We start from the raw sequence: 115,343 nt of genomic DNA on the forward strand, positions 1-115,343 counted from the left end.
CGGTGCGGTCCGCGGATCGAGGCCGTACGCGAGCGCGTGGCTCTCCAGGAGGGCGGCGAGGCGCGGGTCGCGCAGCTCCCAGGCGGCGACCTCGGCGAGCGTGCTTGCCCGGCGGGTGCGCAGCAGGCGCTTGTGCGGCACCGCCGGGTACGGCTCGCGCTCGGCCAGCACCTGCCAGTTGGGCCACAGCGGCTCCTCCAGGAGCGGGCGGCGGGCGCGGTCCCAGGCCTCGCGGGCCCGCACCAGAAAATCGCCCCAGCGCTTGCCGGCGCCGGCGCCGAGGGCTTCGTCCAGCGCGGCGACGACGCCCGCGCGCGAGACGTTCGGCAGGGACACCTCGGTGCCGTCCGCGAAGACGTGCCGCGCGGACGGATCCACCTGGACCAGCTCGACGCGGTCCTCCAGTGGCTCCTTGCCGGTCTTGACGAACAGATCGCGGTGGACCGCGGGCAGCGGGAGCAGCCCGGGGCCGGTGTCGAAGGCGAAACCGTCCCGCTCGAAACGGCGCAGCGCGCCGCCGTACGTGTCCGTACGCTCGTACACCGCCACTCGGTGGCCCGCGACGGCCAGCCGGGCGGCGGCCGCCATCGCGCCCATCCCGGCGCCGATCACCGCAATCCGTGCCATGTGCGCGACTTTATCGACCGCCGCTGACAATCCCGGCCGCGGGGCGCTGACCAGCGGTTTCCCGGATGCGTGCGGCTGCGCGCGGGTCAGCCCGGCGGTGACCCCGCCCCGGCCGCGAGCCGGCGTTTCTCCTCCCGGCGCTGGGCCCGGCGGCGCAGGAAGCGGCGGATCCGGGAGACCAGGAAGGCGACGATCACGATCCCGGCGAGCAGCAGGACGCCCGCGACGACCGCCGCGGCCAGCGGGTGGAAGACCGCGAAGGTGACGAGCCCGGCCACTCCGAGGTCCTCGGCCAGGCTCACGACCATGTTGCTCACGGGCTCGGGCGAGGTGTTGACCGCCATCCGCGTCCCGGCCTTCACCAAGTGGCTGGCCAGCGCCGTACCGCCGCCGACCAGACCCGCGGTGACGTCCGACATCGAGCCGCTCTGCCCCGCGAGCAGCGCGCCGACCCAGGCACCGGCGACCGGGCGGATCACGGTGTGCGCCGTGTCCCACACCGAGTCGACGTAGGGGACCTTGTCGGCGACGGCCTCCAGCACGAACAGCACGCCCGCCGCGATCAGCACCTCCGGCCGCTGCAGGGTTCCGGGGACGTCGTCGCTCAGTCCCGTCGCACCGAACACACCGAGCAGCAGCACCACCGCGTACGCGTTGATGCCGCTGGCCCAGCCGCTTGTGAACACCATGGGGAGTACGGACACGGAGGCGATCGTAGCCAGCGGGCCGCGCGGAGTCCTGGGGGCGGGCACGCGGGACTGAGTATCCGTACCTAGTCGGCGAGATGAGTACGCGCACGGATGGGACGCGACCCGCGCGGACGGGAGAGTGGAGGGCACGGAAGGGGGCACGACGCCGGCACCGCCGACACGGGGCGGCGGAACGGCGCGGCCCTCGACCGGGAGACGCCGGTGCGCGGCGGCCCGCGGGGGACGCGGCCGGCGCGCGCCGGCGTTTCCCGTGCGCGGTCCGTGCCCGGCGCTGTTCGGGCGCGGGCCTCAGAGGCGGCCGCTGACCCGGCCCTGAAGGAGCCGGGACAGCGCCGCGTGCACGTCGTCCAGGGAACGCTGGGGCTGGAACGACTTCCAGTCCAGCGCGGCCACCAGCACCATGCCGACCAGCGCCGCGGCGGTCAGCGGCACGTCGACCTCCTCGCTGAACTCCCCGTTCGCCACGCCGTCGCGCAGCACGCCCTCGACGACCGCGACCGCCTCCTGCCGCACCACCAGGAGCGTGGCCTGCCAGGACCGGTTGGTGCGCCACAGCTCGGCCACGTAGAGCTGGGTGAAGGCCGGGTAGCGGTCGATGAAGACGAGCCCGGCGCGGACCATGGCGTCCAGGGCGTCGACCCGGCCGCCGCCCTCCCGCGCCGTCCGGTCGGCCGCCTCGCGCAGGGAGGCGGTGAGCAGCCCCACGCCGTGCCGCAGCAGCTCCTCGAAGAGGACGGACTTGCTGGCGAAGTTGTAGTAGACGGTGCCCTTGGCGACCCCCGCCCGCTCGGCGATCTCGTCCACCGTGGTGGCGGAGAACCCCTGCTCGGCGATGAGGGTCACGGCCGCCTCGTAGAGCTTCTGCCGGGTGGCCTCGCGGCGGGTACGGCCGCCCGGCGTGACGCTGCTGCGTTCCATGGCCCTGATTGTCACAGGTCGGCACCTCGCGAAGAGCGCGGCAGGGGCGGCGGGCGGCGCGGTCGCGGCCCCGGCGCCGGGTGCGGCGTAGGGGCCCTCCACACTGCGCGGCGGAGGCAAAATGCCAGGTCAGAACGGATTGTCAGTGCCATACCTCACGATGGGCACATACGGCACACGTGCCGTCACCCAGACGACAGGAGGTTCGTCATGGCCAACTCGTCCGCAGCCGCCGCCCGTCGGTACCGCGCCACCGGCCCTGCCCCCTCACTGACCGGTCCGGCGAGCGACGTGCACCCCGTCCCGCGCCGCGCCCCGGCCCCGCCCGCCGCCCTCGGCCTGCTCGCCCAGGCCCGCGAGGGCCTCGCGGAGGCCACCGCCCTGCGCACCCCGAACGAGCGGTACGCGACGGCCCACCTCGCCGCACTGCGCACCGCGGCCGCCGTGCTCGCCGCGCGGGGGCGCCCCGATCCCACCCCGCGCCGACGGGCCCGCATCAGGAGCGCCTGGGAAGTGCTCCCCGAGATCGCGCCCGAACTCGCCGAGTGGAGCGCCCTGTTCGCCGCGGGCGCCGCGCGCCGCGCCCGCGCCGAGGCCGGGATCCGGGGCGCGGCCGGCCAACGGGACGCCGACGACCTGATACGGGACGTGGCGATGTTCATCCGCCTGGTCGAACGCCTGCTCCTCCTCCAGCCGGTCATCCCCCGCCCCGGCCTCGGCGGGACGGCGAGCGCGGGGGCCGTGGAGCCGAGCGGCAGGTCGGGGGGTGGAGGCAATAGGGTGGAGGGCGCCTGAAGCCCTTCCAGTTCCCGCGCGCCGGGCGGGGAGGGGCAGTCCGATCGCTCCGCCGCGCAAGAGGCGGTGCCGCGCCGAGGAGTCAACTGCCGTGTCGGACCCGACCCGCCCGCCCGTCTCCCGCCACCAGCCTCAGCCGGCGTCGCTGCGCCCCGACCCCTCCCGCCCCCGCGCCTCACTCCGCACAGCCGTGGTCTGGGAGGTCCTGCACGACGCCCTCGACCGCCGGGTCAAGGCCGCGGGCCGGGACTCCCTGGACGTCCTCGACACCGGCGGCGGCAGCGGCAACTTCGCCGTGCCCGCCGCCCGGCTCGGCCACCGGGTCACCGTCGTCGACCCCAGCCCCAACGCGCTGTTCGCGCTGGAGCGCCGCGCCGCCGAAGCCGGCGTCGCCGACCGGGTGCGGGGCGTCCAGGGCGACGCCCACGGCCTCTTCGACGTCGTCGAGCGCGGCGGCTACGACGCCGTGCTGTGCCACGGCGTCCTGGAGTACGTCGACGACCCCGCCGAGGGCGTGCGCAACGCGGTGGCCGCCCTGCGCCCCGAGGGCGTCCTGAGCGTGCTCGCCGCCGGTCTCGGCGGCGCCGTGCTCGCACGCGCCCTGGCCGGGCACTTCAAGGAGGCCCGGCAGGCACTCGACGACCCCGAGGGCCGCTGGGGCGAGGGCGACCCGGTGCCGCGCCGCTTCACCGCCGAGCAGCTCACCGCCCTCGTCGAGGGCGCGGGCCTGCGGGTCGCCGCCGTGCACGGGGTGCGGATCTTCGCCGATCTGGTGCCCGGAGTGCTGGTGGACACCGAGCCCGGGGCGCTGGACGCCCTGCTGGAGTTGGAGGCGGCGGCGGCCGAGCGGCCCGCGTTCCACTCCGTGGCCACGCAGCTCCACGTACTCGGTGAGACCGAGGGCGCGGCAGAGGTCTGAGCGGCCCCGCGGGACGGGCCGCCGACCGGTGCCGCGGCCGGGCATGCAGTCCGCCACAGGCCGCCCGGACACGGGCTCGGAGCCGTATGATCGAAGGAGACCGTCCGGCATGACGGCCCGCCCGCCGGGGAATGCAAGCCTCAGCGGATCCGGACCGACATGGCGGATTCCGGTTGGCCAATTGGCGCAGAGGGGCGGGTTTCACGGGGGCGATTCCCTGCCTATCCTTAAGGGACCCCCCGAGTCGCCCCGGCGACTGCACGATGAGGAGGACTCCGTGCCGCTCTCGGAGCACGAGCAGCGCATGCTCGAGCAGATGGAGCGAGCGCTGTACGCCGAAGATCCCAAGTTCGCGTCGGCGCTCGAGGGAAGCGGGCTGCGTACGTACACCCGGCGGCGGGTCTACCAGGCGGTCGTGGGCTTCCTCGTAGGTATCGCGCTCCTCATGGCAGGAATGGTCGTCCAGAAGCTCATCTGGGTCAGTGTGGTGGGCTTCCTGGTCATGCTGGGCTGCGCCGTACTGGTCGTGACCGGCTGGCGCAAGGCTCCCAAGCCGGGCGAGCAGACCGCCGGCGCTCCGCAGGCCCGCCGTCCGGCCCGGCAGAAGCGTTCCGTGATGGACCGCATCGAGGAGCGCTGGCAGCGCCGCCGCGACGAGCAGGGCGGCCGCTAGCCCGCCGCACACCCACAGTTCTGCGTGAGGGGCTGACCGCCGATGGCGGTCAGCCCCTCACATGTGTCCTCTCAGCCGGAAGCCCCGGCCCCGTCCCCCGGGTCCCGCCGTCCCGACGGCCCGCTCAGCGCGGCCCGGACGGCGGCGACGCGGGCGGCGGCACGGGACCGGAACGCGTTCCACCGGGCCGAGGCCGCCCAGACCACGCGCACGGTCGAGCGCGGGGCGAGCGCGGCCCGCAGCCTGGTGCGGCGCGACGCCGTGTCCCGCAGGCCGCCGGCCACCCGCCGGACGTCCTCGGCGAGCCCCGCCACCGGACGCGGGCGCGGCGCGTAGAGGACCTGCTCCACCGCGTCCGCCAGCCGGTGTGCCGAGGCGGCGGCCACCTCGTCGAGACGCCCGAGGCGGACGATCCGGGCGGCCGCCCTGCGCGGGGTCTGCGACTCGTCCGGCAGGATCCCGAAGTCCCAGGCGGTGTCGCCCAGTTCCTGCCAGACCGCCAGGATGTGCGGCCCCGCGTCCGCCCCGCCGCGTCCGTGCGCGCCCAGCCGCACCGCACGTGTCCGCCGCCGCCACAGCAGCGGCGACAGCGGCAGGGCCAGGACCAGCAGGCCGCCCAGCGTCCAGCCCAGGAGGCTGTACCACCTCGGGCCGCCGTCGCCCTTGACCGGCACGGCCTGTGCGGACGGGCCCCCGCACTCCTGGAGCTTGCGCAGCTCCGGCGGGCAGCTCTGGTCCGCCGACGGCGCGGCCGAGGGCGCCGTGCTCGCGTTCTGGGACGGCGCCGAGTGCTCCGGCAGGCTGGTGCCCGGAGTGTCCGGTTGGGTGTACGACGGCGCCGTGCCCCGGGTCGGGGTCGGCTCGAAGCGGGTCCAGCCGACGCCCTCGAAGTACAGCTCGGGCCAGGCGTGCGCGTCCTTCAGACCCACCGCCACGGTGCCGTCGCCCCGTGCGGTGCCCGGCGCGAAGCCGACCGCGATCCGGGCCGGTATGCCCAGCGTGCGGGCCATGGCGGCCATCGCGAAGGAGAAGTGCACGCAGAAGCCGCGCTTGTCCTTCAGGAACCGCGAGATGGCCCGCGGTCCGCTGCCCGCCTCGACCTGCGTGTCGTACCGGAAGCCGCCTTCGAGGGCGAACCAGTCCTGGAGCTCGACCGCCTGCTCGTAGTGGTTCGCCGCGCCCCGGGTGACCCGGCGGGCGGTGCGCGCGACGTCCGCCGGCAGCGACCGGGGCACCTTGGTGTACTCGCGCCGCAGCGCCGCCGGCGGCTCCGGCGCCGCGGCGAGCTGCTCGGCGGTCGGCCGCACCTGAAGGCTCTTCACCTCGTAGGTCAGCCCGCGCGCGGTCTGCCGGTGGTCGCCGACCAGGGCCATGCCGACCGGCTCGTAGCGCCAACTGCCCTTGACCCGCACGGCGCTCGGCGGATACGGCATCGGCAGCCAGTCCTGGACGAACGACGTGGACGTCGAGATCGTCGTGGTGATCTCGGTGCGCTTGACGTCGCCGTCCAGGCCCTGGGGACTGGGCAGCCGGTCGGGCACGTCCACGATGTGCCGCTGGGACGGCTTCCAGGTGGTGCCGTCGAAGTCGTCCACGGACACGATCCGCAGATACAGGTTCGAGGTGTCGGACGTGTCCGTGCGCAGGGTGATGACCGTCTGGTCCTCGTCGACGTTCAGGCTGTCGCGCAGCGACACCAGCGGGTTCACCGCGGAGATCGTGCCGCCGTCGCCGCTGCCCGCGCCGACTCCGCCGCCGGCGGCGCCGAGCAGTCCGCCCCGCATCGACGGCAGGGCGAGCGGCACCACCAGGGCGATGCCGAGGACGAGGGCGCCGATCCGGCGCCCGTGGCGCACCGGCGCGGTCGCGCCGCTCGGCTCGCGGCCCCCCGCGCGCGGTGCCCCGGCGAACACCCGACCCCACTGCGAGAGCCGGTCCCGGCCCTCCGCCAGCAGCAGCATCAGGTAGCCGGCGGCCGCGACCAGGAACCACCACCCGCCGGTGCCGCCTTCGGACAGGCCCGCGGCCACGGAGTACACGGCGAGCAGCGGCAGACCCGCGGGGGCCGCGCTGCGGAACGTCACCGCGAGCGCGTCCACGATCAGCCCGATCACCAGGACACCGGCGACCAGCATCAGGCGGATGCCGTCGGTCTGCGGCGCCGGGATGGCGTACCGGCCGACGTCGTCCGCGCCCTCCTGCAGCAGTCCGGCCAGGTGCCGGAAGGCCTCAGGGCCGGGAACCAGCCCCGCGAAGGCATGCGCCCGGGCGAAGACCAGGGTGAGCAGCATCAGCGTGGCCAGGGCCTGCGCCGCCACGGTCAGCGGCCGCGCGAGCGGCACCCGCCGGGCCACCGCGCCGACCCCCGACTGCACCGTCAGCAGCAGCACGACCTGGAGGAACCACGAGGCGGGGGAGACCAGCGGCAGCAGCGCGCACGACGCCATCAACGTCGCCGCCGCCGCACACAGAGTCAACCGCGTGCGCCCGCTCATATCGACCCCTCCCCGGCGCCGGTGCCGCCCGCGGGCACGTCGAGCCGGTCCCGGCGCCGGTCCGGGGCCGCCCGGCCGTCGCCTCTCGGGGCACTGGTCAGGCTGGTCATGACCATCCCCCGTCCAGTCCCGTCCCACGGGCCGCGCCCGCACCGGTGCGCTCCTGCTCCGCCCGGCGCCACAGCTCGTCCAGGCGCGCGCCCCTGGCGACGGGCACGGCCGTCCAGCCCGCGTCGCGCAGCAGCCGTAGGCGGTCGTCGGCCTCGGACACGGGACCCGGTACGTCGCCCGGTTCCCCGGCCCAGACCCCGCTGTCCAGCACGAAGGCGACCGCGCCGCCGCTGCGCTGCCGCATCCTGGCGGCGACCGCGGCCTGCGCCTCGTCGAGGTCGCCGAGGAAGGCCAGCAGCAGTCCCTCGTTGCCGCCGCGCAGCACGTCGTAGGCGCGGGACAGGCTCGCCCCGTCGGAGTGGTCGATCACGGCGAGGGTGTCCATCATCAGCCCGGCCGCGTCCGCCGACTCCTGGCCGGAGCCCGCGAACCCCTCGCCGCCGTCGCCGGGCACCGAACTGCCGGTGTCGGTCAGCAGCCGCACCGAGAAGCCCCGCTCCAGCATGTGCACCAGGACCGACGCGGCACCGGACACGGCCCACTCGAAGGCCGAGTCGGGGCCCGCGCCCCGGTAGGCGAGCGCCCGGGTGTCGAGGAGCACCGTGCAGCGGGCGCGCTGCGGCTGTTCCTCGCGGCGCACCATCAGCTCGCCGTAGCGCGCGGTGGACCGCCAGTGCACGCGGCGCAGATCGTCGCCGTAGCGGTAGCCGCGCGGGATGACGTCGTCCTCGCCGGCCAGGGCCAGCGAGCGCTGCCGCCCGTCGCCGTACCCCCTGGCGTCGCCGCTCAGGCGCACCGGCGGCAGCGGCTCCACCCGCGGGATCACGGTCAGGGTGTCGTGGGCCGAGAAGGAGCGGGTCAGTTCGCACATCCCGAAGGGGTCGGTCAGCCGCAGTTGCAGCGGGCCCAGCGGATACCGTCCGCGCAGGTCGGAGCGGACCCGGTAGGACACCTCGCGGCGGCCGCCCGGCTCGACCCGGTCGAGCACGAAACGGGGCCGCGGTCCGAGCACGTACGGCACCCGGTCCTGGAGCATCAGCAGGCCGGTGGGCAGCCGCGAGACGTTGTCCATCCGCAGGTGCACCCGGGCCTCGCTGCCGGCGGGCACGCGCGCGGGGGAGAGCCGGCGGCTGCCGGAGACCCGGTAGCGCGTGCGCAGGAGCACCGTGGCGCACACCAGCGGCAGCGCCGCCAGCAGCAGCCCGACCCGCAGCAGATCGCTCTGGCCGAGGACGTAGGCGCAGGTCGCGGCGGCGACGCCGGCGGCCAGGAAGGAACGCCCGCGGGTGGTCAGACCGGCCAGCGCGGTGCGGACGCCGCCCCGCTCCTCGCGGTCGTCCTCCGCGCGCGCACTCCCCGCGTCCGTCATCACAGGCCCCGCGGCGGCCGCTGGTCGTACGCGGGCGCGCCGCGGCCCAGACCGAAGCCGCCGGAGCGCTGGTGATCCGCGGGCACCGGGGTGTGCTGGAGGATCTCCTGGACGACCTGCTCGGCGGTACGGCGGTTGAGCTGGGCCTGGGCGGTGGGCAGCAGCCGGTGGGCCAGGACGGCCACGGCCAGCGCCTGCACGTCGTCGGGCAGCGCGTACTCCCGGCCGCTCAGCGCGGCGGACGCCTTCGCCGCGCGCAGCAGGTGCAGCGTCGCGCGCGGCGAGGCGCCGAGCCTGAGGTCGGGGTGGGTGCGGGTGGCCGAGACCAGGTCCACCGCGTACCGGCGCACCGTCTCGGCGACGTGCACCCCGCGCACGGCCTCGATCAGCTTCACGATCTCGTGCGCGTGCGCCACCGGCTGGAGGTCGTCCAGCGGGCTCACCCCGCCGTGCACGTCCAGCATCTGCAACTCGGCGTCCGGGCTGGGGTAGCCGATGGACACCCGGGCCATGAAGCGGTCGCGCTGGGCCTCGGGCAGCGGATAGGTGCCCTCCATCTCGACCGGGTTCTGGGTGGCCACCACCATGAACGGCGAGGGCAGTTCGTAGGTCTGCCCGTCGATGGTGACCTGCCGCTCCTCCAGGGACTCCAACAGCGCCGACTGGGTCTTGGGGGAGGCCCGGTTGATCTCGTCGCCGATCACGATCTGCGCGAAGATGGCGCCCGGTTTGAACTCGAAGTCCCGGCGCTGCTGGTCCCAGATGGACACGCCGGTGATGTCCGACGGCAGCAGGTCGGGCGTGAACTGGATGCGCCGCACCGAACAGTCGATGGACCGCGCCAGCGCCTTGGCGAGCATCGTCTTGCCCACCCCGGGAACATCCTCGATCAGAAGATGCCCCTCGGCGAGCAGCACGGTCAGTGAGAGCCGTACGACCTCGGGCTTGCCCTCGATCACCTCTTCCACCGAACGGCGGATCCGCTCCACGGTGGCGGCGAGATCACCCCCCACGCCCTGCTCCGCTCGAGCGGGGGCACCCCCATGGCTCGCTCGATCGTCATAGGTCGTCACCCGGCGGCCCTCCTCGGCCCTTCCCCACGCTCGTCGGCGAGCGTGGGGATTACCCCAAAAATTTCCGGGCCGACGCTCTGCTGTGCGGACCGGCCCACCCCGAATCAGGCACCACGCGCGAAGGATTGCGCGTGAGGCCACCCCCGCATTCTTGCCGCCGTTACCGATTCGTGTCACTCGCCTGTGGACAACTGGCCGCGATATGTCGGTTCTTGCGGCTTTCGCTGGTGACGGCGGCATGCCGCGCACCGGAATCCCGGCGCGCGTGCGGCGGTCAGGCGGGGTCGATCTCGCGCAGCCGGCCCGTCCTGACGTCGAAGACGAAACCGCGCACGTCGTCGGTGTGCAGCAGGAACGGCGAGGTGCGCACGCGCTGCATCGACTGCCGCACGTCCTGGTCGACGTCCCGGAAGGCCTCCACGGCCCACGCCGGACGCTGCCCGACCTCCATCTCCAGCTCGTGCCGGAACTCCTCGGTGATGGATTCCAGGCCGCAGTTGGTGTGGTGGATCAGCACGACGCTGCGGGTGCCCAGGGCCCGCTGGCTGATGGTGAGCGAGCGGATGACGTCGTCGGTGACCACACCGCCCGCGTTGCGGATGGTGTGGCAGTCGCCGAGTTCCAGGCCGAGCGCGGCGTGCAGGTCGAGACGGGCGTCCATGCAGGCCACGACCGCGACCTGCAGCACGGGCCGGGCGTCCATCCCCGGATCGCTGAACGCGGCGGCGTACTGCTGGTTCGCCTCCGCGAGACGGTCGGTGACGGTGCCACGACGGTTTATGGCGCCCTCGGACCCGGCGGGAACTGATGCAGAAGTCGTCATACTCATGACGTTAGTGGGCGCCGGGGCCCGGGTCCTGTTGTGAGACGGTACAAAGAACCCCGTCATGGCTTGTTGTGACGGACCCCACAGCGAGGGCGAACCCACACCCGTACGAGTGAATTTTTGTCTCGCGGTGCCGCCGCTGCTCCGTCGGGCGACGCGCAGGCCGGTTGATTGACCGCACGACAGGGTGCACTAAAGTGACGCGAAGCGGGAGGCGTGGCTCTCCCTGCTGCACTGCATTCCCTACAGGCCCCGGCCGACGCGCCGGCGGTCTCCCCACGTGCGCGGCGCGTACGTACGGCTCGGCCTCCTCCCGCTTCCGGTCGGCTGACGCTTCCGGCGCCGGCAGGCCCTTTTCTTTACCGAGCGGTCGGGACCCGGCGGTGCGTGCGGGACGCGCCGGACTGAGAGGGCTCCTTGAGCGACAGCCGACACGTCCCCGTGATGCTCCAGCGGTGCCTGGACCTGCTGGCGCCCGCCCTGGAGCGGCCGGGAGCGGTGGTCGTCGACTGCACCCTCGGCCTCGGCGGGCACAGCGAGGCGCTGCTCACCCGTTTCCCCGAGGCGCGGCTGGTGGCCCTCGACCGGGACAAGGAGGCGCTGCGCCTGTCCGGGGAGCGCCTGGCCCCCTTCGGTGACCGGGCCACCCTGGTGCACGCCGTCTACGACGAGCTGCCCGACGTGCTCGGCCGGCTGGGGCTTCCGCGCGTGCGGGGCGTCCTGTTCGACCTCGGGGTGTCGTCGATGCAGCTCGACGAGGCCGACCGCGGCTTCGCCTACGCGCAGGACGCGCCCCTGGACATGCGCATGGACCAGAGCACCGGGATCAGCGCCGCCGAGGTCCTCAACACCTACCCGCCCGGCGAGCTGGTCCGCGTGCTGCGGGCGTACGGCGAGGAGAAGCAGGCCAAGCGGATCGTGGCCGCCGTCGTGCGCGAGCGGGATAAGGAGCCGTTCAGCAACAGCGCCCGGCTGGTGGAGCTGATCCGCGACGCGCTGCCGCAGGCCGCCAAGCGGACCGGCGGCAACCCGGCCAAGCGCACCTTCCAGGCGCTGCGGATCGAGGTCAACGGCGAGCTCGCCGTGCTGGAGCGGGCGATCCCGGCCGCCGTGAAGGCGCTGGAGGTCGGCGGGCGGATCGCCGTGCTGTCGTACCACTCCCTCGAGGACCGCCTGGTCAAGCAGGTGTTCGCGGCCGGTGCGACGTCGAGTGCGCCCCCGGGACTGCCGGTCGTGCCGGAGCGCTACCAGCCCCGGCTCAAGCTGCTCACCCGCGGTGCCGAACTTCCCACCGAGGAAGAGATCGCCGAGAACCGGCGGGCGGCGCCGGCCCGGCTGCGCGGCGCCGAGCGCGTCAGGGAGGACGTCGAGTGAGCCAGGGGGAGCAGTGAGCAGGAAACCCGAACTGAAGGGCCGGGCCGCCCGGCTCGCCCGGCTCTTCCCGGCGGGCCGGGGCCAGGCCGCCCGCACCCCGTTCGTCCTCCTCGTCGTGCTCCTGCTCGGCGGCGGCCTCATCGGGCTGCTGGTGCTGAACTCCGCCCTCAGCGAGGGCGCGTTCCAGCGGGAGGCGCTCCAGAAGGACGCCAAGAACCTCACCGACGAGGAACAGGCCCTCCAGCGGGACATCGACTCCTACTCCGCCCCGGACGCGCTCCAGCTCCGCGCCCGGCAACTGGGCATGGTGCCCGGCGGCGACCCGGCCTTCCTGGGCGCCGACGGAACCGTCAAGGGCGTCCCCTCGGCCGCCCCGGAGCCGCCTCCCGCGGAGGAGACGCCGCTGTCGCTCCTGCCGCCCGAGGCGCTCACCCCCTCGCCCTCCGCCACGGACACCACGGCCCCGGCGGCCACGGCCCCGGCGCCCGCCACCACGGACGCGGCGCCACCGGCCGCTCAGGCCCCGGCCCCGGAGAACACCGCCCCCACAGCCCCGACCCCGACTCCCGGCAGGTGACGACCGTGCCCGCCAGCGAACCGCCCCCGCCTCCGGCCCCCGGGCTGCCCGGGCCTGCCGGGCCGAGGGCTCGCCCGGGCCCGGTTTCCGGGTGGGGCGGGTGCGCCGGTCCGGTGGGTGACGCTGTGTTCCGGTTCGTTTCGATCTCGACTCTCGGCAGGTGACGGAAGTGTCCGACAGGGAACCGCCGCGCCGCCGGGTGCCCGGACCCGCCAGGCCGGCGCGGCCGGGCTCCCGGCAGCGGCCCGGCCCCGGTGCCCGGCCCGCCCGCCGTCCCGCCCCGGCCCGCCCCCAGGCCGCGCGCATCCGGCTCGGCAGCCCCCGTCCGCGGTTGCGTCTGGTCGCTCTGGCGCTGACCCTGGTGCTGCTCGTCTTCGCCGTACGGCTGCTCCAGGTGCAGGCCTTCGACGCGAGCGCGTACGCGGCCAAGGCCGAGGAGAACCGGTACGTGGTGCACACCCTGGCCGCCGAGCGGGGCCGCATCACCGACCGCAACGGCGTCGACCTGGCGACCAGCGTGGACGCCGACGACATCACCGCCGACCCCACCATGTTCACCCGCGGCGAGCTGGGCATCGGAGACGGCCCCGAGCAGGCGGCCGCGCTGCTCGCCCCGATCCTCGGCCAGGACCAGGCGGCCATCGCCGCCAAGCTCCGCACGCCGAACACCCGCTACGTCCTGCTCGCCCGCCGCGAGACCCCGCAGGTCTGGAAGCAGATCAAGGACCTGAAGACGGCCCTCGTGAAGAAGTTCCAGAAGGACAGGACCACCGTCAACGTGCTCGCCGGCGTCTTCTCCGACCCCAGCAGCAAGCGGGTCTACCCCAACGGCGACCTCGCCGCCGGGATACTGGGCTGGGTCAACGCCGAAGGCAAGGGCGGCGGCGGCGTGGAGCAGCAGCTGAACGAGCAGCTCGCCGGCAAACCCGGCAAGATCCGCTACGCCCAGTCCGGCGGGCGCGAGGTGCCCACCGCCGGCTCCACAGAGACCCGCGCGGTGCCCGGCTCCGACACCGAGCTCACCATCGACCGCGACATCCAGTGGGCCGCCCAGAAGGCCATCACCGAGCAGGTGGAGAAGTCCGGGGCGGACCGCGGCTACGTCATCGTCCAGGACACCCGCACCGGCGAGATCCTCGCCATGGCCAACTCCCCGGGCTTCGATCCGGGCGACCTCACCCACGCCGACCCCTCCGCGCTGGGCAACGCCGCCCTCCAGGACGCCTACGAGCCCGGCTCCACCGCCAAGGTCATGTCCATGGCCGCCGTACTGGAGGAGAACGCGGCGACACCGCTCACCCACGTCGTCGTGCCCAACCGGCTGCACCGCGGCGACCGCCTCTTCCAGGACGACGTCGACCACAGCACCTGGTACCTCACGCTGAACGGCGTGCTCGCCAAGTCCAGCAACATCGGCACCATCCTGGCCACCGGCCAGCTCGGCAGGACGCAGCCGGAGGCCAACAAGGTCCTCTACTCCTACCTGCGCAAGTTCGGCATCGGCGAGCCGACCGGACTCGGCTTCCCCGGCGAGACCAGGGGCATCCTCGCACCGCCCGACAAGTGGTCCACCTCGCAGCAGTACACGGTCCCGTTCGGTCAGGGCTTCTCCATCAACGCCGTACAGGCGGCCTCCGTCTACTCCACGATCGCCAACGGCGGAGTGCGGGTGCAGCCGACCCTGGTGCGCGGCACCAAGGGGGCCGACGGCCGCTTCGACCCGGCCGCCAAGCCCGAGAGGACACGCGTCGTGAGCGCGAAGACGGCGAAGACGCTCGCGCAGATGCTGGAGTCCGTGGTGGACGACGAGCAGGGCACCGGCATCAAGGCCCGCATCCCCGGCTACCGGGTCGCGGGCAAGACCGGCACGGCCAACCGCGTGGATCCGGCCACCGGCAGATATCACGGCTACACGTCCTCCTTCGCCGGTTTCGCACCCGCCGACAACCCCCGCGTCACCGTCTACTGCGCAATCCAGAACGCCACCAAGGGCAGCTACTTCGGCGGCCAGATCTGCGGCCCGATCTACAAGGAGGTCATGGAGTTCGCGCTGAAGACGCTCCAGGTGCCGCCGACCGGCGCGCAGGCCGCGAACCTGCCCGTCGACTTCAAGCCGTGACCGGACCAGAACGACCAGGAACCAGCCCGTGACAACGATCACTCCCGGCCCCGGGAACCACCCGTCGCACCGGCCCTCGTCCGCGCCGGACGGCGCTGCGCGCGATCCCCTTTTTAGCCCGACGGCGGGTACGCCCGGTACGCTCACCGCCGTGCCACACGCTGATCAGTCCCAAACCACCCAGAAGGGCGCTTCCGTGACATATCCGGGACCGCCGCGACCGGCTCGGGTCTCCGCCACCCCCCTCGCGGAGCTCGCCGATCAGCTGGGGGTCACCGCTCCGGACGGCGCCGACGGGGTCACGGGGATCACCCACGACTCGCGGGCCGTGCGCCCCGGCGACCTGTACGCGGCCCTGCCCGGCGCCCGCACCCACGGCGCCGACTTCGTCACCCAGGCGGCGAGCCTGGGCGCGGTCGCCGTGCTCACCGACCCGTCCGGCGCCGAGCGCGCCGCCGCCACCGGCCTGCCGGTCCTGGCCGTGGACGACCCGCGCGGGCGGATGGGCGAGCTGGCGGCCACGATCTACGGCCGGCCCGGCCGCGACCTGCTCCAGATCGGCATCACCGGCACCTCCGGCAAGACCACCACCGCCTACCTCGTCGAGGGCGGTCTGAAGACCGTGAAGTCCACCGGACTGATCGGCACCGTCGAGATGCGCATCGGCGACGAGCGCATCAGGTCCGAGCGCACCACTCCCGAGGCCACCGACCTCCAGGCCCTTTTCGCGGTCATGCGCGAGCGCGGGGTCGAGGCGGTCGCCATGGAGGTCTCCAGCCACGCCCTGGTGCTCGGCCGCGTCGACGGCTGCGTCTTCGACATCGGTGTCTTCACCAACCTCAGCCCGGAGCACATGGAGTTCCACTCCGGCATGGAGGACTACTTCCAGGCCAAGGCGCAGCTGTTCACGCCGGAGCGCAGCAGGCTCGGCGTGGTCAACTTCGACGACGAGTACGGGCGCCGGCTGGTCGGGGAGGCCACGGTCCCGGTCGTCACCTACTCCGCCGAGGGCCACCCCGACGCGGACTGGCGCGCCGAGGACGTCGAGGTCGGCCCGGTCGACTCCACCTTCACGGTGGTCGGGCCCGAGGGCCGGCGGGTCGCCGCCAGATCGCCGCTGCCGGGCCCGTTCAACGTCGCCAACACGCTGGCCGCCGTGGTCGCCCTGGCCGCCGCGGGCCTCGACCCGCAGTCCGCGGCCGACGGCATCGCCGCCGTCGCGGGCGTGCCGGGGCGTCTGGAGCGCGTCGACGTGGGCCAGCCGTACCTCGCGGTCGTGGACTACGCGCACAAGACGGACGCCGTCGAGTCGGTCCTCAAGGCGCTGCGCAAGGTGACCAAGGGCCGGCTGCACATCGTGCTCGGCTGCGGCGGCGACCGTGACCGGACCAAACGCGGCCCCATGGGCGCCGCCGCGGCCCGGCTCGCCGACATCGCCGTGCTGACCTCCGACAACCCCCGCTCCGAGGATCCCCTGGCGATCCTCGCCGCCATGCTCGGGGGAGCGGCCTCGGTGCCCGCGCACGAGCGCGGCGAGGTGCTCCTCTTCGAGGAACGGGCCGCCGCGATCGCCGCCGCCGTCGACCGCGCGCAGCCGGGGGACACCGTGCTGGTCGCGGGCAAGGGCCATGAACAGGGCCAGGACATCGCCGGAGTGGTCCGTCCCTTCGACGACCGCCAGGTGCTTCGCGAAGCTATCCAGAAGACCCAGGGATGAACTTGTGATCGCCCTCTCCCTCGCCGAGATCGCAGCAGTCGTCGGCGGGCAGACGTACGACATACCGGATCCGTCCGTGGAAGTCACCGGGCCGGTGGTCCGGGACTCCCGCGAGGTGGTGCCCGGCAGCCTCTTCGTCGCCTTCGTCGGCGAGCGCGTGGACGGCCACGACTTCGCCGCGGCCGTCGTCGAGGCGGGCGCGGCCGCCGTGCTGGCGTCCCGCCCGGTCGGCGTGCCCGCGATCGTCGTCGAGGACGTGCAGGCCGCCCTCGGCGCCCTCGCCCGTCACGTCGTCGAACGGCTGGGCGCGACCCTCGTCGCCCTCACCGGCTCCGCGGGCAAGACCAGCACCAAGGACCTCGTCGCGCAGGTGCTGCGGCGCAAGGCGCCGACCGTGTTCACGCCCGGCTCCCTCAACAACGAGATCGGGCTGCCGCTGACCGCGCTGAGCGCCACCGAGGAGACGAAGTTCCTCGTGCTGGAGATGGGCGCCCGCGGCATCGGCCACATCCGCTACCTGACCGAACTGACCCCGCCGAGGGTCGGGCTGGTGCTCAACGTCGGCACCGCCCACATCGGCGAGTTCGGCGGCCGTGAGCAGATCGCGCAGGCGAAGGGCGAACTGGTGGAGAGCCTGCCCGCGGCCGAGGACGGCGGAACCGCGATCCTCAACGCCGACGACCCGCTGGTACGGGCCATGGCCTCCCGTACGAAGGCGAAGGTGATCCTTTTCGGAGAGTCCGGCGAAGCGGACGTACGCGCCGAGAACGTGAGACTCACGGACAGCGGGCAGCCCGCCTTCAGGCTTCACACACCCTCCGGTGCAAGCGATGTGACGATGCGCCTGTACGGTGAGCACCACGTGTCGAACGCGCTCGCCGCGGCCGCCGTCGCCCATGAGCTGGGCATGTCCGCAACTGAGATCGCGACCGCGCTCTCCGAGGCGGGCTCCCTCTCCCGCTGGCGGATGGAGGTCACCGAGCGCCCGGACGGCGTGACGGTCGTCAACGACGCCTACAACGCCAACCCCGAGTCCATGCGGGCCGCTCTGCGCGCGCTCGTGGCCATGGGCACGGGACGGCGGACCTGGGCGGTGCTCGGCAAGATGGCCGAGCTCGGGGACGAGGCGCTCGCCGAGCACGACGCGGTCGGACGGCTCGCCGTCCGGCTCAACGTCAGCAAGCTCGTCGCGGTCGGGGGCAGGGAAGCGTCCTGGCTGCAACTGGGCGCATATAACGAGGGTTCGTGGGGTGAGGAGTCGGTGCACGTGTCCGACGCACAGGCGGCGATCGACCTGTTGCGCAGCGAGTTGCGCCCGGGGGACGTCGTCCTCGTGAAGGCGTCCCGTTCGGTCGGCCTCGAGAGTGTCGCCCAGGCGCTCCTCGAGACCGGTGCCGAGGGTGAGGTCGCCGCCCGATGATGAAGCAGATCCTGTTCGCGGGAGTCATTGGCCTCTTCCTGACGCTGGTCGGCACCCCGCTGCTGATCAAGCTCCTGGCCCGCAAGGGCTACGGCCAGTACATCCGCGACGACGGCCCGCGCGAGCACGCCAGCAAGCGCGGAACGCCGACCATGGGTGGCATCGCCTTCATCCTGGCCACGGTCGCCGCCTACTTCCTGTCCAAGGTGATCACCGGTTACACCCCGACCTACTCGGGTCTGCTGGTGCTCGGCCTGATGGTCGGCATGGGCCTGGTCGGCTTCCTCGACGACTACATCAAGATCGTCAAGCGCCGTTCGCTGGGTCTGCGCGCCAAGGCGAAGATGGCCGGCCAGCTGATCGTCGGCATCGCCTTCGCGGTGCTCGCGCTGCAGTTCTCCGACAACCGCGGCAACACCCCCGCCTCCACGAAGCTGTCGTTCATCACCGACTTCGGCTGGACGATCGGCCCGGTGCTGTTCGTCATCTGGGCGCTGTTCATGATCCTCGCGATGTCGAACGGCGTGAACCTCACCGACGGTCTGGACGGTCTGGCCACCGGTGCCTCCGTGCTGGTCTTCGGCGCCTACACCTTCATCGGCGTCTGGCAGTTCCAGGAGTCCTGCGCCAACGCGATGACGCTGACCAACCCCAACGCCTGCTACGAGGTCCGCGATCCGCTCGACCTCGCGGTCGTGGCCTCCGCGCTGATGGGCGCCTGCCTCGGCTTCCTGTGGTGGAACACCTCGCCGGCCAAGATCTTCATGGGCGACACCGGTTCGCTCGCGCTCGGCGGTGTGCTCGCGGGCCTGGCGATCTGCTCCCGCACCGAACTGCTGCTCGCGCTGCTCGGCGGCCTGTTCGTGCTCATCACCATGTCGGTGGTCATCCAGGTCGGCTCCTTCCGGCTCACCGGGAAGCGGGTCTTCCGGATGGCGCCGCTCCAGCACCACTTCGAACTCAAGGGCTGGTCCGAAGTGCTCGTGGTGGTCCGATTCTGGATCATCCAGGGCATCTGTGTGATCGTCGGACTGGGCCTCTTCTACGCGGGATGGGCAGCGGACAAGTGACCGACTGGCAGGGTAAGAACGTCACCGTCGCGGGACTCGGCGTCTCCGGTGTTCCGGCGGCCAGGGTCCTGCACGGTCTCGGCGCGCACGTCACCGTCGTCAACGACGGCGACGACGAGCGCGCCCGGACCCAGGCGGCCGAGCTGGAGGCCCTCGGGGTCACCGTGCGCCTCGGTGACGGCGACACCCTGCCGGAGGGCACAGAGCTGATCGTCACCGCGCCCGGCTGGCGGCCGGACAAGCCGCTCTTCCGCGCCGCCGGGCAGGCCGGCGTACCCGTCTGGGGGGACGTCGAACTCGCCTGGCGGCTGCGCGGCCCCGACGCAGCCCCGTGGCTCGCCGTGACCGGCACCAACGGCAAGACCACCACCGTGCAGATGCTCGCCTCGATCTTGAAGGCGGCGGGCCTGCGCACGGCGGCAGTCGGCAACATCGGCGTCTCCCTGCTGGACGCCGTCCTCGGCGACGAGCCTTACGACGTCCTCGCGGTAGAGCTGTCGAGCTACCAGCTGCACTGGGCGCCCTCGCTGCGCGCCCACTCCGCCGCCGTCCTCAACCTCGCCCCCGACCACCTCGACTGGCACGGCTCCATGGAGGCCTACGCGGCCGACAAGGGCCGTGTCTACGAGGGCAATCGCGTCGCCTGCGTCTACAACACCGCCGACAAGGCGACCGAGGACCTGGTGCGCGAGGCGGACGTCGAGGAGGGCTGCCGGGCCGTCGGATTCACGCTCGGCACGCCCGGCCCCTCCCAACTCGGCGTCGTGGACGGCATCCTCGTCGACCGCGCCTTCGTCGAGAACCGGCAGAAGAACGCCCAGGAGCTGGCCGAGGTCTCCGACGTGCACCCGCCCGCCCCGCACAACATCGCCAACGCCCTCGCCGCGGCGGCCCTGGCACGCGCCTTCGGCGTTCCGGCGCAGGCCGTCCGGGACGGCCTGCGGGCCTTCACCCCGGACGCCCACCGCATCGCGCACGTGGCCGACGTGGACGGCGTGGCCTACATCGACGACTCCAAGGCCACCAACACCCACGCGACACAGGCCTCGTTGGCGGCCTACGAGTCGATCGTGTGGATCGCGGGCGGTCTGGCGAAGGGCGCGACCTTCGACGAGCTCGTCGCGAACTCGGCGAAGCGGCTGCGCGGCGCCGTCCTCATCGGAGCCGATCGCGCGCTCATCCGTGAGGCCCTCGCGCGACACGCCCCGGAGGTACCCGTCGTCGACCTCGACCGGACCGACACTGGGGCGATGCTCCAGGCCGTCCAGGAGGCGCGGCGGCTGGCACGGCCCGGCGACACGGTACTGCTGGCCCCGGCCTGCGCCTCCATGGACATGTTCGCCAACTACAACAGGCGCGGCGAGGCGTTCGCGGAGGCCGTATCCGGACTCGGCGCCTGATCCCGGCCGCCCCCGCTGCCGGGCGACCTCGGGAGGGAGGCGTGGGAGCCGTGAGCCGAGCCGGACTTGCGCGGCCGACGTACAGCGGAGGACCCGATGCCCGGTAGCCCCGGCAGCAGCCGTACCGGCCAGCCGCCCGTGCAGCGGACCGTCCAGCGCCCGACGCCCGGCCGTCCCCCCGGCCGGCGTTCCGTGGCGGGCCTGGTCGGCCGCGCGCGGCGGGCCTGGGACCGGCCGCTGACCGCCTACTACCTGATCCTCGGCGGCAGCCTGCTGCTCACCGTGCTGGGTCTGGTGATGGTCTACTCGGCTTCCCAGATCACCGCGCTGCAGAAGGCGCTGCCGGGCTCCTACTTCTTCCGCAAGCAGCTGCTCGCGGCCGCGATCGGCACCGGGCTGCTGCTGCTCGCCGCCCGGATGCCGGTCAGGCTGCACCGGGCGCTGGCGTACCCGATTCTGGCGGGCGCGGTGGCGCTGATGGTGCTGGTGCAGGTGCCGGGGATAGGGATGGCGGTCAACGGCAACCAGAACTGGATCGCGCTGGGTGGCTCCTTCCAGATCCAGCCCAGCGAGATCGGCAAGCTGGCGCTGGTGCTGTGGGGCGCCGACCTGATCGCGCGCAAGCAGGACAAACGGCTGCTGACCCAGTGGAAGCACATGCTGGTGCCGCTCGTCCCGGTCGCCTTCATGCTGCTCGGGCTGATCATGCTCGGCGGCGACATGGGCACCGCGATCATCCTCACCGCGATCCTGTTCGGCCTGCTGTGGCTGGCGGGGGCGCCCACCCGGCTCTTCGTGGGGGTGCTGTCGTTCGCCGGGGTGATCGGCTTCCTGCTGATCCAGACGAGCGCCAACCGCCTCGGCCGGTTCGCCTGCGTCGGTTCGAGCGACGCGACCAAGTGCTGGCAGGCGGTGCACGGCATCTACGCCCTGGCCTCCGGTGGACTTTTCGGTTCCGGACTTGGTGCCAGCGTGGAGAAATGGGGCCAACTCCCCGAAGCCCACACCGACTTCATCTTCGCCGTCACCGGCGAGGAACTGGGCCTCGCGGGGACTCTGTCGGTGCTCGCCCTGTTCGCCGCTCTAGGCTATGCGGGCATCCGCGTGGCCGGACGCACGGAGGACCCCTTCGTGAGGTACGCCGCGGGAGGCGTGACCACCTGGATCACCGTGCAGGCGGTGATCAACATCGGTGCGGTGCTCGGTCTGCTGCCGATCGCCGGCGTCCCGCTCCCGCTGTTCTCCTACGGAGGATCCGCCCTGCTGCCGACCATGTTCGCCATCGGGCTGCTGATCGCCTTCGCGCGTGACGAGCCCGCTGCGCGGGCGGCGCTTGCCATGCGGCAACCTCGCTTTGGTAGAAAGCGGGCAGGAGGCTCCGCGCCCGGCCGGAGATCCGACCGCGGATCCGGTCGCGAGCCTCGGAGATGGAACACGATGCGACGGCGTGCCTCGGCGGCGCGTTCGTCCGGAGAGCGGTGAATTTCGGTGCATGTCGTACTCGCCGGCGGAGGTACCGCGGGCCACATCGAGCCCGCGCTCGCCCTCGCGGACGCCCTGCGCAGGCAGGACCCGACCGTGGGGATCACGGCCCTGGGCACGGAGCGCGGCCTGGAGACCCGGCTCGTACCCGAGCGGGGCTACGAGCTCGCGCTCATCCCGGCGGTGCCGCTGCCGCGCAAACCCACCCCGGAGCTGATCACCGTTCCGGGACGGCTGCGCGGCACGATCAAGGCGGCCGAGCAGATCATGGAGCGCACCAAGGCGGACGCCGTGGTCGGATTCGGCGGCTACGTCGCCCTGCCCGGCTACCTGGCCGCCAAGCGGCTCGGTGTGCCCATCGTCATCCACGAGGCCAACGCCCGGCCGGGCCTGGCCAACAAGATCGGTTCACGGTACGCCGCCCAGGTCGCCGTCTCCACGCCCGACAGCAAGCTGCGCGGTGCCCGTTACATCGGCATCCCGCTGCGCCGCGCCATCGCCACCCTGGACCGGGCGGCCGTGCGCCCCGAGGCCCGCGCGGCGTTCGGGCTCGACCCGAACCTGCCCACGCTGCTGGTCTCCGGCGGCTCGCAGGGCGCCCGCCGGCTCAACGAGGTGGTCCAGCAGGTCGCGCCCTGGCTCCAGCAGGCCGGTATCCAGATCCTGCACGCGGTCGGCCCGAAGAACGAACTGCCCCAGGTGCAGCAGATGCCGGGAATGCCTCCCTACATCCCGGTAAGTTACCTTGATCGCATGGACCTCGCGTACGCCGCGGCCGACATGATGCTCTGCCGCGCCGGCGCGATGACCGTCGCCGAACTCTCCGCCGTCGGGCTTCCGGCCGTCTACGTCCCGCTGCCCATCGGCAACGGTGAACAGCGGCTGAACGCCCAGCCGGTGGTCAAGGCCGGCGGCGGACTGCTGGTCGACGACGCGGAACTCACTCCCGAGTGGGTGCAGCAGAACGTTCTGCCCGTGCTCGCCGATCCGCACCGGCTGTACCAGATGTCCCGCGCCGCCGGGGAGTTCGGCCGCCGGGACGCCGACGAGCTGCTCGTCGGCATGGTGTACGAGGCCATCGCCTCGCACCGTTAGGACCGTATGCACGAAGGGGCTTGAGAGCGTGGCCGGACCGACGACCGCGGAGCGCGGTGAACGCCAGCACGAGTCGTCGTCCGGCCCGCCTCTGGTCCGTCGGCTGAGACGGCTGCGCCCTCGTACGATCATCATTCTTTCGCTGGCCCTGGTCTGCCTCATCGCCGGCTCCCTGTGGGTGCTGTACGGCTCGCAGTGGACGCGCGTGGAGCGCGTATCCGTCTCCGGCGCCACGGTTCTGACGCCCGATCAGGTGCGGGCTGCCGCCGGAGTTCGGCTCGGAACGCAGCTGGTTTCCGTCGACACCGATGCGATCGAGGCCCGGTTGCGCCGTGAATTGCCCCGAATTGACTCGGTCGACGTGGTGCGCTCATGGCCCCATGGAATCGGGTTGAAAGTGGTCGAGCGCACTCCGGTCATGGTGGAGGAAAAGGGCGGAAAGTTCGTCGAAGTGGACGCGAAGGGTGTCCGGTTCGCCACGGTTTCACAGGCGCCGAAAGGCGTGCCCCTGCTGGAATTGTCACTTTCCCGCTCCAGCACGGCCGCCGCGAGCCTGCGCCGCTTCGGCGAGGCCCGGCTGGTGCGCGAGGCGGTCGCGGTCGCCGGGCGGATTCCCACCGCGGTCTCCCGTGAGACCCGGGTCGTCAAGGTCCGCACCTACGACGACATCTCACTGGAGTTGAGCGGCGGCCGGACCGTCGCCTGGGGAAGCAGCGAGAACGGCCGGCTGAAGGCCCGCACCCTGACCGCGCTGATGAAAGCGGCACCCGGCGCGCGGCACTTCGACGTCAGGGTTCCCACCGCCCCGGCGTCATCGGGGAGTTGACGCACATCTGCGCAGGCCGGCCCCCTGGTTGGGCGGCGCTATGGCTGATCACATAGGGTGAAAAGAAAAACGGGAGGTTCGGCGTGTTCGTTGAACGGGCGCCACTTGTCGACTTAGTGTCCTGTTCCGAAGACTTCAGGGAACAGACACACTGGTAACCCTAAACTTCAGGGTTAGGGTTCGGGTCGGCGTTCGGACCGTCCCATTCGGCATCAGTCGTCGGATCGCGGCAGGACCGCGAGAGGGCGACACGTAACTCGAGGCGAGAGGCCTTCGACGTGGCAGCACCGCAGAACTACCTCGCAGTCATCAAAGTCATCGGTGTCGGCGGCGGTGGTGTCAATGCCATCAACCGGATGATCGAGGTCGGTCTCAAGGGCGTCGAGTTCATCGCCATCAACACCGACGCCCAGGCGCTGTTGATGAGCGACGCCGACGTCAAGCTCGATGTCGGCCGCGAACTCACCCGCGGACTCGGCGCCGGGGCCAACCCGGCCGTCGGCCGCAAGGCCGCGGAGGACCACCGCGAGGAGATCGAGGAGGTCCTCAAGGGGGCCGACATGGTCTTCGTGACGGCCGGTGAGGGTGGCGGCACCGGTACCGGCGGCGCGCCCGTCGTGGCCAACATCGCCCGCTCGCTGGGTGCCCTCACCATCGGCGTGGTCACGCGCCCGTTCACCTTCGAGGGGCGGCGCCGCGCGAACCAGGCCGAGGACGGCATCGCCGAGCTCCGCGAAGAGGTCGACACCCTCATCGTCATTCCCAACGACCGGCTGCTGTCCATCTCGGACCGCCAGGTCAGCGTGCTCGACGCGTTCAAGTCCGCGGACCAGGTGCTGCTGTCCGGTGTGCAGGGCATCACCGACCTGATCACCACCCCCGGCCTGATCAACCTCGACTTCGCCGACGTCAAGTCCGTCATGTCCGAGGCCGGCTCGGCGCTCATGGGCATCGGCTCGGCCCGCGGCGACGACCGCGCGGTGGCCGCGGCCGAGATGGCGATCTCCTCCCCGCTCCTCGAAGCCTCCATCGACGGCGCCCGCGGCGTCCTCCTGTCCATCTCCGGCGGCAGCGACCTCGGTCTGTTCGAGATCAACGAGGCCGCCCAGCTCGTCAGCGAGGCGGCGCACCCCGAGGCCAACATCATCTTCGGCGCGGTGATCGACGACGCCCTCGGCGACGAGGTCCGGGTCACCGTGATCGCGGCCGGCTTCGACGGCGGCCAGCCTCCGGCCCGCCGGGACAACGTCCTCGGCTCGGCCTCCACCCCGCCCCCGGCCCGCCGCGAGGAGCCGGCCCCGGTGCGTCAGCCCGAGAGCCGCCCGACCTTCGGCTCGCTCGGCAGCGTGACGCCGAAGGAGGAGCCGGAGCCCGTCGCCCCCGAGCCGGTGCAGGACCTGCCGCCCGTGGCCCCGCCCGTCACCCCGTCGCCGCGCAGCTACTCCGACAGCGCGGCCGAGGAGCTGGACGTACCGGACTTCCTCAAGTGATAGGTCGGCGCGACTCCGTGAGCGGCGCGCACTTCGCCTTCACCGACCGGTGGGGCGGGGTGAGCGCCGTTCCGTACGAGGAGCTCAACCTCGGCGGCGCGGTCGGCGACGACCCCGGCGCGGTACGCGCCAACCGCGACCTGGCCGCCACCTCGCTCGGACTGGACCCGGACCGGGTGGTCTGGATGAACCAGGTGCACGGCAACGACATCGCCGAGGTCGACGGGCCGTGGACCACGCGGCTCACCCCGCCGGTCGACGGACTGGTGACCGCGACCCGCCGTCTCGCCCTCGCCGTGCTCACCGCCGACTGCGTTCCGGTGCTGCTGGCCGACCCGGTCGCCGGTGTCGTCGCCGCCGTCCACGCCGGGCGGCCCGGCATGGTCAAGGGGGTCGTCCCGGCCGCGGTCGACGCGATGGAATCGCTCGGCGCCCGGCCCGACCGCATCACCGCCCGCACCGGACCCGCCGTGTGCGGCCGGTGCTACGAGGTGCCGGAGGACCTGCGCGCCGAGGTGGCCGCGATCGAGCCGGCGGCGTACGCCGAGACGAGTTGGGGCACGCCGGCCGTCGATGTGAGCGCCGGCGTGCACGCGCAGCTCGAACGTCTCGGGGTGCACGACCGGGAGCAGTCGCCGGTGTGCACGCGGGAGTCGGTTGATCACTTCTCGTACCGCCGCGACCGCACCACCGGTCGGCTCGCGGGCTATGTCTGGCTGGACTGATGGGGCATGACGGACCGTAGGAACGAACTCGCCGGAAACCTGGCGAAGGTGGAGCGGCGTATCGCCGCCGCGTGCGCGGCCGCCGGCCGGGCGCGGGAGGAGGTGACCCTCATCGTGGTCACCAAGACGTACCCGGCGTCGGATGTGCGGATCCTGTCGGAACTCGGTGTGCGGCACACCGCCGAGAACCGGGACCAGGAGGCGGCGCCCAAGGCGGCCGAGTGTGCTGATCTGTCCCTGACGTGGCATTTTGTTGGTCAACTTCAGACCAATAAAGTGCGATCTGTGGTCGGTTACGCCGATGTCGTCCAGTCGATCGACCGTTCCCGGCTCGTCACCGCGCTCTCCAGGGAGGCCGTGCGGGCGGAGCGCGAGGTCGGCTGTCTCATCCAGGTGGCGCTGGACGCCGGGGAGGGCGGACGCGGGGAGCGGGGAGGCGTGGGGCCCGGCGGAATCGAAGAGTTGGCCGACCTCGTCGCCCGCTCCGAGGGGCTGCGCCTCGACGGACTGATGACCGTCGCCCCGCTGACCGGGGAGTACGCCGGCCGGCAACAGGCGGCGTTCGAGCGCCTCATGGATTTGTCGACCGACCTGCGCGCGGCCCATCCGGCTGCCACCATGGTCTCGGCAGGGATGAGCGGGGACCTCGAACAGGCCGTGGCCGCCGGGGCGACACATGTGCGCGTCGGCAGCGCGGTACTCGGAGTCCGCCCCAGGCTCGGGTAACGTCGCCAAGAAGTCGGACCACAGCAGAAAATATGGTCAATATCGCCCAACGGGGCGCAACGACCTCGTGGATCGCGGGCACTTGGCGGTCGTCAGCGGATCCACCACAGAGCGGAGGACTCAGAGCATGGCCGGCGCGATGCGCAAGATGGCGGTCTACCTCGGCCTCGTGGAGGACGATGGGTACGACGGCCGGGGATTCGACCCCGATGACGACTTCGAACCCGAGCTGGACCCGGAACCCGAGCGCGACCGCCGGCGGCACGAACCGCCGCACCAGTCGCATGGGGCGCATCAGCCCCAAAGGGATGAACCGGTGCGAGTGGCGCAGCCTCCGGCGCCCCGCGAACCGGTGTCGCATTCCGCTTCGCTCCCGGCGGAATCCGGGCGCCCGGCGCGCATCGCGCCCGTGGCGTCCATCACACAAGACCGCGCAAGCCTGGAGAAGAACGCACCGGTGATCATGCCCAAGGTTGTGTCGGAACGAGAGCCGTACCGGATCACCACACTTCACCCCCGGACCTACAACGAGGCCCGTACCATCGGGGAACACTTCCGTGAGGGCACCCCGGTGATCATGAATCTGACTGAGATGGATGACACAGACGCGAAGCGACTTGTCGACTTTGCCGCCGGTTTGGTGTTTGGTCTTCACGGCAGTATCGAGCGGGTGACGCAGAAGGTGTTCCTGTTGTCGCCTGCTAACGTCGATGTCACGGCGGAGGACAAGGCCCGCATCGCAGAGGGCGGGTTCTTCAACCAGAGCTGAGACGCACCACCGTAGAACCGGCACGGAACAGGGGAGAGGGAAGCACCGAATCATGCGTGTGGCCATGGAGGTTCTCTACATCGCGCTGACGGTGTTCCTCATTGTGCTGATCTTCCGGCTGGTCATGGACTATGTGTTCCAGTTCGCCCGCTCGTGGCAACCCGGCAAGGCGATGGTGGTCGTTCTGGAGGCCACCTACACTGTCACCGATCCACCGCTGAAGCTTCTGCGGCGGTTCATCCCGCCGCTGCGTCTCGGGGGCGTGGCGCTCGACCTGTCCTTCTTCGTACTGATGATCATCGTCTACATCCTGATCTACTTCGTGGGGAACCTCGCGACGTGACTGTGGACGATACGGTCTTGCCGACTGCCGATGACTACGTTGAGGTGAAGAGATGCCGTTGACCCCCGAGGACGTGCGGAACAAGCAGTTCACGACCGTCCGCCTCCGAGAAGGCTATGACGAGGACGAGGTCGATGCCTTCCTCGACGAGGTCGAAGCCGAGCTGACCCGACTGCTCCGCGAGAACGAGGACCTGCGGGCCAAGCTGGCCGCGGCCACGCGCGCTGCTGCCCAGAACCAGCAGAACATGCGCAAGCCTCCGGAGGACCAGCAGCCACCGCATCCTCAGCAGCAGGGCATGCGAGGTCCCGGCGCGCCTGTGCCCGCCGGGATATCGGGCCCGCCGCAGCAGCAGATGGGCGGCCCCATGGGTGGCCCGCCCCAGCTGCCCAGCGGTGCCCCGCAGCTGCCGGCCGGTCCGGGCGGTCAGGGTCCGCAGGGTCCCGGCGGTCCTGGCCCCGGCCCGATGGGTCCCGGCCCGATGGGCCAGGGTCCCGGCCCGATGCAGGGTCAGATGCAGGGTCAGATGCAGGCCCCGATGCAGGGCCAGATGGGTCCCGGCCCGATGGGCCAGGGTCCTGGTCCGATGGGCGGCCCCGGTCCCATGGGCGGCCCCGGCGGCCCGATGGGTCAGGGTCCCGGCGGCGACAGCGCCGCGCGCGTCCTGTCGCTGGCCCAGCAGACCGCCGACCAGGCGATCGCCGAGGCGCGGTCCGAGGCCAACAAGATCGTCGGCGAGGCGCGTTCGCGTGCCGAGGGTCTGGAGCGTGACGCCCGTGCCAAGGCCGACGCCCTGGAGCGGGACGCGCAGGAGAAGCACCGCGTCGCGATGGGCTCCCTGGAGTCCGCCCGCGCCACGCTGGAGCGCAAGGTCGAGGACCTGCGCGGCTTCGAGCGCGAGTACCGCACGCGTCTGAAGTCGTACCTGGAGTCGCAGCTGCGCCAGCTGGAGACCCAGGCCGACGACTCCCTCGCCCCGCCGCGCACCCCCGCGGCCGCGTCCCTGCCGCCGTCCCCGGCGCCCTCCATGGCCCCGGCCGGTGCGAGCGCCCCGTCCTACGGCGGCGGCCAGCCGATGGGCGGTGCGCCCGGCCCGTCCGGTCCTTCCTACGGCGGTCAGCAGCAGATGGCCCCGGCGATGACCCAGCCGATGGCCCCGGTGCGTCCTCAGGGTCCGGCCCCGATGGGTCAGGCGCCGTCGCCGATGCGCGGCTTCCTGATCGACGAGGACGACAACTGAGGGAACCTTGACGGGTTCTGATGACTAGGCGTCGGCAGCCTGAGAGAACGGCCCCGGAGGGACACCCTCCGGGGCCGTTCCCGTATGCGCGGGCGGCGCACCTGCCGCACCTTCACCCAGGGCGGGGGAGCCCCGCGGCGCCCGGCCGACCGGGCCGCGGTCCGGGAGCGCGCCTTCTGGGGCTCAAATGGCGCGGGGAGCCCTCCGGCTTGTGGCCGGTGAGCTCCCCGTCGGGGTGGGGGAGCGACGCCCTCGGGCGCCGTCCCCCGGTGGTCATGCCTTGCGGAGGCGGAAGGCCAGGGACAGGCCCTCGTCGGTGAAGGGGGCGCCGTAGGAGGTGTCCGCCTCGCCCTGGGCGAAGTCCGTGGCCAGGACCTCATCGGCGATCAGCGACGCGTGCTCGCTCAGGGCGGCGATGGTCGCCGGGTCCGTCGCGGTCCAGCGCAGCGCGATCCGGTCGGCCACGTCGAGGCCGCTGTTCTTGCGGGCCTCCTGGATCAGCCGGATCGCGTCCCGGGCCAGCCCTGCCCGGCGCAGCTCCTCCGTGATCTCCAGGTCCAGGGCGACCGTGGCACCGGAGTCGGACGCCACCGACCAGCCCTCGCGTGGAGTCTCAGTGATGATCACCTCGTCCGGCGCGAGCGTCACCGTCTCGCCGTCGACCTCCACCGACGCCGTGCCCTCGCGCAGCGCCAGCGACAGCGCCGCCGCGTCGGCGCCCGCGACGGCCTTGGCGACGTCCTGCACCCGCTTGCCGAACCGCTTGCCCAGCGCACGGAAGTTGGCCTTGGCGGTGGTGTCCACCAGGGAGCCGCCGACCTCGCTCAGCGACGCCAGCGAGGAGACGTTCAGCTCCTCCGTGATCTGCGCGTGCAGCTCCCGGTCCAGGGACTCGAAGCCCGCCGCCGCGACCAGGGCCCGGGACAGCGGCTGGCGGGTCTTGACGCCCGACTCCGCGCGCGTGGCACGGCCCAGCTCCACCAGGCGCCGCACCAGCACCATCTGCTTCGAGAGCTCCGGGTCGATCGCCGTGAGGTCCGCCTCCGGCCAGGTGGCCAGGTGCACCGACTCCGGGGCGCCCGGGGTCACCGGCACGACCAGGTCCTGCCAGACCCGCTCGGTGATGAACGGGGTGATCGGCGCCATCAGCCGGGTCACCGTCTCCAGCACCTCGTGCAGCGTGCGCAGCGCGGCCTTGTCGCCCTGCCAGAACCGGCGGCGGGAGCGGCGGACGTACCAGTTCGACAGGTCGTCGACGAACGCCGAGAGCAGCTTGCCGGCACGCTGGGTGTCGTACGCCTCCAGAGCCTGCGTGACCTGGTCGGTCAGTGCGTGCAGCTCACTGAGCAGCCAGCGGTCGAGCAGCGGGCGGTCGGCCGGGGCCGGGTCCGCCCCGGTGGGCGCCCAGGCCGACGTACGGGCGTACAGGGCCTGGAAGGCGACCGTGTTCCAGTAGGTCAGCAGGGTCTTGCGGACGACCTCCTGGATGGTCCCGTGGCCGACCCTGCGGGCCGCCCACGGCGAGCCGCCGGCCGCCATGAACCAGCGCACCGCGTCCGCGCCGTGCTGGTCCATGAGCGGGATCGGCTGGAGGATGTTGCCCAGGTGCTTCGACATCTTCCGGCCGTCCTCGGCGAGGATGTGGCCCAGGCACACGACGTTCTCGTACGAGGACTTGTCGAAGACCAGCGTGCCGACCGCCATCAGCGTGTAGAACCAGCCGCGGGTCTGGTCGATCGCCTCGGAGATGAACTGCGCCGGGTACCGGCTCTCGAACAGCTCCTTGTTCTTGTACGGGTAGCCCCACTGCGCGAACGGCATCGAACCCGAGTCGTACCAGGCGTCGATCACCTCGGGCACGCGCGTGGCCGTCTTCTCGCACTGCGGGCACGGGAAGGCGACGTCGTCGATGAACGGGCGGTGCGGGTCGAGCTCCGACTGGTCGGCGCCGGTCAGGGCGGTCAGCTCGGCGCGGGAGCCGACACAGGTGAGGTGGCCGTCCTCGCAGCGCCAGATCGGCAGCGGGGTGCCCCAGTAGCGGTTGCGGGACAGCGCCCAGTCGATGTTGTTGTTCAGCCAGTCGCCGTACCGGCCGTGCTTGACGCTCGAAGGGAACCAGTTGGTCTTCTCGTTCTCCTCGAGCAGCCGGTCCTTGATCGCGGTGGTGCGGATGTACCAGGACGGCTGCGCGTAGTACAGCAGCGCGGTGTGGCAGCGCCAGCAGTGCGGGTAGCTGTGCTCGTACGGCACGTGCCTGAACAGCAGGCCGCGCTCGCCGAGGTCCTCGGTGAGCCGCTCGTCCGCCTTCTTGAAGAAGACGCCGCCGACCAGCGGGACGTCCTCCTCGAACGTGCCGTCCGGGCGCACGGGGTTGACCACCGGCAGGCCGTAGGCGCGGCAGACCCTCAGGTCGTCCTCACCGAAGGCGGGGGACTGGTGGACCAGACCCGTGCCGTCCTCGGTGGTGACGTACTCCGCGTTGACCACGTAGTGCGCCGGCTCCGTGAACTGCACCAGCTCGAACGGGCGTTGGTACGTCCAGCGCTCCATCTCGGCGCCGGTGAAGCTCTCGCCCGTGGTCTCCCAGCCCTCGCCGAGCGCCTTGCCGACCAGCGGTTCGGCGACGACGAGCCTCTCCTCGCCGTTGGTCGCGACCACGTAGGTGACCTCGGGGTGCGCGGCGACCGCGGTGTTGGACACCAGGGTCCACGGGGTCGTCGTCCACACCAGGAGCGAGGCCTGGCCGGCCAGCGGGCCGGAGGTGAGCGGGAAGCGGACGTAGACGGACGGGTCGACGACCGTCTCGTAGCCCTGGGCCAGCTCGTGGTCCGACAGGCCGGTGCCGCAGCGCGGGCACCAGGGGGCGACGCGGTGGTCCTGGACCAGCAGGCCCTTGTTGAAGATCTCCTTCAGCGACCACCACACGGACTCGATGTACTCGGGCTCCATGGTCACGTACGCCTCGTCGAGGTCGACCCAGTAGCCCATGCGGGTCGTGAGCTCGGAGAACGCGTCGGTGTGGCGGAGCACGGACTCACGGCACTTGTCGTTGAACTCGGCGATGCCGTACGCCTCGATGTCCTTCTTGCCGCTGAAGCCGAGCTCCTTCTCGACCGCCAGCTCCACCGGCAGGCCGTGGCAGTCCCAGCCGGCCTTGCGGCCCACGTGGTAGCCGCGCATGGTGCGGAAGCGGGGGAAGACGTCCTTGAAGACGCGTGCCTCGATGTGGTGGGCGCCCGGCATGCCGTTGGCGGTGGGCGGGCCCTCGTAGAACACCCACTCGGGGCGGCCCTCGGACTGCTCCAGGCTCTTGGCGAAGATCTTCTGCTCGCGCCAGAAGTCGAGCACGGCGTGCTCGAGGGCGGGCAGGTCGACCTGCGCGGGCACCTGGCGGTACTGCGGCTGCGTATTCAACGAGCTTCCTCCGGCGGATGTGCTGCCTTCCGTCGGAGGGACGAGAGCCTTTGTGCTGTCCACGCCGTGTGCGGCGCGCTCCCGCGGTACCACCCTCCTTGGCCCACCGGTGCGCCGTACGCTCCGACGAGCCCCCTCATTGAGGTCGCGATGCCGGTTCTACCGGCCCCTGGCTCGGTGCTGGGGCTTTCTTCCGGCGGCTCCGGGGTGATCTTCACGTCGCGCTCGCCCCCGGGCTCACACCGTCCCCGGGTCGCTTCGGGCTGCGTACGCCGCTACTCGTCCCCATCCACGCTTTTCGCTCCGCCCAGTGTACGGCGCTCCGGCGACCGGGGCCGACCCGATTTCCGGACCGGCGGCGACCGGGTTTTCCGCAGCGGCGGTGACCCGGTTGGCGCGGCGCTCCCGTCCGGATCGTAGGACGTGCGGCTGGTCGGATTACGTGGCGGCGAGCTGGGCACAACGCATGCATGCCGGCCGCGCGATCCGCGCGAGGCGGGCGAATCGGGCGGCGTGCCCCGTTGCCGCGGGACTCGAGTCGATTTATCGTCCCAGCACGATTCGCGAGCAAGATCACAATATGTGAAGGGGTCGCGGCCATGGTGGCGAAGCAGACCGCCGAGCAGTCGGCGTCCGGCAGGTCCCGGGGCACCGGCCGCGATGCCGCCGGCGGCGCGGCCGGGAAGACCACCCGAGCGGCGGCCGGGGCAGCAGGCACGGCCGCGAAGGAGGCGGTGGCCATGAAGGAGCGGGTCACGCCGGAGCAGGCGCAGACGGCCAGGGCCGCGACGGCGGCGGGACGCGGGCGTGGGGGCCCGACGGCCAGGAGGAACACGGCCGGGCGCGCCGGGCGGAGGCAGGCCGAGGAGGAACCGGCCGCCGCCGAGGAGAGGACGGCGGCGCACCGGGAGCCGGCAGCGCCGGCTCCCGCGAAGAGCCCGCGGAAGACGGCGGCGAAGAAGCCGGCGGCGGGCAAGGCCGCGCCGGGAAGGCGTCCCGCCGCCGAGGAGCCCCGCTCCAGGGGCGCCACGACGAGGAAGTCCCCGAGCAGGCGGACCACGCCGGAAAAGCCCCCCGTCGAGCCGATGCCCGCGGAAGGCCCGGACGCGGGGGAGAAGACCACCGAGAGCCCCGCGGCGGCGGAGGCCGCCGGCAGGGGCGCCGCTACCGGCCGGACGGCCGCGAGGAAGGCCGCCGCCGAGCGGCGGCCGGGTACGGGGAAGGCGGCTACCGCCGGCGGTGAGAGGTCCGCCGGGACGGCGGCCCACGGGCGTGGCGTGGGCAAGGACGCCGATGCCGCGCCGGAGGCCGCGGAGAAGCACCCCGCGGGCGGGGAAGCGGGCGCCCGCGCGGCGGCCGGGCGTGCCGCGGTCGGGGCGCACGGGGGCAGGCAGGCCGGTGGCGATGGCGCGGGTGCCCCCGGCGCCGCCGCCGAGAAGCCGGGCGCCCGGAGCACGGCCGGGAAGGAGGCCGCCCGGAAGGTGGGCGGCAAGGGCGCTCGCGGTGCGGTGGTCACTGCCGGCGGGGGCGCGGCCGCCGGGGACGAGCGGGCCGGCCGGCAGGGTGGCGGTGACGGGGCGGGGGCGGGCGCCGACGGTGCCGTCGTCGAGGAGGCGGGGACCCGGAAGGCCGGCCGTAAAGGGCGCGCGGGGACGGTGCCCGACCGGGGCGGCGGGGCGGGGGACGGGGACAGTGTGGGGCATGTTGTGGCTCCTGGTGTCTCCGGTGCTGGTGCGGGCAGGAAGAGGACGGCCAAGAAGGCGGGCGCGGCGCGGGCCGCGAAGCAGACGGGAGCCACGACAGTGGTTGCGAAGAAGACCCCTGGCACGGCCGCGGCGGCCAAGACCGCCGTGCCCAAGGCACGCATCGCCGCGGCGGTGGACCCGGGCGACCTCCCGGTGCGCCCGGGCGAGGATCCCTGGACCCTCGAGGAGGTCTCGGAGGCCCGCGCGGAACTGGAGTCCGAGATGGAGCGGCTGAGCACCGAGATCACCTCGTCCGAGGAGTCCCTCGCGGGCCTGATGCGGGACTCGGGCGACGGCGCGGGCGACGACGAGGCGGACACCGGCAGCAAGAACATCACGCGCGAGCACGAGATGGCGCTGGCCGCCAACGCGCGCGAGATGCTCACCCAGACCGAGCGGGCCCTGCAACGGCTCGACGCGGGCACCTACGGCCTGTGCGAGAACTGCGGCAATCCCATCGGCAAGGCCCGCATGCAGGCTTTCCCGCGGGCCACCCTGTGCGTGGAGTGCAAGCAGAAGCAGGAACGCCGGTACTGAACCGGGTGCGAGGCGTGCCGTAGTCTCGTCCTCAGTCAGGCACCTAGGTCAAGGGACTCACGTGGCAGAGGCGGAGCGCATCATCGGTACGCCGGACACTCCGGGGGCGGCGGGAGCGGGGCGGCAGCGACCCGGAGGGGACGCCGCCCCGGGCGGCCCGTCCGGCGCCGAAGGGACCCAGGCCCCGGCCGGCGGGCCCGGCACCGGCGGCACGGCGGCGGGCCGGGACGGGACGAGCGGGACGCCGGCCGGCGCGGACGGACGGGGCTCCGCCGCCGAGCGGCCCCGCGGCCGGCGCCGTATCGCCGTGCTGTTCACGGTCGCGGTCATCGCCTACGCCCTCGACCTGGCCAGCAAGATGCTCGTGGTCGCCAAGCTGGAGCACCGCCCGCCGATCCGGCTCATCGGCGACTGGCTGCAACTGGAGGCGATCCGCAACGCGGGCGCCGCCTTCGGCTTCGGCGAGGCCTTCACCGTGATCTTCACGGTCATCGCGGCCGCCGTGATCGTGGTGATCGCCCGCCTCGCGCGCAAGCTGTACAGCCTGCCCTGGGCCATCGCGCTCGGCCTGCTGCTCGGCGGCGCGCTGGGCAACCTCACCGACCGGCTCTTCCGCGCGCCGGGCGTCTTCGAGGGCGCCGTCGTCGACTTCATCTCGCCCAAGCACTTCGCCGTGTTCAACCTCGCGGACTCGGCGATCGTGTGCGGCGGCATCCTGATCGTGCTGCTCTCCTTCCGCGGCCTCGACCCGGACGGGACCGTCCACAAGGACTGAGCCCGGGACGGGACCGCCGGACCGGTCCGGCATACTCGACGGGTGAGCACGCTTCCCGAGATCCGTACCCTGCCCGTGCCCGAAGGCCTGGAGGGCGAGCGCGTCGACGCCGCCATCTCCCGGATGTTCGGCTTCTCCCGTACGAAGGCGGCGGAACTGGCCGCCGCGGGCAAGGTGCTGGTCGACGGCACGGTGGCCGGCAAGTCCGAGCGGGTGCACGGCGGCGCCTGGCTCGAGGTCGAGATGCCGCAGGCACCCGCGCCCGTGCAGGTGGTCGCCGAGCCGGTCGAGGGCATGGAGATCGTGCACGACGACGACGACGTGGTCGTGATCGTCAAGCCGGTCGGCGTCGCCGCGCACCCCAGCCCCGGCTGGTCCGGCCCGACCGTGATCGGCGGCCTCGCGGCGGCCGGCTACCGCATCTCCACCTCCGGCGCCGCCGAGCGCCAGGGCATCGTGCACCGCCTCGACGTCGGCACCTCCGGCCTGATGGTGGTCGCCAAGTCCGAGTACGCGTACACGTCGCTCAAGCGCCAGTTCAAGGAGCGCACGGTCGACAAGCGCTACCACACCCTGGTCCAGGGCCACCCCGACCCGACCAGCGGCACCATCGACGCGCCCATCGGCCGGCACCCGAACCACGACTACAAGTGGGCGGTCACCGCCGACGGCAAGCCGTCCGTCACGCACTACGACCTGATCGAGGCCTTCCGGGCCGCCTCCCTGCTCGACGTCAAGCTGGAGACCGGGCGCACCCACCAGATCCGCGTCCACATGGCCGCCCACCGCCACCCCTGCGTCGGCGACCTCACCTACGGCGCCGACCCCACCCTCGCCAAGCGGCTGAGGCTGACCCGCCAGTGGCTGCACGCGGTCCGGCTCGGCTTCGAGCACCCCGGCGACGGCCAGTGGGCGGAGTTCTCCAGCGACTATCCCGAGGACCTCCAGGAGGCCCTGGACCAGGTCCGCGAGGAGACGTACGCATGACCTCGCCGTACGAGGTGCGGGTCGCCGACGACCCCGCCGACCGCGAGGCCTGCTTCGCGGTGCGCAAGGAGGTCTTCGTCGTCGAGCAGGGCGTCCCGCAGGACATCGAGTACGACGAGTACGACGCCGTCGCCGTGCACGTGCTGGCGGTCCGCGAGGACGGCGTGCCGCTCGGCACCGGACGGCTGCTGTACGGCGCGGAGGCCGCCGAGAAGACCGGCGGCGACCCGGCGCTCGGCTCCCTGGGGCGGCTCGCCGTCACCGGGGACGCCCGCGGTCTCGGCGTCGGCGCGGCCCTGGTGCGCGCCATCGAGGACGCGGCACGCGCGCGTGGCCTCACGGCGGTGGACCTGCACGCGCAGAGCCACGCGCTCGGCTTCTACGAGCGGCTGGGGTACACGGCGTACGGGCCGGAGTTCCCCGACGCGGGCATCCCGCACCGCGCGATGCGGCGCGCGCTGTAGCCCGCGTCCGAAACCGCCGGTGAGCGGGGCGGCATGGCAGGCTTGAAACCTGTCGTGTGAACGTCCGACGTCCCGGAGCGCTGAGCGTGGATCAGTTGGCCCTGCTGTTCGTCGTGTTGCTGGGGGCCGTGATCAGCGTCCCGGTCGGCGAGCGGTTCGGGCTGCCCTCGCCGGTCCTGATGACGCTGCTCGGGATCGGCCTCGCCGTGCTCGACTTCGTGCCCAACGTCGACATCCCGCCCGCCCTGATCCTGCCGGCCCTGCTGCCGCCGCTGCTCTACGCCGCCGTACGGCGCACCTCCTGGCGGCAGTTCACCGCGCACAAACGGCCGATCTTCCTGCTGGCCGTGGCGCTGGTGTTCGTCACCACCTTCTGTGTCGCCCTCGTCTCGCACGCCATCGTGCCGGGGCTGTCCGTCGCCGCCGCCGTGGCCCTGGGCGCGCTGGTCGCGCCGCCCGACCCGGTGGCGGCGACCGCGGTGGCCGGGCAGCTCGGGCTGCCGCGCCGCCTGGTGTCGATCCTGGAGGGCGAGGGGCTGTTCAACGACGTCACCGCCATCGTCCTCTACCACGTGGCCATCGCCGCCGCCGTCAGCGGGGAGTTCTCGGCCTGGCGGGCCGGGCTCGACCTGGTGCTGTCCGCGGTGGTGGCGGTGGCCATGGGCATGCTGCTCGGCTGGGGCACGAACAAGGTGCTGGACCTGCTGGGGGACCCGACCCTGCAGATCGGGCTGACGCTGCTCGTGCCGTACGCCTCCTACGTGCTGGCCGAGGAGCTGCACGGCTCCGGCGTCCTCGCCGTGCTCACCACCGCGCTGTTCCTGGCCGAGTACGCCTCCGACGCCGACGACGTGCTGACCCGGCTGGCCGGGCACACCGTCTGGGACGTCGTGGACACGCTCGTCACCGGGGTCGCGTTCGGGCTGATCGGCCTCGAACTGCACAACGCGCTGCGCACCGCCTCGGGACGGTGGGGCGAGCTGCTGGGCTGGGCGGGCGTGGTCGTGGGTGTGGTGGTGCTCGTACGGCTGGTGTGGCTGCTGCCGGCCACCTGGCTCACCAGACGGCTGCACGCGCGGCGGGACTACGAGGAGGACATCCCCATGACCTGGCGGGAGACCGTCGTCATGTGGTGGTCCGGGATGCGCGGCGTGGCCTCGGTGGCGCTCGCCCTGGCCATTCCGCTGAAGACGGACGGCGGCGGGCCCTTCCCCGACCGGGACGAGATCGTGTTCATCGCCTTCGGGGTGATCATGGCGACGCTGGTGCTTCAGGGGCTCACGCTGCCGTGGCTGGTCAAACGGCTGGGGGTGCGGGCGGACACCGAACGGGAGAAGGAGTTCGAGGAGGAGCTGGCGGCGCGGGCGGCGCGGGCGGCGAGGCGGCGGCTGCGTGAGATCGAGGCGGTCGAGGAACTGCCGGAGGAACTGTCGGAGCAGATGCTGCGGCGGGCCTTCGACATCGGGCTGCGGATCAGCCCTCAGTGGGGCGAGGAGGAGCGCAGGGAGGGCCACGACAAGCGCGTACGGCGGCTGAGGCGGCTGCGGCGGATCCAGAGCGAGATGCTGAGCGCGGCGCGGCACGAGGTGCTGGCGGCGCGCAGGGAGCCGGGGGCCGATCCGGAGATCGTGGACCGGGTACTGCGCCACCTGGACGTACGCAGTCTGCGGTGAGCCGCGCTCGGCGTCCGGGACCGGCAGGCGCCGTCTCGGTACGCTCCGGCCATGAGTCGCAATGTCGTCATCAGCGGGGGCGGTACGGGGATCGGACTCGCCGCGGCGCGGACCTTCGCGGCCGACGGGGACCGGGTGCTGCTGCTCGGGCGGCGGGCCGAGGTGCTGCACAGGGCCGGGGTGCCGGGCGCGCTGACGTTCGCCGCCGACGTGGGTGACGTGGCCGGGGTGCGGTCGGTCGCCCGGTTCGTGGCCGGCGAACTCGGGGCGGTGGACGTGCTGATCCACAGCGCCGGGGGGTCGGGACGGCTGGAGCCGCGGGTGGAGCGGGAGGATCCCCTCGAACTCGTCGCCGACAACTGGATGGTGAACTTCCGGATCAACACCCTGACCGCGGTGCTGCTCACGGAGGCCCTCAAGGAGCGGCTCGCCGAACCGGGCGGCCGGGTGCTGTTCCTCAGCTCCATCGCCGCCTACCGCGGTTCGGGCAGCGGCGCCTACGCCGCCTCCAAGGCCGCCCTGCACCCCTACGCCCACGATCTGGCCCGCCAGTTGGGGCCGCGCGGGATCACGGTGAACCTGGTCGCACCCGGGTACGTCGAGGACACCGACTTCTTCGGCGACTCGATGGACGACGCCCGCCGCGAACGCCTCGTCGGCGAGACCTCCACCGGCCGTCCCGGCACCCCGGGCGACATCGCCGCCACCCTCCACTGGCTCGCCTCCCCGTCCGCCGCCCACATCACCTCCCAGATCATCCAGGTGAACGGCGGCGCGGAACGCGGCCACTGATTCCACGGCCCGGGGATCAGGTGGGGCCGGTCCGGGACTTCTCGAAGGCGGGGCGGGACGTGCCGTCGTGGCGGGCCGGGGGCGGGACGGCCTCGGCCGTGTTGATGCGGGGGAGGGCGTAGGGGTGGTGCTCGGAGAGCCAGCGCAGCAGCTGCTCGCGGACCTCGACCCGCACCGTCCAGATGTCGCCGGCGTCCTTCGCCGTCACCAGGGCCCGTACCTCCATCGTCGTCGGCGTCGTGTCCGTGACCACCAGGTTGTAGGCGCGGCCGTCCCAGGCCGGGCACTCGCGCAGGATGTCGCGCAGCTTCTCGCGCATCGCGTCCATCGGCGCGCAGTGGTCGAGGTGGAAGTAGACGGTGCCGGTCATCTGCGGCGTGCCGCGCGACCAGTTCTCGAACGGGTTGGACGTGAAGTACGACACCGGCATGGTGATCCGGCGCTCGTCCCAGGTCCGTACCGTCAGGAAGGTCAGCGTGATCTCCTCGACCGTGCCCCACTCGCCGTCGACGACCACGGTGTCGCCGATCCGCACCATGTCGCCGAAGGCGATCTGCAGCCCCGCGAACATGTTGCTCAGCGTGGACTGCGCGGCGACACCGGCGACGATGCCGAGGAGACCGGCCGAGGCCAGCAGAGAGGCGCCGGCCGCGCGCATCGCCGGGAAGGTCAGCAGCATCGAGGCCGCCGCCACCACGATGACCACCGCCGAGACCACCCGCATGATCAGCTCGACCTGGGTGCGCACCCGCCGCACCCGGGCCGGATCCCGGTGGGCGCGGGAGTTGGCGTACCGCGTGTACGTGGTCTCGACGACGGCCCCCGCGATCCGGATCACCAGCCAGGCCGCCGACCCGATCAGCACCAGGGTCAGCGTCCGGCCGATCCCGACCCGGTGCTCCTCCAGCAGCTCGGCCTGGTCGTAGGAGCCGCGGAGCAGGGCGGCGCACAGCACGAGCTGGTAGGGGACGCGGGCACGGCGCAGCAGGCCCCACAGCGGTTCGTCGTGGTGCCGTTCGTCGGCCTTGCGCAGCAGCAGGTCGGTGGCCCAGCCGATGACCAGAGTGAGGACGACCGAGCCGCCGACAACGATCAGGGGGCGGAGTACGTTCTCCATGCCTGCGAACCTAACCCGCGACGCGCGGTGTGAACATGTGTGAGCGTGAAGATCGCGGGTAGGGCCGGGGGCGCTGTGACGATCCTCTCCCCGGGCCCCGGGCGGACGCGCCCCCGGCCGGGCGGGACGCTGTCGTACCCGGCTGGCACCATGGGCTCATGAACATCGTGCTCTTCCATTCGACCTACGGCCTCGGACCCGCGGTGCGCCAGGCCGCGGACCGGCTGCGTTCCGCCGGGCACGCGGTGTGGACGCCGGACCTCTTCGAGGGCCGTACGTTCGACACGGTCGAGGAGGGCACGGCCTGCCAGGAGTCGATCGGCAAGGACGAACTGCTCAAGCGGGCCGTGCTGGCCGCGGCGCCCTACTCGGAGCGCGGCCTGGTCTACGCCGGGTTCTCGTTCGGGGCCGCCACCGCCCAGACGCTGGCCCTCGGCGACGAGAGGGCCCGCGGGCTGCTCCTGCTGCACGGCACCTCGGACGTCGCGCCGAACGCGAGCGCCGACGGCCTGCCCGTCCAGCTGCACGTGGCCGAACCCGACCCGTTCGAGCCGGACGACTGGCTGAGCGCCTGGTACCTCCAGATGGGCCGGACCGGCGCCGACGTGGAGGTCTACCGCTACGCCGGGGCCGGTCACCTCTACACCGACCCCGACCTGCCGGACTACGACGCGGAGGCCGCCGAGGCCACCTGGCGGGTGGCACTCGGCTTCCTCGCGGAACTCGACGGGAACGACCGGGGCGCTTAGGCGTTCCCGGCCCCGGCCCGGGTCAGGGTCAGCCCTTGAGGGCCGTGTCCACCGCCGCGTTGAACTCGTCCGCCGTCATCGGCGGGTTGTCGGTGCCGGGCGTGGTCACCTTCTTGCCGTCCATGACCAGGCTCGGGGTGCCGGTCACACCGTCCTTGTTGTTGTCGAAGGTCTTCGACATGGCGACGGCCCAGGCGTCGTACTTGCCGCTCTTGACGGCGTCGCGGAACGACGCGTTGCCCTTCAGGGCCGGAACGGTGTCCGCCACCTTGATGAGGTAGTCGTCGTTCTTGAACTTGTCGTCGGTCTCCTCCGGGTGCCACTTCTGCGAGTACAGGGCGGACTTGTACTCGATGAACGCCTCGGGGCTGACGTTGAGCGCGGCGCCCATGGCGCTCATCGCGTTCTTGGAGCCCTCGCCGTTGTCGTGGTTGTCGATGAAGGTGCCGCCGATGTACTGGAGCTTGAACTTGCCGTCGTCGACGTCCTTCTTGACGGTCGCGCCGACCGCCTCCTCGAACTGGCCGCAGATCGGGCAGCGCGGGTCCTCGTAGATCTTGAGGGTCTTCTGGGCCGAGCTCTTGCCGATGACCACGGTCGTGCCGTCGGTGCCGGTGGTGTTGGCCGGGGCGACGACCTTCTCGTCCTTCACGGCCTCCCAGTGGCCGGGCTTGTTGGCCTGGACGACGGCGTAGCCGATGCCGCCGGCCGCGGCCAGCACGACCACGACCGCGCCGGCCACGGTGATCTGCCGCTTGATCTTGGCCCGCTTGGCCTCGCGCTCGCGCTCCTCGCGCAGCCGCTCCCGGGCCGCCGTCTTCGCCGACTGGCTGTTCCGCTTGCTCATGGTGGTGTTCTCCTGTGGGACGCGCAGCTTCCTGCGCGGGGTACGAAGGGGGACTGGTCGTGCTCGGGGCGCCCGGGGTCGTCGCTCAGAGGAACGCGAGGGCGTCCGGGCACGGCGGTCCGCGCCGTCCCAGGGAGTACACGAGGATGCGGGCGCGCGGCGTGGCGATCAGCGGCGCCGGCCGCGCCGGCCGTACCGCCGAGCGGGTGCGGCGCACCGTGACCGCCGCCACCGCGAGCAGCAGCGGCCGGAAGGTGGTGGCGGCCACCGCGCACAGGAGCTGGGCGAGTGCCCGCTCGCCGCGGCGCAGCCAGCCGGCCGCGAGCAGGCCGACGCCGATGTGCGCGGCCAGCAGCAGCCAGGCCGTGGCCGGGTCGGCGTGCGCGAGCAGGGCGGTCAGCCGGCCGGAGTCGGCGCCGGTCATCCGGGCCAGCGGGGTGCCGACGTCGGTGTGGCCGCCGCACAGCACGTCGAGGCCGACCGAACGCAGGGGGCCGGCGACCGGTCCGCCCGCGGGGCCGTAACAGAGGTGCTGTCCGGTGGTGAAGACGGTGTCGGCGGCCAGCTCGAGCGGGACCAGCAGGGCGGCGATCCGCCCGAAGCCGCGCTCGCGGCCGGCCAGGGCGTAGGCGAGCAGGAACACGGCGGCCGCGACCGCGGCCACCGTGTTCAGCGGCAGCGGTACCCGGGACAGCAGCACGTGCGACGCGGTGCTGAGCGTCACGACCACGGCCGTGAACAGCGCCGCGCGCACGGCCCTGAGTCTGATCCCGGATATGTCCATAGCGAGACAAGAGTCTGTCATGCGGGGCGGTAAGGGACCCCTAAAGGGTTCCTGTGCGGGCCCATCCGTCACAGACCCGGAATCTGCCCGTTGCGAAGCAGCTCCACGAAAATGCGGTGGTCGGCACGCGCGCGTTCGCCGTAGGCGTGCGCGAACTCGACCAGCAGCGGCGCGAAGCCCTCCTCGTCGCCCGCGATCGCCGCGTCGATGGCCCGCTCGGTGGAGAACGGCACCAGCGACTCGCCCGAGGTGTCGTCCGCCGCCGCGTGCATGGCGGCCGTGGCCCGGCCCAGGTCGGCGACCACCTGCTCGATCTCCTCCGGGTCGTAGCCGTCGTCCACGGCGTCCCAGTCCAGGTCCACGGCGTACGGCGAGACCTCGGTGACCAGCCGGCCCACCCCGTCCAGCTCGGTCCAGCCCAGCCACGGGTCGGTGTGCGCCTGGAGGGCGCGGCGGCAGACCACCGTGCGGTGGCCCTCGTGCTGGAAGTGGTCGTGGATCGCCTGGTCCGTGACATGCCGGGCGGCCGCCGGGGTGCGGGCCCGCTGGACGGAGATCACCACGTCGTGCTCCAGAGCGTCGCTCGGCCCCTCCAGGAGGATGTCGTACGACAGTCCGGCCGGGTCGATCCCGCGGCGGCCGACGACGTCCTTGACGCGGTAGGACTCCGGGCGGGCCAGCGACGCCTCCGGCAGGGTCTCCAGATAGCCGTCGAAGGCCGCGAGGACCTTGTACCGGGTGGCGGCGTCCAGCTCGACCGCGCCGCCGACGGGCGCGAAGCGGCGCTCGAAGTCGCGGATCCCGGTCATGGACTCCAGCAGCCCGGCACGGGTCAGCGAGCGGGCGTCACGCAGGGTGTCCAGGAGGGGGCCGTCGGCGGTGTCGAGGGTGAAGGGCGGCACCTCGTCGCTCTTGGCGCCGGTGGCCAGGGCGTGGATCCGGTCGCGGTACGCGGTCGCGTACAGCGTCACCAGCTCGGTGATCCGCTCGTCGCTGAGCGCCTTGGCGTACCCGAGGACGGCGAGGGAGGCGGCGAACCGCTTGAGGTCCCAGGTGAAGGGGCCGACGTAGGCCTCGTCGAAGCCGGTGGCGCTGAAGACCAGCCGGCCGTCGGCGTCCATGTAGGTGCCGAAGCTCTCCGCGTGCAGATCGCCGTGGATCCACACCCGCGAGGTGCGGTCGTCCAGGTACGGACCGCCGCGCCGGTCGGCACCCAGGTCGTGGTGGAAGAGACAGGCCGTGCCCCGGTGGAACGCGAGGGCCGAGGCCGCCATCCTGCGCAACCTCATGTCGAACGCGGCCGGCTCGTCGGCCAGGAGCTCGCCGAAGGCGCTGTCGAGGACGGCGATGATCTCCTTGCCGCGCTGCTCGTCGCTGAGCTGGGGGACCGACATCGCTGACATCGCGGAGTGCCTCCTGGTGCAGGTGGTGCATGGCGTGTGGAGTGGGTCCGGCAGGGGCGTTCCCCCACACCAACGTCCGGCGGTGCGGCGGAGTGCCCGCGCGGTCCCGCCCGAAGGTACGGCTGGAACGCGGTCGCGTGTCAGTGCCGGGGCATAGACTTCGACGCTGTCCACCAGACTGCCCGCAGCCCGTCGTCTATGTTGTCCATGGAGGCCGAACCGTGTCGAAGCCGCCGTTCACGCACCTGCACGTCCACACCCAGTACTCGCTGCTGGACGGTGCCGCGCGGCTGAAGGACATGTTCAACGCGTGCAACGAGATGGGCATGACGCACATCGCCATGTCCGACCACGGCAACCTCCACGGGGCGTACGACTTCTTCCACACCGCGAAGAAGGCCGGAGTCACCCCGATCATCGGGATCGAGGCGTATGTCGCCCCCGAGTCCCGGCGCAACAAGCGCAAGATCCTGTGGGGCCAGCCGCACCAGAAGCGGGACGACATCTCCGGTTCCGGCGGTTACACCCACAAGACGATGTGGGCGGTGAACAGGACCGGCCTGCACAACATCTTCCGCCTCTCCTCCGACGCCTACGCCGAGGGCTGGCTCCAGAAGTGGCCCCGGATGGACAAGGAGACCATCGCCCAGTGGTCCGAGGGCATCGTCGCCTCCACCGGCTGCCCCTCCGGCGAGGTGCAGACCCGGCTGCGCCTCGGCCACTTCGACGAGGCACTGAAGGCCGCCGCCGACTACCAGGACATCTTCGGCAAGGACCGCTACTTCCTGGAGCTGATGGACCACGGCATCGACATCGAGCGCAAGGTCCGCGACGGCCTGCTGGAGATCGGCCGGAAGCTCGGCATCCCGCCCCTGGTCACCAACGACTCGCACTACACCTACGCGCACGAGGCCGTCGCCCACGACGCCCTGCTGTGCATCCAGACCGGCAAGAACCTCTCCGACCCCGACCGCTTCAAGTTCGACGGCACCGGCTACTACCTGAAGTCCACCGAGGAGATGTACGCCATCGACTCCTCGGACGCCTGGCAGGAGGGCTGCGCCAACACGCTCCTCGTCGCCGAGATGGTCGACACCACCGGCATGTTCGAGAAGCGCGACCTCATGCCCAAGTTCGACATCCCCGAGGGCTACACCGAGGTCACCTGGTTCAAGGAGGAGGTCCGCCGCGGCATGGAGCGCCGCTTCCCCGGCGGCATCCCCGAGGACCGCCAGAAGCAGGTCGAGTACGAGATGGACGTCATCATCCAGATGGGGTTCCCGGGCTACTTCCTCGTGGTCGCCGACTTCATCATGTGGGCCAAGAACAACGGCATCGCGGTCGGCCCGGGACGAGGCTCCGCGGCCGGCTCGATCGTCGCCTACGCGCTCGGCATCACCGACCTCGACCCGATCCCGCACGGCCTGATCTTCGAGCGGTTCCTCAACCCCGAGCGCATCTCCATGCCCGACGTCGACATCGACTTCGACGAGCGCAGGCGCGTCGAGGTGATCAGGTACGTGACGGAGAAGTACGGCGCCGACAAGGTCGCCATGATCGGCACCTACGGCACCATCAAGGCCAAGAACGCGATCAAGGACTCCGCGCGCGTGCTGGGCTACCCGTACGCCATGGGCGACCGCATCACCAAGGCCATGCCCGCCGACGTCCTCGGCAAGGGCATCCCGCTGTCCGGCATCACCGACCCCGAGCACCCCCGCTACTCGGAGGCGGGCGAGGTCCGCTCGATGTACGAGAACGAGCCGGACGTGAAGAAGGTCATCGACACCGCGCGCGGCGTGGAGGGCCTGGTCCGGCAGATGGGCGTGCACGCGGCCGGCGTGATCATGTCCAGCGAGACCATCACCGAGCACGTCCCGGTCTGGGTCAGGCACACCGACGGCGTGACCATCACGCAGTGGGACTACCCGAGCTGCGAGTCGCTCGGCCTGCTGAAGATGGACTTCCTCGGCCTGCGCAACCTCACGATCATGGACGACGCCGTGAAGATGGTGAAGTCCAACAAGGGGATCGACATCGATCTCCTCGGCCTCCCGCTGGACGACCCCAAGACCTTCGAACTGCTCCAGCGCGGCGACACCCTCGGCGTCTTCCAGTTCGACGGCGGCCCCATGCGCTCCCTGCTGCGCCTGATGAAGCCCGACAACTTCGAGGACATCTCCGCCGTCTCGGCCCTGTACCGGCCGGGCCCGATGGGCATGAACTCCCACACCAACTACGCGCTGCGCAAGAACGGCCAGCAGGAGATCACGCCCATCCACCCGGAGCTGGAGGAGCCGCTCAAGGAGGTCCTGGACGTCACCTACGGCCTGATCGTCTATCAGGAGCAGGTGCAGAAGGCCGCCCAGATCGTCGCCGGCTACACGCTCGGCGAGGCCGACGTGCTGCGGCGCGTGATGGGCAAGAAGAAGCCGGAGGAACTGGAGAAGAACTTCGTCATCTTCCAGTCCGGCGCCCGCAAGAAGGGCTTCAGCGACGAGGCCATCCAGGCCCTGTGGGACGTGCTGGTCCCCTTCGCCGGCTACGCGTTCAACAAGGCCCACTCGGCCGCGTACGGCCTGGTGTCCTACTGGACCGCCTATCTGAAGGCCAATCACCCCGCCGAGTACATGGCCGGCCTGCTGACCTCCGTCAAGGACGACAAGGACAAGTCGGCGGTCTACCTCAACGAGTGCCGCCGCATGGGCATCCGGGTGCTCCCGCCCAACGTCAACGAGTCCCAGTCGAACTTCGCCGCGCAGGGCGACGACGTGATCCTCTTCGGCCTGTCCGCCGTGCGCAACGTCGGCACCAACGTCGTCGAGTCCATCATCAAGTCCCGCAAGGCCAAGGGGAAGTACGTCTCGTTCCCCGACTACCTCGACAAGGTCGAGGCGGTGGTCTGCAACAAGCGCACCACCGAGTCGCTGATCAAGGCCGGCGCCTTCGACGAGATGGGGCACACCCGCAAGGGCCTCACCGCGCAGTACGAGCCGATGATCGACAACGTGGTCGCGGTCAAGCGCAAGGAGGCCGAGGGCCAGTTCGACCTCTTCGGCGGCATGGGCGAGGAGACCAGCAGCGAGCCCGGCTTCGGCCTCGACGTGGAATTCTCCTCCGAGGAGTGGGACAAGACGTATCTGCTCGCCCAGGAGCGGGAGATGCTCGGTCTCTACGTCTCCGACCACCCGCTGTTCGGCCTCGAACACGTCCTCGCGGACAAGGCCGACGCGGGCATCTCCCAGCTCACCGGCGGCGAGCACGCCGACGGAGCGGTCGTCACCATCGGCGGCATCATCTCCGGCCTCCAGCGCAAGATGACCAAGCAGGGCAACGCCTGGGCGATCGCCACCGTCGAGGACCTGGCCGGCTCCATCGAGTGCATGTTCTTCCCGGCGACCTACCAACTGGTGTCCACGCAACTCGTCGAGGATGCCGTGGTGTTCGTCAAGGGCCGCCTCGACAAGCGGGAGGACGTGCCCCGCCTGGTGGCGATGGAGCTGATGATTCCCGACCTGTCGAACGCGGGGAGCAACGCGCCGGTGATCCTCACCATCCCCGCCCTGAAGGTGACCCCGCCCATGGTCAGCCGCCTCGGCGAGATCCTCAGCCACCACAAGGGCGACAGCGAGGTCCGCATCAGGCTCCAGGGGCCCAGCAGGACGACGGTGCTGCGCCTGGACCGGCACCGGGTCAAGCCGGATCCCGCGCTGTTCGGCGATCTGAAGGTCCTGCTCGGCCCGTCGTGCCTGGCCGGCTGACATGAACGAGGGGCGTGCCCGTGCGCATCGGGTACGCCCCTCGTCGATTACCGCACTTGCTCAACAGTCCACGGACGGGAGTCAGTTGTGGCCGAAGCGCTTCTGACGTCCCTTGCGGGCCATGGCAGTCGGACTGGTCTGCGGCCCGTGGGCGTGATGTTCGGCCTGCGGTTCCGACGCGGAGTGCTCAGTCTCCTGCGGGCCGTTCGCGGCCACGGACGCCTTCTGCCGGCTGCGGTCCTGCTTGCGGTTCTTGGCCATGGTGATCAGCCTCCTGTGGGGGATCTCGGGGCCAGGGCCGGGACCAGACTCACATAGGCCGACAATGAACGCATGTTGGATAATTACCGTATGTAACGCGGGGCGTCGGGACGCGGGCTCCCGAAACGCCACGCCGAAGATCGAGTTCGGGCCGTTAACCCCGGCCGTGTCGGGCAGACTCGAAGCACCTCCCGAAGTACATCCCCGAGCACATCCCGAAGCAACCTCCCGGAAAGAGGGTGGATCGCGTGGACCGCTGCATCGTCCTGGTGGACGCCGGGTATCTGCTGGGCGCCGCGGCCAGTCTCCTCGCCGGCGAGCCGTCGCGGTCCCGGATCACCGTCGACCATCCCGCCCTCGTGCAGGGACTGCGTGAACAGGCCGAGTCCGACACGGAGCGGCCCCTGCTGCGCATCTACTGGTTCGACGGCGCGCCCGACCGCGTACCGCAGCCCGAGCACCGCCGGCTGCGCGTGATGCCGCGGGTCACCGTCCGGCTCGGCGCGCTCACCCGCAGCGACGGACGCTGGGCGCAGAAGGGTGTCGACGCCGCGATGCACGCCGAACTGACCGAACTGGCCCGCAACCGCGCCTGCTCCGACGTCGTCCTCGTCACCGGCGACGGCGACCTGCTGCCCGGCATGATGGCCGCCAAGGAGCACGGTGTCGCCGTCCACCTGTGGGCCGTGCAGGCCGCCGACGGCGACTACAACCAGTCCGAGGACCTGGTCGCCGAGGCCGACGAGCGGCGCGTGCTGGACCGCACCTGGATCACCAAGGCCGTACGGGCCAAGGAACTCGGCGGTGTCTGCGCGCCACCGCCCGTGCCCCGCCCAGAGATCGCCGCGATCCTCTCCGCGCCGCTGCCCGAGTCCACGCTCAGCCCGGGCACCGGGAGCCGCGCCGAACCGCGGCAGCACCCGTCCGCCGCCCCGGGGCGCGGCGCCACCGAGGAGCGGGCCCCCACCACCAAGGGCGTGCCCACCCCCAAGGACCTCGCCGCCCTGCGCGCCCCCGGCACCCCGTCCGCGCAGCACCCCTCCTCCGCGACCCTGCGCTGGTCCTCGGACCGGGGCTGGGTGGACCGGCCGGGCATGCCCGCGGAGCCTCCCGAGGCCGCCTCCATGCCGACGCTCGCCCAGCTGACGACGGCCGAGCAGCGGTGGGCGGACCGGGAGGAGGACATCACGACCGTCGGCGGCGACCCGTACGAGGTGGGGCAGGTCTTCGCCCGGCGCTGGGTGGACCGGCTGGGCGACCAGTCGCACCTGCAGAAACTGTCCTCCATGTACCCCCGGATCCCGCACCGCGTCGACGGCGAGCTGCTGCGTTACGCCGCCCGCTTCGGGCTGCTCGCGCACAAGGACGACCAGATCGACGAGCACGACCGGTACGCCATCCGCGCCGGGTTCTGGCGGGAGATCGACGTACGGACCTCCACCGAGCGCGCCCCCGCCGGCGACTGAACCGCGCGCCGGACCCGCTCGGGACGCCCCGAGGGCGAGCAGGGCTCCGCGACCCCGTACCCTCGTCCCTTGTGAGTACGCGCACGGCACAGGCACTTCGCCCCGGGGACGACGTCGTGTGCGCGGTGCGCGGACTGACCAGGACCTACCCCGCCGTGCGCGGCCGGCGCGGTGCCCCCGGGACGCCCGCGGTGCTGGCCACCGACGCGGTCGAACTCGACGTACGGCGCGGTGAGATCTTCGGACTGCTCGGGCCGAACGGCGCCGGCAAGTCCACCCTCGTACGCCAGCTCACCGGGCTGCTGCGCCCCGACAGCGGCACGGTCGAGATCCTCGGCCACGACATCGTGGCGCACCCCGAGCGGGCCGCGCGGATCCTCGCCTACCTCGGGCAGGAGTCCACCGCCCTGGACGAGCTGACCGTCTCGCTCGCCGCCGAGACCACCGGGCGGCTGCGCGGCCTGGACCTCCGGCAGGCGCGTGCCGAGCGGGACGCCGTCCTCGACGAACTGGGCCTCACGCCGATCGCCGGACGCCCGCTGAAGAAGCTCTCCGGCGGCCAGCGGCGGCTCGCCTGCTTCGCGGCCGCGCTGGTCGGCGAACGCCCGCTGCTGGTGCTCGACGAGCCCACCACCGGCATGGACCCGGTGGCCCGGCGGGCGGTGTGGTCCGCCGTCGACCGGCGGCGCGCCGAACGCGGCACGACCGTCGTCCTGGTCACCCACAACGTCATCGAGGCCGAGACCGTCCTGGACCGGGTCGCCGTGCTGGACCGGGGCCGGGTCATCGCCTGCGACACCCCGGCCCGGCTCAAGGAGCGGGTCTCCGGCGAGGTGCGGGTCGAGCTGGTGTGGCGCGAGCGGGCGCCCCTGGAGGTGGCGGAGGTCGCCGCCCTCAGAGAGCGGGCCGTGGAGGCCGGCCGCCGCTGGACGCTGCGCTTGGCGCCCGAGGAGGCCCGCGCGGCGGTCGCCACGGTCACCGGCGGCGCCGCGTTCGCCGCCCTGGACGACTTCACACTGACCACGCCCAGCCTGGAGGACGTGTATCTGGCGCTGGGCGGCGCCGCCCGGCAGGGGCTGGTGAAGGCATGACCGGGATCAGCGGCGCGAGCGCGGGGAACGGCGGATCCTTGGAGGAGTACGCGGGCGCCGGGGGGAACCCGTCCGGCGCGGGAGACACGACCGCGACCGCCGCGCTCGCCGCGAGGGACAAGCCGGCCGCGTGTGCTGCCGCAGGGAAAGGGAGCAGTTCGACGTGAGTGTCGTACCCGCCGGTGTGCTGCCGGGCGCGACGGCCGTACAGGACGGCGGTTCCGGTGCCACGGCCGCGCTCGGGCCGCGGGCGAGGCTGTGGCCGTCGCTGGCCGCCGTGTACCGGGCGCAGCTCTCCCGGGCGCGGGTGGCGAGGATCCCGCTGCTGTTCGTGGCGACCTTCCAGTCCGTCGGCATCATGGTCATGATGCGGGGCGTGGTCGACGGCGGCAGCGAGGCCCGGTACGTGGTGTCCGGCGCCTCGGTCGTCGTGGTCGCCTTCGTCGCGCTGAACCTGCTCGCCCAGTACTTCGGGCAGCTGCGGGCCAGCGGCGGGCTCGACCACTACGCGACGCTCCCGGTGCCGCCCGCGGCCGTGGTGCTGGGCGTGGCGGCCGCGTACGCCTCCTTCACGGTGCCGGGCACGCTCGTGACCGCCGTGTCCGGGTGCGTGCTGTTCGGGCTGCCGCTCGGCAACCTGTGGGTGCTGGTGGCGGTGATCCCGCTCGCCGGAGCCGCGCTCTCCGGGCTGGGCGCGGCCTGCGGGCTGCTCGCACCACGCCCGGAACTGGCCACGCTGCTGGGCCAGTTGGGCATGTCGGCGGCGCTGCTGCTGGGCGTGCTGCCCCCCGACCGCATGCCCGAGGCGGTACGGCTCCTGCGCGACCTGCTGCCGTCCACGTACGGCGTGGAGGCCTACGCGCACACCTTCGCCGCCCGTCCCGACTGGGCTCTGGTGGCCGGCGACATGGCCGTCTGCGCCGGGGTCGGGGTGGCCTCGCTGGCCGTCGCCACCTGGGCCTATCGCCGGGCCGCCGTCCGGTGACGCGGCCTTCCCCCGCAACTGGCACGATGACAAGGTGACAGCTCCGTTGACTCCGCCACCACCGCCGCACCGGCGCTCCTCACAGCCTTCCGGCTCCTCCGGGCCTTCCGAGCCCTCGGGGTCGTCGGGGTCCTCCGGGTCCGGGCAGGCCCCGCAGCCGGGGCCGGTCCGGCCCTGGCAGGCCTGGCCCGTGCCGCCCGCCGAAGGCCGGCCGGTGAGCGTCTACGCGCAGGACGGGCCCGGCTGGGCGGCCGAGATCCGGGAGGCCGTCGTCGTCATGGTCGCCGTGGCGCTCTGCGGGGTGCCGCTGGGACTGCTCTGGCTGCGGCTGGCACCGAAGGTGCCGTTGGTCGCCGAAGTGTCCGGGAGCAACTGGGTCGTCTACCTCAAGGACACCGAGGGCGAGCAGGCGATCGGCGTCGACGGCACGTTCACGCTGCTGGCCCTGGCCTTCGGCCTGGTGTGCGCGGTGGCCGTCTTCCTGGTGCGGCGGCGCGGAGGTGTGCCGCTGGTGGTGGCCCTGTGCGTCGGAGGACTGCTCGGGTCGCTGCTGGCGTGGCGGCTCGGGGTCTGGCTCGGACCCGAGCACGACGTGATCGCCCACGCCAAGGCGGTGGGCAAGGGAGTGACCTTCCCGGCGCCGCTGAAGCTCGCCGCCAAGGGGGCGCTGCTGGCCTGGCCGCTGGCCGCGCTGCTCGTCCACCTGGGGATGACGGCCCTGTTCGGGCCGCGGGATCCGGAGATGTACGAGGACGGGGCGTACGAAGACAGCGCGTACGGGGACGGCACGCCCGGAAACGGGGCGCAGGGCGAGTCCTCGGCGCCCTAGCCGGCCGGGGCCCCGTCTGGCGTCCGGAGCCCCGGGGCGGTCAGCTGCGTCCGATCGGGGCGAGGACGGCGCCGGTGAGGTCCGCCAGGTCGCCCGGGGACAGTTCCACCTCCAGGCCGCGACGGCCCGCCGAGACGCAGACGGTGGCGTGGGCGGGAGCCGAGTCGTCCAGCACCGTGGGGAGCCTCTTGCGCTGGCCGAGGGGGGAGATGCCGCCGCGGACGTAACCGGTGGTGCGCTCCGCGAGGGCCGGGTCGGCCATCGCCGCCCGCTTGCCGCCGACCGCCGCCGCCAGGGCCTTGAGGTCCAGGGAGCCCGCGACCGGCACCACGGCCACCGTCAGGGCGCCGTCGACGTCCGCCACCAGCGTCTTGAAGACCCGGTCCGGGGAGACGCCCATCGCCTCGGCCGCCTCCTCACCGTAGGAGGGGTGGGAGGGGTCGTGGTCGTAGGAGTGCACGGTGTAGCGCACGCCCGCCGCGGTCAGCGCCACCGTCGCCGGGGTGCCGCCCGCCCCCTTGTCCTGCTGCTTCTTCGCCTTCTTGGCCATCCCGCCCCGTTCCCTCAGTTGAGACTCGTCGGCCCGAGGGTCAGCTCCCCGGCCGGCAACGACGGCAGACTACGTAGGATCGCCGTCTCCCTGCGCAGGAGTTTCAGCTCGTCACGCAGCCGGGAGGAGACGTCGGGCGCCTGGAGCAGCCGCTGCTTGGTCGGAATGTCGAGCATCATCGCCGCCGCCACCAGGTACGACACCACGCTCGGCTCGTCCGGCAGCTCCGCGGCCGTCGACAGCGACCGCTCCCGCGCGCCCGCCAGCCGCTTCTGGTACTGGCGGAAGGACCGCAGCACCCCCTCGGCCAGCGCGCCCGCCTCGTCGCCGGGCTCCTCGGTCAGCTCCTGCAACTCGGCCACCAGGTACGGACCGGAGCTGTCCACGGACAGCAGCCGGACCCGGGTCGTGCCCGTGGCCAGTACCTCGAAGGTGCCGTCGGCCCGCTCCCGGATCGTCGCCGCGTCCGCCACACAGCCCACGGAGTGGAAGGCCTTGGCCGGGTCGGGGCCGAAGCCGGCGGCGGGGCCGCATTCGGGCCGCGCCGTCGGATCGGGCATGCCGGGGGCGCTCGCGGCCACTTCGTGGCCGTCGCGGATCGCCACGACGGCGAACCGGCGCGGTTCGTCCTCGGGCGTCTTCAGCAGCGCGCGCATCATGGCGCGGTAGCGCTCCTCGAAGACGTTCAGGGGCAGCACGAGCCCCGGGAACAGCACCGTGTTCAGGGGGAAGAGCGGAAGGCGGACGGTGGTCACGGCGCAAAAGCCTAATGCTCGCCGCGGCGGGCGCGTCCGCCGAGCCCGTATCGCGGGCGCCGGGACGGCCGCGCGGGCGGCGGCGCCCCCAGGCCGGCGCGCAGTTCCAGGAAGAGGCCCAGCGGGTCGTCCGACAGCCGTTCCCAGGGGAAGGAGGTGGCGTACGGGCCGATCAGGCGCAGCTGCACGAGGGCGTCCTCGGGGCGCCCCAGCTTCAGCAGGACGCAGGTCAGCAGGTTGCGGATCTCCGCGGGCCAGGGCGCGGCCGCCGGGAAGCGGGCGGAGAGCACGATGGCCCGGTCGGCCGCCGCGTGCAGCCGGGCCCGCGGCACCCGGGGCCCGCAGCCGTCGGTCAGATAGGCGAAGGCGGCCCGCACGGGCAGTGCCTGGACGAGCGAGTCGGCCGGGGCGTCCTGGGCGGCCAGATCGGCGAAGTCGAAGCACTCGCGGTGCGAGCCGTGCCAGGAGGTGGCCAGATAGCGCAGGGCGGCCACATGGCAGCCGTAGTGGTGCGGGGCGCGGCGGACCGCGGCCTCCCACAGCTCCTCGAAGTACCGGTGCCCGGCGCGGCTGCCGCGCGCGTGGTCCAGCGCGACCCGCCACGGCACCGGGTCGCGGCTGTCCGCGCGTGCGGCAGCCGTGATCAGGGGGCTGACCGTGCGCAGCAGTTCCGCCCGCGCGGGTGAGGGCCAGGCGCGGTCGACCGCGAGCTGGGCGGCGACCAGCAGCGCGTCCGGGTCGTGCGGGGCGGTGGCGAGCCAGGCGTCCAGCCACTCCGGGCGTGAGCGGGCGATGGTGGCCAGCCGGGTCGCGTACCGGTCGCGCTCCTCCCACCGGGCCGCCTCGCGGGTGCCGGCGAGGAGCGCCGCGGCGGGCCGGTACGCGCCCTGGGCGGCGGCGACCAGCGCCGGGCCGAGGGGTTCGTCCGGCGCGTCGAGGAGGACCTCGTCGTCGGAGGTGAGCCCGGCGGCGGTGAACCCGGCGGCGGGGCTGGGGGCGGTTCTTGTCATCCGGGTGGGGCGGATGAACGCGGGCAGCGTTGCCATGGTGCCGACCATTGAAAGACGCAGGTCGCGGACGCGCCAGTGGGTTCGGGCAAGGAGTGGAAAGTTGTACGGCGGACGGTCAAGGTCGAGTAAAAGGTGCCAGTTTCAACAACTATCCGCGCGCTGATCCGGTCTGAGCCGGACGCTGACCCTGAGGCTGGTGCCGCGGCACTAGTTCCGTCGCAGCAGACGCGTCGCGCCCGCCGCGACCGCCGTGGCCAGGATCCAGCCGACCACGATCAGCGCCGCGGCGAGCCACTGCCAGCCGCCGCGCAACTGCCACTGGTCCGCCTGGCCCAGGTCGACGACCGGCACCAGCAGGTCGAGGGCGAACAGGGCGGGGTTCCACTCGGGGTGCCCGCCGGGGTCGGCCGGCGGCGGGCCCAGACGCGCGAAGGCCAGCGAGCCCGCCGCCCACAGCACGGCCATCCACACCGCGGCCCGGCCCGGCCGGTACCCGTAGGCCACCGTCCAGTCCTGGACGTGGCCCACCAGCTTGGCGGCGAGCGGCAGGGTCTCGCGGCGGCGGCGCTGCTTGGCGAGCAGCACCTCGCGCGCGTCCACGTCCTCGCCCGCCTCCCGCAGCACCGCGGCCAGCCGCTCGTACGGCTCCGGGTTGTACTCGGCGGTCGCCGCCGCCACCCACTCCAGCCGCTCGGTCAGCGGGAACGGGCCCCGCGGCACCAGGTTCTCGTAGACGAAGCCGCCCATGTGCAGACTGCCCGGGCCCGGCCAGCTGCTCGCCCGGTCGACGAGGGTGACGACCCGCGCCCCGGACAGCAGCACCTGCCCGCGCGCCGGCCGCTCCCCGAGGAAGCGCAGTTCCGGCGTCTGCACCCGGCGCAGGGACAGCGCCTGCTCGTCGGTGAGGGTGAAACGCGCCCGCTCCAGATCGACCGCGTCGCCGAACCGCCCGTCGTCCAGGCGCACCCCGCCCCGGCACTCGAAGGGCTGGATCCGCGTCCCGCGCGCGGGCGTCACCCCGCTCAGCGGGCCGCCCACGCCCGCGGGGGTGAGGTACAGGGTGCGCTCCACGGTGAGCTGCGGCGCGTTCAGCGCGAACCGCTCCCGCGGGTTGGCCAGCCGCGCGCCGCGCAGGCTCAGCGAGACGCCGATCTTCGCGCTGCGCAGGCTGAACTCGCCGTACGACTCCAGCAGCTCCGCCTGGAGGTCCTGGCCCACCGTCATCCCGTCGGCGGCGATCGAGCGGCCGGCCCGGTCCCGGTGCACGACCGCCTGGTTGAGCAGCAGGTCCGTGCCGATGTGCGCGTCGGTCAGCCGTATCCCGCCGGTGAACCGGCAGCGCGGCAGATGCAGATCCCCCTCGGTGCGAACCCGGGCCGCCTCCAGCCGCGGCACCGCGCAGTCCACCAGCCGCACGGTGGTGAAGCGCGCCTCCGGCAGCAGCACCTCCTGGTCGAACCGGCAGCCGTTCAGCTCCACGTACGGCAGCACCGCGCCCCCGGCGAGATCCAGGGCGCCCGTGATCCGCAGACCGCGCAGCTTCAGGGAGGACACGCGCCCGGCGAGCGCGGGCGGCCCGTCGAGCAGCAGCCAGCACACGACGCGCGCCCGCACGGTCCGCTCGGGACCCCACGGCTGCCCGCCGTGCGGATCGTCCACCGAGGCGTCCCCGCTGCGCAGGTCGTACACGCTGCCGTTGCGGAAGGCCTGCCACATTCCCGCCTCGGTGGCGGTCAGGTCGTCGGACAGGTCCCCGCTGTGTAAGTCGGCCCCCTCCGTCACGATCCTCCCTCCCTCCCCGGCTGCTCCTGGGATGACTACGCTTCGTACAACCGGTCATGCCCGATCGGTGACGCTCTGAACACGAAACGTGATGTGGGCCTTCCGTGTCCCGTGTCGGTCGCCGGCACGGCGCTTCGTATCAGCCACTGATACGGACGGACAGTGATCGCGCGCGGTCTGAGAGAATTGACACCGTGATCTCCCGAATCGATCTGCGCGGCGACGCCCTCCCCGAGGGCCCCGCCCTGCGCGACCTGCTGCCCCGAGCCGACTTCGACGTCTCGGCCGCCCTGGAGAAGGTGCGTCCGATCTGCGAGGCCGTGCATCATCGTGGCGACGCGGCGCTGATCGACTTCGCCGAGCGGTTCGACGGCGTGCGGCTGGAGTCGGTGCGGGTCCCGGCCGAGGCGCTCAAGGACGCCCTGGAGCGGCTCGACCCGGCCGTGCGCGCGGCCCTGGAGGAGTCCGTCCGGCGCGCCCGGCTCGTCCACCGCGAGCAGCGCCGCACCACGCACACCACCCAGGTGGTGCCCGGCGGCTCGGTCACCGAGAAGTGGGTGCCGGTCGAGCGCGTCGGGCTGTACGCGCCGGGCGGCCGGTCGGTCTACCCGTCCTCCGTGGTCATGAACGTCGTGCCCGCCCAGGAGGCCGGCGTCGAGTCGATCGCGCTCGCCTCCCCGCCGCAGGCCGACGGGCTGCCGCACCCGACGATCCTCGCCGCCTGCGCCCTGCTGGGCGTCGACGAGGTGTACGCGGCCGGCGGGGCCCAGGCCGTCGCGATGTTCGCGTACGGCACCGAGTCCTGCCCGCCCGCCAACATGGTCACCGGTCCCGGCAACATCTGGGTCGCCGCCGCCAAGCGCTACTTCACCGGCAGGATCGGCATCGACACCGAGGCCGGCCCCACCGAGATCGCGATCCTCGCGGACGCCGGCGCCGACCCGGTGCACGTCGCCTCCGACCTGATCAGCCAGGCCGAGCACGACCCGCTGGCCGCCGCCGTCCTGGTCACCGACTCCGCGGAGCTCGCGGACGCGGTCGAGAGGGAGCTGGAGCCGCAGGTCGCGGCGACCAGGCACGTCGAGGACCGGATCCGCCCGGCCCTGTCCGGCAGGCAGTCCGCGATCGTCCTGGTCGACGGCCTCGACGCGGGCCTGAAGGTCGTCGACGCCTACGGCGCCGAGCACCTGGAGATCCAGACGGCAGACGCGGCCGCGGTCGCCGACCGGGTGCGCAACGCCGGCGCGGTCTTCGTCGGCCCCTGGGCGCCGGTCTCCCTCGGCGACTACGCGGCCGGCTCCAACCACGTGCTGCCGACCGGCGGCTGCGCCTGCCACTCCTCGGGCCTGTCCGTGCAGTCCTTCCTGCGCGGCATCCACGTCGTGGACTACACCGAGGACGCCCTCGCCGAGGTCGCCCACCACGTGGTGACGCTGGCCGAGGCCGAGGACCTGCCCGCGCACGGCGCGGCGATCAAGGCGAGGTTCGGGTGGAAGGTACCGGCGAGCAAGTGAGCTTCGGAATCGACGATCTTCCCGTACGGGACGAGCTGCGCGGCAAGTCCCCCTACGGCGCGCCCCAGTTGGACGTCCCCGTACGGCTGAACACGAACGAGAACCCCTACCCGCTGCCCGAGCCGCTGGTCGAGCGGATCACCCAGCGGGTGCGCGAGGCGGCCCGCCACCTCAACCGCTATCCCGACCGGGACGCGGTGGAGCTGCGCACCGAGCTCGCCGCGTACCTGACGAGGACGGGCGGCCACCGGGTCGGCGTCGAGAACGTCTGGGCGGCCAACGGCTCCAACGAGGTCATCCAGCAGCTCCTGCAGACCTTCGGCGGTCCGGGCCGCACCGCGATCGGCTTCGAGCCCTCGTACTCCATGCACGCGCTCATCGCGCGCGGCACGGGCACGGGCTGGATCTCCGGGCCGCGCCGCGAGGACTTCACGATCGACCTCGCCGCCGCCGAGCGGGCGATCGCGGAGCACCGCCCGGACGTCGTCTTCGTCACCACCCCCAACAACCCCACCGGCAACGCGGTGCCGCCGCGGACCGTCCTCGCGCTGTACGAGGCGGCGCAGGCGGCCAAGCCGTCCATGGTGGTCGTGGACGAGGCGTACATCGAGTTCAGCCACGGCGCCTCGCTGCTGCCGCTGCTCAAGGACCGGCCGCACCTGGTCGTCTCCCGCACCATGTCCAAGGCGTTCGGCGCCGCAGGACTGCGCCTCGGCTACCTCGCGGCGCACCCGGCGGTCGTGGACGCCGTGCAGCTGGTCCGGCTGCCGTACCACCTCTCGGCGATCACGCAGGCGACGGCGCTGGCCGCCCTGGAGCACACCGACACGCTGCTCGGCTATGTCGAGCAGCTGAAGGCCGAGCGGGACCGGCTCGTCGGCGAACTGCGCGCGATCGGCTACGACGTGGTCGAGTCGGACGCCAACTTCATCCAGTTCGGGCGGTTCGAGGACGCCCGCACCGCCTGGCGGCGGATCCTGGACCGAGGCGTCCTGGTCCGGGACAACGGCGTACCGGGGTGGCTGCGCGTCACCGCCGGGACGCCGGAGGAGAACGACGCGTTCCTCGACGCGGTACGGGCACTGAAGAAGGAACAGGAGCAGAGCGGATGACTCGCGAGGGACGCGTCGGCAGGGTCGAGCGCACCACCAAGGAGACCTCGGTCCTGGTCGAGATCGACCTCGACGGCACCGGCAGGACCGACATCGCCACCGGCGTCGGCTTCTACGACCACATGCTCGACCAGCTCGGCCGGCACGGTCTGTTCGACCTGACCGTGAAGACCGACGGCGATCTGCACATCGACTCCCACCACACCATCGAGGACACCGCCCTCGCCCTCGGCGCCGCCTTCAAGCAGGCGCTCGGCGACAAGGTGGGCATCTACCGCTTCGGCAACTGCACGGTCCCGCTGGACGAGTCCCTCGCCCAGGTCACCGTCGACCTGTCCGGCCGCCCGTACCTCGTGCACACCGAGCCCGAGAACATGGCGCCGATGATCGGCGAGTACGACACCACGATGACCCGCCACATCCTGGAGTCCTTCGTCGCCCAGGCACAGATCGCGCTGCACGTGCACGTGCCCTACGGGCGCAACGCGCACCACATCGTGGAGTGCCAGTTCAAGGCCCTGGCCCGGGCGCTGCGGTACGCGTCCGAGCGCGACGCGCGCGCGGCCGGCATCATCCCCTCCACGAAGGGCGCGCTGTGACCGGTCTGTCGACCCTGCTGATCGTCGTCGGGCTGTTCCTGCTCGGCGGCATCATCTCCTTCGTCAAGCAGCAGATGCCGAAGAGCCTCATCGTGCTGCTGTCCGTCGGCGCGGCCATGTGCCTCGTCGCGGGCGTGATGCGACTGGCGGTGTGGAGTTGAGCACCGGCGCGAAAAAGGTGGTGGTCCTCGACTACGGCTTCGGCAACGTCCGTTCCGCCGAGCGGGCCCTCGCCCGCGCGGGTGCCGACGTCGAGATCACCCGCGACTACGGCGCGGCGATGAACGCCGACGGCCTGCTGGTGCCGGGCGTGGGCGCCTTCGCCGCCTGCATGCGCGGTCTGAAGGACGTGCGCGGCGACTGGATCATCGACCGCCGGCTGTCCGGCGGGCGCCCGGTCATGGGCATCTGCGTCGGCATGCAGGTGCTCTTCGCGCGCGGCATCGAGCACGGGGTGGAGGCCGAGGGCCTGGACGAGTGGCCCGGCACGGTCGAGCCGCTCCAGGCGGACGTCGTGCCCCACATGGGCTGGAACACCGTGCAGGCACCGGCCGGCACGGAACTGTTCGCCGGCCTGGACGAGGACGCCCGCTTCTACTTCGTGCACTCCTACGCCGTCCACGACTGGCGCCTCGAGACCCACAACCCGGCGCTGCGCGCCCCCAGGGTGACCTGGGCGACGCACGGCAAGCCCTTCGTGGCCGCAGTGGAGAACGACGCCCTGTGGGCCACCCAGTTCCACCCCGAGAAGTCCGGCGACGCCGGAGCGCAGCTCCTCACCAACTGGATCGGAACCCTGTAGAGACATGGCCAAGCTCGAACTCCTCCCCGCCGTAGACGTCCGCGACGGCCAGGCCGTGCGCCTCGTGCACGGCGAGTCCGGCACGGAGACCTCGTACGGCTCCCCGCTGGAGGCCGCCCTGGCCTGGCAGCGCGCGGGCGCCGAGTGGCTGCACCTGGTGGACCTGGACGCCGCGTTCGGCACCGGCGACAACCGCGCCCTGATCTCCGAGGTCGCCCGGGCCATGGACATCAAGGTGGAACTCTCCGGCGGCATCCGCGACGACGACACCCTCGCCGCCGCCCTGGCCACCGGCTGCACCCGGGTGAACCTCGGCACCGCCGCCCTGGAGTCCCCCGAGTGGGTCGCCGAGGTCATCGGCCGGTACGGAGACCGGATCGCGGTCGGCCTGGACGTGCGGGGCACCACGCTGCGCGGCCGCGGCTGGACCCGCGACGGCGGCGACCTGTACGAGACGCTGGAGCGCCTCGACAAGGAGGGCTGCGCGCGCTACGTCGTCACCGACATCGCCAAGGACGGCACCCTGCAGGGCCCCAACCTGGAGCTGCTGAAGAACGTCTGCGCGGCCACCGGCCGCCCGGTGGTGGCGTCGGGCGGTGTCTCCTCGCTCGACGACCTGCGGGCGCTGGCCGGCCTCGTGCCGCTCGGTGTCGAGGGCGCCATTGTCGGGAAGGCCCTGTATGCGAAGGCGTTCACCCTGGAAGAGGCCTTGGAGGCAGTGGAGTCATGACGTCGGAAGCCGTACGGCGCGTGCAGAGCGGAAGTCCTTGGGAAGAGGCATTCGGTTCCGCGCGCGCCGTCGCGGCGGGCGACCGGGTCCTGGTGGGCGGCACGACGGCCTTCAAGGGCCGTGTGCTGTACGGGGAGGGCGATCCGTACGAGCAGGCGAGGATCGCGTTCACCAGCGCGCTGGAGGCGATCGCCGAGTTCGGCCTCGGCCCCGACGCGGTGGTACGGACCCGGATGTACCTGACCCATTCGCGGGACGTGGACGAGGTGGGCAGGGCCCACAAGGAAGTGTTCGACCCGGTGCGTCCCGTCTCGACCCTGCTGGTGGTCGAGGGCTTCGTCGACCCGCGCATCCTGGTCGAGATCGAGCTAGAGGCATACAGAGGAGCCGTGGATTCATGACCCTGGCGGTCCGAGTCATCCCCTGCCTGGACGTGGACGGCGGCCGGGTGGTCAAGGGCGTCAACTTCCAGAACCTGCGCGACGCGGGCGACCCCGTCGAGATGGCCAAGGTGTACGACGCCGAGGGCGCCGACGAGTTGACGTTCCTGGACATCACCGCGTCCTCGGGCGACCGGGAGACGACGTACGACGTGGTGCGCCGCACCGCCGAACAGGTGTTCATCCCACTGACGGTGGGCGGCGGCGTCCGCACCGCCGAGGACGTGGACAAGCTGCTGCGGGCGGGCGCGGACAAGGTGGGCGTCAACACGGCCGCGATCGCCCGCCCGGAGCTGATCCGGGAGATCGCCGAGCGCTTCGGCCGCCAGGTGCTGGTCCTGTCGGTGGACGCGCGCCGCACCCCCACGGGGAGCTTCGAGGTGACCACCCACGGCGGCCGCCGTGGCACCGGCATCGACGCCGTGGAGTGGGCGCACCGGGCGGCGGAGCTGGGTGCGGGCGAGATCCTGCTCAACTCGATGGACGCGGACGGCACGAAGGACGGCTACGACCTGGAGATGATCGCGGCCGTCCGCAAGCACGTGACGGTCCCGGTGATCGCCTCGGGCGGCGCCGGCAGGCTCGCCGACTTCCCCCCGGCCGTCACGGCGGGCGCGGACGCGGTCCTGGCCGCCTCCGTCTTCCACTTCGGCGACCTGCGCATCGGCCAGGTCAAGGAGACACTCCGCGAGGCGGGGCATCCCGTTCGCTAGTGCCGCGACAGGCAACGTTTGCCCCGTCGCGACGCCCGGCACGCTCCCCCAAGCTCTTCGAGCAGGGGGGACCCCCACTCGCCGCACCGGCCGAAAGCCCAAGTACATCCAGTACGAGGACTTCCGGCCGGCACTCCCCCAAGCTCTTCGAGCAGGGGGTACCCCCAGAGAGCAGGCACCGGGCGCCGCTCCTTGACGGGCAAACGTCACCTGCCGCGGCACTAGTTCGAGGAACCATTCCTGGTAGTGAACTCGGTAGTGAATCGGGTCGAGGCTCGTCTAGGGTGCTCGTATGCCTGGAATCACGATCGAGTTCACCGAGGAAGAGCTGGCCGAACTCCGCGCGGAGGCGAAGGAACAGGGCGTCGCGATCAAGCGGCTGGCGCACGACATACTGACCGAGGACGTGGTGCGCCGGAGGCAGAGGCAGAGGTTCATCGAGGGCGCCGGTGCCAAGTTCGCATCCCTCGCCCCCGAGTTCCTGGACGCGTTCCCGGAGGGGGACAGGTGAACCTGTACATCGACGCCGGCTGGATCCTGGGGGTCCAGTACGCCAACACGCCCACGGACCCCGCCCTGCGGGACTGGGGCGCGTTGCACGGAGCCGTGGAGCGGCACAAGTTCGAACGCTTCGCGGGCACCGCGTACTACGAGGAGGCGCCGACCCGCGCGGCCGTGCTCCTTCAGACGATCGTGCTGCTCAAACCCTTCGAGGACTACAACGGGATCATCGGAGCCATGTGCGCCTGGGAGTACATGGAGCAGTCGGGCACGCCCATCGCTCCGCCCCCCGACGCCATGGTCCAACTGGTCCGCGACATCCGGGATGAGAAGGCCGGCCTCCAGGAGACGGCCAGACGACTGCGCGACTGGGCCCAGTGACCGGCACCTCCGACATAGCCGCCCCCCGGGCCTCCCTCGGCCCGGAACTCCCCGCCCACCGCGACGGCAACGTCCTGCGCTGGCTCGGGGCCTACACCGCCTCGATGGTGGGCGACAACGTCTACTACCTCGCCCTGGCCTGGGCGGCGGTCCGCACCGGATCGCCCGCGCAGGCCGGAGTGGTGATGGCGGTCGGCGCGCTGCCCAGGGCCCTGCTGATGCTGGGCGGGGGAGTGATCGCCGACCGGCTCGGGCCGCGCAGGGTCGTCATCGGCAGCGACGTCGTGCGGTGCGCGGCCGTGCTCGCCGTCGCGGCGCTGCTCTGGACGACCAGTCCCGGCCTGTGGCCGCTGGCCCTGCTCGCCCTCGTCTTCGGCACCGTGGACGCCGTGTTCCTGCCCGCCGTGGGCGCCCTGCCCGCGCGGATGACGAGCCGGGGCCAGCTCGCGCGCGTCCAGGGGATGCGCGGGCTGGCGATCCGCTTCGCGAGCGTCGTCGGCGCCCCGCTCGGCGGCCTCGGTGTCGCCCTCGGGGGTGCCGCCACGGCGTTCGGGCTCGCCGGGCTGCTGCTCGCCGTGTCGGTGCCGCTGCTGGTCTCCGTACGGATCCGGGACCTGCCGCCGGACGACACCGCCGGCGCCGGTGGCTCCACCGCCTGGCGGGACCTGGTGGGCGGCCTGCGGTACATCCGCCACCACCGCGTCCTCGCCCCGCTGATGCTGGCCATCGCCCTCGGCGACCTCGGCTTCGTCGGCCCGCTCAACGTGGGGCTGGCCCTGCTGGCCGACCAGCGCGGCTGGGGCGCCTCCGGGATGGGCTGGGTACTGGCAGGGTTCAGCGCAGGGGCCGGAGCCGTCTCCCTGCTGCTGGCCGTCCGGGGGCGGCTGCCACGGGCGGGGAGCCTGGCCGGCTGCTCGATCCTGGCCGGCTCCGCGGCCGTGGGCGCCCTCGCCCAGGTGCCGAACGTCCTCGGCGCCGCCGGGACGGCGGTGCTCGTCGGCCTCCTCACCGGCCTGAGCGGCGCCCTGTGCGGCGCGCTGCTGCAGACCCAGTCCGAGCCCGCCTACCTCGGCCGGGTCACCGCCGTCGCCGGGCTGGCCAGCCTCGGCTTCGCCCCGCTCGGCATGCCGCTGTCCGCCGCCGCGATCGGGGCCTGGGGGACCGGCCCGGTGTTCGCCGCCGGCGCGGCGGTGTGCGCCCTGGGCGGGGTCGTCGCCCTGGCCGCTCCCGCCCTGCGCCGCGCCGAACTGCCCCACTGAGCCCCGCACGGCGGCGCGGCGGGGTTCAGAGGCCCAGCTGCTTGGTCTCCGTCAGCTTCGCGATCGCGTCCAGGTCGCCGACCTTCTCGACCCGGGCCGCGTTCTGCCGGCCGAACGCGAACAGCAGCAGCTCCGACGGCTCGCCCGTCACCGTCACCACCGGCGTGCCCCGGTGCGCGACGGCCGTGCGGCCGTCGGGGCGGCGCAGGACAAGACCCGTGGGGATGCCCCGGCCCAGCAGCCGGGCGGTCCGCTCCAGCCGGGTCCACAGGGTGTCCTGGAAGACCGGGTCGAGCTCACGCGGCGACCAGTCGGGCTGGGCGCGGCGCACGTCCTCGGTGTGGACGTAGAACTCGACGGTGTTGGCCGCCTCGTCGAGCTGCTTGAGCTGGAAGGGTGAGAAGCGCGGCGGGCCGGTACGGATCAGCTGGATCAGCTCCTCGTACGGCTTCGCCGCGTACTCCTCCAGCACCTTCTGGAGGCGGGGCGCGAGCGGCTTGATCAGCACGCCCCCGGCGGCGTCGGGACGCCGCTCACGCACCACCACGTGCGCCGCCAGATCACGGGTGAGCCACCCCTCGCAGAGGGTGGGCGCCTCAGGACCGGCGGTCTCCAAGAGATCGGCGAGAAGGAGCCGTTCACGCTTGGCAAAGGTCGACATGTGGTCAGCCTACGACCACGTACCGCGTCCGCCCACCCGGGTCGACCGGCCACCCCGCGGACGAGGACGACCCGCCGCGCCGCGGCGCCCGCCCAGTGGAACGCCGCCCCGGCCCGCAGTCCCGCGCGGCACAATGGCACCCATGAGCAGCACGCACGGAGCGCCCGGCACTCCCGCACCCAGCAGCCTCGACGAGGAGATCGCCCGCCGCCTCAAGCGCAGCGCCGACGGACTCCTGCCCGCCATCGCGCAGCAGTACGACACCGGCGAGGTACTGATGCTCGGCTGGATGGACGACGAGGCGCTGCACCGCACGCTGACCACCGGCCGCTGCACCTACTGGTCGCGCAGCCGCCGGGAGTACTGGGTCAAGGGCGACACCTCCGGGCACGTGCAGCACGTCAAGTCCGTCGCCCTGGACTGCGACGCCGACACCGTGCTGGTCAAGGTCGACCAGGTGGGCGCCGCCTGCCACACCGGCGACCGCACCTGCTTCGACGCCGACGTCCTGCTGAAGGACGCCGGTTCCGGCGCGACGGCCGAAGGTCAGTAGGGTCAGCCGCCATGGACCTCGAGACGTTCCGCAAGCTCGCCACCGACCGACGCGTCATCCCGGTGACCCGCAAGCTCCTCGCCGACGGCGACACCCCGGTCGGGCTCTACCGCAAGCTCGCCGCCGAGCGCCCCGGCACCTTCCTGCTGGAGTCGGCGGAGAACGGCCGGTCCTGGTCCAGGTACTCCTTCGTCGGCGTCCGCAGCGACGCGACCCTCACCGAGCGCGGCGGCCAGGCCCACTGGCTGGGCGCCCCACCGGTCGGCGTCCCCGCCGAGGGCGACCCGCTCGCCGCCCTGCGCACCACCGTCGAGACCCTGCACACCCCCCGCGACCTCGCCCACGACCTGGGCCTGCCGCCCTTCACCGGCGGCATGGTCGGCTACCTCGGCTACGACACCGTGCGCCGGCTGGAGAAGATCGGCCCCGGCGAGCGCGACGACCTGCGGCTGCCCGAGCTGACCATGCTGCTCACCTCCGACCTCGCGGTCCTCGACCACTGGGACGGCACGGTCCTGCTGATCGCCAACGCGATCAACCACAACGACCTGGACACCGGCGTCGACGAGGCGTACGCCGACGCGGTGGCCCGCCTGGACGCCATGGAGGCGGACCTGTCCCGCCCGGTCGCCCAGCCGCCCGCCGCGCTGCCGGCCTCCGAACTGCCCGAGTACACCGCGCTGTGGGGCGGCGAGGACTTCCGGGCCGCCGTGGAGGACGTCAAGGAGCGCATCCGAGCGGGAGAGGCCTTCCAGGTCGTCCCCTCGCAGCGCTTCGAGACGCCGTGCACGGCGAGCGCGCTGGACGTCTACCGGGTGCTCAGGGCCACCAACCCCTCGCCGTACATGTACCTCTTCCGGTTCCCCTGCGGGGACGGAAACGCGTTCGACGTCGTCGGATCCAGCCCGGAGGCCCTGGTGAAGGTCGAGGACGGGCGGGCCATGGTCCACCCCATCGCCGGCACCCGGCCGCGCGGCGCCACCCCGCAGCAGGACCAGGCCCTCGCCGAGGAACTGCTCGCCGACCCCAAGGAGCGCGCCGAGCACCTGATGCTCGTCGACCTCGGGCGCAACGACCTGGGCCGGGTCTGCGAGCCGGGCTCCGTCGAGGTCGTCGACTTCATGTCCGTCGAGCGGTACTCGCACGTCATGCACATCGTCTCCACAGTGACCGGACGGGTCGCGGCGGGCCGCACCGCCTACGACGTCCTGACCGCCTGCTTCCCGGCCGGCACCCTCTCGGGCGCGCCGAAGCCGCGGGCCATGCAGATCATCGACGAACTCGAGCCGTCCCGGCGGGGGCTGTACGGCGGCTGCGTGGGCTACCTGGACTTCGCGGGCGACTCCGACACCGCCATCGCCATCCGCACCGCCCTGCTGCGCGACGGCACCGCCTACGTGCAGGCGGGCGCCGGCATCGTCGCCGACTCCGACCCGGTGGCCGAGGACACCGAGTGCCGCAACAAGGCGGCGGCCGTGCTGCGGGCGGTGCACACCGCGAACCGGCTGGGACAGTAGGGCGTTTCTCACGTCCGGCACGTGAACCCCGGATGACACCACGCCCGCGGTCCGAGCGATAGTGGAGTACGTGACTGCCCTACCTGACCCCCGTTCCGAAGCCGCCCCCGCCCGGTCCGGCCGCCGCAGCCTCGCCGTCGCCCTGCTCTGCGGCGCGCTCGGCGCGGCCGTGGCGCTGCTCGCCACCCGGCAGCGCTGGGCGGAGGGCACCGCGACGGTGGCCGGCGGCGCCTTCCCGCTGACCGCTAAGGGCAACGAGGTCACGGGCGTGCCCGCGGCGCTCGCCATAGTGGGCCTGGCCGCGCTCGTCGCCGTCTTCGCCGTCCGCCGCTCCGGCCGCGTCCTGGTCGCCGTGCTGCTCGCGCTCTCCGGCGCGGGCACGGTCGCCGCCGCCCTGCTCGGCGCCACCGACGGCGCCGCCCTCGACGACAAGGCCGCCCAGGTCTCCGGCGACACCGCCGCGACCGCCGCCGCGCTCAGCCACACCGGCTGGCCCTACGTCGCGGCCGCCGGCGGGGCGCTGCTGCTCCTGGCCGGCCTGCTCGCCCTGCGCTACGGCCGCCTCTGGCCCGCCATGTCCGGCCGCTACGAACGCTCCGGCGCCCCCCGCCCCCGCGCGCCCCGCCCGGCCGACCCCGACCGCCCCGAGGACCTGTGGAAGGCCCTGGACCGAGGTGAGGACCCGACCGGCACCGGACCCGCCTGACCTCGCCCGGCGGGGCGCACCTCCCGCCGCACCCGAACGGCGGTCGCGAGGAGCCACCCCCGCTCACGTCGTGTGCACGCGTGCGGGACAATGGAGCCGAGCGTCCGGCTCAGACAAGAACACAGCAACGAGGAGCAAGTCATGGCGGGCAGCAGCCACGGTCACACCCCGGCCGCCTGGACCGGTGTCATCATCGCCTTCATCGGTTTCTGCGTCGCGGGCGCCTTCATGGTGATGGCCCAGCCGGTCGGCTTCTGGGTCGGCCTCGGGATCGTGCTGGCCGGCGGCGTCGTCGGCAGCATCATGCGCATGATGGGCCTCGGTCAGAAGAACGAGCACCCGGTGCACCAGGTCGGCACGCGCGAGGCGGCCCGCGCCGAGAGCTGAGGTCCGCGCGGGGGCGGACCCGTACGACTCGACAGCCCCAGGGGCGGCCCGGTGCCGCCCCTCGCGCGCGTGCGCGTCCGCGCCGGGGCAGAATGCGAGGCGTGAACCCCGACAGCCAGAGGGTGACGCACGACCGGACGCCCGTACCCCGCCCGCGGCGCGCCCAGGACGCCACCGCCGTCCCCCCGCACGCCACCGCCGTGCTCAGGCGGCTCGCGGTCCCCGCCGGGGTGCTGACCGCCGTCGCCGGGGCCTTCGCCTACGTCGGGGCGGTCGACCCCGACCAGCCGGGCCACTACCCGGTCTGCCCCCTGCTGCGCTACACCGGGATCTACTGCCCCGGCTGCGGCGGGCTGCGCGGCGCCCACGCCTTCGTCCACGGGGACTTCGTGGCGGCCCTGCACGACAACGCCCTGGCCGCCGTGGGCTATCCGGTGCTCGCCGTGGCGTGGACGGTGTGGGTTCTGCGCGCCGCGCGCGGACGGCCGCCGCGCCTCGTGCTCACCACCGCGCACCTGTGGGGTCTCGGCGCCCTGGTGCTGGTATTCACCGTTGTCCGGAACCTGCCGTTCGGTGGCTGGCTGCATCCTTGATCGGGCACTGTATGTCCAGGTAGTGGGACCGCCGACCACCGGATGCGGGGTCGGCGCCCGCCTCCGGATACCATCGCAAGTACCACCGGTCCCGCCCGCCTGATCGGTTCGCGGCGGGCCGCCGGAGGCCGCAAGACCCGCTGGAACAGTCCACCGCCCGGAAGGGGGCCGCTCGCGTGAGTGTGCTCGACGAGATCATCGACGGAGTCCGTGCCGACCTTTCGGAGCGGCAGGCGCGCGTCAGCCTCGACGAGCTCAAGGAGCGCGCGGCGAAGGCACCCGCGGCCAGGGACGGAGCCGCCGCGCTGCGCGGCGAGGGCGTCAAGGTCATCTGCGAGGTCAAGCGCTCCAGCCCGTCCAAGGGCGCGCTGGCCGCGATCGCGGACCCGGCCGGGCTCGCCGCGGACTACGAGGCGGGCGGCGCGTCCGTCATCTCGGTCCTGACCGAGCAGCGCCGCTTCGGCGGCTCGCTCGCCGACCTGGAGGCGGTCCGTGCGCGCGTGGACATCCCGGTGCTGCGCAAGGACTTCATCGTCACCTCGTACCAGCTCTGGGAGGCCCGCGCCCACGGCGCCGACCTCGCCCTGCTGATCGTCGCCGCCCTGGACCAGCCGGCCCTGGAGTCGCTGATCGAGCGCGCGGTGTCCATCGGACTCACCCCGCTCGTCGAGGTCCACGACGAGGACGAGGTCGAGCGCGCGGTCGACGCGGGCGCCAAGGTGATCGGCGTCAACGCGCGCAACCTGAAGACCCTCGAGGTCGACCGCGACACCTTCGAGCGGGTGGCACCGGAGATCCCGGACGGACTCGTCAAGATCGCCGAGTCCGGGGTACGCGGCCCGCACGACCTCATCGCCTACGCCAACGCCGGCGCCGACGCGGTCCTGGTCGGCGAGTCCCTCGTCACCGGCCGCGACCCGAAGACGGCGGTCGCCGACCTGGTGGCGGCCGGGGCCCACCCGGCGCTGCGGCACGGGCGGAGCTGAGCCGGTGCCGCGGCAGCCGACGTTCGCCCATGAGGGGGCGCTGGCCGCTGACCCGAGCGGACGTACGCCGGTAGAGTGTGCCCCGATGACCCTCCCGATCGCCGAACCCTCCAGGGACCCGTACGCCCGCCTCGCGCGCGGCTGCCGGCCCCGGGGCTGCCGCGCGCCCGCACGCCGTGTGCACGGCCGCAGGGTGCGGTACGTCATCGGCGACGAACCGGGACAGGTCAACGGCATGCGATGGCGTCGCCCGCGTGCGCGCCACCAGCGGTGAGCTGAGCCGCGTCGTCCGGTCCGAGGCCGGCCGTCCGGTCTCCGCCGCGCCCGGCCCCCGCCGCCGTACCGCCACCGCGGTCCGGCCGCCGGACCGGTGGCCCGCCCGCTGACGCCCGTGCCCGTACACGCGGAGCGCGGCACGCGCACGCGACCGCCGTGACCCCTCAGACCGACCGATCCCGGGGCAGACGCCCCTGTGAGGTATCCGCATGCCCAGCGAGTTCTTCATTCCCGATCCCGAGGGCCAGGTGCCGAGCGCCGAGGGCTACTTCGGCGCGTTCGGCGGCAAGTTCATCCCGGAGGCGCTCGTCGCCGCCGTGGACGAGGTCGCCGTCGAGTACGACAAGGCCAAGGCCGACCCGGAGTTCGCCCGCGAACTCGACGACCTGCTCGCCCACTACACCGGCCGCCCCAGCGCCCTCACCGAGGTGCCCCGCTTCGCCGGACACGCCGGCGGCGCCCGGGTGTTCCTCAAGCGCGAGGACCTCAACCACACCGGCTCCCACAAGATCAACAACGTGCTCGGCCAGGCCCTGCTCACCCGGCGGATGGGCAAGACCCGGGTGATCGCCGAGACCGGCGCCGGACAGCACGGCGTCGCGACCGCCACCGCCTGCGCGCTCTTCGGCCTCCAGTGCACGATCTACATGGGTGAGATCGACACCAAGCGGCAGGCCCTGAACGTGGCCCGGATGCGGATGCTCGGCGCCGAGGTCGTCGCCGTGAAGTCCGGCAGCCGCACCCTGAAGGACGCCATCAACGAGGCGTTCCGCGACTGGGTCGCCAACGTCGACCACACCCACTACCTGTTCGGGACCGTCGCCGGACCGCACCCCTTCCCGGCCATGGTCCGGGACTTCCACCGGGTCATCGGCGTCGAGACGCGCCGCCAGATCCTGGAGCGCGCCGGTCGCCTGCCCGACGCCGCCGTCGCGTGTGTCGGCGGCGGCTCCAACGCCATCGGCCTCTTCCACGCCTTCATCCCGGACGCCGGCGTCCGCCTCGTCGGGTGCGAGCCCGCCGGGCACGGAGTCGACACCGGCGAGCACGCGGCCACCCTGACCGCGGGCGAGCCCGGCATCCTGCACGGCTCCCGCTCCTACGTCCTCCAGGACGACGAGGGCCAGATCACCGAGCCGTACTCGATCTCCGCCGGCCTGGACTACCCGGGCATCGGACCCGAGCACTCCTACCTCAAGGACTCCGGCCGCGGCGAGTACCGCGCGGTCACCGACGACGCGGCCATGCAGGCGCTGCGCCTGCTGTCGCGGACCGAGGGCATCATCCCGGCGATCGAGAGCGCGCACGCGCTGGCCGGCGCCCTTGAGGTGGGCCGGGAACTGGGCGAGGGCGGACTGATCGTGGTCAACCTCTCCGGCCGCGGCGACAAGGACATGGACACCGCCGCCCGCTACTTCGGCCTGTACGACACCGACGCCGAGGTGGCCGCCGGCGAAGCCGACACCGCCGAGATCGAGGGGGACGCCAAGTGAGCGGGACCGCAACGACCGGTGGACAGGTCCGGCTGCTGGCCGACACCCTGGCCGCCGCCAAGGCGGAGGGCCGGTCCGCCCTCATCGCCTACCTGCCGGCCGGGTTCCCGACCGTGGACGGCGGCATCGAGGCGATCAAGGCCGTCTTCGACGGCGGCGCCGACGTCGTCGAGGTCGGGCTGCCGCACAGCGACCCCGTCCTGGACGGTCCGGTCATCCAGACCGCGGACGACATCGCGCTGCGCGGCGGCGTCAGGATCGCGGACGTGATGCGGACGGTGAAGGAGGCCCACGCGGCCACCGGCAAGCCGGTGCTCGTCATGACGTACTGGAACCCGGTCGACCGCTACGGCGTCGAGCGGTTCACCGCCGAACTCGCCGCGGCCGGCGGCGCCGGCTGCATCCTGCCGGACCTGCCGGTCCAGGAGTCGGCGCTGTGGCGGGAGCACGCCGAGAAGCACGGCCTGGCGACGGTGTTCGTCGTCGCGCCCAGCAGCAGGGACGAGCGCCTCGCCGAGATCACCGCGGCCGGCTCCGGATTCGTCTACGCCGCCTCCCTGATGGGCGTCACCGGCACCCGTGAGTCGGTGGGCACGCAGGCCCAGGACCTGGTGGAACGCACTCGGGCCACCGGAACGGGGCTGCCCGTCTGCGTCGGCCTCGGCGTGTCCGACCGCGCCCAGGCCGCCGAGGTCGCCGGCTTCGCCGACGGCGTGATCGTCGGTTCGGCCTTCGTCAAGCGGATGCTGGAGGCCCCGGACCCCGCGGCCGGCGTCGAGGCGGTCCGCGCCCTCGCGGGTGAGCTGGCGAGCGGGGTGCGCGGACAGGCGTAACGACGGCCGCAGCACACCCTTCGATCGCCCGAACGGGTGGTCCTGGCACCGGGGAGGCGCAATGCGCCTCCCCGGTTCGTTCAGGGGGTGTGAGCGAGAAGAACCATCAGGGAAAGCGCGGCGCCCGGCAGCGTCTGGCGGCCGAGCGCGAGAAGCAGAAGGCCGCGGAGAGGCGGCGGCGGACGCTGATCGTGGCCGCGACCGTCGTCTGCGTCCTGGGCCTTGCCGCGGTGATCGGCGTGGTCGCCGCAAACTCCGGCAAGCACAAGAGCAGCAGCGCGGCGGGCCCGGTCGTGGCGCCCTCCGGCGCGCAGGGCAAGGACAGCCTGGCGATCCCGGTCGGCCGGGACGGAGCCAGGTCGACGCTCACCGTCTGGGAGGACTTCCGCTGCCCGGCCTGCCAGGCCTTCGAGACGATGTACCGGCCCACGATCCGCGAGCTGACCGACGCCGGCAAGCTCAGGGTCGAGTACCACCTGGTCAGACTGATCGACGGCAACCTCGGGGGCACCGGCTCCCTGCGCGCGGCCAACGCGGCGGCCTGCGCCCAGGACGCCGGCAAGTTCCCCGCCTACCACGACGTGCTCTACCAGAACCAGCCCCACGAGACCGACGACGCCTTCGCGGACAACGGCAAGCTCATCCAGCTCGCGGGCAAGGTGAGCGGTCTGAACACCCCGGCCTTCGACAAGTGCGTGAAGAACGGCACGCACGACAGCTGGGTCGACAAGTCCCACCAGGCCTTCCAGTCCGGCGGCTTCTCGGGCACCCCGACCGTCCTGCTGAACGGGAAGAACATCCTCCAGGACCAGACGATGACCCCGGCGAAGCTGAAGCAGATGGTGGAAGCGGCCGACAGCAAATGAGTGAGGCACGAGCCGCCCGTTATGGACCCGTAGCCGGGCCGCTTGGCGTGGCGCCGCATTCGCTGCGGTAGCGTCGACCCTGCCATGGAACTTGCCTACATTCCCAGCCCGTCGCGCGGTGTGCTGTACCTCGGTCCCATTCCGCTGCGCGGCTACGCCTTCAGCATCCTCGTCGGCCTCTTCGTCGCCCTCTGGATCGTCGACCGCCGGTGGGTCGCGCGTGGTGGCAAGAAGGGCACCGCGTGGGACATCGCCGTCTGGGCCGTCCCGTTCGGCCTGGTGGGCGGTCGCCTCTACCACGTGATCACCGACTACGAACTCTATTTCGGTGACGGCCGGAACTGGGTCGACGCCTTCAAGGTCTGGGAAGGCGGACTCGGCATCTGGGGAGCCGTCGCGCTCGGCGCGCTCGGCGCCTGGGTCGGCTGCCGGCGCCGGGGCATCGCGCTGCCGCCGTACGCCGACGCCGTGGCCCCCGGACTGGCGATCGCCCAGGCCTTCGGGCGCTGGGGCAACTGGTTCAACCAGGAGCTGTACGGCCGCGAGACACACGTTCCCTGGGCGCTGCACATCACGTCCTCGGCGGACGGCCGGGTGCCGGGGTACTACCACCCGACGTTCCTGTACGAGTCGCTGTGGTGCGTCGGCGTCGCGCTGCTGGTGATCTGGGCGGACCGCCGTTTCAAGCTGGGCCACGGACGGGCGTTCGCGCTGTACGTCGCCGCGTACTGCGCCGGCCGGTTCTGGATCGAGTACATGCGGGTCGACGAGGCCCACCACATCCTGGGCCTGCGGCTGAACAACTGGACCGCGTTGATCCTCTTCCTCGCGGCCGTCGCCTACATGATCGTCTCGGCCCGGCTCCGTCCCGGCCGCGAGGAGACGGTCGAGCCGGACCTGCTTTCCTCCGAGGAGAAGGCCACGACCGAGACCGGCACGACCGGGACCAAGGCGGGCGCCGAGGACGGGAAGCCGGCCGAGGAGCGGGGCTCGCAGGGCACGGAGGACGCGCGCACAGCCGCCGACCCGTCCCCCGAGGCGGCGGACGGCGCGGCCGGCGGCGAGAAGGACGGGGCCGGGACGGCGCACAAGAACTGACGTCCGGCCGGCCGTACGCGCACGAGGGCGCCCCGGATCACGGGGCGCCCTCGTCGTGTCAGTACCGCCGGGCCAGCGCGAGGGTGCGCCGGGCCGCCGCCACCACGGCCGCGTCGACGAAGCGGCCGTCCGGGAGGGCCTGCGCCCCCCGGTCCGCGGTGGCCGCCTTGATGACCGTCTCGGCCTCCTCCAGCTCCCGGTCGGTCGGCAGGTAGGCGCGCTCGATGATCGGGAGTTGACGCGGGTGGATGGCCGCGCGGCCGAGGAAGCCGAGGGCGCGGCCGTGCGCGCAGGAGGCCGCCAGGCCCTCCAGATCGCGGATGTCGGGGTGGACGGACTGGGTCGGAGGGGGGAGACCGGCCGCGCGGGCGGCGACGACGACCCGGGCGCGGCACCAGTCGAGACCGGAGTCCTGCCGTACCCCCAGGTCGGCGCGGAGGTCGGCCTCGCCGATCGAGATGCCGCGCAGGGCGGGGTGCGCGGAGGCGATGGTGTGGGCGCGCTCGATGGCCAGCGCGGTCTCCAGGAGGGCGTACAGCAAGGGCCCAGAAGCGTCCGCCGACGGTGGGCCCAGCCCGGTCTCCGTCCGTGCCGCGACCCGGGCGACCTGCCCGGCGGACGTCACCTTCGGCAGCCGCAGCCCCGCCAGGCCCGGCCGCGGCGCCACCGCCGCCAGGTCCGCTGCGGCCAGCGGTCCGTCGACCGCGTTGATCCGCACATGCACCGGGACCGGCGGCGGCTCGGTCAGCAGCTCGGCGGTGGCCGCGCGGGCGTACTCCTTGCGGTCGGGGGCGACCGCGTCCTCCAGATCGACGACCACCACGTCGGCGCCGGAGGCCAGCGCCTTGGCCACGACGTGCGGGCGGTCACCGGGGGCGTACAGCCAGGTGAGCGGGCAGAAGGCGGTGGCCGTCACAGGGCGCCCTCCGCACGCAGCGCGGTCAGCTCCTCCGGGGTGAGGCCGAGTTCGGTCAGGACCGTGTCCGTGTCGGCGCCGTGCGGGCGGCCCGCCCAGCGGATCGCGCCCGGGGTGGCGGAGAGCCGGAAGAGGACGTTCTGCATCCGCATCCGGCCGAGTTCCGGGTCGTGCAGGGTGGTCAGGGTGCCGAGGGCCCGGTACTGCGGGTCGGCCATCACGTCCCGTACGTCCTGGATCGGCGCGATCGCCGCCTGGGCCTTCTCGAAGGCGGCCATGACCTCGGTGCGGGTGTGCCGGGCGATCCAGCCGCCGACCGCCTCGTCGAGCAGGTCGGCGTGCGCGGCCCGCTCCGAGCCGCTCGCGAACCAGGGTTCGTCGATCAGCTCCGGGCGGCCCACCAGCCGCATCACGCGTTCCGCGACCGACTGCGCCGAGGTGGAGACCGCCACCCAGGTGCCGTCGCCGGTGCGGTAGGTGTTGCGCGGGGCGTTGTTCCCGGTGCGGTTGCCGGTGCGGGGCTGGATGTAGCCGAGCTGGTCGTACCACAGGGGCTGCGGGCCGAGGACGGTCAGGATCGGCTCGATGATCGCCATGTCCACGATCTGGCCGGCCCCGGTGCGCTCCCGTGCGGTGAGCGCGGTCATCACCGCGTACGCCGTGGCCAGGCCCGCGACGGAGTCGGCGAGCCCGAAGGGCGGGAGCGTCGGGGGCGCGTCCGGCTCGCCGGTGATCGCGGCGAACCCGCTCAGCGCCTCCGCCAGGGTGCCGAACCCGGGCCGGGAGGCGTACGGGCCGAACTGCCCGAACCCGGTGACCCGGGCCAGCACCAGGCGCGGATTGGCCGCCGACAACTCGGGCCAGCCCAGCTCCCACTTCTCCAGGGTGCCGGGCCGGAAGTTCTCGACGACCACGTCGGCGGTGGCGGCCAGCCGCAGCAGGGTGCGGCGGCCACCGGGTTTCGACAGGTCCAGCGTGATGGTGCGCTTGTTGCGGCCGAGCAGTTTCCACCACAGGCCGACCCCGTCCTTCGACGGCCCGTGGCCCCGGGACGGGTCCGGCTTCACCGGGTGCTCGACCTTGATCACCTCGGCGCCGAAGTCACCGAGCATGGTGGCGGCGATGGGTCCGGCGAAGAGGGTGGCGAGGTCGAGCACGCGCAGACCGGTGAGCGGGCCGCCGGTGCCGGGCGCGGTGTCGTGGGGCGCGGTCATGAGGTGAGCCCGTCGGCGTCGCTCATGGGGCGGGAGGCCTCCCGGTGCGTGAGGTTGGCCAGGGTGTCGAAGCCGGTGCCGTCGAAGTCGCCCACCGATGTGGCCAGCCGGTTCTTGAGCGGCGCCGTCCAGTGGTCGGGCAGCGCACCCGGGGAGCCGGCGAGGAGGGCCGCGACACTTCCGGCCGTGGCACCGTTCGAGTCGGTGTCCCAGCCACCGGAGACGACACGGCAGACGGAACCGGTGAAGTCGCCGTCGGCGTGGGTCAGGGCGGCGGCGATCAGCGCGGTGTTGGACACGGCGTGCACCCAGTGCAAGTCGGCGTGGACGGCGTGGAGTTCGTCCACGACCGTGTCGAAGTCCTCGTGTTCCCGCGCCAGCCGGACGGCATGACGGACGGCGCGGGCGAGCCGGGAGCCGGGCGGCACGACGGTCAGGCCGGTGGCCAGGCAGGCGTGGACGTCGTGGGTTCCGGTGGCCGCGGCGGCGATGACGGCGGCGGCGAACATCGCGGCGTAGACGCCGTTCGCGGTGTGGGTCAGGGTGGCGTCGCGGTGGGCCTGCGCGGCCGCGGCCGCCGGGTCGCCGGGGTTGGTCCAGCCGTGCATGTCGGCGCGGGTCAGGGCGCCGATCCACTCGCGGAAGGGGTTGCGGTGCCGGGCGGTGTGCGGGGGTTCGATGCCGAGCAGCAGGTTGCGGTAGGCGACGCGTTCGGCGGTGAAGGTGCGGCCGGCGGGGAGTTCGTCCAGCCAGAGGCGGGCGGTGTCGGCGGTCGTGAACCGCTTCCCGTGGCGCTGCAGGAGCAGAAGGTTGACCAGGGGGTAGTTGAGGTCGTCGTCCTCGGGCATGCCGTCGATGTTCTCGGCCAGGGAGTTGGCCGCCGAGCGGCGGTTCCAGGGGTACTCCGCGGCCAGGTCCTCCGGTACGCCCCGGGCGGTGAACCAGGTGCGCAGAGGCCAGTTGCCGGTGGCCCGGGCGATTTGGCGGACGCCGTCGAGGGGCAGCTTCTCCACGGGCTTGCCCAGCAGACAGCCGGCGGCCCGGCCGAGCCACGCGGCCTCCAGACGCTCGACGGTCACCGACGGGACGGCAGTTCCCGGCCGCTCCGGCCAGTCCGGGCACAGCGCCCTGATCGCGGCCGGGTCCGTCGGCTCGGCGTCCGCCCACCGACTGGGCAGTTCGGCCAGTTCGTCGAGCAGGTCCTCCGCCAGCAGGCGCAGATAGCGGGAGGCGCGCCCCGGGGACGCGCCCGCGCGGGCGGGGGCCTCGGGGCCGCCCGCCGCGCGCCAGCGGGCGGCGATCGCCTTCGGTTCACGGCCGTCCTGCACCGCCTGGCGCAACTCGTGGCCGAGCAGGTCCTCCGGCTGGACCCAGGTCAGTCGGAGCATTCCGGACCTCCCATCCCGGCGAACGCCCGCTCGTGGGCGCGTCGCCGCCGTACGTCCTTCTCGAAGATCTCCCGGGTCACCCCGGCGAGCGTGCGCGCCGGTTCCCACAGGTCCAGACGGCTGGCCTCGGCCACCGTCTTCGCCCAGTCCTCCGGGACGGGCGAGCCCAGCGCGCCCGCCAGCGCCCCGGCCATCGTCGCGATGGAGTCGCAGTCGCGGCCGTAGTTCACCGCGCCGAGGACGGCCTGCCGGAAGTCGCCGCGCGCCACCGTCAACATGCCCAGCGCGACGGGCAGTTCCTCGATCGCGTGCAGACGGGAGGGGCGGCGGGCGCCCAGCGACGGGTTCCGGTAGTCGGGCCCGACCGTGTCGTACGGCGCCACCGCCTCCCGCAGCGGGCCCAGCGCCGACTCGAAGTCCGGGCAGCCGCGGGCCACTTCGCAGACCCGCTCGATCGCGGCCCGGGTGCCGTCCTTCGCCAGCGACAGGCACGCCGCCACCACCGAGTCCGGGCTCGCCCCCGGCGCGCACGCCGCCGCCACCGCGGCCGCCAGGACGCCCGCCGCCTCCCTGCCGTAGGAGGACTGGTGGGCGCCCGCGATGTCGAGGGCCTCGGCGTACGCGGCCGCCGGGTTGGCCGCGTTGACCAGTCCCACCGGGGCCATGTACATCGCGGCACCGCAGTTGACGATGTTGCCCGCGCCGGCCTCGCGCGGATCGACGTGGCCGTAGTGCAGCCGCGCCACCAGCCACTTCTCCGCCAGGAACACCCGGTGCAGCGGCAGCGCCTCCGCCTGGAGCTCCGGGATCCAGCGCGGGTTCGTCATCAGGTCGGGCACCAGGTGGCCGGCGATCGCGTAGGCGTCGAGGTGGTCGCGGACGCGTGCGTACACCCGTACCAGGGCGTGCGTCATCAATGTGTCGTCGGTGACGTGCCCGTCGCCCTTGTGGTACGGGGCGATGGGGCGGGCGGTGCGCCACCGCTCCCCGTGCCAGGGGCCGACGACGCCGTGCACGCGGCCGCCGTGGCGTTCGAGGATCTGTTCGGGGGAGTAGCCCTCGACGGGCCCGCCGAGCGCGTCGCCGACGGCCGCTCCCACGAGCGCGCCGGTGATCCGCTCCTCCAGGTCCGCGTCCCGGACCGCGCCTCGGCTCTGTTCTCCTTTGGGCGTCATGCCCGGAATCATCCTCCTGGAGGGGCCGGTTGTGCGGCTTCGAGGAGTTCGGCGAGTTCCACCAGGTCGGTGCCGGTGAGACGGGGCAGCACGCAGCCGGACAGGGTGCGGCAGGCCTCCCGCCAGGACGCCGGGATCGCCTCGCCGCCGCCCAGCGCACCGGTCAGCGCGCCCGCCAGGGCCGGGGCGGAGTCGGCGACCCGGGACAGGCAGGCGGCGGCCGGCAGCGCCTCGGCGATCCGGCCGTTCGCCGCCGTGGCCAGGGCGAGGGCGACCGGTACGGTCTCGGCGGCGGCGATGCCGTAGCTGTAGACGTGGTCGACGATCCGGTGCTCCAGGAGCGGTACGAGCGCGAACGCGCCCTCGGCGTCCCGGGCCAGGCGCAGCGCGTGCCGGGCGTTGCGGCCGATCTCCGTCTGCTCGGGCAGCTCGGCCAGCGCCGCCGTGACGCACGCCCCGACCTCCGCGCCCGCCAGCGCCTCGGCGAGCGCCGCCGCCATCGCGCGGGCCCCGTGGACGCCGTCGCCGTCCTGGGTGTAGCGGGCGTCGAACTCGGCCAGGTCCGCCGCGCGCCGGGGGTCGCCCGGGTGGACCGTGGCCAGCACACAGGCCCGTACGCAGGCGGCGTCGTCGAAGTAGTGCGGGTTGTCGTGCCCGCTGGCCGGCGGGCGCAGTCCGGTCGCCAGGTTGCCGAGCCCGGCCCGCACGGAGATACGGGCGCGCAGCGGCAGCACCACCGACTCGGCCTCGGGGGCGCGTTCGGCCGCCGCCGCGACCTCACCGGCGACGGCGTTCCAGGTCAGGTCGATCGCGGCCCGGACTCGCGGCTCCCGGCCGAGGTCGCCGAACGCCCCGTCGTCCCCGGCCCGCAGCAGGGCCTCCGCGGCGAACACCGCCCACTCGGCGTCGTCGGAGGGGCCGAGGCGCAGCGGCTCGGGCGGCTGGTTCAGCGCAGTGGGCACGGGCAGCGTCGTCGTCGCGTTCAGCTCGGCGAAGGCGTCCAGCTCCCGGGTGAGCCGCCGGGTCCACTCCGGCATACGGGCGGCCCGGTGCCGCGCGGCGGGCCACCCGGCGGCGTCCCCGGCGGCCAGCCCCAGCAACAGCCCTTCGACCCGCCGCGTCACGACCGCCTCTCCTCCTGGCCGCAGGGGGAGGTGTGGCCCGGGTCCTGCGTGCGGGCCGGGCGTCGCCGGCGGGTGGTCGGGCTGCGCCGGGTGGTCGGTGACCGGCCCCTCGGTCCGGTGGCTCATGGCTGTGTCTCCTCGTCGCCCGCGGTGAGGACGTAGGCCGCGCGGTCGGGAACGGGGGGTGCCGCATGTCGTGCGGGGGCTTCGTGCCGGGGGAGCGCGGCGGAGTCGCTCGCGGTCACCAGCAGGTCGGCGACGTCCAGTACGTGCCGGCCGGCCATCGCCGGCAGGCAACTGCCCCGGACGGGGCCGATGGCGGTGGCCCACTCCTCGGGGACGGCCGAGAGGCCCTGCGTCGCGCCGGCCAGCGCGCCCGCGACCGCCGCCGTGGTGTCGGCGTCGCGGCCCATGTTGACGGCGGTGATGACCGCCTCGCGGAAGTCGCCGTCGGCGGCGGCGTAGGCGCCGAAGGCGAGGGCGACCGCCTCGGGCGCCAGGTCGGACCAGGGGTAGCCGCCGACGACCACCGCCGAGCGGACCGCGCGTTCGCCGCGGTGGGCGGCGGCCGTGGCCCGGCGCAGCGAACGGGCCGTCCAGGAGTCGTCGGGGACGACGGCGAGGGCGGCGGCGACGACCGCGACCGGCGCCGCGCCCGCCATCGCAGCCGCGACCCCGGCGGCCACCGCCCGGCCGCCGTGGATGCCCTCGCCCGCGTGGCTGACCGAGCCGTCGATCGCGACCAGCCGGGCCGCCTCGGCGGGCCGCCCGGCGGCGAACACCCCGAACGGCGCCGCCCGCATGGCCAGCCCGTCGCTCCAGGCGTGCCGGTGCTGGGCGGAGACGGGGGCGGCCAGCCCCCGGCGCAGGTTCTCCAGCGTGCCCCGCTCGCTGAACCCGGCCCCGCGGAAGGGGCCCTCGGCGCGGTCGGCGATGAACTCGTGCCAGGCCGCCTCGGCCCGGGCGGGGGTGAGCGCGTGGCCGTGCCGGGCCAGCAGCAGCCCGGAGAAGATCGCGTACTCGGTGTCGTCCGTGCCGGCCGGCCGGTCGGCGACGTACCCGGTGATCCGGCCCCAGCGGGCGCGGATCTCGGACGGTCTCAGATTCTCCGCGGGCGCGCCGAGCGCGTCTCCGACGGCGAGGCCGAGCAACGCGCCGCGGGCCCGATCACGCGAGACGGCCGGGGCCGGCGCCGGGGTCCGCGGGGCGCGGATGGTCGATCCCATGGCGGGCTCTCCTCTCGGGGCGTCCCGCAGGGCGGGAAGCCTCGGCGGAACTGTCCCCGGCGCGGGGCCCGGTGCAGCCTCCGGAACCTCACCATCACCCGTACGACATTTGTGCGGGCTAATTCACGGATGAGCGTCCTCGGGCAAAACCGCAGGTTAGCCCAGCCTTCCCTTGCTGGCGGCCGTGAAATTCCGAGCGTAGATTCAGTGTTGTCAAAAAGTAGAACTCGTCCAAAAGTCAGCCTTACCTAAGTTCTCGCCCAGCTCAGGGGGACCACGTCATGGCCATCATCGACACCGAAGCGACACTCCACGAGGCGCACCGCGACAACCACACGCACCGTGACGTGAACGGTGGCTGGCTGCGCCCCGCGGTCTTCGGCGCGATGGACGGCCTGGTCTCCAACCTCGCCCTGATGACCGGCGTGGCGGGCGGCTCGGTCGGTCAGCAGACCATTGTCATCACCGGCCTCGCGGGCCTGGCCGCGGGGGCCTTCTCCATGGCCGCCGGCGAGTACACCTCCGTCGCCTCGCAGCGCGAGCTGGTCGAGGCCGAGCTGGACGTCGAGCGCCGTGAGCTGCGCAAGCACCCCGAGGACGAGGAGCGCGAGCTGGCCGCCCTGTACGTCTCGCGCGGAGTGGAGCCCGCCCTCGCCCAGGAGGTGGCCCGGCAGCTCTCGAAGGACCCCGAGCAGGCCCTGGAGATACACGCCCGGGAGGAGCTGGGGGTCGACCCCGGCGACCTGCCCTCCCCGCTGGTCGCCGCGGTGTCCTCGTTCGGCTCGTTCGCGCTCGGCGCGCTCCTGCCGGTGCTGCCCTACCTGCTGGGGGCCACCGTGCTGTGGCCGGCCGTGCTGCTCGCCCTCGCCGGTCTCTTCGCCTGTGGCGCGGTGGTGGCCAAGGTGACCGCGCGGACCTGGTGGTACAGCGGTCTGCGGCAGCTCGCCCTGGGCGGTGCCGCCGCCGGCGTGACCTACGCGCTGGGCACCCTGTTCGGCACCGCCGTAGGATGACGGCCGTCCCGCGGCCAGTCGTACGAGTACGCCATTACCGCTCATCCGCTGGTTTCGGCCGTGCGGCCGGGGGGCATGAGCCGTAAGCACCCGCAGGCAACGAGGCCTGTCGCGCATGCGCAGGGCCGGGCGACGCCGCCCTCCCTGTCCCTCCCGGGCCGACGGACACCGATCCGACCGATCTCGTCCGCCGCCCCCACAGCCTTCACCGCCGGGCGCGGTACCCCCGCCGTCAGCCCGAGGTGCCCGCATGCTGGAACGCGGTTTCCGATTCCCGAGAAACCCTTCATTATGTAATCTGCATGAAATTTCGCATTTCCGGCAGAGGGCCAGCGTCGTCCCTCGGCACTCCTCCCCCAGAGCCTGAACGGCCCGGGAGGGACCCCCAGCCACATGACGACGACGGGAGAGCCGATGCGTATGCCGCGCCAGCCGTCCCAGCATCCCGCGAACGGCCACAACTGGGCGTTCATGGATGCCCGCCCTGCCGCACAGGGCATGTACGACCCCCGCGACGAGCACGACGCCTGCGGCGTCGGCTTCGTGGCCACCCTCACCGGTGAGGCGAGCCATGCGCTGGTCGAACAGGCGCTCACGGTTCTGCGCAACCTGGAACACCGCGGCGCGACCGGCTCCGAGCCCGACTCCGGCGACGGCGCCGGTCTGCTTTCCCAGGTGCCCGACGCGTTCCTGCGCGAGGTGGCCGGATTCGAACTCCCCGCGGCCGGCGCCTACGCCGTCGGCATCGCCTTCCTCCCCGTGGACGGCACCGAGGACGCCGTCGCGCGCATCGAGGCGATCGCGGGCGACGAGGGCCTGACCGTCCTCGGCTGGCGCGAGGTCCCGGTCGCCCCCGAGCTGCTCGGCGCCACCGCCCGCTCCACCATGCCCGTCTTCCGCCAGTTGTTCGTCACCGACCGCGTGAGCGAGGGCATCGCCCTGGACCGCAAGGCGTTCGTGCTGCGCAAGCGAGCCGAACGCGAGGCCGGCGTCTACTTCCCGTCGCTGTCGGCCCGCACCCTCGTCCACAAGGGCATGCTCACCACCGGCCAGCTCGAGCCCTTCTTCCCGGACCTGTCCGACCGCCGCTTCGCCTCGGCCATCGCGCTCGTCCACTCCCGCTTCTCCACGAACACCTTCCCGAGCTGGCCGCTCGCGCACCCGTACCGCTTCGTCGCGCACAACGGCGAGATCAACACCGTGCAGGGCAACCGCAACTGGATGCGCGCCCGCGAGTCCCGGCTGGCCTCCGGCCTGTTCGGCCCCGAGGAGAGGCTGGAGCGGATCTTCCCGGTGTGCACACCGGGCGCCTCCGACTCCGCCACCTTCGACGAGGTCCTGGAACTGCTCCACCTCGGCGGCCGCTCACTGCCGCACTCCGTGCTGATGATGATCCCGGAGGCGTGGGAGAACCACGACGCCATGGATCCGGCCCGGCGCGCCTTCTACGAGTACCACTCCACGATGATGGAGCCCTGGGACGGCCCGGCCTGCGTCGCCTTCACCGACGGCACCCAGGTCGGCGCCGTGCTCGACCGCAACGGCCTGCGCCCCGGCCGCTACTGGGTCACCGACGACGGCCTCGTCGTCCTCGGCTCCGAGGTCGGCGTGCTCGACATCGACCCGGCCAGGGTCGTCCGCAAGGGCCGGCTCCAGCCCGGCCGCATGTTCCTCGTCGACACCGCCGAGCACCGCATCATCGAGGACGACGAGATCAAGGCGGCCCTCGCCGCCGAGCAGCCCTACGCCGAGTGGGTCCAGGCCGGCGAGATCGAGCTGGGCGACCTGCCCGAGCGCGAGCACATCGTGCACACCCACGCCTCCGTCACCCGCCGCCAGCAGACCTTCGGCTACACCGAGGAGGAGCTGCGCGTCCTGCTCGCGCCGATGGCCGCGAGCGGCGCCGAGCCGATCGGCTCCATGGGCACCGACTCGCCGATCGCGGCCCTCTCCGAGCGCCCGCGGCTGCTCTTCGACTACTTCACCCAGCTGTTCGCGCAGGTCACCAACCCGCCGCTGGACGCGATCCGCGAGGAGCTGGTCACCTCCCTGCGCAGCTCGCTCGGCCCGCAGGGCAACCTGCTCCAGCCGACCGCCGCCTCCTGCCGCAGCGTCGTCCTGCCCTTCCCGGTGATCGACAACGACGAGCTCGCCAAGCTCATCCACATCAACGCCGACGGCGACATGCCCGGCTTCAAGGCCGCGACCCTCTCCGGCCTGTACCGGGTCTCCGGCGGCGGCGACGCCCTCGCCGCGCGCATCGAGGAGATCTACGCCGAGGCCGACGCCGCCATCGGCAACGGCGCCCGTCTGATCGTGCTGTCCGACCGCCACTCCGACGCGGAGCACGCCCCGATCCCGTCGCTGCTGCTCACCGCGGCCGTCCACCACCACCTGATCCGCACCAAGCAGCGCACCCACGTGGGCCTGCTCGTCGAGGCCGGCGACGTCCGCGAGGTCCACCACGTCGCCCTGCTGATCGGCTACGGCGCCGCCGCGGTCAACCCGTACCTGGCGATGGAGTCCGTCGAGGACCTGGTCCGCGCGGGCACCTTCCTGCCCGGCGGCGAGCCCGAGAACGCCATCCGCAACCTGATCCACGCCCTCGGCAAGGGCGTACTGAAGGTCATGTCCAAGATGGGCATCTCCACCGTCGCCTCCTACCGCGGCGCCCAGGTCTTCGAGGCCGTCGGCCTGGACGAGGCCTTCGTCGGCAAGTACTTCGACGGCACCGCCACCAAGATCGGCGGCGTCGGCATCGACGTCATCGCCAAGGAGGTCGCCGCCCGCCACGCCAAGGCCTACCCGGCCTCCGGCATCGCCCCGGCGCACCGCGCCCTGGAGATCGGCGGCGAGTACCAGTGGCGCCGCGAGGGCGAACCGCACCTGTTCGACCCGGAGACGGTGTTCCGCCTCCAGCACTCCACGCGCACCGGCCGCTACGACATCTTCAAGAAGTACACGGACCGGGTGAACGAGCAGTCCGAGCGCCTGATGACGCTCCGCGGCCTGTTCGGCTTCGCCTCCGGCCGGGCGCCGGTCCCCGTGGACGAGGTCGAGCCGGTCTCCGAGATCGTCAGGCGCTTCTCCACCGGCGCCATGTCGTACGGCTCCATCTCCAAGGAGGCGCACGAGACCCTCGCCATCGCCATGAACCAGCTCGGCGGCAAGTCCAACACCGGCGAGGGCGGCGAGGACGCGGACCGCCTCTACGACCCGGCCCGCCGGTCCGCCATCAAGCAGGTCGCCTCCGGCCGCTTCGGAGTGACCAGCGAGTACCTGGTCAACTCCGACGACATCCAGATCAAGATGGCCCAGGGCGCCAAGCCCGGCGAGGGCGGCCAGCTCCCCGGCCACAAGGTCTACCCCTGGGTGGCCAGGACCCGGCACTCCACCCCCGGCGTCGGCCTGATCTCCCCGCCGCCGCACCACGACATCTACTCCATCGAGGACCTGGCCCAGCTCATCCACGACCTGAAGAACGCCAACCCGCAGGCGCGGATCCACGTCAAGCTGGTCTCCGAGGTCGGCGTCGGCACGGTCGCCGCGGGCGTCTCCAAGGCGCACGCCGACGTGGTCCTGATCTCCGGCCACGACGGCGGCACCGGCGCCTCCCCGCTGACCTCGCTGAAGCACGCGGGCGGCCCCTGGGAACTGGGCCTGGCCGAGACCCAGCAGACGCTCCTGCTCAACGGACTGCGGGACCGGATCGTCGTGCAGACCGACGGCCAGCTCAAGACCGGCCGCGACGTCGTGATCGCCGCGCTGCTCGGCGCCGAGGAGTTCGGCTTCGCCACCGCGCCGCTGGTCGTCTCGGGCTGCGTCATGATGCGCGTCTGCCACCTGGACACCTGCCCGGTCGGCATCGCCACCCAGAACCCGCTGCTGCGCGAGAGGTTCACCGGCCGGGCCGAACACGTCGTGAACTTCTTCCGGTTCATCGCCGAGGAGGTCCGCGAACTCCTCGCCGAGCTGGGCTTCCGCTCCGTCGAGGAGGCCGTGGGCCACGCGGAGGTCCTCGACGTGACACGCGCCGTCGACCACTGGAAGGCGCAGGGCCTGGACCTGGAGCCGCTGTTCCACGTGCCCGAGCTGCCCGAGGGCGCGGTGCGCCACCGGGTGACCGCCCAGGACCACGGCCTGGAGAAGGCGCTCGACAACGAGCTGATCAGGCTCGCCGCCGACTCCCTGGCCGCGCCCGGCGCCGCCGACGCCCAGCCGGTGCGCGCCCAGGTCGCCATCCGCAACATCAACCGCACGGTCGGCACCATGCTCGGCCACGAGGTGACGAAGAAGTTCGGCGGCGCGGGACTGCCCGACGACACCATCGACATCACCTTCACCGGCTCGGCCGGCCAGTCCTTCGGCGCCTTCCTCCCGCGCGGCATCACGCTGCGTCTGGAGGGCGACGCCAACGACTACGTCGGCAAGGGCCTCTCGGGCGGCCGGATCGTGGTCCGCCCGGACCGTGCCGCCGAGCACCTCGCCGAGTACAGCGTCATCGCGGGCAACACCCTCGCCTACGGCGCGACCGGCGGCGAGATGTTCCTGCGCGGCCGGACCGGTGAGCGGTTCTGCGTGCGCAACTCCGGCGCGACGGTCGTCTCCGAGGGCGTGGGCGACCACGGCTGCGAGTACATGACCGGCGGCCACGCGGTGGTGCTCGGCGAGACCGGCCGCAACTTCGCGGCCGGCATGTCCGGCGGCATCGCCTACGTCATCGACCTCGACCGCGACAACGTCAACCCCGGCAACGCCGGCGCGGTCGAGGCGCTGGACGACTCCGACCGGCAGTGGCTGCACGACGTGGTGCGCCGGCACCAGGAGGAGACGGGCTCGACCGTCGCCGGGAAGCTGCTCGCCGAGTGGGACACCGCGGTGGAGCGCTTCAGCAGGATCATCCCCCGTACGTACAAGGCAGTGCTCGCCGCCAAGGACGCCGCCGAGCGGGCCGGTCTGACCGAGACCGAGATCACCGAGAAGATGATGGAGGCGGCGATCCATGGCTGACCCGAAGGGCTTTCTGAACCACGGGCGCGAGGTCGCCGCGTACCGTCCGGTCGAGGAGCGCACGAAGGACTGGAACGAGGTCCACGTACCCGGCTCGCTGCTGCCGATCATCAGCAAGCAGGCAGGCCGGTGCATGGACTGCGGCATCCCCTTCTGCCACAACGGCTGCCCGCTCGGGAACCTGATCCCGGAGTGGAACGACTACGCCTACCGCGGGGACTGGGCCGCCGCCTCCGAACGGCTGCACGCGACGAACAACTTCCCCGAGTTCACCGGCCGGCTCTGCCCGGCGCCCTGCGAGTCGGCCTGTGTGCTCGGCATCAGCCAACAGCCGGTCACCATCAAGAACGTCGAGGTCTCGATCATCGACAAGGCGTGGGAGAACGGCGACGTGGCCCCGCGCATCCCCGAGCGGCTGTCCGGCAAGACCGTCGCGGTCATCGGCTCGGGACCGGCGGGCCTGGCCGCCGCCCAGCAGCTCACCAGGGCGGGCCACACGGTCGCCGTCTACGAGCGCGCCGACCGCGTCGGAGGTCTCCTGCGCTACGGCATCCCCGAGTTCAAGATGGAGAAGCGGCACATCAACCGCCGTATCGAGCAGATGCGCGCGGAGGGCACCCGGTTCCGTACCGGCGTCGAGATCGGCCGCGACCTGACGGCGACCGACCTGAAGAAGCGCTACGACGCGGTCGTCGTCGCCGCCGGCTCCACCACCGCCCGCGACCTGCCCGTCCCCGGCCGCGAACTCAGGGGCGTCCACCAGGCGATGGAGTACCTGCCCCTGGCCAACAAGGTCCAGGAGGGCGACTACGTGGTGGCGCCGATCTCGGCGCGGGGCAAGCACGTCGTCGTCATCGGCGGCGGAGACACGGGCGCGGACTGCGTGGGCACCGCCCACCGCCAGGGCGCCGCCTCCGTCACCCAGTTGGAGATCATGCCCCGCCCGGGCGACGATCGGCACCCGGTCGACCAGCCCTGGCCGACCTTCCCGGTCCTCTACAAGGTCACCTCGGCCCACGAGGAGGGCGGCGAGCGCATCTACTCGGCGTCCACGACCCGCTTCGAGGGCGACGACGACGGCAACGTGCAGTGGCTGCACCTGGCCGAGGTCGAGTTCGTGGACGGCAGGCCGGCACCCAAGCCGGGCAGCGAGCGCAGGATCCCGGCCCAGTTGGTCACCCTCGCCATGGGCTTCACCGGCACCGACCGGGAGAACGGCCTGGTCGACCAGTTCGGGCTGGAACTCGACGAGCGCGGTAACATCGCCCGTGACGCCGACTTCCAGACCAACGTGCCGGGTGTCTTCGTCGCCGGTGACGCCGGCCGCGGCCAGTCCCTCATCGTGTGGGCGATCGCCGAGGGCCGCTCGGCCGCCCGCGGCGTCGACTGCCACCTCATGGGGGGCGGCGACCTGCCGGCCCCGATCCGGCCGACGGACCGCTCCCTGACGGTCTGACGGCCGCTCCCGTGACCTGACGGTCACTCGTACACGTCCCGCACAAAGGCGTGTGGGCGGGATATCTGGGGGACTTCCCCCAGACCCCCCGAGGCGGCGCCTGCCCAGTCCCCGACCGGACAACAGGGCAGGCGCTGCCGCATGTTCGAAGGGTTCAGGGGACCTGGTAGCTCTCCCCGTACACCTTCCACGCCAGCGGGGTCTTCAGGTCCATGTTCCCGTCGTACAGGAACTGCCGCTGGGCGGTGTCGATACGGCTGGTGTCGCGGTTCGTCCTGCGGGCCTTCATGGCCTCGCGGCGAATGTCCAGGAAGACGTCGAGGTAGGTCTTCTCCCGGCCGCCCGCCGCCGGGGTGTCGGCCTCCTTCAGGGCACGCTCGCGCAGGGCGTAGAAGCCGTCCTTGTCGACGCCGGGGCCGTGGAAGACCATCGCGTCGTAGTAGATGAACTGGCCCAGCGTGCCCAGGCCGTCGAGCTTGGCGAGGCGGACGGCCGGGTCGAAGTAGGCGCGGTCGCGCTCGTCCTCCTGTGCCTTGCGGAACGCCGGACGCTCCGACTCCGCCTTCCACGCCGCGGTGAAGCCCGGGTCCAGGCCCTCGTGGGAGTCCGTGCCGTCGACCTTGCGCAGCGCGGGCAGGTACCGGGCGAGGCCGTTGTCCGGGTGGGCCTTGGTGTAGCGCTCGACCAGGGTGAGCAGGTCGTGGGTGCCGGTGCAGTAGCCGATGATCCCCGCGGTGTAGCCGTCGCCGTCGCCGACGTCCTCGATGTAGCCGTAGGTGTCGCGCCAGTGGAGCGTGGAGTTCTCGGCGCTCGCCACGAGTTGCTGGGCCAGCTCCTTCTTCGCGGGGGCGGCCAGCCCCGGCGGCGCCTCGGCGACCACCTCGTCGTCCTGGGTCTTCTCCGACTGCTCGGCCCTCGCCTTGGTGTCCTCGCGGGACTCGTGGGCGGCCGAGTGCCGCTTCGCCGGGGACGGCTCCGGGTCCCGTGGATCGAAGGCGAGCAGCACCGCCAGCACCAGGACCGGAGCGGCCACCAAAAGCAATATTCCAGGACGTTTCATGACAGACACCGTACGGCCCTGATCAGGCCGCCCCTCCCGACAGTTCCGAGACCTTCGCCCAGCTGAGCGCCACGAGCAGGAGCAGCAGGGCCACGCACACGCCCGCCTGGACCAGGGTGCGACGGCCGCCGCGCGGCGCGTACGCGTACGCCAGCGTCACCAGCCCGCCCGCCAGCAGACCGCCCAGGTGCGCCTGCCAGGACGTGAGTCCGGCGGAGATCACCAGCCACAGCAGCAGGCCCCCCATGTACCGGTTGACGGCGCTCATGTCGTAGCCCAGCCGGCGGGCCATGACGTAGTACGCGGCGCCGAGACCGAAGATCGCGCCGGACGCGCCGACCGTCAGGGCGTCCGGGTCGATCAGCAGCACCAGGACCGAGCCGCCGAGCGCCGACAGCAGGTACAGGGCGAGGTAGCGGGCGCGGCCCAGCTGCGCCTCGACCACCCGTCCGGTGCTCCACAGCGCCGCCATGTTCATCACGATGTGCAGGATGCCGAACGACCCGTCGGTGGCCGGCACATGCAGGAACGCGCCGGTCAGCAGCCGGTACCACTCGCCGCCGACCAGCCCCTCCGCGTGCACGTCGGAGCCGTACGGGAAGTCCCACAGGTAGTGCCCGCCGTCGGTCCCCGCCAGTCCGCGCCCCAGCATCCCGAACCGGTCCACGATCGCCGGGCGCACCAACTCGCCCAGATAGGCGAGGATGTTGAGCCCCATGAGGACGTATGTCACGACCGGCACCGCGTTGATCGTGCCGCCGAACGCGGTCCGCGCCTGCCGCACCGACCGGGCGCCCTCCCGCACGCACTCCACGCACTGGTGGCCGACGGCGGCCTCCCGCATGCAGTCCGGGCAGATGTACCGGTCGCAGCGGACGCAGCGGACGTGGGACTCCACCTTGCTGTGGCGATAGCAGGTGGTGACAGCGGACTCGGCATCCACGGCCGGCTCCTCGGTGAACGCGGGGACATGGCTGAGCCGGTGGGGACGGCGGCGAACAAAATAGCGAACTGGTGTGACAGATGGTAAAGGCGGGGCCCGTGATCCCGTAACCGCGACGGCGTTCCGAACGAGGTCGGACGGGCTCAGGTGTCGCACTCCAGAACCGTGCGGCACAGGGCGCACCGGGCCCGCATACGGCCCCCGACCGGCACCCTGATGCGCTGGTGGCAGGTGGGACAGGGGAAGGAGACCCGCAGCGGCTCCCGGCCCCCGGAGCTGAAGGAGTACGCCGCCTCCGGCTGGGGGAGCGGCTCCCGGCCGCGGTCCTGCGCGTGCCGACGGTCCCGGGCGTACCGGCGGCGGCCCGCCCAGCCCGCCGCCGTCAGCGGCGGCTGCTGCTCGTCACGGCGGGCCCGGGCCATGCCCGCGACGTACGCCTCGTAGCCCTGCGGGCTGGTGAACCACGTCGAGGGATCCTCGCCGAACACCAGCGCACGCTTGGCCAGCACGTACCCGAACTCCTCCGGGGTGAGGTAGCCCAGCTTCTGCGACGACACGCCGTCCTCCCGGAAGGCGTCGAGGAGCAGCCAGCCCGCGCCCAGATACGCCGCCACCGTGTCCGTGAGGATCTCGTTGTCACGGACACCGGGGAAGGACAGGTCCAGACGATGCAGGTAGACGTGGGCCACCTCGTGGGCGAGGGCCGCGCCGATGTCCCGGCGGTGGGTGCGGAAACGGTCGTTCAGCTCGACGAAGTACTCGGGACCCTCCGTCAGCTCGACGCTCGCCGCGTGCGTCATCTCGCGAAAGCTGACGATCATGCGGGCCTCCGGCAGCCGGTAGTGACCGACCAGCTCGCGGGCCACGCGCTGCGCCCCCAGATGCAGGTCGTCGGTGTCGCAGAAGGCCACGTCGACCGGGGCCACACTGGTCGCGAACGTCTGCACCGTGCCGTACGAGAGCCGCTTGTAGAGCGCGGTGATCGCGGCCCGCACCGTCTCCAGATGCGGGTAGCCGTGCACCACCGGTCCGCCGTTCGCCACGTCCGAACCCCCAAAGACGGCCCTGAACCCTCTCCCACCTTATGCGCGGGAGCCCTTGTCCCGCCCGGTGCCCACGCCCCCCGGCCTCCCGCCGTACCACCGGTCGGACGCCCATGAGCGGAGCGCCGCCCACCCCGTAGGGTGGGCGCCCATGACCACCAGCAACACCGGTACCGGTGACGCCGCCCCCGCCGTCCAGGAGGAGCTCGCGCGGCTGCGCGACAGCATCGACAACATCGACGCGGCCGTCGTCCACATGCTCGCCGAGCGGTTCAAGGCGACCCAGCAGGTCGGCCACCTCAAGGCCGCCCACCAGCTGCCGCCCGCCGACCCGGCCCGCGAGTCCCGGCAGATCGCCCGGCTGCGCGCCCTCGCCGAGGACGCCAAACTGGACCCTGCGTTCGCGGAGAAATTCCTCAACTTCATCATCGCGGAGGTCATCCGCCACCACGAGCGCATCGCCGAGGACGCGGGCAACGGCGAGACCCCCGCCACCTGACCCCCGGCCCCGCGCGCCGCCCCAACGCGCCCCCGCGGGCCGCAAAGCCCCGCGTCCGTCGCCGATACCCCCTCGTGCGGGCCAACGACCATCAGGCAGCATGGCGTCCATGTCCGTACTCACGCGCGACGAAGCGCAAACCCGTGCCAAGCTCCTCGACGTCCACCGCTACAGCGTCGACCTCGACCTGACCGGCGGGGACGACACCTTCGACTCCCGGACCGTGATCCGGTTCACCGTACGGGCAGGCCGGGACACCACGGACACGTTCGTCGAGCTCAAGCCCGCCCACCTGCGCTCCGCCACCCTCGACGGACAGGCGCTCGACCCGCGGGACCTCACCGGCAACCGCCTGCCGCTGAACAACCTCTCCCCCGGAGAGCACGAGCTGCGCGTCGACGCCGCCATGCGCTACTCCCGCACCGGCGAGGGCATGCACCGGTTCACCGACCCCACCGACGGCGAGACCTACGTCTACACCCAGCTGTTCCTGGACGACGTCCAGCGCGTCTTCGCCGCCTTCGACCAGCCCGACCTCAAGGCCGTCTTCGACCTCACCGTCACCGCCCCCGACGGCTGGACCGTCCTCGCCAACGGCGTCACCGAGCACACCGGCGACGGCGTCTGGAAGGCCGCGCCCACCCCGCTGATCTCCACCTACCTCGTCGCCGTCGCCGCCGGCCCCTGGCACTCCGTACGCACCGAGCACCGCGGCCTGCCCTTCGGTATCCACTGCCGCCGCTCGCTCGCGCCCCACCTCGACGCCGACGCCGACGAGATCCTCGACGTCACCCGCGGCTGCTTCGACCGCTACCACGAGAAGTTCGACGAGCCCTACCCCTTCGACTCCTACGACCAGGCCTTCGTCCCCGAGTTCAACGCGGGCGCCATGGAGAACCCGGGCCTGGTCACCTTCCGCGACGAGTTCGTCTACCGCTCCGCCGTCACCGACACCGAGCGGCAGACCCGCGCCATGGTCATCGCCCACGAGATGGCCCACATGTGGTTCGGCGACCTGGTCACCCTCAAGTGGTGGGACGACATCTGGCTGAACGAGTCCTTCGCCGAGTACATGGGCTACCAGACCACCGCCGAAGCCACCCGCTTCACCGACACCTGGACCGACTTCGGCGTCGCCCGCAAGGCCTGGGGCTACGACGCCGACCAGCGCCCCTCCACCCACCCCGTCGCCCCCGACGCCGTCGACGACACCGCCTCCGCGCTGCTCAACTTCGACGGCATCTCCTACGCCAAGGGCGCCTCCGCGCTGCGGCAACTGGTCGCCTGGCTCGGCGAGAAGGACTTCCTGGCCGGCATCAACACCCACTTCGAGCGGCACCGGTTCGCCAACGCCACCCTCGCCGACTTCATCGACTCCCTCGCCTCCGCCACCGACCGCGACGTGCACGCCTGGGCCGAGGCCTGGCTGCGCACCACCGGCGTGGACACGCTCACCGCGTCCGTCGACGCCGTGCCCGGCCAGTGGACCCTCGCCCTCGACCGCGACGGCAGCCGCCCGCACCGCGTCACCGTCGGCGTCTACGACCACGACCTCGGGGACGGCCGCAGCCTCGTCGTCCGGGAACGCTACGACACCGACGTCCCGCAGGACGGCACCGGCCTGCCCCGCTCCGGCACCCGGCCCGCCCTGGTCGTGCCCAACGACCAGGACCTGACGTACGCCAAGGTCCGCCTGGACCAGACCTCCCTGGAGACCGCCCTGCGCGGACTGTCCGGCATCCCCGACGCGCTCACCCGCGCCGTGGTGTGGAACGCGCTGCGCGACATGGTCCGCGACGGCGAACTCGCCCCCGCCGACTACCTGGCGACCGCCTCCGCCCACCTGCCCGAGGAGACCGACCTCGCCCTCGTCGAGGGCGTCCTCGCCTTCGCCACCGCGCAGATCGCCGACCGGTACGTCCAGCCCGGGCAGCGGCCCGCCGCACTCGCCGCCCTCGGCTCCCTGTGCCGCGACCTCATCCGCCGCACCGAGGACGGCGACAACCCCGGCCTGCGGCTGATCGCCGTGCGCCACTTCATCGACGTCGCCGCCAGGCCGGACACCATCGCCGCCTGGCTCGCCGACGGCACCGTCCCCGGCGGGCCCGAACTCGACCCGGAACTGCGCTGGCGCGTCCTGGGCCGCCTCGCCGTCCTCGGCGCCGTCGACGAGGCCGCCATCGCCGGGGAACTCGACCGCGACCCGTCCGCCACCGGCCAGGAGGGCGCCGCCCGCTGCCGGGCCGCGCTGCCCGACCCCGAGGCCAAGCGCGCGGCCTGGGAGTCGATGTTCGCCACCGACGAGCACACCGACCTGTCGAACTACCTGTTCACCGCCACCGCGAAGGGCTTCTGGCAGCCCGAACAGGCAGAACTCGTACGGGACTACGTCGCCCGCTTCTACCAGGACGCGGTCGCCCTCGCCGAGCGCCGCGGCCCCGCCATCGCCGACGCCGCCGGCCGCTGGGCGTTCCCGGTGCACGCCATCGACCCCGACCACCTGCGCCTGGGCGAAACCTGCCTGCGCGACGGCGACCCCACCCCGGCGCTCCGCCGCAAACTCGTCGACCAACTCGACGACCTGTCCCGGGCACTGCGCGTCCGCGAGGCGTGACCCGGAACCCGCCCCGAGCCGGCCACCGCCGGCTCGGGGCGGGGCGGGGCGGCGGTGCGCGAGCCGTGGCCACCACCGCCCGGCCGACGGCCCCGGTTACTGCCCGCGGCGGCCGGAGCGCCGGGGACCCGACGTCCAGGGGCCGGTGCCGACCGCGTGGGTCGGCGGCGGTGAGCGCGGTGCGGCCACAGGCCGCGATGCCTCGCGGGGCCGCTGCCGGCCTTCTAGGCCCTGTCGTCAAATTCACGTCTGCCCCGCGACGCCTGGCACGCTCCCCCAAGCTCTTCGAGCAGGGGGGACCCCCAGAGCACGCACCAGACGCCGCGGGGCTGCCCTTCGGGCGACGACGGGAATTTGACGACAGGACCTAGGCTTCTGGGGGCAGGAGGACCGGGCCGAGTTCTCGGAGGCAGACCCGTGATCGCAGTGAGCGGAGCGACCGGCAATGTGGGGCGTGCCCTTGTGGAACGTCTCGTGGCCGACGGGCGGACCGTGCGCGCGTTGAGCCGGGAGCCCGAGCGGGCCGCGTTGCCCGCGGGGGCCGAGGTCGTGCGGTTCCGGGCCGACGATCCGGCCGACCTGTTCGCGGGCGTGACCGGACTCTTCCTGTACGTCCAGGCCGCCGGAGGCGCCCTGCTGCGGGCCGCCCGCGAGGCCGGCGTCCGGCACGTCGTGCTGCTCTCCTCCGGGATCGTGCGGGACGGCGCCGACGAGACCCATCCCCTTCACGTCATGCACGCCGGAGCCGAGCGGCTGATCCGCGACAGCGGCCTCGCGTGGACCTTCCTGCGGCCGAACGCCTTCGCCGCCAACGCCCTCCAGTGGGCGCCCCAGATCCGCGCCGGGAACACCGTCCGGGGCGTCTTCGCCGACGCACGGACCGCGCCCATCCACGAGGACGACATCGCCGCCGTCGCCGAACGCGCCCTCCTCGACCCCGCCCACGAGGGCGCCGTCCACCGCCTCACCGGCCCCGAGGCCGTCACCAACGCCGGACAGGCCGCCGCGATCGGCCGCGCCCTCGGCCGCGACCTGGCCTACGTCGAGATCCCGCCGCAGGAGGCCGGTCCCGAGCTGTACCCGCACCTGCCGCCCCACCTGCTCCAGGGCCTGCTGAAGACCTTCGAGTCCACCGTCGGCGTACCCCCGGAGATCACGCACACCGTCGAGGACATCACCGGCACCCCCGCCCGCACCTTCGCCCGCTGGGCCGAGGACCACCGGCCCGACTTCCTCGGCTGACGGCGAACCTCCGGGACCCCAACACGTCTTCCCCGTACGGCAGTACCCACTTTCGGGTTCCGATCGTCGGTCTTCTGGGCGCGTCCGGCTTTACTGCCTGCAAGCTGAAAGTCCCTGCCCCCGCGCCCCGGAGGACAGTCCATGAGCACCCCGCCGCCCCCGGACCACCCCGCCCGCCTCGCCTCCGGTCCCGACGGCCCGCAAGCCCTGCGGCCCCTGCTCGACACCGTGCTCGACGCACTCGACGGCGGCCGCCGCGCCCGCGGCGGACCCCTGCCCGCGGGCGGACCCGACGCGGTCGCCGCCCGCGTACGCGACGCCGTGGGCGACGTCCTGCCCGAGCACGGCGACCCCGACGCCCTGCGCGGCCTCGTCCACGCGCTCGCCGAAGGCGCCGCCGACCCCGCCGACCCCCTGTGCGCGGCCCACCTGCACTGCCCGCCCCTCGCCGTGGCCACCGCCGCCGACCTCGCCGTCAGCGCCCTCAACCCCTCCCTGGACTCCTGGGACCAGGCACCCGCCGCCTCCGCACTCGAAGCCCTCGTCACGCGGACGCTCGCCCACGAGACCGGCCTCGCCGACTCCGTCGTCACCACCGGCGGCACCGAGTCCAACCAGCTCGCCCTGCTGCTCGCCCGCGAGTCCCACGGCGGCGGCATCCGCCTGGTCTGCGGCGCCAACGCCCACCACTCCCTGCCCCGCGCCGCCTGGCTGCTCGGCCTGCCCGAACCCGTGATCGTGCCCGCCCCCTCCGGCATCCTCGACGCCGCCGCCCTGTACAGCGCCCTCACCGACCTTGGCGGCTCCCGCGGCTGTGTCGTCGTAGCCGCCACCGCCGGCACCACCGACGCCGGCCTCATCGACCCCCTCCCGGAGATCGCCGGGCTGTGCGCCGCCCACGGCGCCCGGCTGCACATCGACGCCGCCCACGGCGGGGGACTGCTGTTCAGCGAACGCCACCGGGACAAGCTGACCGGACTCGAAGCCGCCCACACCGTCACCCTCGACCTGCACAAACTCGGCTGGCAGCCGGTCGCCGCCGGACTCCTCGCCGTCCGCCACCCCCGCGACCTCGCCGTCCTGCACCAACGCACCGACTACCTCAACGCGGGCGACGACACCGAGGCCGGCCTGCCCGACCTGCTCGGCCGCTCCCTGCGCACCACCCGCCGCCCCGACGTCCTCAAGATCGCCGTCACCCTCAAGGCCCTCGGCCGCCGCGGCCTCGGAGCCCTCGTCGACCAGGTCTGCGCGCGCGCCCGCGAGTTCGCCGACCTCATCCACGACCACCCCGGCTTCGAGCTCCACGACCGGCCCACCATCAGCACCGTCCTGTTCCGGCCCGCCGGCGCCACCGACGACGCCGTCGCCACCGTCCGCCGCGCGCTCCTCACCGAAGGCCGCGCCGTCCTCGGCCGCGCCCGCCTCGACGACCGGCTCTGGCTCAAGGCCACCCTGCTCAACCCGGACACCCGGACCGAAGACCTGGCCACCCTGCTGAAACTGGTGGAAGGAAGCACCCCCAGATGAACCATCCCGCGCTCCACACCCCCCGGGCCCCCCGCGACCTGGTCGGCATCGGCATCGGGCCGTTCAACCTCTCCCTGGCCGCGCTCGCCCACCCGCTCACCGGCCTCGACACCGTCTTCTACGAACAGCGCCCCCGCTTCCACTGGCACCCCGGCCTGCTCATCGACGGCTCCCGCCTCCAGGTGCCCTTCCTCGCCGACCTCGTCACCCTCGCCGACCCGGCCAGCGACTGGTCCTTCCTCAACTACCTGAAGACCCGCGACCGGCTCTTCCCCTTCTACTTCGCCGAACGCTTCCACATCCAGCGCGCCGAATACGACGCCTACTGCCGCTGGGTCTGCGAGAACCTGCCCTCGCTGCGCTTCGGCCACCACGTCGACGCCGTCCGCTGGAACCCCGAACTCCGCCTCTTCGAGGTCGACTTCACCCAGCTCGACGCCGACGGCGAAGCGGAGGCCGCCGGCCGCGTCCACACCCGCAACGTCGTCCTCGGCATCGGCACCGCACCCCACGTGCCCGCCCCGCTCAGGCCCCTCGCCGACACACCCGGCGTCCCCGTCGTCCACGCCGCCGACTACCTCGACCACCGCGACACCCTCCTCGCGGCCGGCCACATCACCGTCGTCGGCTCCGGACAGTCCGGCGCCGAGGTCTTCCTCGACCTGCTGCGCCACCGCCGGACCGGCGCCGAGCGGCTGCACTGGATCGGCCGCACCGAGGCCTTCGCCCCGATGGAATACTCCAAGCTCGGCCTGGAGCACTTCACCCCCGACTACATGCGCTACTTCCACGCCCTGGACGAACCCGTGCGCGACCGTCTCGTCGCCGGGCAGTGGCAGCTCCACAAGGGCGTCGACACCGACACCCTCGCCGCCATCCACGACGAGCTCTACCGCCGCACCCTGGACGGCGGCTGGCCCGACGCCGTCCTGACCCCCGGTGTTCGGGTCCGCACCGCCGGCCGGGTCGCCGGCTCCCGGATCGAACTCCACCTCGAACACCTGCAACAGGGCACCCGCACCCGCCACACCACCGACGCCGTCGTCCTCGCCACCGGCTACCGCGAACGCCCCGTCACCCCCCTGCTCACCGGACTCGACCCCTACCTGCGTCGCGACGGCAGGGAACGCCTCCGGGTCGACGAGCAGTTCCGCCTCGACCTCGACCCCGCCATCACCGCCACCGGCTGCCACGTCCACGTGCAGAACGCCGAACGCCATACCCACGGCGTCGGCGCCCCCGACCTGGGCCTCGCCGCCTGGCGCAGCGCCACCATCCTCAACTCGGTGACGGGAACGCAGGCCTACCCACTGCCCGCCCGCACCGCCTTCACCACCTTCGGCATGGAACGGCGACGGCCCCAGATCCCGCCGTCCCGCCAGATCAAGGCGCTGACGCCCCTGGCGGACGGGATCTGAGGCCGTCCCTGGAAGAAGAGAACCGATCAGAACACCGGCGTGCCGTTGCGCGTCAGCTTCCAGTCCAGCGACGCGAAGTCCTTCGGGTCCAGCTCGCCCTTCGCCGTGACCCACTCCGCGATCCGGGTGCGGATCTCGGTCGACTCCGCCCACAGCTCCTTCGCCGAGGCCACGTGCGGGAACGCGCCACCGCCGTTGGCACGGTAGTTGTTCACCGCCATCACGAACTCCTGGGCGTCGTCCAGCGCCGCACCGTCGAACGTCAGGTTCTTGATCCGCGAACCGGCCGGCTGGGCGATGTCGATGTCGTACTGCAGCCCCGACACGTAGTCGTAGTTGTAGTCCGGGCGGCCGCCCGCGTTCGTCAGCTTCTCCACGTCGACCGGCGCGCCGGCGGCGGTCTGCACGAAGTACTCCGCCGAGTACTCCAGGTACGCCCGGAGCTGGGCGCCCGTCATCAGCTTGGCGACCAGCGTGTTGTCGTACACGTACAGGCTCGACAGGTCCCGGATCGTCACCTTGCCGGCCGGGATCTCGGAGGTGCGCGAGAACGGGGAGGCCTGCGAGACGACCGGCAGCGCGGCGTACTGCGTGCCCGCCAGCGCGGCCTTCACCACGTCCTCCTGCACCTTGTTGATCAGGTCGATGATCGGTGCGTCCTTGTAGCGGGCGTCGACCGTGGTGAGGGTCACCGTCGCCTGGCCGACCACCTGGTTGACGTACTTCACGACCTTTGCGTGCTCGTCCGACAGCAGCTTGGTGATCTTCGGGTCGTCGGCGACGGTGTTGGCGTTGCGCAGCGAGGCGGAGACCGACTCCACCTCCCACTTGCCCTTGACGAACACCAGCTCGATGTCGAAGAGGGAGAGCCGCTCGGCGTAGCACAGCGGCTCCGAGAGCACGACCGTCTTGCCGGTCTTGTCGTTGACGACCTTCAGCTCCGCGATCTCCTTGTGCGCGTGGCCCACCAGGATCGCGTCGATGCCGGGCACCTGACGGGCCACGTTCGCGGCGGCGTCCTCAACGTACGGCAGCTGGTCACCGTACGACGAGGTGCCGGACGTGCCCGAGTGCGCCGAGACGACGACCACGTCCGCGCCCATCGAACGCAGCTTGGGCACCCACTTCGCGGCCTGCTCCTCAAGACCCGGGAAGTCCAACTTGCCCTGGACGTATGCCTTGTCCCAGATCGCGATGCCCGGGTTGGTCAGACCCAGCACGGCCACCGTCACCGGCGCGGCGGCACCCGGCGCGTGGAACTTCTTCATGAAGTACGGCGGGAAGGCCGGCTTCTGGGTCTTGTGGTCCACCGCGTTCGCGCCGAGCAGCGGGAAGTCGCACTGCTCCTCGAACTTGCGCAGCGTCTCGATGCCGTAGTTGAACTCGTGGTTGCCGAGCGCCACCGCGTCGTAGCCGATGGCGTTCATCGCCTTCGCCATCGGGTGCACCGGACCGCGCTTGGCGGTGATCGGGTCCACCTTCGCGTAGTAGTACGTCAGCGGGGTGCCCTGAATCGTGTCACCGGCGTCCAGAAGCAGCGTGTGGTCACGGCCCTTCTCCTTGCGGACCTGGTCCACCAGCGTCGAGACCCGGGCCAGGCCCTGCGCGTTGCCCGCCGCGTCGCTGTACTCGCCGTCCTTGAAGTAGTCCCAGTTGAACACGTGCCCGTGCAGGTCGGTCGTGCCCATGACGGTCAGGGAGAAGCGCTTGCCCGGCTTCTCGGGCTGCTTGCCCGCCGCGGCGGAAGCGGCGGGCGCGGCCTCGGCCGCCGGAGCCGCCACTGCGCCGGCCAGCGCCACTCCCGCCCCGGTGGCGGCGGACTTCGTCAGGAACTTCCGGCGGTTCAACGGCATGTCTGGTTCTCCTCGTGAAACAAGTCGATGACGCGCGTAGATTCTGGCGGTCCGCGGCGAACCGCAACACCCCCGGAAGGTTGCGATCTGATGACCGACAGGCGCGGAAAACCGGCCACTGGTGACAGAGTGGGGCGTATGACCCCAGCCCCCGCCCCGGAACCCGGCCCCGCCCTCCCCTACGGCACCCCCGACACACCCCGGATCGCCGTCCGCGGCGAGGCACACCTCGAAGTCGACCCCGAGATCGCCCGGATCGGCATCACCGTCACCGCCCGCGGCAAGGACCGCCGCTCCACCCTCGACGACCTCACCCGGCGCAACGCCCACGTCATCGACCTCGTCAAGTCCTACGGCCAGGCGGTGGAACACCTGGAGACCGGCGCCCTCTCCCTCACTCCCGAACCGGCCCGGCACGGCCGCGGCGAACGCGTCCGCACCTACCACGGCGCCGTCCGCCTCACCGCCGAACTCTCCGACTTCACCGCCCTCGGAGAACTCACCACCCGACTGGCCGACTCCGAACTCACCCGGGTGGACGGCCCCTGGTGGGCACTGCGCCCCGGCTCACCGGCCCACCGGGAGGCACGCCGGCAGGCCGTACAGGACGCCGTCCAGCGGGCCAGGGAGTACGCCGAGGCCCTCGGCACCTCGCTGACCGCCCTCGTCGAACTCGCCGACACCGGCACGGAGAACGCCCAGCCCTGGGCACCGGCCCCCGGACGGATGAGATCGATGGCCGCCTACGGAGGCGCCGCACCGCAGGACGAGGCCGCACCCCTGGACCTCGAACCCGAGCGGCAGCACATCCACGCGCAGGTCGACGCGCGCTTCACCATGGCACCGCCCAGACTGTGATGGCATGCGTTGCGTCTTTCCGGTCCGCGAACGGGGCGAACGCTCGTCGGAGCGCCGCCCCGCACAGTTCAACAGTTGTCAATACTCCTTCATGCAAAGGTTGTTGAGTGGTCACGTCGTACCAATCGTCTACCCACTGGTAAGGCCTAGGCTCACATCATGCGCCGAGCAAAGATCGTCTGTACTCTGGGGCCCGCCACCGACACGTACGACCAGGTCAAGGCACTGGTCGACGCCGGAATGGACGTCGCCCGCCTCAACCTCAGCCACGGCGGCCACGCCGAACACGAGGAGCGCTACCGGCACGTGCGCAGAGCCGCCGACGAGACCGGACGCAGCGTCGGAATCCTCGCCGACCTTCAGGGCCCGAAGATCCGGCTCGGCCGCTTCCGCGAAGGACCCGTACTCCTCGAACGCGGCGACACCTTCACCATCACCGTCGAAGAGGGCGTCGAGGGCGACCGCCACATCTGCGGCACCACCCACGCCGGACTCGCCGACGACGTCAGCCCCGGCGAGCGCATCCTCGTCGACGACGGCAAGGTGGGCCTGGAGGTCACCGCCGTCGACGGCCCCCGCGTCCGCACCCGGGTGTTCGAGGGCGGCGTGATCTCCGACCACAAGGGGCTCAACCTGCCGGGCGTCGCCGTGTCGGTCCCCGCCCTGTCCAAGAAGGACGAGGACGACCTGCGCTGGGCGCTGCGCACCGGCTTCGACGTCGTCGCACTGTCGTTCGTCCGCGGCGGCCGGGACATCCTCGACGTCCACCGCGTCATGGACGACGAGGGCCGCCGCCTCCCCGTCATCGCCAAGATCGAGAAACCGCAGGCGGTGGAGGCCGTCGACGACATCGTGGCCGCCTTCGACGGCATCATGGTCGCCCGCGGCGACCTGGGCGTGGAGATGCCGCTGGAGCAGGTCCCGATCGTGCAGAAACGCGCGATCAAACTGGCCCGGCGGAACGCCAAGCCGGTGATCGTCGCCACCCAGATGCTCGACTCGATGATCGGCAACTCCCGCCCGACCCGCGCCGAGGCCTCGGACGTGGCCAACGCGGTGCTCGACGGCACGGACGCGGTGATGCTCTCGGGCGAGACCAGTGTGGGCAAGCACCCCGTGGAGACGGTGCGGACGATGGCCCGCATCGTCGCGGCGGCCGAGGAGGACCTTCTCGCCAAGGGCCTGCCGCCGCTGACCGACCGCAACAAGCCCCGCACCCAGGGCGGCGCCGTGGCCCGCGCGGCGGCGGAGATCGGCGACTTCCTCGGCGCCAGGTTCCTGGTCGCCTTCACACAGTCGGGCGACACCGCCCGCCGGCTCTCCCGCTACCGCTCACCCATCCCGCTCCTTGCCTTCACCCCGGAACCGGCGACCCGCTCCCAACTCAGCGCCACCTGGGGCGTCGAGACGTTCCTCGGCCCCCGCGTCGACTCGACCGATGCCATGGTCGACCAGGTCGACGAACTGCTCCTGCGCTACGGCCGCTGCGAGAAGGGCGACGTGGTAGTGATCACCGCGGGCTCACCCCCGGGCGTCCCGGGCTCGACGAACCTGGTCAGGGTCCACCACATCGGCGAGGACGACAGGCCGAAATAGCCTCAGTACTTGGGGCCGACGTGAGCGTCCATGAGAGCCACGGAGGCCTTGCGGGCGACGGAGATGTTGTACGGGTTTCCGTGGCGGGTGCAGTGAGTCCACTTGATGCCGAGCTTGTCGAGGGTCGTGGTGTAGAGCTGCCGGATGTCGTCGGAGACATTGGTGAAGAAGTAGCGCGGGTATTCGTAGCGCTTGGGCTCACCGGCCACCATGCGGGTCGTCCAGTTCTTGATACGACAGCCGTCCGAGTGGATGAGGCCGCGGATGAACTCCCATGGATGCGCGTCGACGATTGCCTGCTGCCACGGTTCGAGAGCGATCTTGCGCTCGTGCTTCTTGCCGGTGCCGTGCTGGGGGAACATGCACACCCAGTGCATGGTGTGGGACTTCACCTCGACACAGCCGGGCCTGCGCCGCCGCTGGACACTGGTCGAAGGCATCACCCTGTGCATGGCGTCTTCGGCAGCGGCGATCAGGCCCGTCTGCGCCGCATTGCAGAAGATGGACAGGTGGTGCTGCTTGTACTTGGAGACGATGTGCCCGTCGCCGAGGTAGAGGCCGAGCAGGTAGGCGTAGGCGATCCGATCGAAGCCTCGCCCGGTGCACCTGGGGCAGTCGGTGGGCTGCTGGTAGACCTCGCCGCGTGTTTTGCGGTCCTCGCTGCGCCACCAGCCGACGGTTCCGCGCGGCACGTTGAGCTGCTCCGCGACGATGCGGTTGGGAACGCCTTGGCGCATGAGTGCGACAGCGTGTGCTCGGATCGAAGGGTTGTGCTGTTCCATGCAACCACTCTGGGTCACTAGGCGTTGCGGTGTGCAGCGAAAAGTGGAGGATCACGCGAACGTGACCCTCCACTTCAAACGTGCCGGGTGCGGGATTCGAACCCGCAAGCCCTCACAGGCAGAGGTGTTTGAGACCTCCGTGTATACCGTTCCACCAACCCGGCCAGGCACTGCGGTGAGTGTACCGGGTGAGCCCAGCCCCGTGCCTCTGGGTAGGCTGCTTAGGCAGCAGTACCTGCCCCGCCCGGACCAAGGAGCGCCCCCGTGACCGCCGAGTCGCCCCAGCCCGTAGACGTGTCCGACGACGACAAGTCGCACGTGCCTCCGCTGACGACCCGGGTCGTCATCGCCGAGGACGAGGCGCTGATCCGGCTCGATCTCAAAGAGATGCTCGAGGAGGAGGGCTACCAGGTCGTCGGCGAGGCCGGGGACGGGGAGCGGGCCGTGGAGCTGGCCCGCGAGCACCGCCCGGACCTGGTGATCCTCGATGTGAAGATGCCCAGGCTCGACGGCATCTCGGCCGCGGAGCGGATCGCCGAGGAGCGGATCGCGCCCGTGCTCATGCTCACCGCGTTCTCGCAGCGCGACCTGGTGGAGCGGGCCCGGGACGCCGGTGCGATGGCGTATCTCGTCAAGCCGTTCAGCAAGAGCGACGTCGTCCCGGCGATCGAGATGGCCGTCTCGCGGTTCACCGAGCTGAAGGAACTGGAGAAGGAGGTCGCCGACCTCGCCCAGCGGCTGGAGACCCGCAAGCTGGTCGACCGTGCCAAGTCGATCCTTCAGACGGAGTACGGGCTGACCGAGCCGGCCGCGTTCCGCTGGATCCAGAAGACCTCGATGGACCGCCGCATGTCGATGCAGCAGGTCGCGGAGGCGGTCATCCAGGACAGCGAGGAGAAGAAGGCCGCGAAGGGCGCCAAGCCCGACAAGGACTGAGCCGGACAGTGGAAAGGGAATGGGCTCGCGTCCCGTACGGGACGCGAGCCCATTCCCTTTCCGGCGGTCACCGGGGCGCGGTCAGTCCTCGCCCAGGTACGCCTTGCGGACCGATTCGTCGTGCAGCAGATCCTGGCCGGTGCCGGACAGCACGATGTTGCCGACCTCCATGACGTGCCCCTGGTCGGCGAGGGAAAGCGCCGCCTGGGCGTTCTGCTCGACGAGCAGAATCGTCGTGCCCTGGGATTTCAGTTCGGCGATGGTCGCCATGATCTTCTGCATCATGATCGGCGAAAGGCCCATGGAGGGCTCGTCGAGCATGAGCAGTTTCGGCTGGGACATCAGCGCCCGGCCCATGGCGAGCATTTGCTGTTCGCCGCCGGAGAGGGTGCCCGCGGCCTGCTTTCTGCGTTCGCCGAGGATGGGGAAGAGATCGTAGGCGTGCTGAATGTCCTTTTCGATGCCTTCCCTGTCCTTGCGCAGGAAGGCGCCGAGCCGGAGATTGTCCTCGATCGTCATCCGCGGGAAGATGTGCCGCCCCTCGGGGGAGTGGGCGAGTCCCAGCGAGACGATCTGGTGGGCGGGGGCCTTCTTCAGCGACTTGCCGTTGAACCTGATCTGCCCGCCGACCGGCTTGAGCAGCCCGGACAGGGTGCGCAGCGTGGTGGTCTTGCCGGCGCCGTTGGTGCCGATGAGGGTGACGACCTGGCCGGCCTCGACCGTGAAGGAGATGCCCTTGACGGCCTCGATCTTGCCGTAGGCGACGCGGAGGTCCTCGACTTCGAGCAGTGCGGTCATCGGTCGTTCTCCTTGCCGGGCGCGGCGTCCTGCGGGGTGTCGTCCTCTGCCTGCGCCTCGGCCGCCTCGGCTTGTGCCTCGGCGTTCTCGACCTCGGCGGCCTCCTCGGCGCCGGGCGCGCCTTCGAAGGGTTCGCCGAGGTAGGCGGCGATGACGCGCTCGTCGCCCTGGACGGTGGCGCTGTCGCCCTCGATGAGCTTCTCGCCCTGGACGAGTACGGCGACGCGGTCGCAGAGGTTCATGATGAACCGCATGTCGTGCTCGATGACGAGCACGGCGATGCCCATGTCCCGGATGGCGAAGACGAGTTCCTCGGTGGCCCGGGTCTCCTGGGGGTTCATGCCTGCGGTGGGCTCGTCCAGGAGGAGCAGGCCCGGCTCGCTGGCCAGGGCGCGGGCGATCTCCAGCTTGCGCTGCTCGCCGTAGGGCAGGTTGCGGGAGAGGTGCTCGGCCTTGTGGGCGAGGCCGACGAACTCCAGGAGTTCCATGGCCCGTGCGCGGGAGGCGGCTTCGGCGCGGTGGAATCCGGGGCCGCGCAGCAGGGCGGACCAGAGTCCTTCCTTGGTGCGGGTGTGCCGGCCGACGAGCACGTTCTCCAGGACCGTCATGTTGGCGAACAGGCGGATGTTCTGGAAGGTGCGGGCGATGCCTGCGGCGGTGACCTTGAAGGACTTGGGCGGCAGGACGGTGCCTTTGTAGCGGACCTCGCCCTCGGTGGGGACGTAGAGGCCGGTGAGGCAGTTGAAGAAGGTGGTCTTGCCGGCGCCGTTGGGGCCGATGAGCCCGACGATCTCGCCGCTGTTGACGGTGAGGTCGACTCCGCGTACGGCGGTGAGGCCGCCGAAGCGCATGGTGACGCCGCGTGCGTCGAGGACGGTCTCGCCCTGCGCGGCCGGGGTGGGCGTGGTGTCCCTGGGGGTGGTGTCGGTAGTCATGGGTCAGACCCCTGCCTTGCTGAGGACCGCGGGTGCCTCCGTCTGCTCGTGGAATTCGAGCTGGCGGCGCCGGTTGGGGATGAGGCCTTCCGGGCGGAAGCGCATCAGCAGTACGAGTGCGAGACCGAAGGCCAGGAGCTGGTAGTCGCCGAGGAACTGGAGCTTGGCCGGGATGAGGTAGAGCAGTGCCGCGCCGACGAGGGGGCCGCTGATGGTGCCCATGCCGCCGAGGACGACCGCGGCGAGCAGGAAGGCGGAGTTGGGCGGGACGACGTGGGCGAACTGGTACTGCTCGGGTGTCACGGTGTAGGTGACGTGGGCCTGGACGGCGCCGGCGAGGCCGGCCAGCGTGGCGCCGAGGGCGAAGGCGATGAGCTTGACGCGGAAGCCGTTGATGCCCATGGCGCGTGCGGCGGTCTCGTCCTCGCGGATGGCGATCCAGGCGCGGCCGATGCGGGAGTCGCTGCTGCGCCGGAAGACCACGACGACGATCAGCGTGATCAGGAGCATCAGCAGGAAGTAGTTGGCGAAGCGGGCGATGGTGAACCCGAGGAAGGTGTGCTCCTGGCCGAAGTCGAAGCCGAGAATGTTCAGGTTCGGTACGGAGGAGATGCCGTTGGAGCCGTTGGTGACGTCGGGTCCTGAGGTGCCGTCCATGTTGAGGACGGCGATGCGGAAGATCTCTCCGAAGCCGAGGGTGACGATGGCGAGGTAGTCGCCGCGCAGCCGCAGGGTGGGGGCGCCGATGAGGACGCCGAAGATCATGGCGACCACGCCGCCGAGCAACGCGGAGGCCCAGAACGGGAGATGGAGGTGCAGGGGCGAGGACGGCGAGCCGGAGACCAGGGCCGCGGTGTAGGCGCCGACGCCGAGGAAGGCGACGTAACCGAGGTCGAGCAGGCCGGCGAGGCCGACGACGATGTTCAGGCCGAGTGCGACGGTGGCGAAGATCAGGATGTAGACGCCGATCGCCGCGTACTGGTCGTCGGACTGGGTGAAGGGGAAGGCGGCCGCGGCCACGAAGGCGCTGAGCATGGTGACGTTGCGGTGCTTGGCGGTGATCGCCGAGACACGGGCCACGAGCCCGGACTTGAAGATCGCGGCGAAGCCGAAGCCGACGGTGATGAGGAAGCCGATGAAGAGCTCGTCGTACGAGGTGCTGATGCCGTACGTGAAGACGGTGAGGCCGATGGCCATGGCCGCGATGATGACGAGGATCTCGGCGTAGAGCGGCAGGGTGCGGGCCGGGGCGGGGGTGCCGGAGGGGACGGCTGCCCGGACCACGGCGAGCTTGTTGCGCGCGCTGTGCCGTATCCGGTCCCGGGTGCTGTCCTCGGGGTCGACGGGTTCGGTCACCGGCCGTTCGAACGGCAGGGAGAGCACGCCGATCAGGGTGATGACGGTGGCCGCGGCGAGGACCCATCCGCCCGGTTCGAGGTTGACAAGGCCGCCGAGTTTGCCGCTGATCGCGAGGATGGTGTACCAGGCGGTGCCGAAGGTGCCGAGCGCGGCCAGGGTGAGTGCGCCGGTGCCGCCGGCGGGCACGAGCCAGCCGAGGCCCTTGACTCCGTAGGCGGCGAGGCCGAGGAGCGCGGTGAGCAGCGCGCCGATGAGGACGAGGACCTGGAGGCCGCCGGGGTAGCCGTAGACGGTGAGGTCGCCGGGGAATTCGGACGTCCAGGTCCAGGCGAGGAAGGCGGAGGCGACGGTCAGGACGGAGCCGCCGGTGGCCAGGGCGAGGCCGATGTGCTCGGGCAGGCGGATGAAGCCGCTGGGGGCGGCGCTGCCGGCGTCGGGCGCGCCTGCGGCGTCGGGTGCGGTGGTCTGTGTGGTCATCGGTGTCACGCCCTGTCCGCCACGCGCTCGCCGAGCAGGCCCTGTGGCCTGAACAGCAGCACGAGGATGAGGAGTACGAACGCCCAGACGTCGGCCCAGGACTGGCTGCCGAACTGGTGCATGCCGGGGATGTCGGAGATGTAGGCGGTGGCGAGGGTCTCGGCGACGCCGAGGACGATGCCGCCGATCATGGCGCCGTAGATGTTGCCGATGCCGCCGAGGACGGCCGCGGTGAAGGCCTTCAGGCCGAGGATGAAGCCCATCCGGAACTGGATCTCGCCGTACTTGAGGCCGTAGGCGACGGATCCGACGGCGGCGAACGTGGCGCCGAGGGCGAAGGCGACCACGATGATGCGGTCGGTGTTGACGCCCATCAGCTTGGCGGTGTCCGGGTCCTGCGCGGTGGCCTGCATGCCTCGTCCGGTACGGGTCTTCATGACGAAGTAGGCGAGGATGGCCATGCTGAGGGGGGCGGCGCAGATGAGGAAGATGTCACCGGTCTGGATGGTGACGCTGCCGATCTCGAAGGGGCCGCCGGCGATCTGCGGGAAGGTGCGCGCGGACTTGGCGTCCGGGTACCAGGCCCACACCGCCTGCTGGAGCGCGAGGGAGAGGCCGATCGCGGTGATCAGGGGCGCCAGGCGCGGGCCGCCGCGCAGGGGGCGGTAGGCGAACCGTTCCGCCCCGATGGCGACGAGCACGGCGACGATGATGGCGCCGACGAGCATGAGCGGCAGCGTGATCCACATGGTGGTGCCGCCCGGCAGCCACAGGTAGACCGAGAGTGCCCCGAAGGCGCCGGTCATGAAGATCTCGCCATGGGCGAAGTTGATGAGCTGGACGATGCCATAGACCATCGTGTAGCCGATGGCGACGAGCCCGTACATGGATCCCAGTAGCAGGCCGTTGACCAGCTGCTGCGGCAGTTCGTTCACCGCATGTCCTCCGAGACGTTCGGATGTTTGACGGATTGTGGGCCGGATGCGCGTGCGCGCGGGGCGCCAGTGGAACAGCGCCCCGCGCGACGGTTGAGCGGTGCTGGTGGTGACTCAGCCCGTGAAGGTCCCGGAGTGGACCGACTCCCAGGCGCCGTTCTTGACGGCGTAGACGGTGAGCTGCTTGTTGGTGGCGTCGCCGAACTCGTCGAAGGAGACCTTGCCGGTCACTCCGTCGAAGGAGACGTTCTGCATGGCCTCGGTGACCTTGGCGCGGGCGTCGGAGGGCAGCTTGCCGCCGTTGTCGTCGACGACCTTCTTGACGGCCTCGATGATGGCCCAGGCGGAGTCGTAGGAGTAGCCGCCGTAGGCGGAGTACTCCTCCTTGTAGCCGGCGGCCTTGTAGTCGGCCGTGAACTGCTTGGCGGAGTCGAGTTCCTCGACCGGGGTGCCGACGGAGGTGGCGAGGTCGCCGCCGCTGTCGGGGCCGGCCAGCTCGATGAACTTGGCGTCGTTGATGCCGTCGCCGCCGATGAGCGGGACCTTGGCGCCGGCGGCCTTGATCTGCTTGCTGAGCGGGCCGGCCTGCGGGTACTCGCCGCCGTAGTAGACGATGTCCGCGCCGGACTTCTTGACCTTGGTGGCGACCGCGGAGAAGTCCTTGGTGTCGGGGTTGATGTGCTCGGTGCCGACGACCTTGCCGCCGAGCTTCTTGAACTCGTCGGTGAAGGTGCCGGCCAGGCCGGCGCCGTAGGTCTTCTTGTCGTCGATGACGAAGACCTTCGTCTTCTTCGCCATGTTGTAGACGTACTGGGCGGCGAACGGGCCCTGGATGGCGTCCGTGGTCGCGGTGCGGAAGTACGACTTGTACTGGCGCACCTTCTTGGTCCGCCAGTCGGGGCCCTGGCTGAGGGAGGGGCCGGTGTTGGCGGGGGAGACCTGGACCAGCTTGGCGTCGTCGAAGACCTTCTGCATGGACTCCGAGACGGAGGAGTTGAGGGGGCCGACGGCGCCGAGGACGTCCTTGTTGGCGACGAGCTTGACGGCGTTCTGCTGGCCCGAGGAGGGCTGGGCCTGGTCGTCCAGGGCCTGGATCTTGAAGGTGACGCCCTCGACGAACTTCTGCTTGTTGGCCGTCTTGGCGGCGAGGTCGGCGGAGTTCTTGATGCCGAGGCCCATGGCGGACAGGTCGCCGGTCAGCGGGGCGTCGACGCCGATGACCACGGTGGTGCCACCGTTGCCGGAGTCGGAACCCTTGTCACCACCCCGGGAGCCGCAGGCGGTGAGGGTGAGTGCTCCCGCTGCCAGTGCTGCGGTAACGGCGATGAGTGAACGTTGACGCACGATCAGTCCTTTCCCTGGCACGGCCCCTCCCCCCTGGAAGAGGTCGAGTCGAGCGCGGAGTCGAAGAGGTAATCCGACGCGCCGTGACTGGCGGTGACTCTAGGCGCGCACAGGGAACGTCGAGGAGGGCTTGGCCAAGGCTGTGACTCTCTTGTTATGACACGACGTATTGCAGAGCGGTACGCGGCGGGTGGAAGAGCGGAATTCAGGCGGATTCGCCCGGTCCGGATTCTGAGAACCCGCAGGACGCGTGGTGCTGCGATCAGGTGTCTCAGCGGTTTTGGTGATTACCGGGAACCGTTGCCGCAGGCGCCTTGCAGGGATTGGGAGAGGCTCTGGGCATAGCGCGGCCCGAGGATGAAACTGTGCACCTGGATTGCGCGTTTATTACGCAGTGTTACGTCCAGGAAGGGGAGGCCGGCGTTCCCCGGCACTTTTCCGCATTCCTTCACATGCATGGTGATCACAACTTTATGGGCGGATCCCGCCCGGGTGAGGAAAGGTGCCCGGGGCTCGGAGGTGAGGGAAAGACCCGCGTACGGCTGGGTGATGCCGGTGACGGTCACGGGTGGGCCGGACCGCACGCTGACCAGCACCGCGAAGCTGAATGTCCTGGTTTTGCCGTCGTGGGGTGCGGCGACCTCGTCCAGGTAGGACACGTCGGTCACTTGGGAGGGATAGGGCGGCGCCGGCGGGCGTGGCCGGGGCTGCGGGGTGTCCTGGCGGATGGCGGACAAGTAGCCGACGCCCGCGAGGAGGAGGGTGAGCGTCAGGGCGGTGAGCGCGGCCCGGCGGTGGCGCCGGTACAAGCGGGTCAGGGGCGCGAGGGGGCGGGCGTGGGGGTCGTCCGGGATGTCTCGGGTGTCCGGGTCGTCCAGGTCGGAGGTGTCCCACGCGTGCGTGCCCTCGCCCGGTTCGAGCGGCCCGACGCCGCTCACGGCCCCGGTCTCCTGCCGGGGTGGTCGCCCTTGAGTCGACGGTCAGTCAGGTGCTTGGGGAAAGGCGGTAGTTGGGGGCGGAACCGGCTCGACCGCGCCCCCGGCCGGGACGCTCCTCCCGTTGTCATGGCAAGAAGCTAGGCGGCCCGGTGTCCGGGGGCAACGGTCGGGGAGGCGGTTCCGTGGCTCAGCCGGCCGCGCCCGCGGGGCCGTCGCCCGGGTTCACGTCGCGCAGCAGGCAGGTCAGACGGGCGCTGCACACCCGACGCCCCTCCTCGTCGCTGATCACGATCTCGTACGTCGCCGTCGAGCGTCCCCGGTGGAGGGGTGTGGCCACTCCGGTGACCAGCCCGGAGCGCGCCCCGCGGTGATGGGTGCAGTTCAGGTCGACACCCACGGCGATCTTGGAGCTGCCGCCGTGCAGCATGGCGCCGACGGAGCCGAGGGTCTCGGCGAGGACGGCGGAGGCGCCGCCGTGCAGCAGCCCGTAGGGCTGGGTGTTGCCCTCCACCGGCATGGTGCCGACGACGCGGTCTGCGGACGCCTCCAGGATCTGCACGCCCATGCGGGTGCCGAGGTGTCCGGCGGAGAAGAGGGCGGGCAGGTCGACGCCGAGCGCGGCGTACTCGTCGAGGACTTCCTGCGGGAACTTCACGTGCTGCTGCTCGCCCATGGGGTGCGGCTCCGTTCGTCCTGGAATCGGCCCGGTGCCGGTCGGCTCGTGGTCGATCGGCCACCGCATTCACTGAGCGAACGCTCAGTCGGCCGCCGATTGTTCCAGACGCACCACGACGGACTTGCTGGCCGGGGTGTTGCTGGTGTCGGCGGTGGCGTCCAGCGGCACCAGCACATTGGTCTCCGGGTAGTAGGAGGCGGCGCAGCCGCGGGCCGTCGGATAGTGCACGACCCGGAAGCCCGGTGCCCGCCGCTCCACGCCGTCCTTCCACTCGCCGACCAGGTCCACGTACGATCCGTCGGCCACCCCGAGCGCCCGCGCGTCCTCCGGGTTGACCAGCACCACCCGCCGGCCGTTCTTGATCCCCCGGTAGCGGTCGTCGAGGCCGTACACCGTGGTGTTGTACTGGTCGTGCGAGCGCAGCGTCTGCAACAGCAGCCGGCCCTCGGGCAGTTCGGGGTACTCCACCGGCGCGGCGGTGAAGTTGGCCTTGCCGGTGGCCGTCGGGAAGCGGCGCTCGTCGCGCGGGGCGTGCGGCAGCGCGAAGCCGCCGGATGGGGTATCCCCTGCTCGAGCGGAGCCGAGAGCTTGGGGAGGGGCCACGCGCGCGTTGAAGTCCTCGAAGCCGGGGACCACCCGGGCGATCCGGTCGCGGATCGCGGCGTAGTCCTTCTCGAACTCCTCCCAGGGAACCACGCTGTTCTCGCCCAGCACCCGGCGGGCCAGAGCGCACACGATGGCCGGCTCCGACTTCAACTGCGGTCCCGCGGGCCGCAGCCGGCCCCGGGAGGCGTGCACCATGCCCATGGAGTCCTCGACGGTGACGAACTGCTCGCCTCCCTCCTGCACGTCCCGCTCGGTGCGGCCGAGGGTGGGCAGGATCAGCGCACGCGCGCCCGTGACCACGTGGGAGCGGTTGAGCTTGGTCGACACGTGCACCGTCAGCCGGGCCCGGCGCATGGCGGCCTCGGTGACGTCGGTGTCGGGCGAGGCGGAGACGAAGTTGCCGCCCATGGCGAAGAACACCTTCGCCTCGCCGTCGCGCAGGGCCCGGATGGCGCGTACGACGTCGTAGCCGTGCTCGCGCGGCGGTGCGAAGCCGAACTCCTTCTCCAGGGCGTCCAGGAAGGCGGGATCGGGGCGCTCGAAGATGCCCATGGTGCGGTCGCCCTGCACGTTGGAGTGGCCGCGCACCGGGCACACGCCCGCGCCCGGGCGGCCGATGTTGCCGCGCAGCAGCAGGAAGTTGACGACCTCGCGGATGGTCGGCACCGAGTGCTTGTGCTGGGTCAGGCCCATCGCCCAGCACACGATGGTGCGCTCGGAGGCGAGGACCATCTCCAGCGCGCGGTCGATCTCCGCGCGGGTGAGTCCGGTCGCGGTGAGCGTCTCGTCCCAGTCGGCGGCGCGGGCGGCCCGCGCGAAGTCCTCGTAGCCATGGGTGTGTTCGCGGACGAACTGCTCGTCCACCGCGCCCTCGGTGTCGAGGATCAGCTTGTTGAGGAGGCGGAAGAGGGCCTGGTCGCCGCCGATGCGGATCTGGAGGAACAGGTCGGTGAGCGCGGCGCCCTTGAGCATGCCCTGCGGGGTCTGCGGGTTCTTGAACCGCTCCAGACCGGCCTCGGGCAGCGGGTTGACGCTGATGATCCTCGCGCCGCCCGCCTTGGCCTTCTCCAGGGCGGAGAGCATCCGGGGGTGGTTCGTCCCCGGGTTCTGCCCGGCGACGATGATCAGATCGGCCTTGTACAGGTCCTCAAGGAGGACACTGCCCTTGCCGACCCCGATCGTCTCCGACAGGGCCGAGCCGGAGGACTCGTGGCACATGTTGGAGCAGTCGGGCAGGTTGTTGGTGCCGAGCTCGCGGGCGAAGAGCTGGTAGAGGAACGCGGCCTCGTTGCTGGTGCGGCCGGAGGTGTAGAAGAGGGCCTCGTCGGGGGAGCCGAGGGCGGCGATCTCCTCCGCGACGATGTCGAAGGCGCGCTCCCAGGTGACCGGTTCGTAGTGCTCGGCGCCCTCGGGCAGGTACATGGGGTGAGTGAGCCGTCCCTGCTGGCCCAGCCAGTACCCGCTGCGGTCCGCCAGGTCGGACACGGAGTGCGCGGCGAAGAACTCCGGGGTGACCCGGCGCAGGGTGGCCTCCTCGGCGACCGCCTTCGCGCCGTTCTCGCAGAACTCGGCCGTGTGCCGGTGCTCGGGCTCGGGCCAGGCGCAGCCCGGGCAGTCGAAGCCGTCCTTCTGGTTCACCCGCAGCAGGGTCAGCGCGGTGCGCCGCACCCCCATCTGCTGCTGGGCGATCCGC

101 protein-coding genes and 1 tRNA gene (2 of these 102 running past the window's edge) are annotated in these 115,343 nt (G+C 72.2%); 64 read left to right on the forward strand and 38 right to left on the reverse strand.

The window, feature by feature from the left end; translation table 11 throughout:
• From ACF09J_RS01565 to ACF09J_RS01575, 3 genes are all read right to left on the reverse strand, one after another.
• Positions 1–627 carry the 5' end (the start) of a phytoene desaturase family protein gene (locus ACF09J_RS01565; RefSeq protein ID WP_392303345.1) on the reverse strand. Its footprint begins 870 nt before the window's first position, so the window shows 627 of its 1,497 coding nt (coding positions 1–627); it begins with the start codon at positions 625–627; its stop codon lies beyond the left edge, outside the window.
• Between the two features lie 86 nt (positions 628–713).
• Complete coding sequence (locus ACF09J_RS01570; RefSeq protein ID WP_392303346.1) at positions 714–1,331, reverse strand: DUF4126 domain-containing protein; 618 nt, start codon at positions 1,329–1,331, stop codon at positions 714–716.
• A gap of 294 nt (positions 1,332–1,625) precedes the next feature.
• Positions 1,626–2,255 (reverse strand): TetR/AcrR family transcriptional regulator, encoded by a 630-nt coding sequence (locus ACF09J_RS01575; RefSeq protein ID WP_392303347.1) that lies wholly within the window; start codon positions 2,253–2,255, stop codon positions 1,626–1,628.
• A gap of 210 nt (positions 2,256–2,465) precedes the next feature.
• Between ACF09J_RS01575 and ACF09J_RS01580 the strand changes: the two genes are divergently transcribed.
• The 3 genes from ACF09J_RS01580 to ACF09J_RS01590 all read left to right on the forward strand — a co-directional run bounded on the left by ACF09J_RS01580 (position 2,466) and on the right by ACF09J_RS01590 (position 4,642).
• Positions 2,466–3,050 carry an SAV_6107 family HEPN domain-containing protein gene (locus ACF09J_RS01580; protein WP_392303348.1) on the forward strand — a complete coding sequence of 195 codons (585 nt, stop codon included), beginning with the start codon at positions 2,466–2,468 and terminating at the stop codon, positions 3,048–3,050.
• Positions 3,051–3,141: 91 nt separating this feature from the next.
• On the forward strand, positions 3,142–3,969 hold the full coding sequence (locus ACF09J_RS01585) for a class I SAM-dependent methyltransferase (RefSeq protein ID WP_392303349.1): 828 nt from the start codon (positions 3,142–3,144) through the stop codon (positions 3,967–3,969).
• A gap of 277 nt (positions 3,970–4,246) precedes the next feature.
• The gene (locus tag ACF09J_RS01590) at positions 4,247–4,642 is read left to right on the forward strand and encodes a DUF3040 domain-containing protein (protein ID WP_392303350.1); all 396 of its coding nucleotides are present in this window, start codon (positions 4,247–4,249) and stop codon (positions 4,640–4,642) included.
• Between the two features lie 71 nt (positions 4,643–4,713).
• Here ACF09J_RS01590 and ACF09J_RS01595 read toward each other — a convergent pair whose 3' ends face one another.
• The 4 genes from ACF09J_RS01595 to ACF09J_RS01610 all read right to left on the reverse strand — a co-directional run bounded on the left by ACF09J_RS01595 (position 4,714) and on the right by ACF09J_RS01610 (position 10,513).
• Positions 4,714–7,137, reverse strand: coding sequence for a DUF3488 and DUF4129 domain-containing transglutaminase family protein (locus ACF09J_RS01595; RefSeq protein ID WP_392303351.1), 2,424 nt, complete (start codon positions 7,135–7,137; stop codon positions 4,714–4,716).
• A gap of 106 nt (positions 7,138–7,243) precedes the next feature.
• On the reverse strand, positions 7,244–8,617 hold the full coding sequence (locus ACF09J_RS01600) for a DUF58 domain-containing protein (protein WP_392303352.1): 1,374 nt from the start codon (positions 8,615–8,617) through the stop codon (positions 7,244–7,246).
• Entirely contained in the window at positions 8,617–9,690 is a 1,074-nt protein-coding gene (locus ACF09J_RS01605) for an AAA family ATPase (protein WP_392303353.1), read from the reverse strand. The genes ACF09J_RS01600 and ACF09J_RS01605 overlap by 1 nt, the downstream gene beginning before the upstream one ends.
• A gap of 274 nt (positions 9,691–9,964) precedes the next feature.
• Positions 9,965–10,513, reverse strand: coding sequence for a beta-class carbonic anhydrase (locus ACF09J_RS01610; RefSeq protein ID WP_392303354.1), 549 nt, complete (start codon positions 10,511–10,513; stop codon positions 9,965–9,967).
• 420 nt (positions 10,514–10,933) lie between these two features.
• On the opposite strand from ACF09J_RS01610, the gene rsmH reads away from it, so the two are divergent.
• The 16 genes from rsmH to ACF09J_RS01690 all read left to right on the forward strand — a co-directional run bounded on the left by rsmH (position 10,934) and on the right by ACF09J_RS01690 (position 28,889).
• On the forward strand, positions 10,934–11,890 hold the full coding sequence (rsmH, locus tag ACF09J_RS01615; RefSeq protein WP_392303355.1) for a 16S rRNA (cytosine(1402)-N(4))-methyltransferase RsmH: 957 nt from the start codon (positions 10,934–10,936) through the stop codon (positions 11,888–11,890).
• 13 nt (positions 11,891–11,903) lie between these two features.
• Complete coding sequence (locus ACF09J_RS01620) at positions 11,904–12,467, forward strand: septum formation initiator family protein (protein ID WP_392303356.1); 564 nt, start codon at positions 11,904–11,906, stop codon at positions 12,465–12,467.
• A 169-nt stretch (positions 12,468–12,636) separates the two neighbouring features.
• Positions 12,637–14,586: a peptidoglycan D,D-transpeptidase FtsI family protein gene (locus ACF09J_RS01625; protein WP_392303633.1), complete on the forward strand. Its 1,950-nt coding sequence runs from the start codon at positions 12,637–12,639 to the stop codon at positions 14,584–14,586.
• Positions 14,587–14,782: 196 nt separating this feature from the next.
• Complete coding sequence (locus ACF09J_RS01630; protein ID WP_392303357.1) at positions 14,783–16,303, forward strand: UDP-N-acetylmuramoyl-L-alanyl-D-glutamate--2,6-diaminopimelate ligase; 1,521 nt, start codon at positions 14,783–14,785, stop codon at positions 16,301–16,303.
• A gap of 4 nt (positions 16,304–16,307) precedes the next feature.
• Positions 16,308–17,723: a UDP-N-acetylmuramoyl-tripeptide--D-alanyl-D-alanine ligase gene (murF, locus tag ACF09J_RS01635; protein WP_392303358.1), complete on the forward strand. Its 1,416-nt coding sequence runs from the start codon at positions 16,308–16,310 to the stop codon at positions 17,721–17,723.
• Complete coding sequence (mraY, locus tag ACF09J_RS01640) at positions 17,723–18,793, forward strand: phospho-N-acetylmuramoyl-pentapeptide-transferase (protein ID WP_390827628.1); 1,071 nt, start codon at positions 17,723–17,725, stop codon at positions 18,791–18,793. The genes murF and mraY overlap by 1 nt, the downstream gene beginning before the upstream one ends.
• Entirely contained in the window at positions 18,775–20,193 is a 1,419-nt protein-coding gene (gene murD / locus ACF09J_RS01645) for a UDP-N-acetylmuramoyl-L-alanine--D-glutamate ligase (RefSeq protein WP_392303359.1), read from the forward strand. The genes mraY and murD overlap by 19 nt, the downstream gene beginning before the upstream one ends.
• Positions 20,194–20,289: 96 nt before the next feature.
• Positions 20,290–21,675 (forward strand): putative lipid II flippase FtsW, encoded by a 1,386-nt coding sequence (gene ftsW / locus ACF09J_RS01650; RefSeq protein ID WP_392303360.1) that lies wholly within the window; start codon positions 20,290–20,292, stop codon positions 21,673–21,675.
• A 6-nt stretch (positions 21,676–21,681) separates the two neighbouring features.
• The gene (gene murG / locus ACF09J_RS01655; protein WP_392303361.1) at positions 21,682–22,770 is read left to right on the forward strand and encodes an undecaprenyldiphospho-muramoylpentapeptide beta-N-acetylglucosaminyltransferase; all 1,089 of its coding nucleotides are present in this window, start codon (positions 21,682–21,684) and stop codon (positions 22,768–22,770) included.
• A 28-nt stretch (positions 22,771–22,798) separates the two neighbouring features.
• On the forward strand, positions 22,799–23,596 hold the full coding sequence (locus ACF09J_RS01660) for a cell division protein FtsQ/DivIB (protein WP_392303362.1): 798 nt from the start codon (positions 22,799–22,801) through the stop codon (positions 23,594–23,596).
• 278 nt (positions 23,597–23,874) lie between these two features.
• Positions 23,875–25,086, forward strand: a complete 1,212-nt coding sequence (ftsZ, locus tag ACF09J_RS01665; RefSeq protein WP_392303363.1) for a cell division protein FtsZ — start codon at positions 23,875–23,877, stop codon at positions 25,084–25,086.
• The gene (gene pgeF / locus ACF09J_RS01670; protein ID WP_392303364.1) at positions 25,083–25,811 is read left to right on the forward strand and encodes a peptidoglycan editing factor PgeF; all 729 of its coding nucleotides are present in this window, start codon (positions 25,083–25,085) and stop codon (positions 25,809–25,811) included. The genes ftsZ and pgeF overlap by 4 nt, the downstream gene beginning before the upstream one ends.
• Before the next feature lie 6 nt (positions 25,812–25,817).
• Positions 25,818–26,537 (forward strand): YggS family pyridoxal phosphate-dependent enzyme, encoded by a 720-nt coding sequence (locus ACF09J_RS01675; RefSeq protein ID WP_392303365.1) that lies wholly within the window; start codon positions 25,818–25,820, stop codon positions 26,535–26,537.
• Between the two features lie 127 nt (positions 26,538–26,664).
• Positions 26,665–27,306, forward strand: coding sequence for a cell division protein SepF (locus ACF09J_RS01680; protein ID WP_358731196.1), 642 nt, complete (start codon positions 26,665–26,667; stop codon positions 27,304–27,306).
• 52 nt (positions 27,307–27,358) lie between these two features.
• The gene (locus ACF09J_RS01685) at positions 27,359–27,649 is read left to right on the forward strand and encodes a YggT family protein (RefSeq protein WP_100569619.1); all 291 of its coding nucleotides are present in this window, start codon (positions 27,359–27,361) and stop codon (positions 27,647–27,649) included.
• A gap of 52 nt (positions 27,650–27,701) precedes the next feature.
• Complete coding sequence (locus tag ACF09J_RS01690; RefSeq protein WP_392303366.1) at positions 27,702–28,889, forward strand: DivIVA domain-containing protein; 1,188 nt, start codon at positions 27,702–27,704, stop codon at positions 28,887–28,889.
• A gap of 273 nt (positions 28,890–29,162) precedes the next feature.
• Here ACF09J_RS01690 and ileS read toward each other — a convergent pair whose 3' ends face one another.
• Positions 29,163–32,303, reverse strand: a complete 3,141-nt coding sequence (gene ileS / locus ACF09J_RS01695; protein WP_392303367.1) for an isoleucine--tRNA ligase — start codon at positions 32,301–32,303, stop codon at positions 29,163–29,165.
• Between the two features lie 1,277 nt (positions 32,304–33,580).
• Here ileS and ACF09J_RS01700 point away from each other — a divergent pair.
• The 6 genes from ACF09J_RS01700 to ACF09J_RS01725 all read left to right on the forward strand — a co-directional run bounded on the left by ACF09J_RS01700 (position 33,581) and on the right by ACF09J_RS01725 (position 39,276).
• Complete coding sequence (locus ACF09J_RS01700; protein WP_392303634.1) at positions 33,581–34,585, forward strand: TraR/DksA family transcriptional regulator; 1,005 nt, start codon at positions 33,581–33,583, stop codon at positions 34,583–34,585.
• A 61-nt stretch (positions 34,586–34,646) separates the two neighbouring features.
• Positions 34,647–35,360, forward strand: a complete 714-nt coding sequence (gene lspA / locus ACF09J_RS01705) for a signal peptidase II (RefSeq protein WP_392303368.1) — start codon at positions 34,647–34,649, stop codon at positions 35,358–35,360.
• 42 nt (positions 35,361–35,402) lie between these two features.
• Complete coding sequence (locus ACF09J_RS01710; RefSeq protein WP_392303369.1) at positions 35,403–36,347, forward strand: RluA family pseudouridine synthase; 945 nt, start codon at positions 35,403–35,405, stop codon at positions 36,345–36,347.
• A complete protein-coding gene (locus ACF09J_RS01715) occupies positions 36,344–36,811 on the forward strand; it encodes a GNAT family N-acetyltransferase (protein ID WP_392303370.1) in 468 nt (155 codons plus the stop codon). Before ACF09J_RS01710 ends, ACF09J_RS01715 begins: the two co-directional genes overlap by 4 nt.
• Before the next feature lie 86 nt (positions 36,812–36,897).
• Entirely contained in the window at positions 36,898–38,484 is a 1,587-nt protein-coding gene (locus ACF09J_RS01720) for a Na+/H+ antiporter (RefSeq protein WP_392303371.1), read from the forward strand.
• A gap of 51 nt (positions 38,485–38,535) precedes the next feature.
• Positions 38,536–39,276, forward strand: a complete 741-nt coding sequence (locus ACF09J_RS01725) for an SDR family NAD(P)-dependent oxidoreductase (RefSeq protein WP_392303372.1) — start codon at positions 38,536–38,538, stop codon at positions 39,274–39,276.
• A gap of 16 nt (positions 39,277–39,292) precedes the next feature.
• Here the strand turns inward: ACF09J_RS01725 and ACF09J_RS01730 are convergent, their stop codons facing one another.
• The gene (locus ACF09J_RS01730) at positions 39,293–40,393 is read right to left on the reverse strand and encodes a mechanosensitive ion channel family protein (protein WP_392303373.1); all 1,101 of its coding nucleotides are present in this window, start codon (positions 40,391–40,393) and stop codon (positions 39,293–39,295) included.
• Between the two features lie 158 nt (positions 40,394–40,551).
• Here ACF09J_RS01730 and ACF09J_RS01735 point away from each other — a divergent pair, with 158 nt between their 5' ends.
• Positions 40,552–41,142 (forward strand): dienelactone hydrolase family protein, encoded by a 591-nt coding sequence (locus tag ACF09J_RS01735; RefSeq protein ID WP_392303374.1) that lies wholly within the window; start codon positions 40,552–40,554, stop codon positions 41,140–41,142.
• Positions 41,143–41,170: 28 nt separating this feature from the next.
• Here the strand turns inward: ACF09J_RS01735 and ACF09J_RS01740 are convergent, their stop codons facing one another.
• The 3 genes from ACF09J_RS01740 to ACF09J_RS01750 all read right to left on the reverse strand — a co-directional run bounded on the left by ACF09J_RS01740 (position 41,171) and on the right by ACF09J_RS01750 (position 44,167).
• Entirely contained in the window at positions 41,171–41,989 is an 819-nt protein-coding gene (locus tag ACF09J_RS01740) for a thioredoxin domain-containing protein (RefSeq protein WP_392303375.1), read from the reverse strand.
• Between the two features lie 85 nt (positions 41,990–42,074).
• Positions 42,075–42,773 (reverse strand): hypothetical protein, encoded by a 699-nt coding sequence (locus ACF09J_RS01745; protein WP_392303376.1) that lies wholly within the window; start codon positions 42,771–42,773, stop codon positions 42,075–42,077.
• A 68-nt stretch (positions 42,774–42,841) separates the two neighbouring features.
• Complete coding sequence (locus tag ACF09J_RS01750) at positions 42,842–44,167, reverse strand: DUF2252 domain-containing protein (protein ID WP_392303635.1); 1,326 nt, start codon at positions 44,165–44,167, stop codon at positions 42,842–42,844.
• 230 nt (positions 44,168–44,397) lie between these two features.
• Between ACF09J_RS01750 and dnaE the strand changes: the two genes are divergently transcribed.
• Positions 44,398–47,937 (forward strand): DNA polymerase III subunit alpha, encoded by a 3,540-nt coding sequence (gene dnaE, locus ACF09J_RS01755; protein ID WP_392303377.1) that lies wholly within the window; start codon positions 44,398–44,400, stop codon positions 47,935–47,937.
• Between the two features lie 81 nt (positions 47,938–48,018).
• Here dnaE and ACF09J_RS01760 read toward each other — a convergent pair whose 3' ends face one another.
• The gene (locus tag ACF09J_RS01760) at positions 48,019–48,198 is read right to left on the reverse strand and encodes a hypothetical protein (RefSeq protein WP_392303378.1); all 180 of its coding nucleotides are present in this window, start codon (positions 48,196–48,198) and stop codon (positions 48,019–48,021) included.
• Positions 48,199–48,446: 248 nt separating this feature from the next.
• Between ACF09J_RS01760 and ACF09J_RS01765 the strand changes: the two genes are divergently transcribed.
• The 4 genes from ACF09J_RS01765 (at position 48,447) to ACF09J_RS01780 (ending at position 52,569) form a co-directional block, all read left to right on the forward strand.
• Positions 48,447–49,664 carry an NYN domain-containing protein gene (locus ACF09J_RS01765; RefSeq protein ID WP_392303379.1) on the forward strand — a complete coding sequence of 406 codons (1,218 nt, stop codon included), beginning with the start codon at positions 48,447–48,449 and terminating at the stop codon, positions 49,662–49,664.
• A 116-nt stretch (positions 49,665–49,780) separates the two neighbouring features.
• Entirely contained in the window at positions 49,781–50,755 is a 975-nt protein-coding gene (locus ACF09J_RS01770) for an ABC transporter ATP-binding protein (protein ID WP_392303636.1), read from the forward strand.
• A 163-nt stretch (positions 50,756–50,918) separates the two neighbouring features.
• A complete protein-coding gene (locus ACF09J_RS01775) occupies positions 50,919–51,740 on the forward strand; it encodes an ABC transporter permease (protein ID WP_392303380.1) in 822 nt (273 codons plus the stop codon).
• Between the two features lie 34 nt (positions 51,741–51,774).
• The gene (locus ACF09J_RS01780) at positions 51,775–52,569 is read left to right on the forward strand and encodes a hypothetical protein (RefSeq protein ID WP_392303381.1); all 795 of its coding nucleotides are present in this window, start codon (positions 51,775–51,777) and stop codon (positions 52,567–52,569) included.
• 40 nt (positions 52,570–52,609) lie between these two features.
• Here ACF09J_RS01780 and ybaK read toward each other — a convergent pair whose 3' ends face one another.
• From ybaK to ACF09J_RS01800, 4 genes are all read right to left on the reverse strand, one after another.
• The gene (ybaK, locus tag ACF09J_RS01785; protein WP_392303382.1) at positions 52,610–53,119 is read right to left on the reverse strand and encodes a Cys-tRNA(Pro) deacylase; all 510 of its coding nucleotides are present in this window, start codon (positions 53,117–53,119) and stop codon (positions 52,610–52,612) included.
• 14 nt (positions 53,120–53,133) lie between these two features.
• A complete protein-coding gene (locus ACF09J_RS01790) occupies positions 53,134–53,874 on the reverse strand; it encodes an LON peptidase substrate-binding domain-containing protein (RefSeq protein ID WP_392303383.1) in 741 nt (246 codons plus the stop codon).
• Positions 53,875–53,885: 11 nt separating this feature from the next.
• Positions 53,886–54,932: a hypothetical protein gene (locus tag ACF09J_RS01795; RefSeq protein WP_392303384.1), complete on the reverse strand. Its 1,047-nt coding sequence runs from the start codon at positions 54,930–54,932 to the stop codon at positions 53,886–53,888.
• 159 nt (positions 54,933–55,091) lie between these two features.
• Positions 55,092–56,666 (reverse strand): oxidoreductase, encoded by a 1,575-nt coding sequence (locus tag ACF09J_RS01800; protein ID WP_392303385.1) that lies wholly within the window; start codon positions 56,664–56,666, stop codon positions 55,092–55,094.
• Positions 56,667–56,860: 194 nt separating this feature from the next.
• Between ACF09J_RS01800 and hisD the strand changes: the two genes are divergently transcribed.
• The 11 genes from hisD (at position 56,861) to ACF09J_RS01855 (ending at position 64,717) form a co-directional block, all read left to right on the forward strand.
• Positions 56,861–58,180 (forward strand): histidinol dehydrogenase, encoded by a 1,320-nt coding sequence (gene hisD / locus ACF09J_RS01805; protein ID WP_392303386.1) that lies wholly within the window; start codon positions 56,861–56,863, stop codon positions 58,178–58,180.
• The gene (locus ACF09J_RS01810) at positions 58,177–59,292 is read left to right on the forward strand and encodes a histidinol-phosphate transaminase (RefSeq protein WP_392303387.1); all 1,116 of its coding nucleotides are present in this window, start codon (positions 58,177–58,179) and stop codon (positions 59,290–59,292) included. The genes hisD and ACF09J_RS01810 overlap by 4 nt, the downstream gene beginning before the upstream one ends.
• Positions 59,289–59,891, forward strand: coding sequence for an imidazoleglycerol-phosphate dehydratase HisB (gene hisB / locus ACF09J_RS01815; protein WP_392303388.1), 603 nt, complete (start codon positions 59,289–59,291; stop codon positions 59,889–59,891). Before ACF09J_RS01810 ends, hisB begins: the two co-directional genes overlap by 4 nt.
• A complete protein-coding gene (locus ACF09J_RS01820; protein WP_392303389.1) occupies positions 59,888–60,052 on the forward strand; it encodes a hypothetical protein in 165 nt (54 codons plus the stop codon). Before hisB ends, ACF09J_RS01820 begins: the two co-directional genes overlap by 4 nt.
• Positions 60,043–60,693: an imidazole glycerol phosphate synthase subunit HisH gene (gene hisH / locus ACF09J_RS01825; protein WP_392303390.1), complete on the forward strand. Its 651-nt coding sequence runs from the start codon at positions 60,043–60,045 to the stop codon at positions 60,691–60,693. Before ACF09J_RS01820 ends, hisH begins: the two co-directional genes overlap by 10 nt.
• 4 nt (positions 60,694–60,697) lie before the next feature.
• Entirely contained in the window at positions 60,698–61,423 is a 726-nt protein-coding gene (gene priA, locus ACF09J_RS01830) for a bifunctional 1-(5-phosphoribosyl)-5-((5-phosphoribosylamino)methylideneamino)imidazole-4-carboxamide isomerase/phosphoribosylanthranilate isomerase PriA (protein ID WP_392303391.1), read from the forward strand.
• Positions 61,420–61,824, forward strand: coding sequence for a RidA family protein (locus tag ACF09J_RS01835; protein WP_392303392.1), 405 nt, complete (start codon positions 61,420–61,422; stop codon positions 61,822–61,824). Before priA ends, ACF09J_RS01835 begins: the two co-directional genes overlap by 4 nt.
• The gene (hisF, locus tag ACF09J_RS01840) at positions 61,821–62,576 is read left to right on the forward strand and encodes an imidazole glycerol phosphate synthase subunit HisF (protein ID WP_392303393.1); all 756 of its coding nucleotides are present in this window, start codon (positions 61,821–61,823) and stop codon (positions 62,574–62,576) included. The genes ACF09J_RS01835 and hisF overlap by 4 nt, the downstream gene beginning before the upstream one ends.
• Positions 62,577–62,868: 292 nt before the next feature.
• Positions 62,869–63,087, forward strand: a complete 219-nt coding sequence (locus ACF09J_RS01845) for a hypothetical protein (protein ID WP_392303394.1) — start codon at positions 62,869–62,871, stop codon at positions 63,085–63,087.
• Positions 63,084–63,458 (forward strand): hypothetical protein, encoded by a 375-nt coding sequence (locus ACF09J_RS01850; RefSeq protein WP_392303395.1) that lies wholly within the window; start codon positions 63,084–63,086, stop codon positions 63,456–63,458. Before ACF09J_RS01845 ends, ACF09J_RS01850 begins: the two co-directional genes overlap by 4 nt.
• A complete protein-coding gene (locus tag ACF09J_RS01855) occupies positions 63,455–64,717 on the forward strand; it encodes an MFS transporter (RefSeq protein WP_392303396.1) in 1,263 nt (420 codons plus the stop codon). The genes ACF09J_RS01850 and ACF09J_RS01855 overlap by 4 nt, the downstream gene beginning before the upstream one ends.
• Before the next feature lie 25 nt (positions 64,718–64,742).
• On the opposite strand, the gene ACF09J_RS01860 is transcribed toward ACF09J_RS01855, so the two are convergent.
• Positions 64,743–65,378 (reverse strand): TIGR03085 family metal-binding protein, encoded by a 636-nt coding sequence (locus ACF09J_RS01860; protein ID WP_392303397.1) that lies wholly within the window; start codon positions 65,376–65,378, stop codon positions 64,743–64,745.
• Between the two features lie 133 nt (positions 65,379–65,511).
• On the opposite strand from ACF09J_RS01860, the gene hisI reads away from it, so the two are divergent.
• The 11 genes from hisI to lgt all read left to right on the forward strand — a co-directional run bounded on the left by hisI (position 65,512) and on the right by lgt (position 74,686).
• The gene (gene hisI / locus ACF09J_RS01865) at positions 65,512–65,931 is read left to right on the forward strand and encodes a phosphoribosyl-AMP cyclohydrolase (RefSeq protein WP_392303398.1); all 420 of its coding nucleotides are present in this window, start codon (positions 65,512–65,514) and stop codon (positions 65,929–65,931) included.
• Between the two features lie 11 nt (positions 65,932–65,942).
• On the forward strand, positions 65,943–67,448 hold the full coding sequence (locus tag ACF09J_RS01870; RefSeq protein ID WP_392303399.1) for an anthranilate synthase component I: 1,506 nt from the start codon (positions 65,943–65,945) through the stop codon (positions 67,446–67,448).
• A 61-nt stretch (positions 67,449–67,509) separates the two neighbouring features.
• Positions 67,510–68,154: a TIGR02234 family membrane protein gene (locus tag ACF09J_RS01875; RefSeq protein WP_392303400.1), complete on the forward strand. Its 645-nt coding sequence runs from the start codon at positions 67,510–67,512 to the stop codon at positions 68,152–68,154.
• A gap of 141 nt (positions 68,155–68,295) precedes the next feature.
• The gene (locus ACF09J_RS01880; protein ID WP_392303401.1) at positions 68,296–68,541 is read left to right on the forward strand and encodes an HGxxPAAW family protein; all 246 of its coding nucleotides are present in this window, start codon (positions 68,296–68,298) and stop codon (positions 68,539–68,541) included.
• Between the two features lie 92 nt (positions 68,542–68,633).
• Complete coding sequence (locus ACF09J_RS01885; RefSeq protein WP_392303402.1) at positions 68,634–69,134, forward strand: DUF2752 domain-containing protein; 501 nt, start codon at positions 68,634–68,636, stop codon at positions 69,132–69,134.
• Positions 69,135–69,310: 176 nt separating this feature from the next.
• Positions 69,311–70,120, forward strand: a complete 810-nt coding sequence (gene trpC / locus ACF09J_RS01890; protein WP_392303403.1) for an indole-3-glycerol phosphate synthase TrpC — start codon at positions 69,311–69,313, stop codon at positions 70,118–70,120.
• Between the two features lie 85 nt (positions 70,121–70,205).
• Complete coding sequence (trpM, locus tag ACF09J_RS01895; RefSeq protein WP_361411586.1) at positions 70,206–70,394, forward strand: tryptophan biosynthesis modulator TrpM; 189 nt, start codon at positions 70,206–70,208, stop codon at positions 70,392–70,394.
• Positions 70,395–70,605: 211 nt separating this feature from the next.
• Entirely contained in the window at positions 70,606–71,889 is a 1,284-nt protein-coding gene (gene trpB / locus ACF09J_RS01900; RefSeq protein ID WP_392303404.1) for a tryptophan synthase subunit beta, read from the forward strand.
• Positions 71,886–72,722 carry a tryptophan synthase subunit alpha gene (gene trpA, locus ACF09J_RS01905; protein WP_392303405.1) on the forward strand — a complete coding sequence of 279 codons (837 nt, stop codon included), beginning with the start codon at positions 71,886–71,888 and terminating at the stop codon, positions 72,720–72,722. Before trpB ends, trpA begins: the two co-directional genes overlap by 4 nt.
• 89 nt (positions 72,723–72,811) lie before the next feature.
• Positions 72,812–73,588, forward strand: a complete 777-nt coding sequence (locus tag ACF09J_RS01910) for a DsbA family protein (protein WP_392303406.1) — start codon at positions 72,812–72,814, stop codon at positions 73,586–73,588.
• Positions 73,589–73,672: 84 nt separating this feature from the next.
• Positions 73,673–74,686, forward strand: coding sequence for a prolipoprotein diacylglyceryl transferase (lgt, locus tag ACF09J_RS01915; RefSeq protein WP_392303407.1), 1,014 nt, complete (start codon positions 73,673–73,675; stop codon positions 74,684–74,686).
• Positions 74,687–74,744: 58 nt separating this feature from the next.
• On the opposite strand, the gene ACF09J_RS01920 is transcribed toward lgt, so the two are convergent.
• From ACF09J_RS01920 to ACF09J_RS01945, 6 genes are read right to left on the reverse strand one after another with little or no spacing between them, the layout of a single operon-like run.
• A complete protein-coding gene (locus ACF09J_RS01920; protein WP_392303408.1) occupies positions 74,745–75,602 on the reverse strand; it encodes an HpcH/HpaI aldolase/citrate lyase family protein in 858 nt (285 codons plus the stop codon).
• Positions 75,599–76,816, reverse strand: coding sequence for a CaiB/BaiF CoA transferase family protein (locus ACF09J_RS01925; protein WP_392303409.1), 1,218 nt, complete (start codon positions 76,814–76,816; stop codon positions 75,599–75,601). Before ACF09J_RS01925 ends, ACF09J_RS01920 begins: the two co-directional genes overlap by 4 nt.
• Positions 76,813–78,204 carry an ADP-ribosylglycohydrolase family protein gene (locus tag ACF09J_RS01930; protein ID WP_392303410.1) on the reverse strand — a complete coding sequence of 464 codons (1,392 nt, stop codon included), beginning with the start codon at positions 78,202–78,204 and terminating at the stop codon, positions 76,813–76,815. The genes ACF09J_RS01925 and ACF09J_RS01930 overlap by 4 nt, the downstream gene beginning before the upstream one ends.
• Positions 78,192–79,379, reverse strand: coding sequence for an ADP-ribosylglycohydrolase family protein (locus ACF09J_RS01935; RefSeq protein WP_392303411.1), 1,188 nt, complete (start codon positions 79,377–79,379; stop codon positions 78,192–78,194). Before ACF09J_RS01935 ends, ACF09J_RS01930 begins: the two co-directional genes overlap by 13 nt.
• A gap of 8 nt (positions 79,380–79,387) precedes the next feature.
• The gene (locus tag ACF09J_RS01940) at positions 79,388–80,629 is read right to left on the reverse strand and encodes an ADP-ribosylglycohydrolase family protein (protein ID WP_392303412.1); all 1,242 of its coding nucleotides are present in this window, start codon (positions 80,627–80,629) and stop codon (positions 79,388–79,390) included.
• The gene (locus ACF09J_RS01945) at positions 80,626–81,729 is read right to left on the reverse strand and encodes an ADP-ribosylglycohydrolase family protein (RefSeq protein WP_392303413.1); all 1,104 of its coding nucleotides are present in this window, start codon (positions 81,727–81,729) and stop codon (positions 80,626–80,628) included. The genes ACF09J_RS01940 and ACF09J_RS01945 overlap by 4 nt, the downstream gene beginning before the upstream one ends.
• A gap of 281 nt (positions 81,730–82,010) precedes the next feature.
• Here ACF09J_RS01945 and ACF09J_RS01950 point away from each other — a divergent pair, with 281 nt between their 5' ends.
• The 3 genes from ACF09J_RS01950 (at position 82,011) to ACF09J_RS01960 (ending at position 89,208) form a co-directional block, all read left to right on the forward strand.
• The gene (locus ACF09J_RS01950) at positions 82,011–82,742 is read left to right on the forward strand and encodes a VIT1/CCC1 transporter family protein (protein WP_392303414.1); all 732 of its coding nucleotides are present in this window, start codon (positions 82,011–82,013) and stop codon (positions 82,740–82,742) included.
• A gap of 498 nt (positions 82,743–83,240) precedes the next feature.
• Positions 83,241–87,752, forward strand: coding sequence for a glutamate synthase large subunit (gene gltB, locus ACF09J_RS01955; RefSeq protein ID WP_392303637.1), 4,512 nt, complete (start codon positions 83,241–83,243; stop codon positions 87,750–87,752).
• Positions 87,745–89,208, forward strand: coding sequence for a glutamate synthase subunit beta (locus ACF09J_RS01960; protein WP_392303415.1), 1,464 nt, complete (start codon positions 87,745–87,747; stop codon positions 89,206–89,208). Before gltB ends, ACF09J_RS01960 begins: the two co-directional genes overlap by 8 nt.
• Before the next feature lie 154 nt (positions 89,209–89,362).
• On the opposite strand, the gene ACF09J_RS01965 is transcribed toward ACF09J_RS01960, so the two are convergent.
• The 3 genes from ACF09J_RS01965 to ACF09J_RS01975 all read right to left on the reverse strand — a co-directional run bounded on the left by ACF09J_RS01965 (position 89,363) and on the right by ACF09J_RS01975 (position 92,254).
• Positions 89,363–90,268 (reverse strand): chitosanase, encoded by a 906-nt coding sequence (locus ACF09J_RS01965; RefSeq protein WP_392303416.1) that lies wholly within the window; start codon positions 90,266–90,268, stop codon positions 89,363–89,365.
• A 22-nt stretch (positions 90,269–90,290) separates the two neighbouring features.
• Positions 90,291–91,211: a rhomboid family intramembrane serine protease gene (locus ACF09J_RS01970; RefSeq protein WP_392303417.1), complete on the reverse strand. Its 921-nt coding sequence runs from the start codon at positions 91,209–91,211 to the stop codon at positions 90,291–90,293.
• A gap of 143 nt (positions 91,212–91,354) precedes the next feature.
• Entirely contained in the window at positions 91,355–92,254 is a 900-nt protein-coding gene (locus ACF09J_RS01975) for a hypothetical protein (protein ID WP_392303418.1), read from the reverse strand.
• Between the two features lie 151 nt (positions 92,255–92,405).
• Between ACF09J_RS01975 and ACF09J_RS01980 the strand changes: the two genes are divergently transcribed.
• The 5 genes from ACF09J_RS01980 to ACF09J_RS02000 all read left to right on the forward strand — a co-directional run bounded on the left by ACF09J_RS01980 (position 92,406) and on the right by ACF09J_RS02000 (position 99,557).
• Positions 92,406–92,753 carry a chorismate mutase gene (locus ACF09J_RS01980; RefSeq protein WP_392303419.1) on the forward strand — a complete coding sequence of 116 codons (348 nt, stop codon included), beginning with the start codon at positions 92,406–92,408 and terminating at the stop codon, positions 92,751–92,753.
• Positions 92,754–92,853: 100 nt separating this feature from the next.
• A complete protein-coding gene (pepN, locus tag ACF09J_RS01985; RefSeq protein ID WP_392303420.1) occupies positions 92,854–95,367 on the forward strand; it encodes an aminopeptidase N in 2,514 nt (837 codons plus the stop codon).
• Positions 95,368–95,784: 417 nt separating this feature from the next.
• Positions 95,785–96,609: an NAD(P)H-binding protein gene (locus ACF09J_RS01990; RefSeq protein WP_392303421.1), complete on the forward strand. Its 825-nt coding sequence runs from the start codon at positions 95,785–95,787 to the stop codon at positions 96,607–96,609.
• A gap of 141 nt (positions 96,610–96,750) precedes the next feature.
• Complete coding sequence (locus ACF09J_RS01995) at positions 96,751–98,139, forward strand: pyridoxal phosphate-dependent decarboxylase family protein (RefSeq protein ID WP_392303422.1); 1,389 nt, start codon at positions 96,751–96,753, stop codon at positions 98,137–98,139.
• Entirely contained in the window at positions 98,136–99,557 is a 1,422-nt protein-coding gene (locus ACF09J_RS02000) for a lysine N(6)-hydroxylase/L-ornithine N(5)-oxygenase family protein (RefSeq protein WP_392303423.1), read from the forward strand. The genes ACF09J_RS01995 and ACF09J_RS02000 overlap by 4 nt, the downstream gene beginning before the upstream one ends.
• Before the next feature lie 26 nt (positions 99,558–99,583).
• Here the strand turns inward: ACF09J_RS02000 and ACF09J_RS02005 are convergent, their stop codons facing one another.
• A complete protein-coding gene (locus tag ACF09J_RS02005) occupies positions 99,584–101,410 on the reverse strand; it encodes a bifunctional metallophosphatase/5'-nucleotidase (RefSeq protein WP_392303424.1) in 1,827 nt (608 codons plus the stop codon).
• Positions 101,411–101,548: 138 nt separating this feature from the next.
• Here ACF09J_RS02005 and ACF09J_RS02010 point away from each other — a divergent pair, with 138 nt between their 5' ends.
• Together ACF09J_RS02010 and pyk are read left to right on the forward strand one after the other, a co-directional pair.
• Positions 101,549–102,268 (forward strand): SIMPL domain-containing protein, encoded by a 720-nt coding sequence (locus ACF09J_RS02010; RefSeq protein WP_392303425.1) that lies wholly within the window; start codon positions 101,549–101,551, stop codon positions 102,266–102,268.
• A 159-nt stretch (positions 102,269–102,427) separates the two neighbouring features.
• Positions 102,428–103,864, forward strand: coding sequence for a pyruvate kinase (gene pyk, locus ACF09J_RS02015; protein ID WP_392303426.1), 1,437 nt, complete (start codon positions 102,428–102,430; stop codon positions 103,862–103,864).
• Positions 103,865–103,866: 2 nt separating this feature from the next.
• Here pyk and ACF09J_RS02020 read toward each other — a convergent pair whose 3' ends face one another.
• Positions 103,867–104,646 (reverse strand): helix-turn-helix domain-containing protein, encoded by a 780-nt coding sequence (locus tag ACF09J_RS02020; RefSeq protein WP_392303427.1) that lies wholly within the window; start codon positions 104,644–104,646, stop codon positions 103,867–103,869.
• Between the two features lie 81 nt (positions 104,647–104,727).
• Positions 104,728–104,810 (reverse strand) — tRNA-Leu (locus ACF09J_RS02025).
• Positions 104,811–104,910: 100 nt separating this feature from the next.
• Here ACF09J_RS02025 and ACF09J_RS02030 point away from each other — a divergent pair.
• Positions 104,911–105,582, forward strand: a complete 672-nt coding sequence (locus tag ACF09J_RS02030) for an ANTAR domain-containing response regulator (protein WP_392303428.1) — start codon at positions 104,911–104,913, stop codon at positions 105,580–105,582.
• A gap of 81 nt (positions 105,583–105,663) precedes the next feature.
• Here ACF09J_RS02030 and ACF09J_RS02035 read toward each other — a convergent pair whose 3' ends face one another.
• From ACF09J_RS02035 to ACF09J_RS02070, 8 genes are all read right to left on the reverse strand, one after another.
• Positions 105,664–106,380 (reverse strand): ABC transporter ATP-binding protein, encoded by a 717-nt coding sequence (locus tag ACF09J_RS02035; RefSeq protein ID WP_392303429.1) that lies wholly within the window; start codon positions 106,378–106,380, stop codon positions 105,664–105,666.
• A complete protein-coding gene (locus ACF09J_RS02040) occupies positions 106,377–107,315 on the reverse strand; it encodes an ABC transporter ATP-binding protein (RefSeq protein ID WP_392303430.1) in 939 nt (312 codons plus the stop codon). Before ACF09J_RS02040 ends, ACF09J_RS02035 begins: the two co-directional genes overlap by 4 nt.
• Positions 107,316–107,318: 3 nt before the next feature.
• Positions 107,319–109,151 carry a branched-chain amino acid ABC transporter permease gene (locus tag ACF09J_RS02045; protein WP_392303431.1) on the reverse strand — a complete coding sequence of 611 codons (1,833 nt, stop codon included), beginning with the start codon at positions 109,149–109,151 and terminating at the stop codon, positions 107,319–107,321.
• Between the two features lie 5 nt (positions 109,152–109,156).
• Positions 109,157–110,086, reverse strand: coding sequence for a branched-chain amino acid ABC transporter permease (locus ACF09J_RS02050; RefSeq protein ID WP_225074208.1), 930 nt, complete (start codon positions 110,084–110,086; stop codon positions 109,157–109,159).
• Between the two features lie 114 nt (positions 110,087–110,200).
• Positions 110,201–111,430, reverse strand: a complete 1,230-nt coding sequence (locus tag ACF09J_RS02055) for a branched-chain amino acid ABC transporter substrate-binding protein (protein WP_392303432.1) — start codon at positions 111,428–111,430, stop codon at positions 110,201–110,203.
• A 287-nt stretch (positions 111,431–111,717) separates the two neighbouring features.
• Complete coding sequence (locus tag ACF09J_RS02060; RefSeq protein ID WP_392303433.1) at positions 111,718–112,368, reverse strand: Tat pathway signal sequence domain protein; 651 nt, start codon at positions 112,366–112,368, stop codon at positions 111,718–111,720.
• Positions 112,369–112,555: 187 nt separating this feature from the next.
• Positions 112,556–113,041 carry a hotdog fold thioesterase gene (locus tag ACF09J_RS02065; RefSeq protein ID WP_392303434.1) on the reverse strand — a complete coding sequence of 162 codons (486 nt, stop codon included), beginning with the start codon at positions 113,039–113,041 and terminating at the stop codon, positions 112,556–112,558.
• 84 nt (positions 113,042–113,125) lie between these two features.
• Positions 113,126–115,343, reverse strand: partial view of an FdhF/YdeP family oxidoreductase gene (locus ACF09J_RS02070; RefSeq protein WP_392303435.1) — the 3' portion only. Its footprint extends 101 nt past the window's final position; only the last 2,218 of its 2,319 coding nucleotides appear in the window; the start codon falls outside the window, past its right edge — the gene reads right to left on this strand; the stop codon is at positions 113,126–113,128.

Source organism: Streptomyces sp. NPDC014889, assembly GCF_043081205.1.
Lineage (GTDB): Bacteria > Actinomycetota > Actinomycetes > Streptomycetales > Streptomycetaceae > Streptomyces.

What these genes read in the sequence shown, in the direction of transcription:
- hisI (WP_392303398.1), top strand. Translation starts at nt 65,512, where the DNA reads ATGGCACCCATGAGCAGCACGCACGGAGCGCCCGGCACTCCCGCACCC.
- ACF09J_RS02020 (WP_392303427.1), bottom strand. Translation starts at nt 104,646, where the DNA reads ATGGAACAGCACAACCCTTCGATCCGAGCACACGCTGTCGCACTCATG.
- trpB (WP_392303404.1), top strand. Translation starts at nt 70,606, where the DNA reads ATGCCCAGCGAGTTCTTCATTCCCGATCCCGAGGGCCAGGTGCCGAGC.
- ACF09J_RS01580 (WP_392303348.1), top strand. Translation starts at nt 2,466, where the DNA reads ATGGCCAACTCGTCCGCAGCCGCCGCCCGTCGGTACCGCGCCACCGGC.
- ACF09J_RS01940 (WP_392303412.1), bottom strand. Translation starts at nt 80,629, where the DNA reads ATGAGCCACCGGACCGAGGGGCCGGTCACCGACCACCCGGCGCAGCCC.
- ACF09J_RS01600 (WP_392303352.1), bottom strand. Translation starts at nt 8,617, where the DNA reads ATGACGGACGCGGGGAGTGCGCGCGCGGAGGACGACCGCGAGGAGCGG.
- ACF09J_RS01845 (WP_392303394.1), top strand. Translation starts at nt 62,869, where the DNA reads ATGCCTGGAATCACGATCGAGTTCACCGAGGAAGAGCTGGCCGAACTC.
- ACF09J_RS01575 (WP_392303347.1), bottom strand. Translation starts at nt 2,255, where the DNA reads ATGGAACGCAGCAGCGTCACGCCGGGCGGCCGTACCCGCCGCGAGGCC.
- ACF09J_RS02065 (WP_392303434.1), bottom strand. Translation starts at nt 113,041, where the DNA reads ATGGGCGAGCAGCAGCACGTGAAGTTCCCGCAGGAAGTCCTCGACGAG.
- ACF09J_RS01740 (WP_392303375.1), bottom strand. Translation starts at nt 41,989, where the DNA reads ATGAGCAAGCGGAACAGCCAGTCGGCGAAGACGGCGGCCCGGGAGCGG.
- trpM (WP_361411586.1), top strand. Translation starts at nt 70,206, where the DNA reads ATGACCCTCCCGATCGCCGAACCCTCCAGGGACCCGTACGCCCGCCTC.
- ACF09J_RS01950 (WP_392303414.1), top strand. Translation starts at nt 82,011, where the DNA reads ATGGCCATCATCGACACCGAAGCGACACTCCACGAGGCGCACCGCGAC.
- ybaK (WP_392303382.1), bottom strand. Translation starts at nt 53,119, where the DNA reads ATGGCCAAGAAGGCGAAGAAGCAGCAGGACAAGGGGGCGGGCGGCACC.
- ACF09J_RS01745 (WP_392303376.1), bottom strand. Translation starts at nt 42,773, where the DNA reads ATGGACATATCCGGGATCAGACTCAGGGCCGTGCGCGCGGCGCTGTTC.
- ACF09J_RS02005 (WP_392303424.1), bottom strand. Translation starts at nt 101,410, where the DNA reads ATGCCGTTGAACCGCCGGAAGTTCCTGACGAAGTCCGCCGCCACCGGG.
- ACF09J_RS01870 (WP_392303399.1), top strand. Translation starts at nt 65,943, where the DNA reads ATGGACCTCGAGACGTTCCGCAAGCTCGCCACCGACCGACGCGTCATC.
- ACF09J_RS01860 (WP_392303397.1), bottom strand. Translation starts at nt 65,378, where the DNA reads ATGTCGACCTTTGCCAAGCGTGAACGGCTCCTTCTCGCCGATCTCTTG.
- ACF09J_RS01965 (WP_392303416.1), bottom strand. Translation starts at nt 90,268, where the DNA reads ATGAAACGTCCTGGAATATTGCTTTTGGTGGCCGCTCCGGTCCTGGTG.
- ACF09J_RS02040 (WP_392303430.1), bottom strand. Translation starts at nt 107,315, where the DNA reads ATGACTACCGACACCACCCCCAGGGACACCACGCCCACCCCGGCCGCG.
- ACF09J_RS01960 (WP_392303415.1), top strand. Translation starts at nt 87,745, where the DNA reads ATGGCTGACCCGAAGGGCTTTCTGAACCACGGGCGCGAGGTCGCCGCG.
- ACF09J_RS01930 (WP_392303410.1), bottom strand. Translation starts at nt 78,204, where the DNA reads ATGCTCCGACTGACCTGGGTCCAGCCGGAGGACCTGCTCGGCCACGAG.
- ACF09J_RS01760 (WP_392303378.1), bottom strand. Translation starts at nt 48,198, where the DNA reads ATGGCCAAGAACCGCAAGCAGGACCGCAGCCGGCAGAAGGCGTCCGTG.
- ACF09J_RS01925 (WP_392303409.1), bottom strand. Translation starts at nt 76,816, where the DNA reads ATGACCGCGCCCCACGACACCGCGCCCGGCACCGGCGGCCCGCTCACC.
- ACF09J_RS01980 (WP_392303419.1), top strand. Translation starts at nt 92,406, where the DNA reads ATGACCACCAGCAACACCGGTACCGGTGACGCCGCCCCCGCCGTCCAG.
- ACF09J_RS01885 (WP_392303402.1), top strand. Translation starts at nt 68,634, where the DNA reads ATGCGAGGCGTGAACCCCGACAGCCAGAGGGTGACGCACGACCGGACG.
- ACF09J_RS01610 (WP_392303354.1), bottom strand. Translation starts at nt 10,513, where the DNA reads ATGACGACTTCTGCATCAGTTCCCGCCGGGTCCGAGGGCGCCATAAAC.
- ACF09J_RS02035 (WP_392303429.1), bottom strand. Translation starts at nt 106,380, where the DNA reads ATGACCGCACTGCTCGAAGTCGAGGACCTCCGCGTCGCCTACGGCAAG.
- ACF09J_RS02000 (WP_392303423.1), top strand. Translation starts at nt 98,136, where the DNA reads ATGAACCATCCCGCGCTCCACACCCCCCGGGCCCCCCGCGACCTGGTC.
- hisF (WP_392303393.1), top strand. Translation starts at nt 61,821, where the DNA reads ATGACCCTGGCGGTCCGAGTCATCCCCTGCCTGGACGTGGACGGCGGC.
- priA (WP_392303391.1), top strand. Translation starts at nt 60,698, where the DNA reads ATGGCCAAGCTCGAACTCCTCCCCGCCGTAGACGTCCGCGACGGCCAG.
- ACF09J_RS01730 (WP_392303373.1), bottom strand. Translation starts at nt 40,393, where the DNA reads ATGGAGAACGTACTCCGCCCCCTGATCGTTGTCGGCGGCTCGGTCGTC.
- ACF09J_RS01935 (WP_392303411.1), bottom strand. Translation starts at nt 79,379, where the DNA reads ATGACGCCCAAAGGAGAACAGAGCCGAGGCGCGGTCCGGGACGCGGAC.
- ACF09J_RS01715 (WP_392303370.1), top strand. Translation starts at nt 36,344, where the DNA reads ATGACCTCGCCGTACGAGGTGCGGGTCGCCGACGACCCCGCCGACCGC.
- gltB (WP_392303637.1), top strand. Translation starts at nt 83,241, where the DNA reads ATGTACGACCCCCGCGACGAGCACGACGCCTGCGGCGTCGGCTTCGTG.
- ACF09J_RS01795 (WP_392303384.1), bottom strand. Translation starts at nt 54,932, where the DNA reads ATGGTCGGCACCATGGCAACGCTGCCCGCGTTCATCCGCCCCACCCGG.
- ACF09J_RS01685 (WP_100569619.1), top strand. Translation starts at nt 27,359, where the DNA reads ATGCGTGTGGCCATGGAGGTTCTCTACATCGCGCTGACGGTGTTCCTC.
- murD (WP_392303359.1), top strand. Translation starts at nt 18,775, where the DNA reads ATGGGCAGCGGACAAGTGACCGACTGGCAGGGTAAGAACGTCACCGTC.
- ACF09J_RS01835 (WP_392303392.1), top strand. Translation starts at nt 61,420, where the DNA reads ATGACGTCGGAAGCCGTACGGCGCGTGCAGAGCGGAAGTCCTTGGGAA.
- ACF09J_RS02045 (WP_392303431.1), bottom strand. Translation starts at nt 109,151, where the DNA reads ATGACCACACAGACCACCGCACCCGACGCCGCAGGCGCGCCCGACGCC.
- lgt (WP_392303407.1), top strand. Translation starts at nt 73,673, where the DNA reads ATGGAACTTGCCTACATTCCCAGCCCGTCGCGCGGTGTGCTGTACCTC.
- ACF09J_RS01750 (WP_392303635.1), bottom strand. Translation starts at nt 44,167, where the DNA reads ATGTCGGTCCCCCAGCTCAGCGACGAGCAGCGCGGCAAGGAGATCATC.
- ACF09J_RS01725 (WP_392303372.1), top strand. Translation starts at nt 38,536, where the DNA reads ATGAGTCGCAATGTCGTCATCAGCGGGGGCGGTACGGGGATCGGACTC.
- ACF09J_RS01680 (WP_358731196.1), top strand. Translation starts at nt 26,665, where the DNA reads ATGGCCGGCGCGATGCGCAAGATGGCGGTCTACCTCGGCCTCGTGGAG.
- ACF09J_RS01995 (WP_392303422.1), top strand. Translation starts at nt 96,751, where the DNA reads ATGAGCACCCCGCCGCCCCCGGACCACCCCGCCCGCCTCGCCTCCGGT.
- hisB (WP_392303388.1), top strand. Translation starts at nt 59,289, where the DNA reads ATGACTCGCGAGGGACGCGTCGGCAGGGTCGAGCGCACCACCAAGGAG.
- ACF09J_RS01675 (WP_392303365.1), top strand. Translation starts at nt 25,818, where the DNA reads ATGACGGACCGTAGGAACGAACTCGCCGGAAACCTGGCGAAGGTGGAG.
- ACF09J_RS01735 (WP_392303374.1), top strand. Translation starts at nt 40,552, where the DNA reads ATGAACATCGTGCTCTTCCATTCGACCTACGGCCTCGGACCCGCGGTG.
- ftsW (WP_392303360.1), top strand. Translation starts at nt 20,290, where the DNA reads ATGCCCGGTAGCCCCGGCAGCAGCCGTACCGGCCAGCCGCCCGTGCAG.
- pyk (WP_392303426.1), top strand. Translation starts at nt 102,428, where the DNA reads ATGCGCCGAGCAAAGATCGTCTGTACTCTGGGGCCCGCCACCGACACG.
- pepN (WP_392303420.1), top strand. Translation starts at nt 92,854, where the DNA reads ATGGCGTCCATGTCCGTACTCACGCGCGACGAAGCGCAAACCCGTGCC.
- ACF09J_RS01595 (WP_392303351.1), bottom strand. Translation starts at nt 7,137, where the DNA reads ATGAGCGGGCGCACGCGGTTGACTCTGTGTGCGGCGGCGGCGACGTTG.
- ACF09J_RS01690 (WP_392303366.1), top strand. Translation starts at nt 27,702, where the DNA reads ATGCCGTTGACCCCCGAGGACGTGCGGAACAAGCAGTTCACGACCGTC.
- ACF09J_RS01945 (WP_392303413.1), bottom strand. Translation starts at nt 81,729, where the DNA reads ATGGGATCGACCATCCGCGCCCCGCGGACCCCGGCGCCGGCCCCGGCC.
- mraY (WP_390827628.1), top strand. Translation starts at nt 17,723, where the DNA reads ATGAAGCAGATCCTGTTCGCGGGAGTCATTGGCCTCTTCCTGACGCTG.
- ACF09J_RS02010 (WP_392303425.1), top strand. Translation starts at nt 101,549, where the DNA reads ATGACCCCAGCCCCCGCCCCGGAACCCGGCCCCGCCCTCCCCTACGGC.
- ACF09J_RS01880 (WP_392303401.1), top strand. Translation starts at nt 68,296, where the DNA reads ATGGCGGGCAGCAGCCACGGTCACACCCCGGCCGCCTGGACCGGTGTC.